The organism is Achromobacter sp. GW823-FHT04E03, from assembly GCF_058796095.1.
The window spans coordinates 1-111,278 of record NZ_JBXAIJ010000001.1; the positions used below are offsets into that span (position 1 = coordinate 1).

At 66.8% G+C, this 111,278-nt stretch carries 102 protein-coding genes, 1 tRNA gene, 2 pseudogenes and 1 riboswitch (1 of these 106 running past the window's edge); of the genes and pseudogenes, 57 read left to right on the forward strand and 48 right to left on the reverse strand.

Features of this window, described 5'->3' with window-relative positions; translation table 11 throughout:
* Nucleotides 1-76 (forward strand): annotated as a pseudogene (locus AC1RHV_RS00005) (M20/M25/M40 family metallo-hydrolase); the annotation flags it as partial.
* Between the two features lie 35 nt (nt 77-111).
* Here AC1RHV_RS00005 and AC1RHV_RS00010 read toward each other — a convergent pair.
* The 4 genes from AC1RHV_RS00010 to AC1RHV_RS00025 all read right to left on the reverse strand — a co-directional run bounded on the left by AC1RHV_RS00010 (nt 112) and on the right by AC1RHV_RS00025 (nt 4,881).
* Nucleotides 112-1,350 carry an ABC transporter substrate-binding protein gene (locus tag AC1RHV_RS00010; protein ID WP_492299573.1) on the reverse strand — a complete coding sequence of 413 codons (1,239 nt, stop codon included), beginning with the start codon at nt 1,348-1,350 and terminating at the stop codon, nt 112-114.
* A gap of 124 nt (nt 1,351-1,474) precedes the next feature.
* Nucleotides 1,475-2,218, reverse strand: coding sequence for a GntR family transcriptional regulator (locus AC1RHV_RS00015; protein WP_119449196.1), 744 nt, complete (start codon nt 2,216-2,218; stop codon nt 1,475-1,477).
* A gap of 2 nt (nt 2,219-2,220) precedes the next feature.
* Nucleotides 2,221-3,837 carry an AMP-binding protein gene (locus AC1RHV_RS00020; protein WP_492299574.1) on the reverse strand — a complete coding sequence of 539 codons (1,617 nt, stop codon included), beginning with the start codon at nt 3,835-3,837 and terminating at the stop codon, nt 2,221-2,223.
* A gap of 3 nt (nt 3,838-3,840) precedes the next feature.
* On the reverse strand, nt 3,841-4,881 hold the full coding sequence (locus tag AC1RHV_RS00025; protein ID WP_192354117.1) for a cyclase family protein: 1,041 nt from the start codon (nt 4,879-4,881) through the stop codon (nt 3,841-3,843).
* A gap of 103 nt (nt 4,882-4,984) precedes the next feature.
* On the opposite strand from AC1RHV_RS00025, the gene AC1RHV_RS00030 reads away from it, so the two are divergent.
* Both AC1RHV_RS00030 and AC1RHV_RS00035 read left to right on the forward strand, forming a co-directional pair.
* Nucleotides 4,985-5,980 (forward strand): Bug family tripartite tricarboxylate transporter substrate binding protein, encoded by a 996-nt coding sequence (locus tag AC1RHV_RS00030; RefSeq protein WP_175164493.1) that lies wholly within the window; start codon nt 4,985-4,987, stop codon nt 5,978-5,980.
* A complete protein-coding gene (locus AC1RHV_RS00035; RefSeq protein ID WP_125473708.1) occupies nt 5,977-6,699 on the forward strand; it encodes an SDR family oxidoreductase in 723 nt (240 codons plus the stop codon). Before AC1RHV_RS00030 ends, AC1RHV_RS00035 begins: the two co-directional genes overlap by 4 nt.
* A 24-nt stretch (nt 6,700-6,723) precedes the next feature.
* On the opposite strand, the gene AC1RHV_RS00040 is transcribed toward AC1RHV_RS00035, so the two are convergent.
* On the reverse strand, nt 6,724-7,623 hold the full coding sequence (locus tag AC1RHV_RS00040; protein ID WP_492299575.1) for a GlxA family transcriptional regulator: 900 nt from the start codon (nt 7,621-7,623) through the stop codon (nt 6,724-6,726).
* Between the two features lie 90 nt (nt 7,624-7,713).
* On the opposite strand from AC1RHV_RS00040, the gene AC1RHV_RS00045 reads away from it, so the two are divergent.
* Nucleotides 7,714-8,388, forward strand: a complete 675-nt coding sequence (locus AC1RHV_RS00045; protein WP_054453759.1) for a DJ-1/PfpI family protein — start codon at nt 7,714-7,716, stop codon at nt 8,386-8,388.
* Nucleotides 8,389-8,407: 19 nt separating this feature from the next.
* Here the strand turns inward: AC1RHV_RS00045 and AC1RHV_RS00050 are convergent, their stop codons facing one another.
* Nucleotides 8,408-8,890, reverse strand: coding sequence for an Lrp/AsnC family transcriptional regulator (locus tag AC1RHV_RS00050; protein WP_054454795.1), 483 nt, complete (start codon nt 8,888-8,890; stop codon nt 8,408-8,410).
* A gap of 148 nt (nt 8,891-9,038) precedes the next feature.
* Between AC1RHV_RS00050 and AC1RHV_RS00055 the strand changes: the two genes are divergently transcribed.
* On the forward strand, nt 9,039-9,656 hold the full coding sequence (locus tag AC1RHV_RS00055; RefSeq protein ID WP_492299576.1) for a LysE family translocator: 618 nt from the start codon (nt 9,039-9,041) through the stop codon (nt 9,654-9,656).
* A gap of 44 nt (nt 9,657-9,700) precedes the next feature.
* On the opposite strand, the gene AC1RHV_RS00060 is transcribed toward AC1RHV_RS00055, so the two are convergent.
* Complete coding sequence (locus AC1RHV_RS00060; RefSeq protein ID WP_175182367.1) at nt 9,701-11,587, reverse strand: ABC transporter ATP-binding protein; 1,887 nt, start codon at nt 11,585-11,587, stop codon at nt 9,701-9,703.
* Nucleotides 11,588-11,937: 350 nt separating this feature from the next.
* Nucleotides 11,938-12,651, reverse strand: a complete 714-nt coding sequence (locus tag AC1RHV_RS00065; RefSeq protein WP_054453767.1) for a GntR family transcriptional regulator — start codon at nt 12,649-12,651, stop codon at nt 11,938-11,940.
* A 139-nt stretch (nt 12,652-12,790) separates the two neighbouring features.
* Here AC1RHV_RS00065 and AC1RHV_RS00070 point away from each other — a divergent pair, with 139 nt between their 5' ends.
* The 14 genes from AC1RHV_RS00070 to AC1RHV_RS00135 all read left to right on the forward strand — a co-directional run bounded on the left by AC1RHV_RS00070 (nt 12,791) and on the right by AC1RHV_RS00135 (nt 24,301).
* Entirely contained in the window at nt 12,791-13,654 is an 864-nt protein-coding gene (locus AC1RHV_RS00070) for a VOC family protein (RefSeq protein ID WP_492299577.1), read from the forward strand.
* A complete protein-coding gene (locus AC1RHV_RS00075; RefSeq protein WP_492299578.1) occupies nt 13,651-14,376 on the forward strand; it encodes a class II aldolase/adducin family protein in 726 nt (241 codons plus the stop codon). The genes AC1RHV_RS00070 and AC1RHV_RS00075 overlap by 4 nt, the downstream gene beginning before the upstream one ends.
* Nucleotides 14,373-15,827 carry a 2-hydroxymuconic semialdehyde dehydrogenase gene (locus tag AC1RHV_RS00080; RefSeq protein ID WP_175162561.1) on the forward strand — a complete coding sequence of 485 codons (1,455 nt, stop codon included), beginning with the start codon at nt 14,373-14,375 and terminating at the stop codon, nt 15,825-15,827. The genes AC1RHV_RS00075 and AC1RHV_RS00080 overlap by 4 nt, the downstream gene beginning before the upstream one ends.
* A gap of 74 nt (nt 15,828-15,901) precedes the next feature.
* Entirely contained in the window at nt 15,902-17,077 is a 1,176-nt protein-coding gene (locus AC1RHV_RS00085) for an ABC transporter substrate-binding protein (RefSeq protein ID WP_054456506.1), read from the forward strand.
* A gap of 18 nt (nt 17,078-17,095) precedes the next feature.
* Entirely contained in the window at nt 17,096-18,016 is a 921-nt protein-coding gene (locus tag AC1RHV_RS00090; RefSeq protein ID WP_042793142.1) for a branched-chain amino acid ABC transporter permease, read from the forward strand.
* Between the two features lie 28 nt (nt 18,017-18,044).
* A complete protein-coding gene (locus AC1RHV_RS00095) occupies nt 18,045-19,076 on the forward strand; it encodes a branched-chain amino acid ABC transporter permease (RefSeq protein WP_054456836.1) in 1,032 nt (343 codons plus the stop codon).
* On the forward strand, nt 19,073-19,846 hold the full coding sequence (locus AC1RHV_RS00100) for an ABC transporter ATP-binding protein (RefSeq protein ID WP_054456507.1): 774 nt from the start codon (nt 19,073-19,075) through the stop codon (nt 19,844-19,846). Before AC1RHV_RS00095 ends, AC1RHV_RS00100 begins: the two co-directional genes overlap by 4 nt.
* A gap of 9 nt (nt 19,847-19,855) precedes the next feature.
* On the forward strand, nt 19,856-20,554 hold the full coding sequence (locus tag AC1RHV_RS00105) for an ABC transporter ATP-binding protein (protein ID WP_118932987.1): 699 nt from the start codon (nt 19,856-19,858) through the stop codon (nt 20,552-20,554).
* 1 nt (nt 20,555) lies between these two features.
* Nucleotides 20,556-21,326, forward strand: coding sequence for an SDR family NAD(P)-dependent oxidoreductase (locus tag AC1RHV_RS00110; RefSeq protein WP_119449067.1), 771 nt, complete (start codon nt 20,556-20,558; stop codon nt 21,324-21,326).
* Nucleotides 21,327-21,416: 90 nt separating this feature from the next.
* Nucleotides 21,417-21,860: an aminoglycoside 6'-N-acetyltransferase gene (gene aac(6') / locus AC1RHV_RS00115; RefSeq protein ID WP_492299579.1), complete on the forward strand. Its 444-nt coding sequence runs from the start codon at nt 21,417-21,419 to the stop codon at nt 21,858-21,860.
* Nucleotides 21,861-21,958: 98 nt separating this feature from the next.
* Nucleotides 21,959-22,210, forward strand: a complete 252-nt coding sequence (locus AC1RHV_RS00120; protein WP_082401205.1) for a hypothetical protein — start codon at nt 21,959-21,961, stop codon at nt 22,208-22,210.
* A gap of 3 nt (nt 22,211-22,213) precedes the next feature.
* Entirely contained in the window at nt 22,214-22,882 is a 669-nt protein-coding gene (locus AC1RHV_RS00125; protein ID WP_233564476.1) for a hypothetical protein, read from the forward strand.
* A 68-nt stretch (nt 22,883-22,950) separates the two neighbouring features.
* Entirely contained in the window at nt 22,951-23,253 is a 303-nt protein-coding gene (locus tag AC1RHV_RS00130) for an ArsR/SmtB family transcription factor (RefSeq protein WP_054456511.1), read from the forward strand.
* A 61-nt stretch (nt 23,254-23,314) separates the two neighbouring features.
* Nucleotides 23,315-24,301, forward strand: coding sequence for a zinc-dependent alcohol dehydrogenase family protein (locus AC1RHV_RS00135; RefSeq protein ID WP_492299580.1), 987 nt, complete (start codon nt 23,315-23,317; stop codon nt 24,299-24,301).
* A gap of 744 nt (nt 24,302-25,045) precedes the next feature.
* Here the strand turns inward: AC1RHV_RS00135 and AC1RHV_RS00140 are convergent.
* The 9 genes from AC1RHV_RS00140 to AC1RHV_RS00180 all read right to left on the reverse strand — a co-directional run bounded on the left by AC1RHV_RS00140 (nt 25,046) and on the right by AC1RHV_RS00180 (nt 34,546).
* Entirely contained in the window at nt 25,046-25,555 is a 510-nt protein-coding gene (locus AC1RHV_RS00140; protein WP_054456513.1) for a flavin reductase family protein, read from the reverse strand.
* A gap of 73 nt (nt 25,556-25,628) precedes the next feature.
* On the reverse strand, nt 25,629-26,657 hold the full coding sequence (locus AC1RHV_RS00145; RefSeq protein ID WP_118933039.1) for a methionine synthase: 1,029 nt from the start codon (nt 26,655-26,657) through the stop codon (nt 25,629-25,631).
* 27 nt (nt 26,658-26,684) lie between these two features.
* Complete coding sequence (locus tag AC1RHV_RS00150) at nt 26,685-27,668, reverse strand: DUF1852 domain-containing protein (protein ID WP_492299581.1); 984 nt, start codon at nt 27,666-27,668, stop codon at nt 26,685-26,687.
* A 243-nt stretch (nt 27,669-27,911) separates the two neighbouring features.
* Nucleotides 27,912-28,802, reverse strand: coding sequence for a LysR family transcriptional regulator (locus AC1RHV_RS00155; protein ID WP_054456516.1), 891 nt, complete (start codon nt 28,800-28,802; stop codon nt 27,912-27,914).
* A 56-nt stretch (nt 28,803-28,858) separates the two neighbouring features.
* Nucleotides 28,859-31,237, reverse strand: coding sequence for a TonB-dependent siderophore receptor (locus AC1RHV_RS00160; RefSeq protein ID WP_492299582.1), 2,379 nt, complete (start codon nt 31,235-31,237; stop codon nt 28,859-28,861).
* A 239-nt stretch (nt 31,238-31,476) separates the two neighbouring features.
* A complete protein-coding gene (locus AC1RHV_RS00165; protein WP_192351950.1) occupies nt 31,477-32,445 on the reverse strand; it encodes a FecR domain-containing protein in 969 nt (322 codons plus the stop codon).
* Entirely contained in the window at nt 32,442-32,954 is a 513-nt protein-coding gene (locus AC1RHV_RS00170) for a sigma-70 family RNA polymerase sigma factor (protein ID WP_054456519.1), read from the reverse strand. Before AC1RHV_RS00170 ends, AC1RHV_RS00165 begins: the two co-directional genes overlap by 4 nt.
* Nucleotides 32,955-33,006: 52 nt before the next feature.
* A complete protein-coding gene (locus AC1RHV_RS00175; RefSeq protein ID WP_054456520.1) occupies nt 33,007-34,149 on the reverse strand; it encodes an NADH:flavin oxidoreductase in 1,143 nt (380 codons plus the stop codon).
* Between the two features lies 1 nt (nt 34,150).
* Nucleotides 34,151-34,546: a RidA family protein gene (locus AC1RHV_RS00180; RefSeq protein ID WP_054456521.1), complete on the reverse strand. Its 396-nt coding sequence runs from the start codon at nt 34,544-34,546 to the stop codon at nt 34,151-34,153.
* 139 nt (nt 34,547-34,685) lie between these two features.
* On the opposite strand from AC1RHV_RS00180, the gene AC1RHV_RS00185 reads away from it, so the two are divergent.
* Complete coding sequence (locus tag AC1RHV_RS00185) at nt 34,686-35,594, forward strand: LysR substrate-binding domain-containing protein (RefSeq protein ID WP_054456522.1); 909 nt, start codon at nt 34,686-34,688, stop codon at nt 35,592-35,594.
* 29 nt (nt 35,595-35,623) lie between these two features.
* Here AC1RHV_RS00185 and AC1RHV_RS00190 read toward each other — a convergent pair.
* A pseudogene (locus AC1RHV_RS00190) lies at nt 35,624-36,315 on the reverse strand (TetR/AcrR family transcriptional regulator).
* Nucleotides 36,316-36,330: 15 nt separating this feature from the next.
* Between AC1RHV_RS00190 and AC1RHV_RS00195 the strand changes: the two are divergent.
* On the forward strand, nt 36,331-37,758 hold the full coding sequence (locus tag AC1RHV_RS00195; protein ID WP_175214454.1) for an MFS transporter: 1,428 nt from the start codon (nt 36,331-36,333) through the stop codon (nt 37,756-37,758).
* On the opposite strand, the gene AC1RHV_RS00200 is transcribed toward AC1RHV_RS00195, so the two are convergent.
* Nucleotides 37,736-38,665 carry a LysR family transcriptional regulator gene (locus tag AC1RHV_RS00200; RefSeq protein WP_054456525.1) on the reverse strand — a complete coding sequence of 310 codons (930 nt, stop codon included), beginning with the start codon at nt 38,663-38,665 and terminating at the stop codon, nt 37,736-37,738. The genes AC1RHV_RS00195 and AC1RHV_RS00200 overlap by 23 nt on opposite strands.
* A gap of 153 nt (nt 38,666-38,818) precedes the next feature.
* Between AC1RHV_RS00200 and AC1RHV_RS00205 the strand changes: the two genes are divergently transcribed.
* Nucleotides 38,819-41,401, forward strand: a complete 2,583-nt coding sequence (locus tag AC1RHV_RS00205; RefSeq protein WP_492299583.1) for a penicillin G acylase — start codon at nt 38,819-38,821, stop codon at nt 41,399-41,401.
* Here the strand turns inward: AC1RHV_RS00205 and AC1RHV_RS00210 are convergent.
* The gene (locus AC1RHV_RS00210) at nt 41,373-44,984 is read right to left on the reverse strand and encodes an ABC transporter ATP-binding protein/permease (protein WP_192327265.1); all 3,612 of its coding nucleotides are present in this window, start codon (nt 44,982-44,984) and stop codon (nt 41,373-41,375) included. The genes AC1RHV_RS00205 and AC1RHV_RS00210 overlap by 29 nt on opposite strands.
* Before the next feature lie 92 nt (nt 44,985-45,076).
* Between AC1RHV_RS00210 and AC1RHV_RS00215 the strand changes: the two genes are divergently transcribed.
* Nucleotides 45,077-46,045 (forward strand): LysR substrate-binding domain-containing protein, encoded by a 969-nt coding sequence (locus AC1RHV_RS00215; RefSeq protein WP_492299584.1) that lies wholly within the window; start codon nt 45,077-45,079, stop codon nt 46,043-46,045.
* A 15-nt stretch (nt 46,046-46,060) separates the two neighbouring features.
* On the opposite strand, the gene AC1RHV_RS00220 is transcribed toward AC1RHV_RS00215, so the two are convergent.
* The 10 genes from AC1RHV_RS00220 to AC1RHV_RS00265 all read right to left on the reverse strand — a co-directional run bounded on the left by AC1RHV_RS00220 (nt 46,061) and on the right by AC1RHV_RS00265 (nt 56,224).
* Nucleotides 46,061-46,789: a GntR family transcriptional regulator gene (locus AC1RHV_RS00220; protein WP_119449390.1), complete on the reverse strand. Its 729-nt coding sequence runs from the start codon at nt 46,787-46,789 to the stop codon at nt 46,061-46,063.
* Nucleotides 46,786-48,315 (reverse strand): AMP-binding protein, encoded by a 1,530-nt coding sequence (locus tag AC1RHV_RS00225; protein ID WP_119449391.1) that lies wholly within the window; start codon nt 48,313-48,315, stop codon nt 46,786-46,788. Before AC1RHV_RS00225 ends, AC1RHV_RS00220 begins: the two co-directional genes overlap by 4 nt.
* 29 nt (nt 48,316-48,344) lie before the next feature.
* Nucleotides 48,345-49,583: a thiolase family protein gene (locus AC1RHV_RS00230; RefSeq protein WP_492299585.1), complete on the reverse strand. Its 1,239-nt coding sequence runs from the start codon at nt 49,581-49,583 to the stop codon at nt 48,345-48,347.
* On the reverse strand, nt 49,580-50,287 hold the full coding sequence (locus AC1RHV_RS00235) for an ABC transporter ATP-binding protein (RefSeq protein WP_192327268.1): 708 nt from the start codon (nt 50,285-50,287) through the stop codon (nt 49,580-49,582). The genes AC1RHV_RS00230 and AC1RHV_RS00235 overlap by 4 nt, the downstream gene beginning before the upstream one ends.
* Nucleotides 50,284-51,039 carry an ABC transporter ATP-binding protein gene (locus AC1RHV_RS00240; protein ID WP_175162579.1) on the reverse strand — a complete coding sequence of 252 codons (756 nt, stop codon included), beginning with the start codon at nt 51,037-51,039 and terminating at the stop codon, nt 50,284-50,286. The genes AC1RHV_RS00235 and AC1RHV_RS00240 overlap by 4 nt, the downstream gene beginning before the upstream one ends.
* A complete protein-coding gene (locus AC1RHV_RS00245; protein ID WP_054456534.1) occupies nt 51,036-52,052 on the reverse strand; it encodes a branched-chain amino acid ABC transporter permease in 1,017 nt (338 codons plus the stop codon). Before AC1RHV_RS00245 ends, AC1RHV_RS00240 begins: the two co-directional genes overlap by 4 nt.
* Nucleotides 52,049-52,906 carry a branched-chain amino acid ABC transporter permease gene (locus AC1RHV_RS00250; RefSeq protein ID WP_492299586.1) on the reverse strand — a complete coding sequence of 286 codons (858 nt, stop codon included), beginning with the start codon at nt 52,904-52,906 and terminating at the stop codon, nt 52,049-52,051. Before AC1RHV_RS00250 ends, AC1RHV_RS00245 begins: the two co-directional genes overlap by 4 nt.
* Nucleotides 52,907-52,991: 85 nt before the next feature.
* The gene (locus tag AC1RHV_RS00255) at nt 52,992-54,173 is read right to left on the reverse strand and encodes an ABC transporter substrate-binding protein (protein ID WP_054456536.1); all 1,182 of its coding nucleotides are present in this window, start codon (nt 54,171-54,173) and stop codon (nt 52,992-52,994) included.
* A gap of 175 nt (nt 54,174-54,348) precedes the next feature.
* Nucleotides 54,349-55,152, reverse strand: a complete 804-nt coding sequence (gene hutG / locus AC1RHV_RS00260) for an N-formylglutamate deformylase (protein WP_492299587.1) — start codon at nt 55,150-55,152, stop codon at nt 54,349-54,351.
* Nucleotides 55,153-55,270: 118 nt separating this feature from the next.
* Nucleotides 55,271-56,224, reverse strand: a complete 954-nt coding sequence (locus tag AC1RHV_RS00265) for a LysR family transcriptional regulator (protein WP_492299588.1) — start codon at nt 56,222-56,224, stop codon at nt 55,271-55,273.
* 105 nt (nt 56,225-56,329) lie between these two features.
* Between AC1RHV_RS00265 and AC1RHV_RS00270 the strand changes: the two genes are divergently transcribed.
* The gene (locus AC1RHV_RS00270) at nt 56,330-57,595 is read left to right on the forward strand and encodes an MFS transporter (RefSeq protein ID WP_492299589.1); all 1,266 of its coding nucleotides are present in this window, start codon (nt 56,330-56,332) and stop codon (nt 57,593-57,595) included.
* Here AC1RHV_RS00270 and AC1RHV_RS00275 read toward each other — a convergent pair.
* Complete coding sequence (locus tag AC1RHV_RS00275; protein ID WP_054456539.1) at nt 57,556-58,194, reverse strand: TetR/AcrR family transcriptional regulator; 639 nt, start codon at nt 58,192-58,194, stop codon at nt 57,556-57,558. The genes AC1RHV_RS00270 and AC1RHV_RS00275 overlap by 40 nt on opposite strands.
* Nucleotides 58,195-58,346: 152 nt before the next feature.
* On the opposite strand from AC1RHV_RS00275, the gene AC1RHV_RS00280 reads away from it, so the two are divergent.
* From AC1RHV_RS00280 to AC1RHV_RS00295, 4 genes are read left to right on the forward strand one after another with little or no spacing between them, the layout of a single operon-like run.
* A complete protein-coding gene (locus AC1RHV_RS00280) occupies nt 58,347-59,030 on the forward strand; it encodes a MarC family NAAT transporter (RefSeq protein ID WP_054456540.1) in 684 nt (227 codons plus the stop codon).
* Nucleotides 59,017-60,051 (forward strand): Lnb N-terminal periplasmic domain-containing protein, encoded by a 1,035-nt coding sequence (locus AC1RHV_RS00285; RefSeq protein WP_306653306.1) that lies wholly within the window; start codon nt 59,017-59,019, stop codon nt 60,049-60,051. Before AC1RHV_RS00280 ends, AC1RHV_RS00285 begins: the two co-directional genes overlap by 14 nt.
* Entirely contained in the window at nt 60,048-61,952 is a 1,905-nt protein-coding gene (locus tag AC1RHV_RS00290; protein WP_492299590.1) for an esterase/lipase family protein, read from the forward strand. The genes AC1RHV_RS00285 and AC1RHV_RS00290 overlap by 4 nt, the downstream gene beginning before the upstream one ends.
* Nucleotides 61,952-62,170: a hypothetical protein gene (locus AC1RHV_RS00295; protein ID WP_175162594.1), complete on the forward strand. Its 219-nt coding sequence runs from the start codon at nt 61,952-61,954 to the stop codon at nt 62,168-62,170. The genes AC1RHV_RS00290 and AC1RHV_RS00295 overlap by 1 nt, the downstream gene beginning before the upstream one ends.
* Nucleotides 62,171-62,217: 47 nt before the next feature.
* On the opposite strand, the gene AC1RHV_RS00300 is transcribed toward AC1RHV_RS00295, so the two are convergent.
* Entirely contained in the window at nt 62,218-63,498 is a 1,281-nt protein-coding gene (locus AC1RHV_RS00300) for an LLM class flavin-dependent oxidoreductase (protein ID WP_054456544.1), read from the reverse strand.
* A gap of 174 nt (nt 63,499-63,672) precedes the next feature.
* Nucleotides 63,673-63,779: riboswitch (TPP riboswitch) on the forward strand.
* Nucleotides 63,780-63,886: 107 nt separating this feature from the next.
* Between AC1RHV_RS00300 and AC1RHV_RS00305 the strand changes: the two genes are divergently transcribed.
* Nucleotides 63,887-65,338, forward strand: coding sequence for a sodium:solute symporter family protein (locus AC1RHV_RS00305; RefSeq protein WP_119449093.1), 1,452 nt, complete (start codon nt 63,887-63,889; stop codon nt 65,336-65,338).
* A gap of 47 nt (nt 65,339-65,385) precedes the next feature.
* Here the strand turns inward: AC1RHV_RS00305 and AC1RHV_RS00310 are convergent, their stop codons facing one another.
* The 3 genes from AC1RHV_RS00310 to AC1RHV_RS00320 are packed head-to-tail and all read right to left on the reverse strand — an operon-like array spanning nt 65,386 to nt 69,262.
* Nucleotides 65,386-66,891: an AMP-binding protein gene (locus tag AC1RHV_RS00310; protein WP_492299591.1), complete on the reverse strand. Its 1,506-nt coding sequence runs from the start codon at nt 66,889-66,891 to the stop codon at nt 65,386-65,388.
* Nucleotides 66,888-68,102 carry a thiolase family protein gene (locus AC1RHV_RS00315; protein ID WP_492299592.1) on the reverse strand — a complete coding sequence of 405 codons (1,215 nt, stop codon included), beginning with the start codon at nt 68,100-68,102 and terminating at the stop codon, nt 66,888-66,890. Before AC1RHV_RS00315 ends, AC1RHV_RS00310 begins: the two co-directional genes overlap by 4 nt.
* Before the next feature lie 26 nt (nt 68,103-68,128).
* Nucleotides 68,129-69,262, reverse strand: a complete 1,134-nt coding sequence (locus AC1RHV_RS00320) for an ABC transporter substrate-binding protein (RefSeq protein ID WP_492299593.1) — start codon at nt 69,260-69,262, stop codon at nt 68,129-68,131.
* A 121-nt stretch (nt 69,263-69,383) separates the two neighbouring features.
* On the opposite strand from AC1RHV_RS00320, the gene AC1RHV_RS00325 reads away from it, so the two are divergent.
* Both AC1RHV_RS00325 and AC1RHV_RS00330 read left to right on the forward strand, forming a co-directional pair.
* Nucleotides 69,384-70,340 (forward strand): LysR substrate-binding domain-containing protein, encoded by a 957-nt coding sequence (locus AC1RHV_RS00325; protein ID WP_119449089.1) that lies wholly within the window; start codon nt 69,384-69,386, stop codon nt 70,338-70,340.
* A gap of 161 nt (nt 70,341-70,501) precedes the next feature.
* Nucleotides 70,502-71,215 (forward strand): autoinducer binding domain-containing protein, encoded by a 714-nt coding sequence (locus tag AC1RHV_RS00330; protein ID WP_175182252.1) that lies wholly within the window; start codon nt 70,502-70,504, stop codon nt 71,213-71,215.
* Between the two features lie 134 nt (nt 71,216-71,349).
* Here AC1RHV_RS00330 and AC1RHV_RS00335 read toward each other — a convergent pair.
* Nucleotides 71,350-71,425, reverse strand: a tRNA-Ala gene (locus tag AC1RHV_RS00335).
* 66 nt (nt 71,426-71,491) lie between these two features.
* On the reverse strand, nt 71,492-72,274 hold the full coding sequence (gene xth, locus AC1RHV_RS00340) for an exodeoxyribonuclease III (RefSeq protein ID WP_054456551.1): 783 nt from the start codon (nt 72,272-72,274) through the stop codon (nt 71,492-71,494).
* A 360-nt stretch (nt 72,275-72,634) separates the two neighbouring features.
* On the opposite strand from xth, the gene AC1RHV_RS00345 reads away from it, so the two are divergent.
* The 5 genes from AC1RHV_RS00345 to AC1RHV_RS00365 all read left to right on the forward strand — a co-directional run bounded on the left by AC1RHV_RS00345 (nt 72,635) and on the right by AC1RHV_RS00365 (nt 74,481).
* Nucleotides 72,635-73,156, forward strand: coding sequence for a sigma-70 family RNA polymerase sigma factor (locus AC1RHV_RS00345; protein ID WP_492299594.1), 522 nt, complete (start codon nt 72,635-72,637; stop codon nt 73,154-73,156).
* A 151-nt stretch (nt 73,157-73,307) separates the two neighbouring features.
* Nucleotides 73,308-73,556, forward strand: a complete 249-nt coding sequence (locus tag AC1RHV_RS00350; RefSeq protein WP_054456553.1) for a FecR/PupR family sigma factor regulator — start codon at nt 73,308-73,310, stop codon at nt 73,554-73,556.
* A 104-nt stretch (nt 73,557-73,660) separates the two neighbouring features.
* Nucleotides 73,661-73,801, forward strand: a complete 141-nt coding sequence (locus tag AC1RHV_RS00355; protein WP_437340986.1) for a hypothetical protein — start codon at nt 73,661-73,663, stop codon at nt 73,799-73,801.
* Between the two features lie 200 nt (nt 73,802-74,001).
* Nucleotides 74,002-74,244, forward strand: coding sequence for a hypothetical protein (locus AC1RHV_RS00360; RefSeq protein WP_054456554.1), 243 nt, complete (start codon nt 74,002-74,004; stop codon nt 74,242-74,244).
* A gap of 18 nt (nt 74,245-74,262) precedes the next feature.
* A complete protein-coding gene (locus tag AC1RHV_RS00365) occupies nt 74,263-74,481 on the forward strand; it encodes a hypothetical protein (protein WP_125472666.1) in 219 nt (72 codons plus the stop codon).
* Nucleotides 74,482-74,512: 31 nt separating this feature from the next.
* Here AC1RHV_RS00365 and AC1RHV_RS00370 read toward each other — a convergent pair whose 3' ends face one another.
* Nucleotides 74,513-75,298 carry a 3-oxoacyl-ACP reductase gene (locus tag AC1RHV_RS00370; protein WP_175162609.1) on the reverse strand — a complete coding sequence of 262 codons (786 nt, stop codon included), beginning with the start codon at nt 75,296-75,298 and terminating at the stop codon, nt 74,513-74,515.
* Between the two features lie 18 nt (nt 75,299-75,316).
* Complete coding sequence (locus tag AC1RHV_RS00375) at nt 75,317-76,120, reverse strand: FadR/GntR family transcriptional regulator (RefSeq protein ID WP_054456557.1); 804 nt, start codon at nt 76,118-76,120, stop codon at nt 75,317-75,319.
* Between the two features lie 245 nt (nt 76,121-76,365).
* Here AC1RHV_RS00375 and AC1RHV_RS00380 point away from each other — a divergent pair, with 245 nt between their 5' ends.
* Together AC1RHV_RS00380 and AC1RHV_RS00385 are read left to right on the forward strand one after the other, a co-directional pair.
* Entirely contained in the window at nt 76,366-77,802 is a 1,437-nt protein-coding gene (locus tag AC1RHV_RS00380) for an aldehyde dehydrogenase family protein (protein ID WP_119449139.1), read from the forward strand.
* Nucleotides 77,803-77,892: 90 nt separating this feature from the next.
* Nucleotides 77,893-78,597 (forward strand): riboflavin synthase, encoded by a 705-nt coding sequence (locus AC1RHV_RS00385; protein WP_054456559.1) that lies wholly within the window; start codon nt 77,893-77,895, stop codon nt 78,595-78,597.
* Between the two features lie 33 nt (nt 78,598-78,630).
* Here AC1RHV_RS00385 and AC1RHV_RS00390 read toward each other — a convergent pair whose 3' ends face one another.
* The 3 genes from AC1RHV_RS00390 to AC1RHV_RS00400 all read right to left on the reverse strand — a co-directional run bounded on the left by AC1RHV_RS00390 (nt 78,631) and on the right by AC1RHV_RS00400 (nt 82,035).
* Nucleotides 78,631-79,152, reverse strand: a complete 522-nt coding sequence (locus AC1RHV_RS00390; RefSeq protein ID WP_054456560.1) for a 2'-5' RNA ligase family protein — start codon at nt 79,150-79,152, stop codon at nt 78,631-78,633.
* A gap of 64 nt (nt 79,153-79,216) precedes the next feature.
* The gene (locus AC1RHV_RS00395) at nt 79,217-80,710 is read right to left on the reverse strand and encodes a M81 family metallopeptidase (protein ID WP_119449119.1); all 1,494 of its coding nucleotides are present in this window, start codon (nt 80,708-80,710) and stop codon (nt 79,217-79,219) included.
* A 23-nt stretch (nt 80,711-80,733) separates the two neighbouring features.
* Nucleotides 80,734-82,035 (reverse strand): MFS transporter, encoded by a 1,302-nt coding sequence (locus tag AC1RHV_RS00400; protein WP_054456562.1) that lies wholly within the window; start codon nt 82,033-82,035, stop codon nt 80,734-80,736.
* A gap of 195 nt (nt 82,036-82,230) precedes the next feature.
* Between AC1RHV_RS00400 and AC1RHV_RS00405 the strand changes: the two genes are divergently transcribed.
* A complete protein-coding gene (locus tag AC1RHV_RS00405) occupies nt 82,231-83,145 on the forward strand; it encodes a LysR family transcriptional regulator (RefSeq protein WP_119449121.1) in 915 nt (304 codons plus the stop codon).
* Nucleotides 83,146-83,202: 57 nt separating this feature from the next.
* Nucleotides 83,203-83,787, forward strand: coding sequence for a spermidine N1-acetyltransferase (gene speG / locus AC1RHV_RS00410; protein ID WP_013393257.1), 585 nt, complete (start codon nt 83,203-83,205; stop codon nt 83,785-83,787).
* 60 nt (nt 83,788-83,847) lie between these two features.
* On the opposite strand, the gene AC1RHV_RS00415 is transcribed toward speG, so the two are convergent.
* A complete protein-coding gene (locus AC1RHV_RS00415) occupies nt 83,848-86,256 on the reverse strand; it encodes a heavy metal translocating P-type ATPase (RefSeq protein WP_225596763.1) in 2,409 nt (802 codons plus the stop codon).
* Between the two features lie 133 nt (nt 86,257-86,389).
* Between AC1RHV_RS00415 and cadR the strand changes: the two genes are divergently transcribed.
* The 6 genes from cadR (at nt 86,390) to AC1RHV_RS00445 (ending at nt 91,676) form a co-directional block, all read left to right on the forward strand.
* Nucleotides 86,390-86,824, forward strand: coding sequence for a Cd(II)/Pb(II)-responsive transcriptional regulator (cadR, locus tag AC1RHV_RS00420; protein ID WP_054456564.1), 435 nt, complete (start codon nt 86,390-86,392; stop codon nt 86,822-86,824).
* Nucleotides 86,825-87,013: 189 nt separating this feature from the next.
* Complete coding sequence (locus AC1RHV_RS00425) at nt 87,014-88,195, forward strand: CaiB/BaiF CoA transferase family protein (protein WP_054456565.1); 1,182 nt, start codon at nt 87,014-87,016, stop codon at nt 88,193-88,195.
* 81 nt (nt 88,196-88,276) lie between these two features.
* Nucleotides 88,277-89,023, forward strand: coding sequence for a FadR/GntR family transcriptional regulator (locus AC1RHV_RS00430; RefSeq protein WP_054456566.1), 747 nt, complete (start codon nt 88,277-88,279; stop codon nt 89,021-89,023).
* On the forward strand, nt 89,020-89,835 hold the full coding sequence (locus AC1RHV_RS00435; RefSeq protein ID WP_119449125.1) for an enoyl-CoA hydratase: 816 nt from the start codon (nt 89,020-89,022) through the stop codon (nt 89,833-89,835). Before AC1RHV_RS00430 ends, AC1RHV_RS00435 begins: the two co-directional genes overlap by 4 nt.
* A 177-nt stretch (nt 89,836-90,012) precedes the next feature.
* A complete protein-coding gene (locus tag AC1RHV_RS00440; RefSeq protein ID WP_082401186.1) occupies nt 90,013-90,996 on the forward strand; it encodes a Bug family tripartite tricarboxylate transporter substrate binding protein in 984 nt (327 codons plus the stop codon).
* A gap of 86 nt (nt 90,997-91,082) precedes the next feature.
* A complete protein-coding gene (locus tag AC1RHV_RS00445) occupies nt 91,083-91,676 on the forward strand; it encodes a nitroreductase family protein (RefSeq protein WP_041653427.1) in 594 nt (197 codons plus the stop codon).
* A 60-nt stretch (nt 91,677-91,736) separates the two neighbouring features.
* Here AC1RHV_RS00445 and AC1RHV_RS00450 read toward each other — a convergent pair whose 3' ends face one another.
* Nucleotides 91,737-92,063, reverse strand: a complete 327-nt coding sequence (locus AC1RHV_RS00450) for a hypothetical protein (protein ID WP_119449127.1) — start codon at nt 92,061-92,063, stop codon at nt 91,737-91,739.
* A gap of 146 nt (nt 92,064-92,209) precedes the next feature.
* On the opposite strand from AC1RHV_RS00450, the gene AC1RHV_RS00455 reads away from it, so the two are divergent.
* The 7 genes from AC1RHV_RS00455 to lpdA all read left to right on the forward strand — a co-directional run bounded on the left by AC1RHV_RS00455 (nt 92,210) and on the right by lpdA (nt 101,337).
* The gene (locus tag AC1RHV_RS00455; RefSeq protein ID WP_125472186.1) at nt 92,210-92,722 is read left to right on the forward strand and encodes a sigma-70 family RNA polymerase sigma factor; all 513 of its coding nucleotides are present in this window, start codon (nt 92,210-92,212) and stop codon (nt 92,720-92,722) included.
* Nucleotides 92,719-93,690: a FecR family protein gene (locus AC1RHV_RS00460; RefSeq protein WP_175182245.1), complete on the forward strand. Its 972-nt coding sequence runs from the start codon at nt 92,719-92,721 to the stop codon at nt 93,688-93,690. Before AC1RHV_RS00455 ends, AC1RHV_RS00460 begins: the two co-directional genes overlap by 4 nt.
* Before the next feature lie 61 nt (nt 93,691-93,751).
* Nucleotides 93,752-96,148 (forward strand): TonB-dependent siderophore receptor, encoded by a 2,397-nt coding sequence (locus tag AC1RHV_RS00465; RefSeq protein ID WP_119449130.1) that lies wholly within the window; start codon nt 93,752-93,754, stop codon nt 96,146-96,148.
* Nucleotides 96,149-96,320: 172 nt separating this feature from the next.
* On the forward strand, nt 96,321-97,553 hold the full coding sequence (locus AC1RHV_RS00470; RefSeq protein WP_054456572.1) for a 3-methyl-2-oxobutanoate dehydrogenase (2-methylpropanoyl-transferring) subunit alpha: 1,233 nt from the start codon (nt 96,321-96,323) through the stop codon (nt 97,551-97,553).
* A 2-nt stretch (nt 97,554-97,555) separates the two neighbouring features.
* Entirely contained in the window at nt 97,556-98,599 is a 1,044-nt protein-coding gene (locus AC1RHV_RS00475; protein WP_054456573.1) for an alpha-ketoacid dehydrogenase subunit beta, read from the forward strand.
* A 3-nt stretch (nt 98,600-98,602) separates the two neighbouring features.
* Complete coding sequence (locus tag AC1RHV_RS00480) at nt 98,603-99,931, forward strand: dihydrolipoamide acetyltransferase family protein (protein ID WP_175213194.1); 1,329 nt, start codon at nt 98,603-98,605, stop codon at nt 99,929-99,931.
* 2 nt (nt 99,932-99,933) lie between these two features.
* Nucleotides 99,934-101,337 carry a dihydrolipoyl dehydrogenase gene (gene lpdA, locus AC1RHV_RS00485; protein ID WP_119449133.1) on the forward strand — a complete coding sequence of 468 codons (1,404 nt, stop codon included), beginning with the start codon at nt 99,934-99,936 and terminating at the stop codon, nt 101,335-101,337.
* Between the two features lie 53 nt (nt 101,338-101,390).
* On the opposite strand, the gene AC1RHV_RS00490 is transcribed toward lpdA, so the two are convergent.
* Entirely contained in the window at nt 101,391-102,278 is an 888-nt protein-coding gene (locus tag AC1RHV_RS00490; protein ID WP_233564481.1) for a LysR substrate-binding domain-containing protein, read from the reverse strand.
* Nucleotides 102,279-102,391: 113 nt separating this feature from the next.
* On the opposite strand from AC1RHV_RS00490, the gene AC1RHV_RS00495 reads away from it, so the two are divergent.
* Nucleotides 102,392-103,675 (forward strand): amidase, encoded by a 1,284-nt coding sequence (locus AC1RHV_RS00495; RefSeq protein WP_492299595.1) that lies wholly within the window; start codon nt 102,392-102,394, stop codon nt 103,673-103,675.
* Between the two features lies 1 nt (nt 103,676).
* Nucleotides 103,677-104,654: a Bug family tripartite tricarboxylate transporter substrate binding protein gene (locus tag AC1RHV_RS00500; protein ID WP_125472194.1), complete on the forward strand. Its 978-nt coding sequence runs from the start codon at nt 103,677-103,679 to the stop codon at nt 104,652-104,654.
* 3 nt (nt 104,655-104,657) lie between these two features.
* Here AC1RHV_RS00500 and AC1RHV_RS00505 read toward each other — a convergent pair whose 3' ends face one another.
* Nucleotides 104,658-106,667 carry a PEP/pyruvate-binding domain-containing protein gene (locus AC1RHV_RS00505; RefSeq protein ID WP_492299596.1) on the reverse strand — a complete coding sequence of 670 codons (2,010 nt, stop codon included), beginning with the start codon at nt 106,665-106,667 and terminating at the stop codon, nt 104,658-104,660.
* 431 nt (nt 106,668-107,098) lie between these two features.
* Here AC1RHV_RS00505 and AC1RHV_RS00510 point away from each other — a divergent pair, with 431 nt between their 5' ends.
* Both AC1RHV_RS00510 and AC1RHV_RS00515 read left to right on the forward strand, forming a co-directional pair.
* Nucleotides 107,099-108,025: a DODA-type extradiol aromatic ring-opening family dioxygenase gene (locus AC1RHV_RS00510; protein ID WP_492299597.1), complete on the forward strand. Its 927-nt coding sequence runs from the start codon at nt 107,099-107,101 to the stop codon at nt 108,023-108,025.
* Between the two features lie 16 nt (nt 108,026-108,041).
* Nucleotides 108,042-108,860, forward strand: a complete 819-nt coding sequence (locus AC1RHV_RS00515) for a DODA-type extradiol aromatic ring-opening family dioxygenase (protein WP_175182094.1) — start codon at nt 108,042-108,044, stop codon at nt 108,858-108,860.
* 46 nt (nt 108,861-108,906) lie between these two features.
* On the opposite strand, the gene AC1RHV_RS00520 is transcribed toward AC1RHV_RS00515, so the two are convergent.
* Nucleotides 108,907-110,460: a fumarate hydratase gene (locus AC1RHV_RS00520; protein WP_492299598.1), complete on the reverse strand. Its 1,554-nt coding sequence runs from the start codon at nt 110,458-110,460 to the stop codon at nt 108,907-108,909.
* A gap of 38 nt (nt 110,461-110,498) precedes the next feature.
* Nucleotides 110,499-111,278 carry the 3' portion of an MFS transporter gene (locus tag AC1RHV_RS00525; RefSeq protein ID WP_175163930.1) on the reverse strand. Its footprint extends 573 nt past the window's final position, so only the last 780 of its 1,353 coding nucleotides appear in the window; the start codon falls outside the window, past its right edge — the gene reads right to left on this strand; its stop codon occupies nt 110,499-110,501.

Consider the following 111,278-nt stretch of genomic DNA (forward strand, 5'->3'; position numbering starts at 1 on the left):
ACCCGCGCAGCTGCTGGATGGCACCCGCGTGCTGTACCAGTCGGTGCTGGAACTGGACCGCAAGCTGCGGGCATGACATGGCGGGCGGCCCACCGGGCGCCCGCGTCACCGCTACTTCTTCACCAGCGGGCAGGACGAGCGCGACAGCGGCATGAAGGCCTGGTCGCCGGGCAGGGTGGCCACCAGCTTGTAGTAGTCCCAGGGCCGCTTGGACTCGGACGGCTTCTTGACTTCGAACAGGTACATGTCATGCACCATGCGGCCGTCCTCGCGGATGCGGCCGTTGGTGGCGAAGAAGTCGTTGATGGGCATGGACTTCATCTGCTTCATCACCGCCGTGGGCTCGTCGGTGCCGGCTGCCTGCACCGCCTTCAGGTAGTGCATCACCGACGAGTAGGTGCCGGCCTGGCTCATGTTGGGCATTTTCTTGAGCTTGTCGTAGTAGCGCTGGGACCAGGCCCGGGTCTGGTCGTTCATGTCCCAGTAGAAGGCCTCGGTCAGCGTCAATCCGGCGGCGGCGTCCAGGCCGATGGCGTGGATGTCATTGATGTAGAGCAGCAGCCCGGCCATTTTCTGGCCGCCCTTGGTCAGCCCGAATTCGCTGGCGGCCTTGATGGCGTTGACCGTGTCGCCGCCGGCGTTGGCCAGGCCCACGATCTGCGCGCGGCTGGCCTGGGCCTGCAGCAGGTACGAGGCGAAGTCGCTGGAGCCCAGCGGGTGGCGCGATGCGCCCAGCACGGTGCCGCCGTTGGCCTTGACGACTTCGGTGGCGGACGCTTGCAAGGTGTGGCCGAAAGCGTAGTCGGCCGTCAGGAAATACCAGCTCTTGCCGCCTTGTTCGACCGTGGCGCGCGCCGTGGTGTTGGCCAGCGACCAGGTGTCGTAGGTGTAGTGCACGGAATAGGGCGAGCACAGGTCGTTGGTGATGCGCTCGGTGCCGGGTCCGCTGAACACCACGATCTTCTTTTTCTCGCGCGCCACTTCCAGCACGGCCAGCGCGGGGGCGGAGCCGGCCACGTCCATGATGGCGTCGACCTTCTGGGTGTCGTACCACTCGCGTGCCTTGGCGGCGGCGATGTCGGCCTTGTTCTGGTGGTCCACCACCATCAGGTCGATCTTCTTGCCCAGCACCTTGCCGCCGAAGTCGGCGATGGCCATTTCGGCGGCGGTCGCGCTGCCTTTGCCCGTGACGTCGGCGTACACGCCGCTCATGTCCAGGATCAGGCCCAGGCGGACCACGTCGTCGGAGATCGCCTGCGCCATGGCGCAGGGCGCGGCGGCAAAGGCGGATAACAGGGCTAGCGTGCTGCGCAACTTCAGGGAAATCCGGTGGGTTCTACGGCATTTCATGGTGGGTCTCCTTTATGCCGGATCTTGTTCGGATACTGCTGGCGCTTGGGGATCTGCTGCGGCGCTCTGTTCTGGCTTGACGCTGGCGGGTCGAGGTGGGATGCCTCCTTGTCTTGAATGTGGTCTAGCGATGGGACAGCAGGTCGAATTCCATCCGCACCTTGCTGAACGGGAACTCCAGCCGCGCGAAGTACACCACGCGGCCATCGATGCAGGCGTAGCGGCGTATTTCCGCCACGGGCGAGGACACGGGAATCTGCAGGGACTCGGCGGATTCCTGGCCGGCCTGGATCACGTTCAGCACCTGGCGCGCTTCGCTGATGCGTGCGCCGTAGTACTGGTCCAGCACCGGCGCCACGGTGCTTTTGCGGATGCGGGCGCGATGCTTGCGGAACAGCGCGCTATCCAGGAAGACCTCGCTATAGCAGAAGGGGGCGCCATCGGTCGTGTGCACCCGCCGCAAGTATTGGAAGCTGCCGCTGCGGTCGGCGCCGCAAGGCATGCCCAGCGTGTCGGGCAGGGGCGAATCGGCGTTGGACTCCACCAGTGAAACCGTGCCCAGCTGATTGCTGAGTTCCACGGTTTCGGCCCAGGTCTTGGGGATCAGCAGGGTGGGCGTTTCGGGCAGTTCGGCATTGACGAAGGTGCCCGATCCGCGCGACCGGCGGATCAGGCCATCGTCTTCCAGCAGGCCGAACGCCTGGCGGATGGTCGCCCGCGAGATGCCATAGGTTTCCATCAGCGCTTCCAGCGGCGGGATCTGCTGGCCGGGCCGCCAGGTGCGGTTCTGGATATTGCTGCGAAACAGCGCCGCCGCCTGCAGATACAGCGGCTGGGGACTGCGCGAGAAGAGCTTGGGGTCGGGCATGTTCAGGCGGAAGGCGTCGTGGTCGGGGCCGCGAGTATGGCATCGGCCATTTCGCGCAGCCGGTGCTTCTGGATCTTGACCGAGTTGGCGCTTTCCACCGAGGGGAATGCATCCAGCACGGTAAAGCCCGCCGGCGTCTTGAAGCCCGCCATCGCGGCTTTGCACGCGGCGGTCCAGCCCGCGGGGTCGGCGGCTGCGCCCGGCTGCAGCAGCACGAAGGCATAGGGCACGGTCTTGCCCTTTTGCGTGGCGCCGACCACCTGGCAGGCGCGCACGCCCGGCAGGGTTTCGACCACCTGTTCGATTTCCACCGGATTGACCAGAAAGCCGGACAGGCGCAGCGAATCGCCCATGCGGGTCTGGAACACGAACTGGCGCGGATTCAGCGTGTAGCCGAGATCGCCGGTCTTGAAGTAGCCGTCATCCGTGCAGGCGCCGCGGGTGGCCTCGGGATTGTCCAGATAACCCTGCATCAGGCTGGGCGAGAGGATTTCGAGTTCGCCGGATTGGCCATGCGGCAGGATTTCGCCCGTGGCGGGATCGCGGGCGCGCACGCGCGCCTCGGGGTAGATCAGCGTGCCGCCGGGCTGGTGGCGCGCGGACACGTCGCCCTCGGCGGGGTCGCGCGGCTGGCCGGCGACCAGGGCCACCAGCTCGCTGGAACCATACAGGCCGGTCAGCGGCACGCCGGCCTCACGGGCCAGGTCCAGCATGTTGTCCAGCGCCGGCGTGAAGCTGGCGAAGCCAAACAGCCGTACCGAGGCGAAGTCGCCTTGGGCTCCCGCCCGCATCATGCCGACCAAGGCCTCGTTGTTGGCGTAGGTGTGCGTCACCGCGTGGCGGCGCACCGCTGCGGCGGATTGGGCGGCGTCGAACACCGGCGCGCAGACCACGGGCGCGCCTTGCGCCAGGCCGCCGACCAGCGTCGCGAAGCCAAAGGCGCCGCAGAACGGCGCGCTGGCGAGTACGCAGCTTCCCTCGTCATAGCCATAGGCCCGCGCCACGGCCGCGCCGTGGTTCAACAGGGTGCGCTGGTCGTGCAGCACGAACTTGGGCTTGGAGGTGGTGCCGGACGTGGTGAAGCACAGCACGCCCGCATTGGGCTGGGCCGGCGGCGCTGTGTCGGTGCAGGACTGCAGGTCCTGGTAGCGGTGCGCCGGCTTGCCATGGAAGCTGGGGGGCAGCGCTTCGTCGGCATTCGTCAGCGCGATCACGCCTTGCAGGCGCTCCAGGTGTTCCGGCGCCACTTCGCCCAGGATGCCCTGGAAGTCTATGCCCTTGAACCCCGGCCAGAACACCAGCCAGTCCGCCTTGCCGCGTCCCAGGATGTCGGCCAGCTCCAGCGCCCGGAAGCGCGTGTTGACCGCCAGCACCAGCGCGCCCAGGTGCGCGCAGGCCAGGAAGGATTCCACCCAGGCGGCGCAATTGGGTAGCCAGACCGCCACGCGCTGTCCCGGGCGCACGCCGATGCGGGCAAGGCCGGCGGCCAGCGCGCGGCTTTGCGTCCGCAGTTGCGCGGCGACGATGGGTTGGTCCTGGTCGATCAGCAGCGGCGCATCGGGCCGGCGCGCGACCAAGGCGTCCAGGTGTTCGGAGAACGTCGAGTACGGCATGTTCATGGCTTACACCGTGGCGATGGGCGTCACGGGAGAACCCACCGCGCCAGGCATGCGCAAGGGCGGGGCGGTCAGCAGGAAGCGGTTGCGGCCCTGCGCGTGCAGCCAGTCGGCCAGGTCCTTCAGGTACCAGAGTTCGGCCAGCGGCAGGCCCAGCTTGAAGAGGCAATGGTGGTGCAGCGGCAGGATGGAGTGGCCGGGGCCGGAGGTGCGCGCCGGATAGGCTTCGACCGCGTAGTTGTCGGCGCAGATCGCGGCGATGCCGGATTGCGTGATCCAGTCCAGCAGCGCCGGGTCGGAGCCGTCCAGCACGGCGCCGGTCTGCTCCAGCTTGTGCGGATCGGGCTGGCCGTCCATGGCAACGATCGCCTCGGCAAAGCCCGTGCGCAGCACCAACATGTCGCCGTGTTCGACCGTCACGTTCTGTGCCCGCATGGCGGCCTGCAGGGCCGCCAGGTCGACGACCGTGCGGCCGGGGCCGTAGGCGCGCGCCAGGTCCACCAGCACGCCGCGGCCCTGCATGCCTTTTTCGGCGTAGCGGTTGATACCCAGCTTGCGCGCGTACGAGCCGCCGGGCGGGCAGCAGGCGTCGTCCGATTTGTCGGGATCCGCGCCGCCGAACACGTCCACGCCGGCGGCGTAGCCGTTGTAGTAGACGCGACGCGCCTGGCCATCGCCCTGGATGTCGAACAGCGCGCCCACGTGGCACAGGCCGTCCCACTGGGTGGAGTACTGCATGGACAGCGTGACCTGGTCGTCGGACAGCACGTCCACGGCTTCGGGCTGCACCTGCGACATCTGGAAGTTCAGGTAGGGCGTGCCTTCGCGGAAGGTGGGCTTGAGCATCGGCGCGTGGCGGCGCGGGTTCAGCACGTTGCCGCCAGGCAGGTCCAGCGGCAGGGACAGGCAGAACACCTTGCCCGTGCGCACTTCGCGCACCGCCTGCAGTACTTTTTCCTCAGTCAGCAGGTTCAGGCGGCCGATCTCGTCATCCGGGCCGAAGTCGCCCCAGGTGGAGCCTTCGGGGCGTTGGGTCCAGCGTTTCATCTGCTTGTCTCCTGGAGGTTTTCTATGTTCTTATGAATATAGTACGTATTTACGTACTTTAAAAAGAAATCCGCAATCAGCGGGTTCGATAGGAGACAAGCCCATGACGCAATTCCTGCAGCGCAGGTTGGCGATCACTGCGCCGGCCCTGGCCGCGCTGGCCTTCCTGACCTTGCCCGCGGCCCAGGCCGCCGGCTATCCCGATCATCCCGTGACCGTCGTCGTGCCGTATCCGCCGGGCGGCGGCGCCGACATCTTTGGCCGCGCCATCGCTCACGCGCTGGAGCCGGGCCTGAAGCAGACTGTGCTGGTCGAGAACAAGCCCGGCGCGGGCGGCAATATCGGCATGGCCTACGTGGCGCGCGCCAAGCCCGACGGCTACACGCTGGGCCTGGGCACCATCGGCACCCAGACCATCAACCAGTTCCTCTACAACAACATGGCGTTCGACCCCGAACGCGACCTGGTGCCCATTGCGCTGGTGTCCACCACGCCCAACGTCATCGCCGTCAGCGCCAAGTCGCCCTACAAGACGGTGGCCGACGTGATCAAGGCGGCCCAGCAGTCCAAGGACAAGAAGCTGACCTATGCGTCGCCGGGCATAGGGTCCTCGGTGCATCTTACCGGGGCCTATTTCGAGGCCATGGCCGGCGTGACCATGCTGCACGTGCCTTTCAAGGGCACGTCCGCCTCGCTGCCGGCGGTGGCGGGCGGGCAGGTCGACCTGCTGTTCGACAACCTGCCGGGCGCGCTGGCGCAGATCAAGGATGGCAATCTGGTGCGGGGCGTGGCGGTCACGTCGGCCGCGCGCGACGCCTCGGTGCCCAACCTGCCCACCGTGGCGGAATCGGGACTGCCGGGCTTTGACGTCACCGCCTGGTTTGCGCTCTACGCCCCGCGCAATACCCCGGAACCCGTGGTCAAGCAGTTGATCGAAGCCGCGCGCAGCGGGCTGAAAAATCCGGCCGTCGCGGCCAACTTTGCCGGCATGGGCGCCAAGCCCGGCACGCTCTTCGGCGCGGACCTGGCGGCCTTCGAAGCCGGGGAACGCAAGAAGTGGGGCGGACTCATCAAGGACAAGGGAATCACCGCGCAATGAAAACGCCCACCGCACTGGTCACCGGCGGCAGCCGGGGCATAGGCCGCGCCATCGTCGCGCGCCTGATCGAAGATGGCTTCGAGGTCGTCAACTTCAGCCGCGGCGCGCCCGCAGCGCTCCTGCCCGGCGAAACGTTCCGTTCGGTCGACCTGGGCGACGCGCTGGCCACCATTGCCGCGGCGCAGGCGTTGGCGGCCGAGCGCCAGGTCCTGCATCTGGTCAACAACGCCGGCATGATCCAGGTCGCGCGCATCGGGGACGTGACCCAGGAACAGATGGCGCGGATCATGGCGCTGAACGTCACGGCGCCGGTGCTGCTGATGCAGGCCCTGCTGCCCGGCATGCGGGCGGCGGGCTACGGGCGGGTGGTGAACATCGGCAGCCGCGCCGCCCTGGGCAAGGACGGGCGCACGGTTTACGGCGCTTCCAAGGCGGCGCTGGCCGGAATGACGCGCACCTGGGCGTTGGAGCTGGCGGGCAGCGGCATCACGGTGAATACCGTGGCGCCCGGACCCATCGCGACTGAACTGTTCAACCAGTCCAACCCGCCGGGCGCGCCGCAGACGCTGGCTTTGGAGGCGGCGATCCCGGCGGGGCGCGTGGGCCGACCCGAAGAGGTCGCCCATGCCGTGTCCATGTTCATGGACCCGCGGGCGGGCTTCATGACGGGACAGATGCTGTATGTGTGCGGGGGAGTGTCGGTGGGGCTTGCCGGCTAGCCGCTTGTTGCGTTGCGCGGTTGCTCAGGCTTGCGGCGCCGTCCCTTGCGGCGGCGCGTGTATGGCGAACTCGCGCGCCATTTCCTTCCTGGACACCTTGCCGGACGCCGCCAGCGCCTGCGCCCGCTCCAGGCGCAGGCGCTTGAGCACTTCCATGGGCGCGACGCCGAAATGCGCGGCGAATTTACGCTGGAAGGTGCGGCGCGACATCTGGCAGGCGTCGGCCATGTCGTCGACCGACCAGCGCGCCGATAGCTGCGCCTCGATTTTTTCCACCAGGTCCCGGAAGGGCGCGGCCACGCGGTCCTGCAAACGCAGCGCCTGGCTGTACTGGCGCTGGTCGCCGTTGCGGCGCATGAAGACCACCAGCCGCCGCGCAACCCGTTGCGACAGGTCCGCGCCGAAGTCGCGTTCGATCAGCGCCAGCGCCAGGTCGATGCCGGCGGTGACGCCGGCAGAGGTCCAGTATTTGCCGCTTTCGACGTAGATGCGGTCGTCTTCGACGCGCAGGGCCGGGTGAAGCAGGCGCAGCCGGTCGGCCGATCGCCAGTGGGTGGTGACGGCGCGGCCGTCCAGCAGGCCGGCGGCGGCCAGCACGAAGGCGCCGGTGCATACGCTGCAGGTGCGCCCGGCGGTCGCGTCGCGGCGGCGCAGCCAGGCGCGCGTCTCGCCATGGGCGCCCGCGAAATCGGCGCCGGGGCCGCCGGGCACGAACATCATGTCCAGGCGCTCATCGCCATCGTCGGCAAAAGTGCCGTCCACCTGCATGCGCAGGCCCTGTTCCCAGGTGGAGACCAGCGGCGTCGCGGCGATGGTGCCCAGGCGGTACAGCTTGCGACCGGCTTCCTCGTTGGCCGAACTGAAGGCTTGCCACGGTCCGGCCAGATCCAGCGGCTGGAAGCCGTCATACAGGACGAACTGCACGCGCAATGGCGCATCCGGCGCAGTATTTGGCGCACGCGTCCGGGCGCGTCCGCCTATGCTGGGAGTCGTCGTTTCTAACGGAGCATCGTCATGCATGTGAATTTTCTCTTGTTCGAAGGGCTGACCCAGCTGGATATGACCGGGCCGTACGAAGTGCTGGCAGGCGCGCCGGGCTTCACCGTGGATTTTGTCGCAAAAACGCGCGATCCGGTGCGCAGCGATCGCGGGCTGTGTTTCGTGCCCACGCAGACCATCGCATCGGCGCCGCCCTGCGACCTGCTGGTGGTGCCAGGCGGGCCGGGCACGGATGATGCCATTGTCGACGCCGACTGGGTAGCGTTCACGCGCGCGCAGGGGCTGGGCGCACGCTACGTATTCGGCATCTGCACCGGTTCGCTGTTGCTGGGCGCGGCTGGCCTGTTGCGCGGCAGGCGCGCTTCCAGCCATTGGCGCGCGCGCGAACTGCTGTCGCGCTTCGGCGCCATCCCCAGCGACGAGCGCATGTGCGTGGACGGCAACCTGTACACCGCGGGCGGCGTGACCTCGGGCATCGACATGGGGCTGAAGGTGGTGGCGGACCTGTGCGGCGAGGACGTGGCCAAGCTGATACAGCTGCAGATCGAATATGACCCCCAACCACCGTTTCCCGGTGGCACGCCCAAGACCTCGGAGCCGGCCGTGGTGCAGCGCTATCTGGAGATGTCGCAAGCGCGCTTCGAACGCCGCTCGCAGGCGGTGGACCGGGCCGCGGCCGCGATGGCCTGAGTTCGAGCGCGCGGCGCGCTCACTTCGCCAGATGATCCAGCGGCAGCGGGCTTTGCGGCTTGACGGTCTGGATCGCGAAGTTGCTGCGTATGTCCTTCACGCCGGGCAGCTTCAATAGCGTGCCCAGCAGGAAGCGTTCGTAGGCGCGCAGGTCGGGCACCACTACCTGCAGCAGAAAGTCGGACTCGCCCGACACCAGATGCGCGGCGATGACTTCCGGCAAGGTGCTGACCTCCTCGCGGAACAGGGCGGAGTCGCGCTCGTGGTGCCGCTCCACCTTGATGCCGACGAAGACGGTCAGGCCCAGGCCGACTTCGTCCGGCGCCAGGCGGGCTTCGTACCCCTGGATGACGCCGGCTTCTTCCAGCAGCCGCACCCGCCGCAGGCAGGGCGAAGGGGACAGGCCAATCTGCTCGGCAAGTTCGACATTGGTCAGCCGGCCGTTCTGCTGCAGGGCCTCGAGGATCCGGCGGTCGTAGGCGTCCAATTCGCGTTTTGGCATGAAATCAGGATAAGGATTATTGGATTGGCTGAATATGCCAATCATCATAAATCGAATGGCATGAATAGGATGCACATGCCAGCCTGGTTTTCCTAGAATGATCGCCTGAGCCAGGACGAAAAGGAGCGGGAAAATGGCGGATATGGCGATGTTTCTAGGGGCTTTGCTGATCGTCTACGTGGTGCCGGGACCCGACATGATCCTGCTGCTGGAAACCGGCGTGCTGCGCGGCAGAGGGCAGGCGCTGGCGGTGGCCGTGGGGCTGGCCATCGCGCGGGCCGCGCACGTGACCCTGGCCGCGCTGGGACTGGCGGCGCTGTTCAAGACGCATCCCTGGGCGTTCGACGCGGCGCGCACGGTGGGGGGATGCTATCTGGTCTGGTTGGGCGTGCGGCTATTGCGCGCAGGACCCGTGTCCTACGATGCCACCGGGCAGGCGCCCGCGAGCCGCGCGGGGCTGGGGCCGGCGCTATTGAGCGGCGTGCTGACCAATGTGCTCAATCCCAAGGCCTTGCTGTTCTGCTCGGTGCTGCTGCCGCAATTCGTGTCGCCTGCCCAGGGGCCGATAGGCCAGCAGTTCGCCGTGCTGGGCGTGATCCTGGTCAGCCTGGGCCTGGCGCTGGACGTGCTGTGCGCGTTGGCGGGCGGGGCGATGGGGCGCTGGATGTCGGCCAGCCCCCGTGCGCAGAAGATCCAGAGCCGGGTGTTCGGGCTGGCATTGATCGGCTTCGGCCTGCGCCTGACCGTGGCCCAGCGTCCGGCCTGAAGCGGCCGGTCCCGCAGCTTGCGCTACGGGACCGGCTGCCCGGCCTATTTGGCGTAGGCGTACGAGGACTCGTCGGCTTCCTCATCCTTCGGCAGCGGCGGAACCGCGCCGTCCTCCAGCAGTTCGGACTGCGTCAGGCCCTTGGTCAGCTCCAGCGCCTGGCGTTCGAACAGGCGCCGGTACAGACCGCCCTTCAGGCGGATCAGTGCGTCATGGCTGCCTTCCTCGATGACGCGGCCGCGGTCCATCACCAGCAGGCGGTCCAGCGCGCGCACCGTCGACAGGCGGTGCGCCACCACCAGCGTGGTACGACCCACCATCAGACGGTCCATGGCCTGCTGGATCAGCACCTCGCTTTCGCTGTCCAGGCTGGACGTGGCTTCGTCCAGGATCAGGATGGGCGCATCGGCCAGGAAGGCGCGGGCCAGGGCCACGCGCTGGCGTTCGCCGCCCGACAGCTTGACGCCGCGTTCGCCGACCAGCGTGTCGTAGCCCTTGGGCAGCGCCATGATGAAGTCATGGGCGCTGGCCAGCCGCGCCGCCTGCTCGATCTCGGCCTGCGTGGCGCCGGGGCGGGCATAGGCGATGTTCTCCGCCAGCGTGCGGTGGAACAGCACCGGCTCCTGCTGCACGATGGCGATCTGGCTGCGCAGGGACGCCTGCCGCGCCTGGGCGATGTCCTGCCCGTCGATCGTGATGCGGCCGTCGTTCACGTCATACAAACGCTGGATCAGCTTGATGAACGTGGTCTTGCCCGAACCCGAATGGCCGACCAGGCCGACCCGTTCGCCCGGGGCGATGCGTACCGAGAAATGGTCGTACAACGCCTTGTCGTGCGCGCCATAGCGGAACGTCACGTCCTCGAAGCGGATCTCGCCGGCCGTCACGCGCAGCTCGCCCGCGCCGGGCCGGTCGTCCACGCCCAGCGGTTGCTTTTCCAGCGCGACCAGTTCTTCCATGTCGTTGACCGAGCGTTGCAGGTTGCGGATGTGCATGCCTACGTCGCGCAGGTAGCCCTGCAGCATGAAGAACATCGTCAGGGCGAAGGTGATGTCGCCCACGCTGGCCTGGCCGCGCGACCACAGCAGCAGCGACGCGCCCAGGATGCCCGCCTGCATGGCGACCAGCATGGCGCCCTGGATGCCGCCGTTGATCGTGCCGCGGATCCAGGTGCGGCGCGTGCGGCGGCGCCATTTGTCGACCACGCGGTCCAGCCTGACTTCTTCGCGGTCTTCGGCGCCGAAGGCCTTGACCACCGCGTTGCAGCTGACGGCGTCGGCCAGGGCGCCGCCCATGCGCGTGTCCCAGGCGTTGCCCAGGCGCGCGGCCGGCGCCACATAGCCCAGCGACAGCGCCGCGGTCACGGCGATGTACAGCACCGAGCCCAGGCCCACCACCAGGCCCATGATGGGCCAGTGCACACCCAGCAGCGCGGTGGCGCCCACCAGCATCACGACCGACGGCAGCAGCGCGATCAGCAGCGTGTCGTTCAGGATGTCGACCGCCCACATGCCGCGCGTGATCTTGCGCACCGTGGAGCCGGCAAAGCTGTTGGCGTGCCAGTCCGTGGAGAAACGCTGCACGCGGTAGAACGCGTTGGAGACGATGCCGTTCATCATCTTCAGCGTGAAGGTGATGATGTTCTGGAACACGGCCTGACGCAGCAGCGTGCCGCCGATGCCCAGCGCGAGCAGCAGCCAGAACGCGGTCAGCGCCGCGCTCCAGACGATCTCGTCGCCAGCCGCGCCCGAGGCCACGGCGTCAACCAGTTTGCCGGCGTACAGCGGCGTCAGCACGTCGGTCACCGCCGACAGCAGGGCCAGCACGATGATGCCGGAGGTGCGCCAGGGCTGCGCGCGCCAATGGCGGAAGGTAAAGCCAAGGACATCCTTGAAGGTCTGTCCTCGTAGATCGATTTTTTTTCTGGCCATTGCAATGGCCCGGCGTCACCAGGACGCCGGGAGTCCTTGTGTGGAAAGAGGAAGGAGCGGCCTGCGCGGCGAGGCGCGGGCGATTGCGTTCAGGTTTTTGGGGCGGGCACGGAGGACCGGTCGCTAGATAGGCATCCAGCGATGGGTCCGCGCGGGCGACGACTTAATGACGTCGCGGGGACACGCGCGGGATGGCGGTATGCGGATTCATCATCTTGCGCCTCCCAATGGTGTGAGATGTGGGGAAAGGGAATGGGCAGAGGCCCGAATTGAAGATTCTATAGAAGTGGTGTAGGCGAATCAACGGGTAGGCGCGTGCCGGTGTGGGTTTTTTTCAACTGACGCGGCGTTCAATCCGGGGTGAACAGCGTGGGAGGCAGGCGCGCCACGGCCTCGTAGGTCAGGCGGATGTGGGCGGCCAGCAGTTCACAGGCGCGGTCCGCATCGCGCGCCAGCGTGGCGTCCAGGATGCCTTTGTGTTCGTCGTCCAGGTCGCGCGCGATGGGCTTGCGCGTGACGGTCAGGCGCCGATAGCGTTCGGCCTGCTGGTACAGGATGCCCAGGAAGTGATGAAGCCAGCGCGACGGACAGGCGCGGATCAGTTCGCGGTGGAACTCGCGGTTGCGCTGTTCCCACTCTTCAAAACGGGTGTCGGGGTCGGCGGCCAGGCGCTGTTCGGCCTTGCTCAGACGGTGGAAGGCGGCCAGCACGGCGCTTTCCCAGTCGTCGTCGCCCAGGGCGATGGACTGGCGCAGGGCCTGGGTCTCCAGTAGCACGCGGTTCTCGGTGATGTCGCGGAAGTCTTCCAGCGAAATCGGCGTGACGTGAAAGCCGCGCTGCCCTTGCGCGATGACCAGCGCGTCCGACACCAGCAGCGCCAGCGCTTCGCGCAACGTGCCCGCGCCCACGCCGTAATCGTCCTTCAGGTGTTCGACCCGCAGGCGCGAGCCCGGCGGATGCACGCCCTGGATGATGTCGCGGCGCAGGTTGACATAGGCCGCGCCGACCAGGGTGTTGGCCGAGGCGGAATGGGCAAGCGGGGGGAGGGTGGCGCCGTCTGACATGGGAGCTACTTTATCACTGGCTTTAAAAAATCTCGATAAAAATTATTGACGCCGAGATTTATGCTGCTTATCGTAGAAAAAAAGCGTCAAGACTACGACCGGTAATCAGCCGGCGGCAGGCGCAACCTGGAGACAAGCAGTGATACGGCTACACGACATCCGGTACGTCCGGCTGGGTACCCGCGACCTGGAATCCGCGGTCCGCTACGCGACCGCGGTGCTGGGGCTGGAAGTGGCGCGCAAGGAGCACGGCGCGGTCTATTTCAAATCCGACTCGCGCGACCACACCCTGTGCTATTTCGAAGGCGATCCGCGCGACCACACCACGGCGTTCGAAGTGGACACGTCCGAGGAACTGGAGCATGCCGGCGCGGTGCTGGAGCGCAGTGGCTATCAGGTCGCCGCGGGCAAGCGCGAGGACGCCGAGCAGCGCTACGTACGCGATTTCCTCAGTTTCATCGACCCGTCCGGCAACCGCATCGAGCTGGTGCACGCGCCGCACCACAGCGGCCGCCGCTATTTCCCCAGCCGCGATGCCGGCGTGACGGGCTTTTCGCATATCGGCCTGCGCACGCTGGACGCGCGACGCGACGAGGCCTTCTGGACCGGGCTGCTTTCAGCCCGGGTCAGCGACCGCATCGGCGAAGCGCCCTTGCTGCGCATCGACGAAGTGCACCACAAGATCGCGCTGTTCCCGTCCAGCTATCCGGGCGTGCAGCACATCAACCACCAGGTCGAAAGCATCGACGACATCATGCGTGCCTGGTACCAGCTGAAGGAATGGCAGGTGCCGATCCGCTTCGGCCCGGGGCGCCATCCGACCTCGGGGGCGATGTTCCTGTACTTCGACGGCCCCGACGGCATGATCTACGAGTACTCCACCGGCGTGCGCCTGATCACCGCCGAAGACGAGAAGACCTACCGGCCGCGCAGCTTCCCCGCAGTGCCGTCCTCGTTCTGCATGTGGGGCTCCAAGCCCGACATCCCGGAGTTCAAGACGTGAGCGCCGCGCCGATGAAAGCCGACGCCGGCCAGGAAGCGCTGGTGCGGACGGCGGCGCGCGGCCTGGCCCGCGCCGGCCTGGTCCACGCTTACGGCCATTGCAGCAGCCGCCTCGACGCCGATCACTTCCTGGTATGCGCCGCGCGGCCCATGGGCCTGATCGAACCGGGCGAGGCGGGCACGGTGGTGCCGGTGCACGGCGAACTGCCCGAAGGCGTGCTGGGCGAGGTCCGCATCCACCAGCACATCTACCGCATGCGCCCCGAAGTGGGCGGGGTGGTGCGCTCCATGCCGCCCACGGTCATGACGCTGTCCTCGGTCCGCGTGACGCCGCAGCCGCGCCATGGGATGGGTTCGTATTTCTCTCCGTCCGTGCCGCTCTGGGACGACCCGCAACTGGTGCGCAGCGACGCCCAGGCGCGCGGCGTGGCCCAGACCCTGGGCGCGGCCCGCGCCGTGGCCATGCGCGGCAACGGCGCGGTGGTGGCAGCCGAATCGCTGATGCATGCCGTGGTGCTGACCTGGTATCTGGAGGATGCCGCGCGCATCGAATGGCAACTGCGCTCGGCCGGCCTGGCCGACGGCGCGCCCACGTTCTCGCCCGAAGAGGCGGCGACCCGCGCCGTGGGCACGGGCCGGATCTACGAGCGCATGTGGGAATACCTGACCGCCGGCGACCCTGAAGCGGCGCTGGCAGACCTGTCACAACCGAGGACGCAATGACCGATTTCCGCAATTTCATCAACGGCGAATGGGTCGCCACGGACAAGACGTTCGACAACCGCGATCCGGTCGACAACCGCCTGATCGGGCGCATCCACGAGGCCGGCGACGCCGAGGTCGACGCCGCCGTGCGGGCCGCCAAGGCGGCGTTGCGCGGCCCCTGGGGCAAACTCAAGACGCAGCAGCGCGTGGAGTTGCTGCACGCGGTGGCCGACGGCATCATCCGCCGCTTCGACGAATTCGTCGATGCCGAGATCGCCGACACCGGCAAGCCCTACGACCTGGCCAGCCATCTGGACATTCCGCGCGGCGCGGCGAACTTCAAGATCTTCGCCGACCTGGTGCGCAACATCCCCAACGAGACCTTCGACCTGGAAACGCCGGATGGCGGCCATGCCCTGAACTACGGCGTGCGCGTGCCGCGCGGCGTAATCGGCGTGATCTGCCCGTGGAACCTGCCGCTGCTGCTGATGACCTGGAAGGTGGGGCCGGCGCTGGCCTGCGGCAACACCGTGGTGGTCAAGCCTTCCGAAGACACCCCGGCCACGGCCACGTTGCTGGGCGAAGTCATGAACGAGGTCGGCGTGCCGCCCGGCGTCTATAACGTGGTGCATGGCCGCGGCCCCGGTTCGGCGGGCGAAAAGCTCACGCGCCATCCGTTGGTCGACGGCATCACCTTTACAGGCGAAACCCGCACCGGCGAAGCCATCATGCAGGCCGCGGCGGTGGGCGTGCGTCCCGTGTCCTTCGAACTGGGCGGCAAGAATGCCGGCATCGTGTTCGCCGATGCGGACTTCGACAAGGCGGTGGCCGGCATCGCGCGGGCCGCCTTCGACAACACCGGGCAGGTCTGCCTGGGCACCGAGCGCGTCTACGTGCAGCGGCCGATCTTCGACCGCTTCGTGGCGGCGCTGGGCGAGCGCGCCCGCGGCTTCAAGCTGGGCCGTCCGAAGGATCCCGGCGTCAACCTGGGTCCGCTGATCTCGCAGCGCCATCGCGACAAGGTGCTGGGCTACTACGCCCGCGCCCGTGAAGAAGGCGCCACGGTGGTGGCCGGCGGCGGCGTGCCGGACATGCCGGACGACCTGGCCGGCGGCGCCTGGATCCAGCCCACGGTCTGGACCGGCCTGCCGGAAAGCTCGGCCGTGATCCAGCAGGAGATCTTCGGCCCCTGCTGCCACATCGCGCCCTTCGACACGGAAGAAGAAGCCGTCGCCCTGGCCAACGCCACGCCCTACGGCTTGGCGGCCTCGGTCTGGACCAGCAACGTGGGCACCGCCCATCGCATGGGACAGGCCCTGGAAGTGGGCATCTGCTGGATCAATTCCTGGTTCCTGCGTGACCTGCGCACGGCCTTCGGCGGAGCCAAGCAGTCCGGCATCGGCCGCGAGGGCGGCGTGCATTCGCTCGAGTTCTACACGGAGCTGCGCAATGTCTGCGTGAAGCTCTGACCTGTAAGCAGGCCTTAGTACCGGCAGGCGCCGCGCAGAACGGCGCCGCCGTCCATCCCCCAAGGAGACTTAGCATGCAAGCATACGCACGCGGCCTGTCCGCGCTGGCCGCGGTCGCGGCCCTGACCGTGGCCAACGCCGCAATGGCGGACATCCGCATCGGCTTTACCGGGGTGCTGTCCGGCCCCCAGGCGGCATTGGGCCAGGATCAGTACGACGGCCTGATGTTGGGCATCGAGCAGCTGGGCGGCAGCCTGGGCGGCCAGAAGGCGGTGGTGATCCGCGACGACGACCAGCTCAAGCCCGACGTGGGCGCGCAGATCGTGCAGAAGTTCATCGAGAAGGACAAGGTCGACGTGATCGTCGGCCTGGGCTTCTCCAACGTGCTCATGGCCGAACTGCGGCGCATCAAGGAATCGGGCGTGGTGGCGCTGTCCACCAACGCCGGACCCGCGCCCATCGCCGGCCGCATGTGCCTGCCCAATCTGTTCGTGCTCGGCTGGCAGAACGACAGCATGTCCGAAGCCATGGGCAAGTACGTCAAGGACCAGGGCTACAAGCGCGCCTACCTGATGTCGTCCAACTACCAGGCCGGCAAGGACAAGCTGGCGGGCTTCAAGCGCTTCTATGGCGCCGCTCCCGCCGACGAGATCTACACCCAGCTGGGGCAGCTGGATTACTCGGCCGAGATCTCGCGCATGCAGTCGGCCTCGCCCGACGCGCTGTTCGTGTTCTATACCGGCGGGGTGGGCGTGAACTTCGTGCGCCAGCTGCGCCAGGCCGGCCTGATGGAAAAGCTGCCGTTCTTCTCGGAAAGCCTGATCGATTCCAACACGCTGACCGCGCTGAAAGAGCAGGCGGTGGGCGCGATCTACGGCACGCCTTGGGCCACCACGCTGGACAACCCGCAGAACCGCAAGTTCGTCGAGGCCTTCAAGGCCAAGTACGGCCGCTTGCCGTCGGAATATGCGGTGGGCGGCTATGACGCGGCGTTCCTGCTGGATACCGCCATCAAGCAGCAGGGCGGCAAGGTCGGTGACAGCAAGGCCCTGGCCGCGGCGGTGAAGGCGGCCGGCGCCAACTTCCCCACGGTGCGCGGCAAGTTCCGCTTCAACAGCAACAACATGCCGGTGCAGGACCTGTATGCCTACCAGGTCGTGAAGGAAGGCGACGGCGTGGGCTTGAAGCAGCTGGCCAAGGTGTTCACCGACCATCAGGACGCCTACGTGGCCGACTGCCCGCTGAAGTAACGTCCCGGGAGACGCCCCATGAACGGATCCTTGCTGTTGTCGCAGATGCTTAATGGCCTGCAGCTCGGCGCCTTGCTGTTCCTGCTGTCCTCGGGGCTGACCCTGATCTTCGGCATCATGAACTTCATCAACCTGGCGCACGGGTCGCTGTATATGATCGGCGCCTTCCTGGGCGCCACCGCCTACAACGCCAGCGGCTCGTTCGCCTTCGCCATCCTGGCGGCGGTGACGGGCAGCGGCCTGGTGGGGGTGGCGCTGGAACGCCTGATTGCGCGGCCGCTGTACAAGCATGATCACCTCTATCAGGTGCTGGCCACCTTCGGGCTGATGATGTTCTTCAATGAACTGGCCTCGGTCATCTGGGGCAGCCGGCCGTACTACGCCGCCGTGCCGCAGGGGCTGGAAGGGGCGGTCAGCCTGTTCGGCAACGACTATCCGGTGTATCGCCTGATGATCATCGGCGTGGGCGCGCTGGTGGCGGTCGGCGCCTGGTTCCTGATCCAGCGCACGCGCTTCGGCATGCTGATCCGCGCCGGCGCCAGCAATGCGCCCATGGCCAGCGTGCTGGGCGCCAACGTGGACCTGCAGAAGACGCTGCTGTTCCTGCTGGGCGCGGTGCTGGCCGGCGTGGCGGGCGCGCTTGCGGGGCCGATCCTGTCGGTGCAGTCCGGCATGGGTGAGCCGGTGCTGATCCTGGCGCTGGTGGTGATCGTCGTGGGCGGCATCGGCTCGGTGCGCGGCACGCTGGTCGCGGCGCTGCTGATCGCGATGATAGACACGCTGGGCCGGGCCTTCCTGCCCGACATGCTGCGCGCCGTGTTCGACGCTTCCGTCGCCAATGCGGTCGGGCCGGCGCTCGCCTCCATGCTGATCTACGTGCTGATGGCCGTGGTGCTGGCGTTCCGGCCGCAAGGCCTGGTCTTCTCGGCGCGGCGTTGACGCGCGCTTGTACTGGGGTTGGATCATCATGCAAGAACACACATACCGGCGCTGGGCGCTGCCTTTGCTGTTCCTGGTCCTGGCCGGCGTGCCTTTCGTGGCGCAATGGCTGGGTGAACCGTTCTACGTGACGCTGGGCGCGCGCATCCTGATCTATGCGCTGGCCGCGCTGGCGCTGAACCTGGTGCTGGGCTTTGCCGGACTGGTGAGCTTCGGCCACGCCATGTTCCTGGGCCTGGGCTGCTATGCCGTGGGCATTCTCAGCTATTACGGGTTTGGCAACGGCTGGCTGCAGCTGGCCGTGTGCATCGCGGTGTGCGCGCTGGTGGCGCTGATCGTCGGCACGGTCTGCCTGCGCACCTCGGGCATAGGTTTCATCATGATCACGCTGGCGTTTGCGCAGATGTTCTATTTCCTGGCGGTCAGCCTGCGCGAATACGGCGGCGACGACGGCCTGAACATCTACGAAGCCAGTTCCTTCGGCCTGTTCGACCTGGGCGGCAGCCAGCCCGTGTACTGGGCGGCCTGGGCGGTGCTGCTGGTGTCCAGCCTGGCGATGCTGCGCCTGCGCCGCTCGCCCTTCGGCATGATCCTGCGCGCCACCCATGCCAACCCGCGCCGTGTTGACGCGCTGGGCTATTCGGTGTTCGGCGTGCGCCTGACGGCCTACGTGGCCTCTGGCGTGCTGACCGGCGTGGCCGGGCTGCTGCTGGCCAACCTGACCGCCTTCGCCTCGCCCAGCTACATGTCCTGGCCGGTGTCGGGCGAACTCATCGTCATGGTGGTGATAGGCGGCCTGGGCAATGTGCTGGGGCCGATTTTCGGCGCCGTTGCCTATCTGCTGATGGAAGAGGCCTTCAAGAGCATGACGCAGCATTGGATGCTGCTGATGGGGCCGGCGGTGGTGGTCATCGCCATGGTGGCCAAGGGCGGCTATGCCAACTCCCTGGCCTGGCTGCGGCGTCCGCCGCCCGCCGCGCCGACGGCCAAGCCCCCGGCCGCGGGTGAACAACAGGACCGCCGCCCGCCGGACGCGATCGCCAAGGAGGCTTCGGCATGAGCATGCAAACCGCAGCCGCGCCCGTTGGATTGTCCACGCAGGACCTGGTGCGCCGCTTCGGCGGCCTGAAGGCGACAGACGGCGTGTCGCTGGACGTGGCGCCTGGCGAACTGCATGCGCTGATTGGCCCCAACGGCGCGGGCAAGACGACTTTGATCAACCTGCTGTCGGGCGAACTGCGGCCCGATGGCGGCGCCGTGCGCCTGGGCGCCGCCGACGTTTCCCGCGCCTCGGTGCAGGAACGCGTGGCGCTTGGCATGCTGCGCTCCTATCAGGTGACCTCGGTGTTCGACAGCTATACGGTGCTGGACAACGCCTGCCTGGCGGCCTTGCGCAAGCGCCGCCGGCGCCTGTCGGCCTGGACCGCCTTGCGCGATTGCGCCGACGTGGTAAGCGCCGCGACCGCGGCGCTGCGGGCCTGCAAGCTGGAAGACGTGGCCGAGGCCCAGGTGGACAGCCTGGCCTATGGCCAGCGCCGCCAGCTGGAGATCGCCATGGCATTGGCGGGCGAGCCGTCGGTACTGCTGCTGGACGAGCCCATGGCCGGCATGAGCGCGGCGGAAAGCGCGGGCGTGATCGCCTTGCTGCAAAGCCTGAAGGGCCGCTACACCATCGTACTGGTCGAACACGACATGAACGCCGTGTTTGCGCTGGCCGACCGCATCAGCGTGCTGGTCTACGGCAAGGTCATCGCCACCGGCAGCGCGGAACAGATACGCAACCATCCCGACGTGCGCCGCGCCTATCTCGGCGACGACGCCGACGCATAAGGAGCCGCCATGTTGAGCATCAGCGGATTGACGGCGGCCTATGGGCATTGCCAGGCCTTGTTCGGCGTAGACCTGGACGTGGGCCAGGGCGAGGTCGTCGGCCTTATCGGCCGCAACGGCATGGGCCGCAGCACCGTCATCAAATGCCTGTTCGGCCTGCTGCCGGCCAGCCAGGGCAGCATCCGGTATGGCGAGCGTTCCCTGCGCGGACTGGCGCCGTACCGCATCGGCCGGTTGGGCCTGTCGCTGGTACCCGAAGGGCGCCAGATCTTCCCGACGCTGACGGTGGAAGAAAACCTGATCGCCACGGCTATACACCGCGGCGGCGGCCGCGGCTGGACGCTGGAACGCGTGTATGAGCTGTTTCCGCGCCTGCACGAACGCCGCGCCAACCTGGGCACGCAGCTATCCGGCGGCGAGCAGCAGATGCTGGCGCTGGGCCGGGCGCTGATGACCAACCCGAGCCTCTTGGTGCTGGACGAAGCGACCGAAGGGCTGGCGCCGGTGGTGCGCGCCGAAATCTGGCGCGTGCTGGCGCAATTGAAAGCCGAAGGTTTGTCGATGATCGTGGTGGACAAGAACACCACGGCCTTGCTGCGCCTGTCGGACCGCAACGTCATCCTCGACAAGGGCGTGACGGTGTGGCGCGGCAGCTCGGCGGAATTGTCCCAGCGGCCCGACCTGGTGGCCGCCTACGTAGGAGTCTGAGATGAGATTGCAGGACAAGGTGGCGCTGGTCACCGGCGCGGCCGGTGGCATCGGACTGGCGATCGCGCGGCGCTTCGCGGCCGAGGGTGCATACGTGCTGCTGGCCGACCGCAAGGAGGCCGAACTGATGGCCGCGGCCCGCGCGCTGGGCGATCGCGCCGCCGCGCTGGTGGCGGACGTGACCGATCCGGCTGATGCCCAGAAGCTGGCCGACGAGTGCGTGCGGCGCTGGGGCGGCCTGGACATCTGCGTCTGCAACGCCGGCGTGATCCGCGCGGCGGACTTCCTGGACCTGAAGCTCGAAGACCTGGATGCGGTCATGAACGTCAATGTGCGCGGCACCTTTCTGGTCGCGCAGGCCGCCGCGCGCGCCATGGTGGCTGGCGGACGCGGCAACGGCGCCATCGTGACGCTGTCCTCGATGACGGCGGAACTGGCGATGCCGGACCAGCTGGCCTACGGCGCCAGCAAGGGCGCGGTGCGCCAGATGACCAAGTCGATGGCGCTGTCCCTGGCGCCGCACGGCATCCGCGTCAACGCCATCGGCCCCGGCAGCATCGACACCGAAATCCTGGCCACGATCACCAGCAATCCCGCAGCCCGCAGGACCGTGCTGTCGCGCATACCGATGCAGCGCCTGGGATCGACAGACGAAGTCGCCAAGGTGGCGGTGTTCCTGGCCAGCGATGACGCCAGCTACGTCACCGGGCAGACGGTGTACGCGGATGGCGGCCGGCTGGCGCTGAACTATACGGTGCCGGTGCAGGAGTAGGGCGGGGCAGGCCGAGGCCGGATACGCTTCGACAGCGAGAAGGGCAGGGTGATAAATTTCCACGCGTCATCCGGAACACAAACCCTGCCCATGAAAACCGCCCCGATTACCTCCTCCCGGGATGCCGCCTGGCTGCAACTGCGCATGGCGCTCTGGCCTGACGCGTCAGCGTCTGAGCATCAGGAAGACATGGAGGATCAGGTTTGCGCGCCGGACCGATACGTCCAGTTCCTGGCGCGCGCCGACGACGGGCAGGCGATCGGCCTTGCCGAAGCTGCGATCAGGACGGACTACGTCAATGGCACCGACTCCAGTCCCGTGGCGTTCCTGGAGGGCCTGTATGTCATGCCCGAGGCCAGGCGGCGGGGCGCGGCCAGGGCCTTGATCGACGCCGTCCGGGCATGGGCGCGGGACAGGGGCTGCAAAGAGCTGGCCTCGGATACCGCGCTGGACAATGTCGTGAGCCAGGCCGCGCATACGCGTCTGGGGTTCAGGGAGACGGAACGGGTCGTCTATTTCAATATGCCGATCTGAGGCGCCAACGCTGGTTTTGCATTGCGAGTAAGGTATGGGCTGGAGGCCCTGATTTTCCGGCACGTTGGCCTGTGCCCTTCAGCGGGAACCTGAATACCATGAAGATATTCCGTCCGGCGCTGCGGACCGTCCTTGCCGCGGCCGCATGCACCTTGATCGCCGCCTGCGCGGATAAACCTCCCCAGCAAACCGAGCTGGACTATCGCAGCCGCGCGCCTTCCACGGGACAGGGCAAGAGCGATACCCCCGGCTCCTCGGACCAACGCTTGACCATACAATCCGGCGAAGGAGAGCGCTTGAACCTGCCCTGGTTCGTGCGGGATGCGCAGGACTGGATCAACAGCAACTGACATATGACCAAGCCCATGACCATGCGACGGATTTTCCTGGCGCTTGCCGCGCTGGCCGTGTCGCCGGCCATCAACGCCCAGACGCCTTCCAAGCCTGCCGCCTGGACCCCGCCGGGCCCGACCGCATGCAGCTTCTCCGGATGGACGACGAACGATAAGCCTGCCATCCAGGTGCGCGCGGCGGCATCCGCCCAGGCAGCGGTGGTGGGCAGCCTGCCGACGACTCGTGGCGACGGCCCTGATCCCGAGATCGACTACTACAGCGTGACCTTCGACGTGACCGAGGCGCGCGACGGCTGGCTCAAGATCAAAAATGCCAGCGACGACAAGACCGGCGACGAACAGAGCAAGCCGCGACCCGTATATCGGGGCGAGGGTTGGATCGAGGCCGCGGATGCACAGGTCGGCATCCAGTCTGCGCGCGGCTACGCCCGCCCCGACACCGGCAGTGAACGGTTGCTGGATCTGGGCAGCGACTGGCTGACCGAAAGAGCTACGCTGCGCGGCATCGCCGCCTGCGAGGGCGAGTGGCTGTTGCTGGACTACCAGATGCGCAACAGCGACACGTTCGAGCCGCTGGCGTCCAAGGACCGCACGCGGGGACGGGCGTGGTTTCGCGGCGTCTGCTCGTCGTCGGAGACGACTTGCGACATGCGGTCGGTGGACAAGTGAGCAGACGAGCAGGCGTTCGTGCGAGTCCAATTTATTGACATATCGGGAAATCTCGATATCATGGCGCCATGGATCTGCTCGAAATATTCAAAGCCCTCTCCAACCGTACGCGCCTTGAGATCCTCAAAGGACTGAAGGACCCCGCCAAGAACTTCCCGCCCCAGGACGAGGGCGACGTTCATACGGTGGGGGTCTGCGTCAGCAGCATCCAGGAAGGCGTGGGGCTGTCGCAGTCCACGGTGTCCGACTATCTGGCGACGCTGCAGCGCGCGGGCCTGGTGGAAGCCAGGCGCATCGGGCAGTGGACCTACTACAAGCGGAACGAAGCAACCATACGTGCTCTTGCCGGGCTCATCGGGAAAGAGCTGTAATTTTTTTGCAGGTAAATATCGGTATTTCCCGATATCCCTATTTTTCGAATCAAGGAAAACCATGAAGGCGATGACACTCAAATCATTTGGCGGCCCGGAATCGTTCGAACTCCGCGAATTGCCCAAGCCTGTGCCGCAGGCGGGACAGGTCCTGGTCCGGGTACATGCGACCTCGATCAATCCCCTGGATTACCAGGTCCGGCGCGGCGATTATGCCGATCTGGTGCCGCTGCCGGCCATTACCGGGCACGACGTCTCGGGCGTGGTCGAAGCCGTCGGGCCGGGCGTAACGGCTTTCGTTCCTGGCGACGAAGTCTGGTACACCCCGCAAATCTTCGACGGGCCGGGCAGCTATGCCGAGTACCACGTCGCCGCGCAGGGCATCGTCGGGAAGAAGCCGTCCGCGCTCAGCCATCTTGAGGCGGCCAGCCTGAGCTTGGTGGGTGGCACGGCTTGGGAAGCGCTGGTCGTGCGCGCGGGGCTGAGAGTCGGGGAGAGCGTCCTGGTGCACGGCGGCGCGGGCGGCGTCGGCCATGTGGCGATCCAGCTGGCCAAAGCCATCGGAGCGCAGGTGTACACGACCGTGCGCGCCGCCAACGCCGAGTTCGCGCGCAGCATGGGCGCCGACGTGGTCATCGACTACGAGAAGGAAGACTACGTCGAGGCCGTCATGCGGGAAACGGGCGGGCGCGGCGTCGACGTCGTGTTCGATACCATCGGCGGCGACACGCTTGCGCGCAGCCCCGATGCGCTTGCGCAAGTGGGGCGGGTCGTCTCGATCGTGGACATCGCCCAGCCGCAAAACCTGATCCAGGCTTGGGGCAAGAACGCGAGCTACCACTTCGTGTTCACGCGGCAGAACCGCGGCAAGCTGGATGAATTGAGCGCGTTGGTGGCGCGTGGCCAGTTGCGGCCGCATGTGGGCGCGGTCTATGCGCTTGCCGACATTGCGCAGGCTCATGCGCGGCTGGAAAGTCCCAACAATGGTATCCAAGGAAAGATCGCGATTGCCGTCGCGCCGTCGGCGTACCTTCAGTGCGGGGGGTAGGGCTTCGAGGTCGCGGACGTCGGCGTTCTTTAGTCGCCGAGGCTGCCCTGCGCCATTCCGATGCTCGCCCCGGTGGGGCTGCGCTTCGGATGGCTCCGGGGTCCTCGGCTGGCAGTCGCCTAATGCGTTGGTTTCGGACCCGTTCATGGGCAGATGCCGTGAGGCGGGGGCCGGACGGAGGGATCCGAAGCGCAGCCCCACTGGGGCGAGCATCGGAATCCCGCAGTCCGGACGCCGGCGACTCAAGAACCCCGCCTCACAACACCGAAGCGGCAGGGCTTCGCGCTTGCGGATGTCGGCGTTCTTTAGCCGCCGAGGCTGCCCTGCGCCATTCCGATGCTCGCCCCGGTGGGGCTGCGCTTCGGATGGCTCCGGGGTCCTCGGCTGGCAGTCGCCTAATGCGTTGGTTTCGGACCCGATCATGGGCAGATGCCGTGAGGCGGGGGCCGGACGGAGGGATCCGAAGCGCAGTCCCACCGGGGCGAGCATCGGAATCCCGCAGTCCGGACGCCGGCGACTCAAGAACCCCGCCTCACAACACCGAAGCGGCAGGGTCTCGGGCTTGCGGACGTCGGCGTTCTTTAGCCGCCGAGGCTGCCCTGCGCCATTCCGATGCTCGCCCCGGTGGGGCTGCGCTTCGGATGGCTCCGGGCAGCCTCGGCTGCAGTCGCCTAATGCGGTGGCTTCAGACCCCGTTCATGGGCAGATGCTGTAAGCCGGTGTCCGGGCGGAGGAGGCGAGACCTTATATCGCGCCATGCGCGGCGATATTCCGATACTGCCCTTTGAAATACAGCAATGGCTGCGTGGAAGCAGCGATTTGCAGATCCAACGCTTTCACCTCGCCAATCACGATCAGGTGATCGCCTGCGGCGTGTTCGGCATAAATCTCGCAATCAAGCCAATGCAGGCTGCCGGCAATGATCGGGTTACCCAGCGGCGATTCCTGCCAGTCCACGTCGTGCCACTTGTCCGTGCCGCGCTGCGCGAATTGGTTGGAAATCCTGACTTGCTCGTCGGAGAGAATATTGACTACGAATCGACCCGCCTGGCGAATTTTGGGATAACTGGCCGAACTGCACATCACATTGAACGACACCAACGGCGGATTCATCGAAACGCTGTGGAATGACTGGCAGGTGAAGCCTATCGGCTCGCCTTCGATCTGCGATGTGATTACCGTGATGCCGGACGCGTAGTGCCCGAGAGCTTCGCGAAAGCGCCTGGGCTCGATCGCAGTACTGGAAAGTGACATAGTGGGGGTTGAATACTGGGTGCAGCTCGATTTGGTCGTCGCGAGCCGCGCGACGACCATTTCCGCCTGGGAATCAGTTCGAGAGTTCCCGGCGGACGATTTCCGCGCCGGCGCTCAAGGCGCTCAGCTTGCCTCGTGCGACTGCGCGGGACAAGGGAGCCATGCCGCAGTTGGTGCAAGGATAGAGCTTGTCGGCATCGACAAACTGAAGCGCCTTGCGCAGGGTGTCGGCGACTTCCTCGGGAGTTTCAATGGTGTTGGTTGCCACATCAATGGCGCCCACCATCACTTTCTTGCCCCGGATGAGTTCGATCAGATCCATAGGGACGCGCGAGTTCTGGCATTCCAGCGAGACGATGTCGATACTGGATTTTTGCAGCTTGGGAAAAGCCTCTTCGTATTGCCGCCACTCCGATCCCAGCGTCTTCTTCCAATCCGTATTGGCCTTGATGCCATAGCCATAGCAGATATGGACGGCGGTTTCGCACTTGAGCCCTTCAATGGCCTTTTCCAGCGTGGCCACGCCCCAATCATTCACCTCGTCAAAGAACACGTTGAATGCGGGCTCGTCAAACTGGATGATGTCGACACCCGCGGCCTCCAGCTCCCTGGCTTCCTGATTGAGAATCTTGGCGAATTCCCACGCCAGCTTTTCGCGGCTTTGATAGTGGCCGTCGTAAAGCGTATCGATCATCGTCATGGGACCCGGCAAGGCCCATTTGATCGGTTGCTTGGTCTGCTGGCGCAAGAACTTGGCATCTTCGACGAACACCGGCTTGCGGCGCGCCACGGCGCCCACAACCGTCGGCACGCTCGCATCGTAGCGGTCGCGGATCCTGACGGTCTTGCGGTTCTCGAAGTCCACGCCTTCCAGGTGCTCGATGAACGTCGTCACGAAATGCTGACGCGTTTGTTCGCCATCGCTGACGATATCGATGCCGGCGTGCTGCTGTTCCTGCAGCGACAGACGCAGCGCATCCTGCTTGCCTTCGGCCAAGCCCTCGTCCTGCAATTTCCAGGGCGACCAGAGTTTCTCGGGTTCAGCAAGCCAGGAGGGTTTAGGCAAGCTGCCGGCAGTGGAAGTAGGGAGCAATTTTTTCACAATAGATGCCTTGATATTTTTGATTGGTCAAAGAGGGTAGTTGGCGGACCACTGCTCAAGAATCGCCTGGTGCGGTTTGATGAAGTGTTCCTCGACAAACCTTCCCTGCTCGATAGCCAATTGGCTACGTTCCTCTCGATCGTAGACAATCCGGGTCAAGGAATAATCCTGATGCTTCAAACTGGGCTGGTAGGATTTTCCTGCCGCGGAGTTCGCGTTGTAGATCTCTGGCCGGTATATCTTCTGGAAGGTATCCATCGTGCTGATGGTGCTGATCAGCTCCAGATTGGTGTAGTCGCTCAGCAAATCGCCGGAAAAATAAAAAGCCAAAGGCGCGGCGCTGTTCGGCGGCATGAAGTAGCGGACCTTCATGCCCATTTTTTTGAAATATTCGTCAGTCAGGGAATATTCATCCTGCTGATATTCAACGCCCAGTACGGGGTGCTGATTTTCAGTCCGATGATAGGTCTTGCTGCTCGATACGCTCAGGCATATCACGGGCGGCTTGCTGAAGTGCTGCTTGTAAGTGCTTGAATTTACAAAGCACTTGAACAGCTTCCCGTGCAGGTCTCCGAAGTTCTCTGGAGCGCTGAATACCGGCTGGTTCTTGGTGTGTTCCAGCAGCAGCACGCTGAAGTCATAATCCCGCACGTACGAGGAAAAGTTATTCCCGACGATGCCTTCGATGCGTTCGTTGGTCTTCTTGTCGACGATGCTCGTCTTCAGTATTTCGATCAAGGGGAGGGCACTGCCGCTGCTTGCGCCGGGGATGCTCATCTCGACGGAAATGATCTCAAGGTTGACGGCGTAGCGGTCGCCCTTGGGATTGTCCCAATGCGCCAGGGCATTGAAGCGGTTGTCGATCATCCGGAGGGTGTTGCGCAGGTTCTCCTGGCGACTCGTGCCCCGGGCCAGATTGGCGAAGTTGGTTGTGATCCGCGTATTGTCTGAAGGACGATAGTCCTCATCGAAACAAATGCTCTTGATGGCAAATGCAAACTCTTTACTCATGGTGCTCTGCTGCCCTGAATCCTGAGATAAAACCCGCGTCTATTTCCTGCTTTTCCAGCGCTGCCTGTTTTCTTTCTTTGTTCAGCAGTCTTGACTTTGGCGGTACAGGGGGCGTAGTTTATGTCGGGCAATCCATGAATAAAAGTGAATTGATCTAATGGATCAATTAGTCTGATTCATGGATGAGCGCGCGGCCGATCTGCCGGAAGATCAGACCGCCTGACGAGCAGCCGCAGCCGCGAATCAAGCCGTGGCAGGCTTTTTCGCTTGTTCAATGAACGCGCGCAGATAGTCGATGCCGATATCTGCCTCGCGTGCACCCAGATAGATGTGTTTGGCAATGCCTTTCTTGCCCAAGCGGACTGGCACCACATGCATCGTGTCCGCGTACTCCAGCACCAGCCACCGCGGCAACGCCGCCACCCCACGGCCGCTGGCGACCATTTGCAGCATGATGTCGGTGGTCTCGATGGCCTTGTGGCGCTTGGGTATGATGCCGGCCGGCGTCAGGAACATGTTGTAGATGTCGAGCCGGTCCACCGGCACCGGATAAGCCACCAGTACCTCGTTGGCAAGCTGTTTGGGAGTGACGTACTCCTCCCGGGCAAGAGGGTGGTTGCCGGCGACGACCAGCACTTGTTCGTAGTCGAACACGGGCTCGAACACGAGCCCGGGTTTGTTCAGCGGGTCAGGCGTGACCAGCAGGTCGATTTCGTAGCCGAACAGCGCCCCGATGCCGCCGAACTGGAATTTCTGCTTCACGTCCACGTCCACATCCGGCCAGGCTGCCAGATACGGCGAGACGATCTTCAGCAGCCATTGATAGCAGGGATGGCATTCCATGCCGATGCGCAGCGACCCGCGTTCTCCCTGGGCGAACTGGCGCAGTCGTTCTTCGGCCAGGGTCAGTTGCGGCAATACCCGGTTGGCCACCGCCAACAGGTATTGGCCGGCTTGCGTGAGCCTCAGGCTGCGGCCTTCGCGCAGCCAGATGTCGGTGCCCAGTTGCTGCTCCAGCTTCTTCATGCTGTGGCTCAGGGCCGATTGCGTCACGTGCAGGACGCCAGCGGCGGCAGTCAGCGAACCCTGCTTTTCGACCTCCTGCACGATGGATAGATGGACACGATCAAGCATGATGAAAATTCATGGTTTATTGAGATAAAACCATTTTACTTAATCGTTTCGCTCTATCAGAAGGTCCCGCGCACCGTCAGCGTCGCGTTGCGGGGCTCGCCGTAGAAGCTGCCCCAGCCCGGCGCGCCTATCGTCTGATAGTAGGTCTTGTCGAACAGATTGTTCACGTTCAATGCCGCCGACCAGTTCTTGTTGATCTTGTAGCCGATGCGTGCATTCCAGACGGCGTAGGGCGCCTGCGAGACCCGCACCGAGCGGGTTTCCGTGTAGCTGCCGGTCTGGTAGTTCACGCCGCCGCCCACGGTCCACGCCGACCATGCGCCGGGCAGGCGGTAGTCGGACCACAGGCGCAGGATGTGCTTGGGCGTTACCGTGCGGCCGAAGTTGGTGCTCGATACCTCGGTGTCGTCCAGGAACTTGAGGGTGTTGAAGGTGTAGCCGGCAAACAGCTGCCAGCCCGGGGCCACCTCGCCGCTGATTTCGGCGTCCACGCCCTGGCTGCGCACCTTGCCGCTGGACAGATAGCAGATGTCGCCCACGGTGCATGCGCTGACCAGGTCTTGCTGGGCGCGGTTCTTCTGGTCGACGCGGAAGAGCGCGAGCGAGGCGTTGACCCGGCCGTCGAGCAGCTCGCCCTTGATGCCTGCTTCGTAGTTCTTGCCCATGATGGGGTCGAGTATCTGGCCCGACGCGTCCACGGCGTTCTGCGGCTCGAAGATTTCCGCAAAGCTGACATAGCCGGACCACTGGGGATTGAAGGCGTAGATCAGGCCGCCGTACGGTGTGACGACGCCGTTTTCCTTGTAGGGGTCGGTGTACTGCTTGCCGTCGTCGCGGTACTTGCCGGTGTTCTCGTACCAGCTGACGCGGGCGCCCGCCACCAGCGTCAACGGATCGGCCAGCTTGAAGCGGCCGACGCCGTAGACGCCGGTCTGCTTCATCGTGATGACGGTCGCGGCGCCGCGGTAGGCATTCTCGCGCAACCAGTCGTCGGTGGGCTCGGGCACGTGGTGATCCGGATCCCAGACGTTTACGGCGCGGTTCAGGCGCGCGGTCGCGAAATCGTTCTTGCTGGTCAGTTCGTTGATGCTGGCGCCCACGCTGATCGAATGCTTGCGGCCCAGCGCCTCAAACGCGCCGTCCACATCCAGGTTGAGCGCCTTGTTGTGCGTGGAGAAATCGAAGATGCCGGCGTACATCGTCGGCCCCAGTCCGGTGGCCGGATTGACCGCGCCTTCGGTGAAGGCGTATTTGGAATCGTTGGACTCCTGGGTGGAAGTCCCGGTGAGTTTCAGCGACCAGTCCTGGTTGAAGCGGTGCGCAAGCTCGGCGAACACGGTGGTCTGCTTGCCGTTCCAGCGGTTCCAGTCTTGCGAGAGCGAGGTCGAACGCTTCAGCCCGATGTCGTCGCCGTTGGTGTAGTGGGGCAGGCCGTGGAAGAACGGCGTGGATCGCAGTTCTTCGTAGCTGACGCCGCCGGTCAAGGTGGTGGCGGGGCCCAGGTCGTAGCTGAGTACGCCATACAGCACACCGGTGCGGCTGTCGGCGTTGTCGTAGAAGTAGTCCCGGTCGTTGTAGCTGGCCACGGCGCGTCCGCGCAGGGAGCCCGACGCGTTCAAGGGGCCGGTCGCATCGATGTCGGCGCGGTAGTTGTTCCAGGAGCCGCCGCTGGCTAACAACTGCACCTGGTTTTCGGCCAGCGGCCGCTTGCGCACCAGGTTGACCGCGGCGCTGGGCGAGCCGGCGCCCTGCAGCAGGCCGGTGGCGCCGCGGATGATTTCGACCCGGTCCAGGATCACGGTGCTGCTGGTGAAGCTGTTGGCCTGGGGGTAATAGAACGCGCGGTTGACGCCGTCGAACTGGTAGCTGTCGACGCGGAAGCCGCGCGAGAACACATAGTTGCCGCCCATCGGGCTCTTGTAGAGCGTCATGCCGGTGCTATTGGCCAGCACGTCGTCCAGCGTGTTGGCGTTCTGGTCGTCCATGCGCTGGCGCGTCACCACCGTGACCGACTGCGGAATCTCCTTCAGGGTCTGCTCGCCCTTGCCTATGGTCACGAACCCGCTGGTATAGCTGCCCGTGCCTTCGGTGACGGCCGGGTCGGCGATGCCGGTCACCGTGACTGGCGCGAGCGTGGTCGCGTCGCCCTGCGGAATGCGGCGCAGGTGATAACCCTCTCCGTTGGCGTTGGCCACGGCTTGCAGGCCCGTGCCTGCGAGCAGGCGCGTGAGGCCCTGTTCCGCGGTGTAGCGGCCGGTAAGCCCTTGCGTCATCACCCCGCGGGTCAGTGTCGGCGACGCGGCCACGGTGACGTTGGCGGCGACTCCGAACTGGCCCAGCGCTTCGTCCAGCGTCGTGGGGGCGATGGCGAAGGCGACCCCTTGCGCGGCCGCGGGCTGGGCCCAGGACACGGCGGGCGCGGCGAGCGGGGTCATTGCGGCCAAGGCCAGATGGACGGCAAGGCGCAAGCGCGCCGGGACTGCCCCGGGGGTCTGGGGCGCGGCAAGAGTAGAGGGTGTATGGCGTGCTGCCATGAGGGCTTCCTGGTTCGTCGATGGGTAAGGCCAGACCGCGGGCGCCTCGGGTCTGTCTCTATGTCTAACGAACCACATCCGAAAATCTTCGCCGTCGTTACAAATTTCCTGGAAGACCGCCCAGGCTGAGGCTCTGCACGTCAGGCGCGATCGACGCTGACCCAGTAGCGCGTGCGGTATCGCAGCCTCAGGTCCAGCACGCCGGCCAGGACTTCCAGCGCCCGGTCGGTGTCGTCGATGCGGAACGCCCCGGTGACTTCGAGGTCCGCCACCCTGGGGTCGCAACGCAGGATGCCGACGCGGTAGCGCCCCAGTTCCGCGAGGAACTGGTCCAGCCGCATGCGGTTCGCGACCAGCATGCCGGCGGCCCAGGCAGGCTCCGTGCCGTCGACACGGGTTGCGGGGGCCAGCGTGCGTCCGTCGAATTCCGCCTGTTCGCCGGCATGCACGACCCGCCCGGCGGGATCCACGCGCACAGCCCCTTCAAAGACGGCAAGCCGCGTCGAGCCATCGCTGTCGTCCAGCTGGCGGACGGTAAAGCGCGTGCCCAGCGGCGTGAGCAGGCCGTGCCGGGTCTGCACGCTGAAGGGGCGTCCGGCGCCATCCGCGCCCGTTGCGATCAGGATTTCTCCGCTGCGCAGCGTGACGCGGCGTTGCTGCGCGTCGTAGCGCAACGCCACGGCAGTGTCGGTGTTCAGCGTCAGGAGGGTGCCGTCAGGCAGGGTCATGGTCCGCTGCTCGCCGGTGGCGGTGCGATAGACGGTGCTGCCTTCCCACCAGCCTTCGCGCGCGCCCGCCCATGCCAGCGTGCCCAGGCAGATGCCGCCCGCGGCCCATTTCATGACGCTGCGGCGCGAACGCTGCTCGCAGTAGCGCAGGATGGTCTGGCTGGCGGCGCCTTCGGACACCTTGCCGGTGTTGATGGTGTGGACCTCGCGCCCGATGCCCTGCAGGCGCTGCCAAGCCAGTTCGTGGCGCGCGTCTGCCTGACGCCAAGCCGCACAGGCGGCTTGCGTGGCCGCATCGGGCGCGTCCCCGGTCCGCATCATCCAGAGCGCCGCCTGCTTGATGATGTCGGGATGCAGCCGTTCGGCTTGGGCGGCGCTCATGCGTACAGCACCGCGTAGCAATGCTCCCAGGCCTTGACGATGTCGCGCTGCACGGCCGCCACCGAAATGTCGAGCTGCTGGGCGATGTCGCGGTAGGGCAGGCCTTCCACCTGCGCCAGCACGAAGACCCGGCGCGCCCGCGGCGGCAACTGCTCCAGCATGCGGCATACGGCGTTCAGCGCCTCCATCACCAGCGCATGCGTTTCGGGACTGGGCTCGACGGCCTCGCTGCGCGAGGCCAGCGTTTCCAGATAGGCCTGTTCCACCGCGCGGCGGCGCGACTGGTCGATAAGGAGGCGCTTGGCGACGGTGGTGAGGAAACCGCGCGGCTCGGCGAACGCCGCGCGCGACTCGCTGCGCATGACGCGTTCGAAGGTGTCGTGCGCCAGGTCCGCGGCGTTTTCGGTGTTGCCGCTGAGCCGGCGGCGCAGCATCTGCACGAGCCAGCCGTGATGCTCTCGATACAGGCTGACGAAATCGTCGGAGGAGGCAAAGTCGGCGCTAGGCAAGGGGGCTTCCGTTCAAACGCTAATGGGAATGATTGCTAATTGTATAGGATCATCATTCCGGGCGTGCCTCGCGATGCCGCGCCGCATTGGCCAGATCCGCAATCGGCGCCAGCAACCCCCGATCAAAACTCTCCATCGCCGCGCCCGCGCGCAATCTTGCGGGCCAATCGGCATGCGTCAGCGCGCCGCGCCCGAGCGAAACGAAGTCCGCTTCCTCCCGCGCCATCATCCCGTTGGCCGCCATCGGGTCATGCAACGATCCGTTGGCCAGCACCGGGACCGCGACGTGCCGCCGCGCCAATGCCGCGAGGCTTGGGCCCTGATCTCCAAAAGCCGGACGCCAGGCCTCGAACTCGGTCGTGTGCAGGTAGTCGATGGGCTGGGCGCCCAGCGTGCGGTAGATCTGCGCCGCATCCGCCTCGCCGCCTTCCCACTTGTGGGTGAAGTCATTGACCTTGCCCTGGGAGCTGCGCACGCCCACGACATAGCGCTGCCCCGTAGCCTGGCGTACGGCCTGGATGACTTCCAGCGTCAAGCGCAGCCGGTTGTCCAGGTTGCCGCCATAGCGGTCTGTGCGCAGATTGGTGTGGGTGGTGAGGAACTGGTCCAGCAGGTAGCCGTTGGCGCCGTGTATCTCGACGCCGTCGAAGCCGGCCTCCTGCGCCCGGCGCGCGGCCTGGGCAAAGCCGTCGATGGCCTCCGCGATGTCCACGTCCGACATGGCTTCAGGCGTCCGGTACGGCCCATCGCCCCGATAGAACGCCATCTGCTGTCCCTTGGGCTGTACGGCCGAGGGACCCTTCGTCGTGCCGCGGTATGGGTTGCCCTGCGACAGCGCACCCGCGTGCATGAGCTGCGCGATGATGCGGCCGCCGTGCGCATGCACACGGTCGACCACGGGGCGCCAGGCGTCGCGCTGGGCCTCGTCGGTCAGGCCGGGTTGGAACAGGTAGCCCTGCGCATGCGCCCGGTCGGTGTAGATGCCCTCGGTGATCACCAGGCCGAAGCCGCCGGCCGCGAAGGCTGCGTAGTAATCGGCCATCTGCGGCGTGGCGCGGCCATCTTCCGTGGCGCTGACGCGGGTCATGGGGGCGACGGCGAGACGATTGGCCAGGGTCAAGCCCCTTTCCAGCTGCAGCGGCGTGAACAGTCCGGCCTGCGCCGCGTCGTTCGTACGATAGTCGAGCGCGCCCATGTCAACGGCCCTCCTGCGGACGGACGGCCGCGATGGCCTCGATCTCGATCATGGCGGCCGGGTCGTAGAGCGCCTTGATCTCGGCGATCGTGTCGGCGGGGTAGGGAGCCGAGAAGTGGCGGCGGCGCAGCGTGACCACGTCCTGGAAGTGCCCCATGTCGGTGACGAAGATGGTCACCTTGATGACGTCCTTCAGGCTGGAGCCGCCGGCTTCGAGCGCGCGGCGCAAGTTCAGGAAGGCTTGTTCGCCCTGGGCCAGAAAGCCGCCCTCGACGATCTTGCCGTCATCGCCGGCGCCAGCCTGGCCGGAGATGAACAGCAGATTGCCGAACTGGATGCCTTGCGACAGCAGGAAGGGTTCGTAGTTGTCGGGCTGGGTGATGACGCGCTGTAGCATGATGCGATTTCCTTCATTTATGGTTGATCTGTGAATCAGCGCGAGAATCGCTGGTCCATGCCGTAAATGTAGAAATCTGCCGGGACGCTGACAAAGGTTCATTTATCAGCTATAAGATGAGAAAATCTCATCCATGACCATGCAACGCCGATCTCTTCCGCTCTCTGGACTGCGCGTATTCGAGGCCGCCGCGCGCCTGGGCAGTTTCAAGGCCGCCGCCGAGGAACTGGCCGTCACGCCGACCGCCGTCAGCCATCAGATCCGCGCGTTGGAAGCGCAGACCGGGCTGGCGCTGTTCGATCGCCACGTGCGCAGGGTGTCGCTGACTGAGGCGGGCGCACAGCTCTATCCTGTGCTGCGGGATGGTTTCGATGCCTTCGAGGCGGCGCTGGCGCGTTTGACGCAGCAGCGCACGCGGATGCAGGTGACCATCTCCGCGACCAACGCGTTCACGGTGAAATGGCTGGTGCCGCGCATGGCGGATTTCCGCAGCAAGCATCCGGGCATCGATCTGCAGTTGCAAGCCAGCGACGACGTGGTCGATCTGCGATCGGCCGCGGTCGACATCGCGATCCGCTATGGCCGCGGGCCGTATCCGGGCCTCGTCGCGCAGCCGCTGTTCACGGACCGCTTCGCGCCCGTGGCGAATCCGCGGCTGGGCGTGGCATCGCCGGACGATCTGGCCGGCGTGCCCTTGATCCGTTTCAACTGGAAGTGGTCCCATCCGGACAATCCGACCTGGGAGCGCTGGTTCGCGGTCGCGCAGCGTTCCTTGCCGCGGCAGGCGGGCCAGTTGCGCTTTTCCGATGAAGGCCACGCCATACAGGCCGCCGTCGCCGGCCATGGCGTGGCGCTGGTCAGCCTGGCGTTGATCGCCGAAGAATTGGAAGCGGGCCATCTGGTGCAGCCCTTCGGCCCGGAGATCGCCGGGCATACCTACCATCTGGCCATGCCCGCCGACCGGCCGCCCTCGGCGCCTGTCCAGGCGGTTGCGCATTGGTTGAGCATGCAGGCGGCGGCGCAAGAACCGGGCCGCAAGAAAGCGTAGGCGGTCTGGCCGGAACGGGTTCGCCGTTGTCAGCGAGCCGCTTTTGCAAGCACTTCCATGGCAGCCGCCTTGGCGCGGCCGAACTCCGCATGGTCGTCCATCGAGGCGGCGACGTTGGCGTATGCCTGGTAGGCCAGCAGCTCCATGACCAGTTTCGCCTCGTCGGCGTCGGCTGCGATTTGCCCCTGCGCCCGGGCCTCGCGGATCAATCCGTAAAGACGCGTGCGTCCTGCTTCGCGGTATTGCTGGATGGCGTCGCGCAAGGGGCCGGGACGCGCACGATATTCGCTGCTTACTGCGGTGATGACGCAGCCGCCCGGAAGCTGGCGGGTTCCCACGAAATCGAACCAGCCGTTCATCAGGGCGCGCAGCCGCGTCAGCGGCGTGCGCTTGCGCATGGCTGGCTCGACAACCTGGGTCTGGTACAGGCCTATCGCATGGGCCAAGGCCGCCAGTTGCAGGTTTTCCTTGTCGCCGAACAGAACCTGAAGATTGCTTTTTCCCACTTCAGCCAAGTCGGCCACCTGGCCGAAGGTCAGGCCGTCCAGTCCTTCGACGGAGAGGAGCTTTACGGCTTCGTCGAGCACGCGGGCTCGCGCGCGCTCGCCGCGCAAGCGGCGGCCATCGGGTGGGGGAGAGGGGGGCAACGGTTTCATCGGACCTTGTTTTTCTGCTTGCACGGGTTTCATTCTTTCACGATACTATAAATACGATCGTACATATATAAATGTGAAGAATGAACGCTGAATTTGCGCTGCAAGCTGAAAAGAACCGCCCCTGGCGCGCCCTCGCTGTGCTGTTGACGGGCAACTTCGTGACGATCCTGGATCTCTTCATCGTCAATGTCGCATTGCCCAGCATCCAGAGCGGCTTGTCGGCATCGGATACCGATTTGCAGCTGATCGTGGTGGCTTACGCTTTGGCTTATGGCTTGTGCCTGATCAATGGCGCGCGTTTGGGCGACCTGTTCGGGCGGCGGCGCTTGTTCCTGGCCGGCATGGGGCTGTTCACCGTGGCTTCGGCGTTATGCGGGGTGGCGGTCACGCCGTGGCAGCTCATCCTGGCGCGCGCCCTGCAGGGCGTGGGGGCGGGCGTGCTGATGCCGCAAGTGCTGGCTTCGATAAGAGTGGTGTTCGAGGGCGAGGCGCGCAGGCGCGCGTTCGGCATCATGGGCGCGGTGCAGGGCGTGGCCGCAAGCATTTCACAGTTGCTGGGCGGCATGCTCATCACGCTGAATCCGCTGGACTTGGGGTGGCGACTGGTGTTTCTCATCAACGTCCCGATCGGCATTGCTGCATTGCTGGCGGGGCGGCGGGCGCTTCCCGAATGGCGCGCGCCGGTTCCGACGCGGGTGGACCTGCGCGGCGCGCTTGCGGGCGCTGCCGGGCTGGCCCTGATCCTGGTGCCTGTCATGGAGGGACGAGAGCATGGATGGCCCTGGTGGTCGCTTGCGGGGCCCGTGCTGGCGTTGGGTGTGCTGGCGTATTTCGTCCGCTATGAGAAAGCGCTGGCCCGGCGCGGTGGCGTGCCTGTGCTGGATATGGGCTTGTTTGCCAACCGGCCATTCGTGGCAGGCATAGGCGCGGTGTTTTTCTTTTTTTCAGCCATCAGTTCGTTCTTCTTCGCGTTGACGCTGCTGTTGCAGTTCGGGCTGGGGTTCGCGCCGCTGGCGGCGGGCGCCGTGTTCACGCCTTCGGCGCTGGCGTTCTTTGGCGCGTCGCTTGCCGGTCCGAAACTGGCCACCCGCTATGGACGCGGGGCGCTGCTGTTCGGTGTGCTGGTCTTTACCGCGGGCTTGGCGCTGTCCGCGGTTACCGCCGCCACGCAGCCCCAGAATCTGGCGCTGTTGGTGGCGTCACTGGTGCTGAATGGCGCGGGGCAAGGGCTGGTGATCCCGCTGGCATTCAACGCCATTCTGGGGGCGGTGCAGGAGGAACAGGCCGGCATGGCTTCCGGCATGCTCAGCACCTTGCAAGTCGTCGGGACTTCCGCGGGCGTGGCGGTAGTGGGCGGCGTCATCTTCACGATGCTTGAGGCCGCGGGGAGCTTGCCCGCCAGCGACGGCGCATCGATCTACGGAGGCGCGCTGGCGGCGGCCATGCTTTACAACATTGCGGCTGCGCTGCTCAGCCTCGTCCTTTTCAGGCTGGCGACGCGCCGATAGGCGCCAAGAATCCGTTCCAACATTCCCGGGTGAACTCATACAGCGCATCCTGTGCTGTCAACGGAGTGCGCCCCGCCAGCCGGGCCAGCGCATAGTGCCCCTGGCGCTGCGGGTCGGACGGGATCGGCACTTCGACCAGCAGCCCGGCTTCCTGCTGCTGCCGCGTGACGCAGATCACGCCCAGCAGCAAGGCGTCCGTGCGCAGCGCCAGTTCCACCAGCGCGTCCAGATTCTCGCAGCGGTGGGTGACCATTTGTTCCGGCGCGCCGCCCGGCCCCAGGGTTTCCGCGAGCCGCAGCGAGACTTCCGGGCTGAGAGTGGTGGATGCCACGGGGTACTGGCGGACCTGTTCTATGCCGGGCCGCTTGTGGGCAAGGATGGGATGGCCCTTGCGACACACCAGGCCCGCGCGCAGCGGGGGCAGGGCGCGGGTCTCCAGGTCGGCCGCGTCATACAGCATGCGGGCGTCGCAGACCATGGCGTCGATGCGTTCGTCGCGCAGCATTTCCAGCAAGGCGGCGGTGGCGCCCAGTTCGACGCCCACGCGTACCTGGGGATGGCGCTCTGCCATGTGGGCCAGGAAGGGCGACAGCAGCAGCGATGCGGGCGCCGGGCTCAGGCCGATGGACAGCGTGCCCGATTCGCCGCTGTGCAGTGTTTTCAGTTCGCGCTGCAGCTCCGCTTCTTCGAAGCGCATGCGGCGCGCGCGTTCGGCCACGCAGGCGCCGTAGGGCGTGAGGCGCACGCGACGGGTGCCGCGGTCGAGCAGGGGCAGGCCCAGTTCGGCTTCGAGCGCCTGGATGCTGCGGCTGAGCGCCGGTTGCGACAGGTTGACCGCCTCTGCGGCGCGCGAGTAAGTGCCGTGTTCGACCACCGCCAGCAGGTGTTTGAGTTTCTGGAAATCCATGTCCAAGCCGCATAAATACTATGAAATAAATGCATTGGAATTATAGATAGGCTGTTCGTATCATGGTCCGCAGACGGCGCCCGCAGAGGCGCCGCAAACCGTGCCCGGGACTCGCACCGCGGCGCGGCTCGTCAAATACGGAGACAGATTCGAATGAAGCAGCACTTGTTGTCGGCCGCCATCCTGGCGGCCTGCGCGGCCATGGGCGCCCAAGCCCATGCCCAGGAAGTCCAGCAGCACGATCAGAAGCAGTCCGAGGCCGCGTTGCGTCCGGCCGGCGCGGCCAGCGGCCAGGTCACGATCCGGCGCGACGGCTATGGCATGCCCCATGTGTACGCCAACACCGTGTACGGCATTTTCTACGGCTACGGTTATGCGGTGGCGCAGGACCGCCTGTTCCAGATGGAAATGGCGCGGCGCAGTACCCAGGGCCGCGTGGCCGAGGTGCTGGGCCAGCCCATGGTGGCGTTCGACAAATCCATCCGCGGCAATTTCTCGCCTGAGCGCATCCAGCGCCAATTGGCCGCGCTGCCCGCGTCCGAGCGGCAGATCCTGGACGGCTATGCGGCCGGCATGAACGCCTGGATCGCGCGGGTGCGGGCCGAGCCCGGCAGCCTGATGCCCAAGGAATTCAACGATCTGCGCTTCCAGCCCGCGGACTGGACGGCCTATGACGTGGCGATGGTGTTCGTGGGCACCATGGCCAATCGTTTTTCCGATGCCAACAGCGAGATCGACAACCTGGCGCTGCTGACTGCCCTGAAGGACCTGCATGGCGACGAGCGCGCCATGCAGATCTTCAACCAGCTGCGCTGGATGACCGACAGCCGCGCGCCCACCACCGTGCCCGAGGAAGAGGGCGTGTACCGGCCCGATGGCGCCAAGCCGTCCGCCAGGCTGTCCTATGCGCTGCCGCGCTACGACGGCACGCCGCCCATGCTGGAACGCGTGGCGCGCGATCCGCAGACGCGCGGCGTGCTGGATGAGACGCCCGCGGCCGCGTCGGCGCGCCTGCTGGCGCAGTTCGCGGAATCGGGGCAGCCGGGCATCGCCGGTTTTCCGACCACCAGCAACATGTGGATCGTGGGCCGCGACCACGCCAGGGACGCTCGTTCCATCCTGCTGAACGGGCCGCAGTTCGGCTGGTGGAATCCCGCCTACACCTACGGCATCGGCCTGCACGGCGCGGGTTTCGACGTGGTGGGCAACACGCCGTTCGCCTACCCCAGCATCCTGTTCGGCCACAATGCGCACGTGACCTGGGGCTCGACCGCGGGCTTTGGCGACGACGTGGACATCTACGCCGAAAAGCTCGACCCGAACGACCGCACCCGCTACTTCCACGACGGCGTCTGGAAGACGATGGAAAAGCGCACCGAGCTCATCGAGGTCAAGGATGGGCAGCCGGTGGTGATGGACGTGTACCGCACGGTGCACGGCATCGTCACCAAGTTCGACGACAAGCAGCACGTGGCCTATGCCAAGGCGCGCGCCTGGGAAGGCTATGAGCTGCAATCGCTGATGGCCTGGACCCACAAGGCGCAGTCGCGCAACTGGGACCAGTGGAAGCAGCAGGCGGCGCGCCACGCGCTGACCATCAACTGGTACTACGCCGACGACAAGGGCAACATCGGCTACGCGCACACGGGCTTCTATCCCAAGCGTCGTCCGGGCCATGATCCGCGCCTGCCCGTGCCGGGCACGGGCGAGATGGACTGGGACGGCATGCTGCCGTTCTCGACCAATCCGCAGGTCTACAACCCGCGCCAGGGCTTCATCGCCAACTGGAACAACCAGCCCATGCGCGGTTATCCGTCCACCGACCTGTTCGCCATCGTGTGGGGCCAGGCCGACCGCTACGCCGAGATCGAGACCCGCCTGAAAGCCATGACGGCCAACGGCGGCAAGGTCAGCGCGCAGCAGATGTGGGACCTGATCCGCACCACCAGCTATGCCGACGTCAACCGCCGCCACTTCCTGCCGTATCTGCAGCAGGCGGTGCAGGGCTTGCCGGCGGACGATGCGCGGGCCGGGCTGGTTGCGGGGCTGGCGTCCTGGGACGGCATGGCCACCAGCGACAAGCAGGCCGGCTACTACGACAACGCGGGACCTGCCGTGATGGACGCCTGGCTGCGCGCCATGCTCAAGCGCACGCTGGCCGACGAGATGCCCGCGGACTTTTTCAAGTGGTACAGCGCCACCGGCTATCCGACACAGGCGGCGCCCGCCACGGGTTCGGTCAACCTGACGGTGGGGGTGAAGGCGCTGTTCAACGCGCTGGCCGGCCGCGATTCGGGCGTGCCGCAGAAGTACGACTTCTTCAATGGCCAGCGGCCGCGGGACGTGAGCCTGGCCGCGCTGGACGATGCGCTGGCGGCCTTGCAGAAGACCTACGGCCAGGATCCGGCAAGCTGGCGCATACCCGCGCCGCCCATGGTGTTCGCGCCCAAGAATTTCCTGGGCGTGCCGCAGGCGGATGACAAGGCGGTGCTGAGCTTTCCGGCCACGCAGAACCGCGGCACCGAGAACAACATGACGGTGTTCGATGGCAAAGGCGTGCGCGCGGTGGACGTGGTGGCGCCGGGGCAAAGCGGTTTTGTCGCCCCGGACGGCACGCCGTCGCCCCACATCCGCGACCAGTTCGACCTGTACACCAGCTTCGGCAACAAGCGGGTCTGGTTCACGGATGCGGAAGTGCGCGCCAATGCTAAGTCGGTAGAGACGTTGCGCTATTGACGGCGTAGCCGCCCTGGTGGCTGGCCAGGCGCGCATAGACCCCTTGCCGCCTGAGCAACTGGTCGTGCGTTCCGGCCTCCGCCAGCGTGCCGCGATCCAGCACCAGGATCAGGTCGGCATCGCGTATCGTCGACAGGCGGTGCGCGATGACCAGCGTGGTCCGATGGCGCATCAGCACGTCCAGCGCGCCGCGCACCTGCATTTCCGACAAGGTGTCCAGGTGCGAGGTGGCTTCGTCCAGGATCAGCACGGGCGCGTTCTTCAGGAAGGCGCGGGCAATCGAGATGCGCTGGCGCTGGCCGCCGGATAGCTGCATGCCGCGTTCGCCCACGCGCGTCGCCAGGCCTTCCGGCAGGGCGCGCACGAAGTCCGCCAGCGCGGCCTGTTCCAGCGCGCGCGCCAGGTCCTCGGGGCTGGCTTCGGGGCGGGCCAGGCGGATGTTGCCTTCCAGCGTGTCGTTGAACAGATAGGTGTCCTGCGTCACCAGCGCCACGCGTTCGCGCAGGCCGTCCAGCTGCAGTTCCCGCAGGTCCACGCCATCGAGCTTGACCTGTCCCGCGCGCGGATCCCAGAAGCGCAGCAGCAGGCTGGCCACGGTGCTCTTGCCCGCGCCCGATGCGCCCACCACCGCCACGGTGGCGCCGGCCGGCACCTTGAAGCTCAGGTCGCGCAAGGTGTCCGCGGTCTTGCCTGGATAAGCGAAGCTCACGTGGTCGAAGGCCAGCGACAGGCCGTGGGCGGAGACGGGCGCCGGCAGCGGTCCGTCGGTCACGGGTTCGGGCTCGTTGGCGACCACGTGCAGGCGGCGGGTGGCGGCGATGGTGTCCGCCAATTGCCGGCTGACCTGCGAGATCTCGGAGACTGGCAAGAAGGTCGCCAGGGCGATCAGCACCAGCAAAGGCAGCATGCCGGCCGACAGCGCGCCGGCCGATACCTGCAGCGCGCCCACGACGGCCACCGCCAGGCCGCCCAGGCCCATCGCGATTTCAAAGCCCGCGGTCTGGCGCGACAGGTCGTCCAGGATGTCCAGGCGGCGCGTACGGTAATGGTCCGCCACCCGCAGGAATTCATCGCGCCGGCGGCCGGTGGCCTGGAAGGCGGTCAGGTCGGCCAGGCCCTGGATGGTGTCGGTGGTGTGGGCGCTCATCTCGCCCAGCGCCTCGCGCGCCTTGTCGCCCAGCGCGTCGACCTTGCGGCGTCCGCGCACCGGCGACACCAGCGCATAGGCCAGGAAGGGCAGCAGCGCCAGCGCCACCGGCCAGCTGTAGACGCCCAGGAAACCCAGCACCGACAGCGGCACCAGGACCGAGACGATGGCGGGGGCGATGGTGTGCGCGTAGAAGTACTCCACCATTTCCACGTCCTGGGTGGCCAGCGCCACCAGGTCGCCGGAGCGGCGCTGCAACAGGTAAGCCGGGGCCAGGCGCTCCAGCTTGTCGTAGAGCTTGACCCGCATGTCGGCCAGCAGCTGGTAGGCCATGGCGTGGGCCAGCCAGGATTCGAGCCAGTGGAACAGCGCGGCCAGCGGCGCGGCGACCAGCAGGCCCGCTATCAGGGCCGAGTAGTCGCGGCCGTCGCGGATGGCGGCGACGATCAGCGCGCTGAACACGCCCACGCCGATGTAGGCCGCGACCCGCGCTACGCCCAGCAGGATCGTGGCGGTCAGCGTGCCGCGCCACGGCCGGACCACCGAGAGCAGGGTGCCGAGCGTGGCGCGCCAGCCGACCTGGACCGCGTCCGCGTCCAGCGAGCGCAGGGCCGGGCCTTGCGCGCCGGATTCTTCGCCGGAGGCGTTGCGGTCGGTCGTTTCCGCGGGGACGGCAGCGGCGGAGGCAGGCGATCCCGCCGACGGATTGCGGTGCGCGGCCGCCTGTTCGTGCATCAGGCGGTAGTACAGGCCGTTTTGCCGCATCAGTTCTGCGTGCGGTCCTTCCTCCGCGACCCGGCCCTGGTCCAGCACCAGGCAGCGGTCGGCGCCGATGACGCTGGCCAGGCGGTGGGCCAGGATCAAGGTCGTGCGGCCGGCCATCAGGCGGTCCAGCGCCTGCTGGATCAGCGCTTCGTTTTCCGTATCCACCGACGACAGCGCCTCATCCAGGATCAGGATGGGCGCGTCGCGCAACAGCGCGCGGGCGATCGCCACGCGCTGGCGCTGGCCGCCGGACAGCTGCAGGCCGCGCTCGCCGATGCGGGTGGCGTAGCCCTCGGGCAGCGCCATGATGAAGTCGTCGATATTGGCGGCGCGGGCGGCGGCGCGCACCTGTTCGGGGGTGGCGTCGGGGCGGCCCAGCCGCAGGTTGTCGTCGATGGTGCCATGGAACAGCGTGATGTCCTGGCTTACCAGCGCGATGTGCGAAAGCAGCGCCTGCGTATCCAGTTCGTTCACGTCATGGCCGCCGATGCGGATGCTGCCGGATTGGGGCAGGCATTCGCGCAGCAGCAGGCGCACGATGGTCGACTTGCCGGCGCCGCTGGGGCCGACCACGCCGACGCGTTCGCCCGCCGCGATCCGGAAGCTCAAGCCCTGGTGGGCGCGGCGCTCGGGGGTGTAGGAAAACGCCACGTTGTCGAATTCGATGGTGGGCGCGAGCCGGCCCGGGGTCTTGCCGCCGGCGGCGGGGGCGGGTGTCAGCGGCTGCGCATCCGTCAGCGCATGGATGCTGGCGGCGGCCGACTGGCCCAGCATGCCCCGGTGCAGTACCGAGCGCAGGTCGCGCAGCGGGCGGAAGATCTCGGTGCCGGCCATCAGCACGATCAGCAGGGCTTCCACGCTCATGTCGCCGTGGGCCACGCGCCAGGCGCCCAGCGTCAGCGCCAGCGCCGCGCCCAGGGCCACGCCCAGGTCGCTGATGCCGCGCGTCAAGAGGCTGACGGAAAGCACCCAGAAGGTGTTGTCGGACAGGCTGCGGGCGCGGGCGGCCAGCCGCTGGCCCCAGGCCTTGCCCTGGCCATAGGACTTCAGCGTGGGCAGGCCCTGCACGGCGTCCAGGAAGTCCTCGCCGAAATCGTTCAGGGACTTGCTGCGGGCCAGGCTGGCGCGGCGGTCCAGCATGTGCACGGCCATGGGGCCGAACAGCGCGAACAGCGCCGCCGCCAGGAACACCAGCGCGGTGGGCACGTCCCAGAACGCGATCACGGCGAAGATGGCGAAGGGCGCTGCGGCGGCGATCGCGACTTGCGGCAGGTACTGGCCGAAGAAGGCTTGCAACTGCTCGACTCCGTCGACCACCGTCAGCATCACGCCGCCCGTGCGCTGGTTGGCGAACCAGGCCGGGCCCAGGCTCACGATGCGGTCATAAAGCCGCGCGCGCAGCGCATGCTGCACGGTGGCGGCGCAGCGGTTGGCCTGCACGGTGCGCCAATGGTCCAGGAAGGCGCGCAGCAGCACCATGGCGGCGGCCCACAGCGCCGGCGCGAGCCAGTCCTGCGACGGTGCGCCATCGAATACGCGGGCCAGCAACTGGCCCAGGAACACGTAACGGGCGATGCCGGCGGCCAGGGCCAGCAGGCCCAGGAAAATGCCGCCCGCCATGCTGGCGCGCAAGCCCGCCGTCAACTGCCAAAGGCGCGAATCGAAATACATAGCAAACTCCTTTCAGTGCTTGCATGGTCCCCGATCCCGCGACCCGGCGATAGCGATAGTTTTTCAATCTAGGGTTGAGCTAGACTTGACCCATGGCCGATCTTCCCAACCACACGCCGCCCCTGGCGGCCCTGCGCGCCTTCGAGGCCGTAGCCCGCCTGGGCAGCTTGAGCCGCGCCGCCGCCGAACTTCACGTGACCAAGAGCGCCGTCAGCCATCAACTGCGGGCGCTGGAGGCGGACCTGGGGGTGGCGCTGCTGCGCCGCGGCGGCACGGTGCGCCGCGCAGAAACCACCGCGGCGGGCGCGGACCTGTTGGCATCCGTGCAACAGGCCTTGACCCTGCTGGAGACCGCCTGCCGCAACGTGCGGGCCTCCGCCCGGGGCAAACGGCGCAATACCCTGAACGTTTCCGCCAACCCGTCGCTGGCCGCCATGTGGCTGGCCCCGCGCATCGGACGCTTCATCGAGCTGCATCCCGGCATCGACATCCAGGTGTACCTGCACGCCAGCCAGGACCCGGCCTGGAAAAGCCAGGACATCGACCTGGCGTTCCTGCACGTGCGCGCCATGGGGCCGCATATCGCCGAGCCCGGCGACATCCCGTTGATGACCGAAACCGTGGTGCCCGTGTGCAGTCCGTCGCTGGTCGATCCGGCCGAGCGCTGCGATCCTGGCGTGTTCCTGCGCCATCGCTGGCTGGAGGAAAAGCACGTCGACAGCCCGGAGACCGACTGGCGCACCTGGAGTCCGCGGCTGGGCCTGGCCGAATCCGACTGGCAGGAACCCATGGTGCTGAGCGGCCTGAGCACGGTCGCCGCAGCCGCGGCTGCCGGGGTCGGCATCGCGCTGGGCCGCGCGCCGCTGATTGACGAGGAACTGGCCAGCGGCCGGCTGGTGCCCCTGGTGCCGCACCTGCGCATGCCGGGCTCCTGGGGCTACGTGATGCGGATCCAGGCCAACCGGCCGATGGACGCCGCCTTGCCGACGCTGGTGGAGTTCCTGGCGGAAGAGGGGCGCAGCACCGGCGCCTGGCAGAACCTGGCGGACGCCGGGCGCTGAGACCGCGCCCGGGCGTCAGTCCGCGCCGCTGCGGCCTCGCGGCGGCTTGCTGATGGTGACCGCCGAGGTGACGATCAGCTCCATCAGGATGTTGCGCGCCAGGTTCTCGGCATAGTCGTTGCGCGCCTCCGCCGTGGCGATGGCGCGCTCCACCGATCCCTCCACGATGGCGTTGATTTGCTGGATATGCAGCTCGCAGATCTGCACCAGGTCCGGATGGCGCTTCTGGTGGAAGTACAGGAAGCGCCGCGCCAGCGTCTGCAGCATGGCGTGGAACTCTGCCGCGTAGCTGTTGCGCGAGGCGGCGCCGATCTGGCTGGTCAGGGTGAAATGCAGGCGCATGTACATGCGCATGTCGTTGACGGCCTTCAGGTCTTCGAGTTCGCGGGCCAGTTGCGTCAATTCGGCGCGTTCGCCGTCGTCGGCCCACTGCGCGGCCTGGGCCACGATCAGCCGTTCGATCTCGCGGCGCGCCTGAATGATCTTCAACTGGCCCTGGTAGTCGATCTCGGAGATGAAGATGCCCTGGCGCGGGGCGATTTCCACCAGGCGTTGGAACGCCAGCTTCTGCAGGGCGTCGCGCACCGGCGAGCGGCCGATGCCGACGCGTTCGCTCAGGGTGGTTTCCGACCACTGGCTGCCAGGCGGCAGTTCGCCGGTGACGATCATTTCCTCCAGGGCGCAATAGGCCTTTTCGGTCTGGCTGACAGCGGTACGGCCAAAGAGGGGGAAAGCTTGGGTCATGGAGTCGGAAGCGCGCGTTGTTGGAGTTCGCGTTTTAACACTTTGCCGGTGCTGTTCTTGGGCAGCTCCTCCAGAAAGACGTAGCGCTTGGGGCGCTTGAAGCGCGCGATGGATTCCAGGCAGAGTCGGTCCAGATCCTGCTCGGAGGCCCGGGCGCCGGGCTTGAGCACCACGAAGGCCAGCACCGACTCGCCCCATTCGGGGTCGGGGCTGCCGACCACCGAGACCTCCTGCACGGCATCGTGGCGCATCAGCGCCTCTTCCACTTCGCGCGGATAGATGTTGGTGCCGCCGCTGATGATGACGTCCTTGGAGCGGTCCTTCAGGTGCAGCAGGCCGCGTTCGTCCAGGATGCCGATATCGCCCGTATGGAGCCAGCCGCCAGCCAGCGTGTCGGCGGTGGCGCGCGGATTGTTCCAGTAGCCCTGCATTACGGTCGGCCCGCTGACGACGACTTCGCCCAATTCGCCAGGGGCTGCCGGCCGGCCGGAGGCCTCGCGGATTTCGACGTCCATGGCCGACTGGATGTACCCCACCGAGCCCAGCAGCGCGTCATCGTTGCGGGCCACGGCGTCGGCGATCTGGACGGCGGACAAGGCCGATATCGACATGGGGCTTTCACCCTGTCCGTAGATCTGCGCCACGCGCGCGCCGTAGCAGGCCACCGCGTCCTTGATGTCTTCGATGTAGAACGGCGCGCCGCCCACGATCAGCGTGCGCAGGCCGGGCGGCGGGCCGCCTGCCTGACGGGCGTGGCGCACCATGCGCTGCACGATGGTGGGGGAGGCGAACAGGCTGACGTTGCGGTAGTGCGTCAGCAGCCCGGACAGTTCTTCTTCGTCCAGGCCGCCGCTGTCGGGCACGATCTGCAAGGCGCCGTGCAGCCAGTACGGAATGCTGTAGAGGCCGCCGCCGTGCGACAGCGGCGCCACGTGGACCATGGCGTCGCCGGGCTGTACCGGCTGCACGTCGGCATAGAAGTTCAGGCACATGCCGACCAGGTTGGCATGGCTGAGCATGACGCCCTTGGGCTTGCCGGTAGTGCCGCTGGTATAGAACAGCCAGGCCAGGTCCTGGGGCGGACGCGTTTCCAGGGGCAAGGGCTGGCCCAGGGCGCCGGCCGCGTATTCGGCCGACTCCACGTCCACCACGCGCGTCGCTGGCAAGCTGCGGGCGACGGGCGCCAGCGCCTGCAGCAATTCGCCTTGCGACAGGCACAGGCGCGCATCGCTGTCGCGCAGGATGTATTCGAGTTCGTTGGGATGCAGTTTGGCGTTGACCGGCACGGCGCAGAGGCCGGCGTGCCAGATGGCCAGCATCGATTCGATGTAGCTGGGGTGGTTGCGCAGCGCCAGCATGACGCGCTGGCCGGGCAAAAGGCCCAGCGGGCCTCGCAGCCAGCCGGCCAGCGCCTGCACCCGGGCCTGAAGCTGGGCGTAGCTGAGGGGATCGCGGGTGCCGGCGGCCAGCGCGGGCTGATCGGCGTAAATAGTGGCGCTGCGGTGAAAGAGAGAGCTGAGATGCATGGCGGTCTCTGGGTTGATGGGGGCGCGGATCAGCGGCCAAGCAGGGTGATGCAGGTCACCGCCTCTTCCACGCCGTTGAAGCCGCCGCCGTTCTCGGCGATGGCGAAGCGCGCGCCTTCGACCTGGCGGGCGCCGGCTTCGCCGCGCAGCTGGATCACCATTTCGTGGACTTGCGCCAGCCCGGTCGCGCCAATGGGGTGGCCGCGCGACAACAGGCCGCCGGACACGTTGATGGGGATGCGGCCGCCCAGGCTGGTGGCGCCGGACTCGGCCATCGGTCCGCCTTCGCCGAAGGCGCAGAAGCCCAGCGCCTCGGTCTGCTGGATCTCGGCGAAGGCGGTGGCGTCGTGCACTTCCGCCAGCGACATGTCCTGCGGGCCGACGCCGGCGCGCTCGTAGGCCTCGAGCGCGGCCAGATGGCACAGGTGCCGGTCGTAGCGGTCGGCCGGGCGGTCGGTGGCGGTTCGCAGCACGCTGGCGTACAAGCGCACGGCGCGGGCGCGTTGCAGGCGCTTCAAGCCCTGGGCGTTGCAGACGATGGCGGCGGCCGCGCCGTCGCTGATGGGGGCGCACATGGGCAGGGTCAGCGGCCAGGACACGGGCCGGGCGGCCAGGGCCTCGTCTATCGTCATGGGGTACTGGAACTGGGCCAGCGGATTGCGGGTGGAATGCATGTGGTTCTTGGCGGCCACGGCGGCAAGCTGGCGCTGGGTGGTGCCGAAGGTCTTCATGTGCAGCCGCGCCAGGCTGGCGTAGATGTCCATGAACACGCTGCGTTTGCCCGGCTCTTCGAAGCCGGGCGGGGGCGTCACGTCGGGCGCCAGTGCCATCAGGCGCGCCATCTGCGCCGGCGCGTCGTGCACGTCCCAGGCGCCGTCGAACACGGCGAAGCTCTTGGCCTTGTCCTCGGAAAACAGCTTGTCCACGCCCACGGCCAGGCAGATGTCGCCCGCGCCCGAGGCTACGTACAAGTGCGCGGTGTTCAGCGCGGTGCTGGAGCTGGCGCAGGCATTCTCCACGTTGACGACGGGGATGCCGGCGATGCCCATGGCCTTCAGCGCAACCTGGCCGGCCACCATGTATTGGCCTTCGATGGAACCCTGGCCGGCGGTGGCGAAATAGGCCGCCTGCAGGTCGGCGGCGTCGCAACCCGCGTCGGCCAGCGCCTGCGTGACCGCGTCGCGCACCAGGTCCTTGACGCTTTTGGCCGGCTGCTTGTCGAAGCGGGTGATGCCCACGCCCGCGATGTAGGTGGTGTCGTTGCTCATGCTTGGATGCCCGTGGTGAGGATGGATTCGATGATGTGGCGGTCGGCCTGGACTTCCGCGGCCGATCCGCTCCAGGCGATTTCGCCGTGGTCCAGCACGTACTGGCGGTGCGCCAGGCGGGCAGGCACCTTCAGGTTCTGCTCGACCAGCACGATGCCGGTGCCCTGACGGTGGACTTCGGCGAAGACCTCGATCAGTTCGTTGACGATGCGCGGCGCCAGCCCCTCGGTCGGCTCGTCCAGCAGCAGGACGCGCGGATTGCCCAGCAGGGCGCGCGCGATCGACAGCATCTGCTGTTCGCCGCCGGATAGCTGGTCGCCATGGAAGCCTATGCGTTCGCCCAGCCGCGGAAAGACCTGCAGCACCCGGTCCTGCGTCCAGTAGCCGGGCTGGTGCGCCAGTGCGCCCATGCGCAGGTTTTCGCGCACCGTCAGGTTGGGGAAGATGCGGCGCGTGTCGGGCACCAGCGCGATCCCGTCGCGGCTGATCTGTTCGACGGCGCGGCGCGTGGCGTCCTGGCCGGCGATCAGGCGGTTGCCGGCGGACAGCGGCATGAGCCCGATCAGCGTCTTGAGCACGGTGGACTTGCCAGCGCCGTTGCGCCCGACGATGGCGACGATCTCGTCCTGGGCCGCGCGCAAGCCTATGTTCTTGAGCGCCAGCGCCTGGCCGTAGTGCACGCTGGCATGTTGCAGTTCGATCATGCCGCCACCTCCTCGCCCAGATAGACGGCGCGCACGGTGGCGTCGTCGCGGATGGCGGCCGGCGGTCCCTCGGCCACCTTGCGGCCGTTGGACAGCACCACGATGTGTTCGGACAACGTCATGATCACGTCCATGTTGTGTTCGATCAGCAGCACCGTGCGGCCGGCGGCGGCGTGGCGGATCAGGCGGGTGGCGGCGGCTATCTCATGGTGGCCGACGCCGGCCAGCGGTTCGTCCAGCAGCAGGATGCGCGGGTCCGGCAGCAGCGTCAGGCCCAGCTCCAGCGCGCGCTGCAAGCCGTAAGACAAGGTACCCGCCACGGTGTCGCGCCATGCCGTCAGGTCGGTCAGTTCCAGCATGGCGTCGATGGTGGACGCCAGGCGGCGGTCGTAGCGCGGCGCCAGCCAGAACGGCAGCAGATGCGAGTGGCTGATCTGCGCGGCGATGCGCAGGTTCTCCAGCACCGTCATTTCAGGAAAGATCTTGGTGATCTGGAAGCTGCGGCCGATGCCATGCCTGGCGCGCTCATGGGCCCGCAGGCGCGAGATGTCCGCGCCGTGGCACAGGATGCGCCCGCCATGTCCGGGCAGGTTGCCGGACAGCACGTTGAGCAGGGTGGTCTTGCCCGCGCCATTGGGGCCGATCAGGCCGTAGACGCGGCCGGTTTCGAAGGCGTAGCTGAAGTCCTCGATGGCGCGCAGCGCGCCGAAGGTGACGCTGACCTGTGCGCATTGCAGTGCGATATCGCTCATGACGGGCTCCCTTCGCGCGGCGCCAGCGGCACGGCGGGGGCGGGTGGACTGGCGGGGGCGGGCGCCGCGGGGCGCTTGCGGCTCCAGCGGGCCTGCAGCGCGCCCAGCACTCCTTGCGGGAAGTACAGCGTGGCCAGGATGAAGACCAGGCCCAGGATGCCGTACCAATAGGGCGTCCAGCCGCTGAGCCATTCCTTCAGCGCCTCGAACAGCAGCACGCCGGCCACCGGTCCCCACAGGGTGCCGGCGCCGCCCAGCAGGGTCATGATGATGACGTCGCCGGAGGTGGTCCAGTGCAGCATCTGCGGGTTCATGTACATCAGCACCGCGGCCAGCAGTCCGCCCGCCAGGCCGCCGACGGCGCCGGACACGAGGAAGGTGATCTGCTTCAGGCGCTGCACGTTGTAGCCCAGCTGGGCGGCGCGGATCTCGTTCTGGCGCACGCCCGCGACCGCGCGGCCGAAGGGCGAAGCGCGCAGCATCGCCATCAAGGCCATCACCAGGGCGAACACGGCGGCGACATACCAATAGAAGTTCACGGTATCGAAGAAGTCTATCCCCGCGAGTTCCGGCCGGCCGATGCCGGGCAGGCCGTCGGCGCCGCCGGTCCATTCGCGCAACTTGCTGTCGGCCAGGATGTACATGAGCTGCGACAGCGCCAGCGTGACCAGGGCGAAGAAGATCCCCGAGACCCGCAGCGCGAACACGCTGAAGATCCAGGCGCAGGCCGCGCCCGCCACGACGGCCAGCGCCAGCCCGGCCTCGAACGGCAGGCCGTAGCGCTGGGTGGCCAGCGCCAGCGCGTAGCCGCCGGTGCCCAGGAAGGCCGCGTGGCCGAAGGACACCATGCCCAGCAGGCCGAACACCAGGTCGAAACCCACGGCGAAGATGGACCACACCATGATCAGGATGGTCAGGTTCAGGAGAAAGTCGTTTTGCGTGCAGAAGGGCACCGCGATCACCGCGGCGGCCACGCCTGCCGCGATGGCGGCATCTTGGCGGGAAGTCGTCATGCCAGCCTCGCTGGGCGGGAGAACAGTCCTTGCGGACGGGTGAGCAGGGTGGCGATCAGCATGGCGAACGTCAGGATGTCGACCCAGCTGGGCATGAAGGTGTAGCCCACCGCACGCACCATGCCGATCAACAGCGACGCCGCGACCACGCCGCGGATATTGCCCAGCCCGCCCAGGATCACCACGATGAAGCAGTCGATGATGGTGTTGGTGGCCATGCCCAGCTCTATCGGGAACAACGGCGCGGAGATGGCGCCGGCCAGCCCGGCCAGCGCCGCGCCCACGCCGAACACCGCGCTGCGGATGGTGGCGGCCGGCAGGCCCAGGATGCGCACCATTTCGCCGTCGCTGCTGGCCGCGCGCACCAGCATGCCGAAGGTGCTTTTCTCCAGCACGAAGAACAGCGCGGCCGAGACCAGCAGGCCGAAGACGATGACGAACAGGCGGTAGACGGGGATGGTGCTGCCGGCCAGTTCGACCGTGCCCGCCAGCAGCGCCGGCATCGGCGTTTCCTGGTAGCCCAGGCCCCAGACGAACTTCACGGCCTCGCTGATGACGAGGATGAAGCCGAAGGTCAGGATCAGTTGATAGAAGTGCGGGCGGTTGTACAGCGGTCGCAGGGCCAGCCGTTCCATCGCCACGCCGACGAGGCCGACGCCCACCGTTGCCACGACCAGCCCGGCGATGAAGGAACCGGTGCGCAGCTGGATGTCGAAGGCCAGGTAGGCGCCCAGCATGTACAGCGCGCCATGGGCGAAGTTGATGACGCCCAGCATGCCGAAGATAAGCGTAAGGCCGGACGCCAGCAGGAACAGCAGCATTCCCAGGCTCAGGCCGATGATCACGGTGGACATGGCAAAAATCCGTCAGGCGGCGCGCAGGGGCGCGCCGGGGGGAAAACCGGTCCACGAGGACCGGCGGGTGCGTCACTCGGCGGCTTCAGCCCGCGCAGGGTTCGAAAACCTGATCCGGCGGGAACACCTTGACGATGTCCATGACGTAGGCGGGCTGCGGCGGCTTGCCCGTGTCCACCACGCCCCACAGGCCGTTCTGCATGGCCTGGTGGTCGCAGGCGCGCATGGTTTTCTTGCCTTCCACGGAGTTGGTGCGCTCGCTGGCGGCAAACGCCTCGACCCACTTTTCCTTGTCCCAGGTGCCGGTCTTGTCGACCACGTCCAGCCACCAGCTCATGCCGTCGTAGGCTTCGCCAGCGGCGGCCGAGGGGAACTCGTTGTATTTCTTGCGGAAAGCCTCGACGAATGCCTTGTTGGCGTCGTTCTCGACGGTGAAGTGATATCTCACGCCCGACTGCACGCCGACCGCGGTGGGGCCGACGCCGGCCGCCATGGTCTCGTCGGCGATCACCGGGCCGAAGATCTTGCGCGTCTTGCCCAGTTCGATCTGGCCGGCCTGCTTGACCATGGTGACGGCGTCCGAGCCCGTCATGAACAGCGCCACGCCGTCGGCGTTGGAGCGCGCGATCTTGTCGGCGATGGAGGAATAGTCGCGATTGCCCAGCGGCGGGAAATCGGCGCCCACGATCTCGATGCCGGCCTTCTCGGCTTCGCGCCGGTACCAGTCCCAGCTGTCGCGCGTGGCCTGGTAGTCGGCCGTCACGCCGTAGATGCGCTTGAGCTTCTGCTCCTTGGAGTAGGCCAGCGCCATGCGCTGCTCCATGCCCAGCGTGTTGGAGGTGCGGAAGGTATAGCGCGAGCCGCCCGGCACCGTGATCTTGTCGTCGGCCGACATGGTGACCAGATGGGGAATCTTGCGCTGCTTGGCGATGTTCATGATGGCCAGCGTGCTGGCCGAGCTGACCGCGCCGAAGATCATCTGCGATCCATCGGAGATCAGGCGGGTGGTTTTCTGCACCGCGGGCTGCGGCTTGGTTTCATCGTCTTCCCAGGTGACCTGGATGGGCTTGCCCAGCACCTTGCCGCCGCGCTGCTCGATGGCGATGGTGACGCCCTTGCGCATGTCTTCGCCAAAGATGCCGTAGGTCCCCGACAGCGAGACCACGCCGCCGATCTTGAACGTGTCGGGATCGGCGGCGCGCGCCCCTGTCGCATACAGGGCGCACAGCGCCAGCGCGCCGCAGGCGGCGTGACTCCATGTCTTCATTTTCTGTCTCCGCGTATTTTTCGTTATGGCTCGTAATGTTTTACGTAGCGCGGTTGAGATACTACGTTTTGGATTGTGATGTGAAAAATTGGGGAATACCCGAGCGCCGAGACAAAAAAAACCGCCCCGAGGCGGCAAGCGCCTGGGGCGGTTCGGGGTGGGGACCGGCTTGCGGTCAGCGCTGGCGCGCTTCGGTCTGTTTCAGCGCCGACTGCACCATGCTTTCGACCAGCGGGATGACCTGGCCCGCCAGGTCGGGGCGATAGGCGTAGGGATGCGTTTCGTCCATGTAGGTGGACTGGCACATTTCCAGCTGGATGGCGTGGACGTTGTCGGCGGGCTTGCCGTAGTGGCGCGTGATGTAGCCGCCCTTGAAGCGGCCGTTCACCGCCCAGGTGTAGGCGGTGTTTTCGCGCAGCCGCTCTTCGACGGGCGCCAGGATGTCGGGCGCGCAGGCCGCGCCGTCGGCGGTGCCGATGTTCAGGTCGGGCAGCTTGCCTTCGAACAGGCGCGGCAGCACGCTGGCGATCGAGTGCGCTTCCCACAGCAATACGGTGCCGTGCTCGGCCTTGATGCGGTCGATCTCCTCGCACAGCTTGGCGTGGTAGGGCTTCCAGTAGGTCTGCAGCCGGTGTTCGCGTTCCGCGTCGGTCAGGACGGCCTCGTTGCGGTAGAGGGCCTCGCCGCGGAAGGTCTGGATCGGGCACAGGCCGGTCTTGGTCTGGCCGGGATACAGGCTTTCATCGTTGGGCGGGCGGTTCAGGTCCACCACGTAGCGCGAATAGCGCGCGCCGATGACGGACGCGCCCAGCGCCTCGGCGAACCTGTACAGCGTGTCCAGGTGCCAGTCGGTGTCGCCCGACTGCAGGCCCAGCGGCGTCATCTGCGCGCGCTGCGAGTCGGGGATCATGCTGCCCAGATGGGGAATGGAGATCAGCAGCGGCGCCGTGCCGCGGCTGAATTGGTAGATGTCGCTCAAGTAAAACTCCGGGGGAAATGGCGGGGCGCAGGCAAGGGCATGCCTGGCAGCGTCCCTGGGTGTCCGGTATTGCGCCCGGCGGGGCAATGCCGGCAATCATAGTGGATCGGGCGCACGCCTATGGCCGCGGCGGCGCGGCGTCGCTGGTCCAGGGCGCGCCGTCGCGCCATCTGTCGGCGATGGCGTCGATCAGGACGCGCACCTTGGGCGCCAGGTGGCGCCGGTGCGGATAGACCGCGCACACCGGCGCGCCGGCCGGCGCTACCGATTCCAGTACCGGCGCCAGCCGGCCGGCGCGCAGATCCTCCCCCACCAGGAAGGCGCCTAATTGGACGATGCCTTCGCCCGCCAGCGCGGCGTCGCGCAGCGCTTCCGTGTTGCCCAGCCTCAGCCGTCCAGCGACATGAACACTGCGTTCCTGTGCGTTGACGGCAAAGCGCCAGGGCACCAGTGCGCCGGCATGGGTGTAGGCCAGGGTGCGGTGGCCAGCAAGGTCATCCGGGCTGGCTGGCGCGCCGTGGCGGGCCAGGTAGCCGGGCGCGGCGCAGGTGATCAGGCGATGCGGCGCCAGCACCCGGCGCACCAGCCGGCTGTCGGTTTCGCCGCCGATGCGGATGGCGACGTCCACGCCGTCACGCACCAAGTCGATGTAGTCGTCGGAAAAGCTGACGTCCGCCTCGACTTCGGGCCAATCGCGCAGGTAGTCGCGCAGCAGCGGCATGATGTGCAGCCGTCCCAGCGATACCGGCAGGTCGATGCGCAGCCGGCCGCGCGGCGCCTGCTTGCGGCTGGCCATGGCGTCGGTGGCGTTGTCCACTTCGGACAGGATGCGCTGCGCATGTTCGTAGAAGACGCGGCCTTCGTCGCTGAGGCTGACGCTGCGCGTGCTGCGGTGGAGCAGCCGCGCGCCCAGGCCCAGTTCCAGGCGCGCGATGCACTTGCCGACGGCCGAACGCGACAGGCCCAGCTTTTCGGCCGCGGCGGTAAAGCTCTGGGTGTCGGCCACGCGCACGAACGCGAGCAGATCGCCGATGTGGTCCAGACGGGCGGCTGGGTAGGATGAATTGCGCACGATTCGTCCCTTGTGTTTATTGGTTTTCCTACTTTATCAGCGAAATGGAAACAGTAGACTGCCCAGGAGTCGGCCCGGCCTGGGCCTTGCCTGGAACCTTTGACCATGACTCGCGGCATTTCCCCTGAAGACCACGCCATCGCCGGCGCTTCGTTTACCGAACCCATGCCTGAGCGCGCTGGCTGGCGTGCGTGGCTGGGCGTGATCGCCGTCGGCCTGGCGACCTTCTGCGTGGTCACCACCGAAATGCTGCCGGTGGGGCTGTTCGTGCCCATCACCGCGGCGCTCGACGTTTCGGTGGGCATGGGCGGCTTCATGTTGTTCGTGCCGGCCATCCTGGCGGCGCTGTTCGCGCCGCTGGTCGTCATCGGCGCGAAGGGGGCGGACCGCCGCGTGATCCTTTGCGGTTTGCTGGCGCTGCTGGCCTGCGCCAACGCGGCCAGCGCCTGGGCGCCCAGCATGGCGTGGTTCCTGGCGGCGCGGGTGCTGGTGGGCTTTTGCATCGGCGGCATCTGGGCGATCGCGGGTGGATTGGCGGGCAGGCTGGTCGGGGCGGGCTCGGTGGGACTGGCCACTTCCGTCATCTTCGGCGGGGTAGCGGTGGCGTCCGTGCTGGGCGTACCGCTGGGCGCCTTCATCGGCGAGCTGGCTGGCTGGCGCGCGGCCTTCGGCGCCATGGCCGCGCTGTGCGCCGCCGTGCTGCTGCTGAATCTGCTCAACCTGCCGCCGTTGCCCACCGCGCGTTCGCTGCGTCCGCGCCAACTGGTGTCGCAGTTGGCCAATCCGGGCCTGCGGCGGGGTCTCCTGATCACGCTGTTCCTCGTCGCGGGCCATTTCATGGCCTACACCTTCGTCCGTCCGCTGCTGCAGATCCACGCGGCGTTCGGAGAGAACTGGATCGGACCGCTGCTTTTCGCCTACGGCGCGGCGGGTGTGGCGGGCAACTTCCTGGGCGGGACTGCGGCCGCCAGGCGGCCGGCCGCGACGCTGCTGATGATCGCGGTCAGCCTGCTGATGGTCTTGCTGCTGCTGGGCATGCTGGGGCAGTTGCGCCCGGCCGTCGCGGTCTTGCTCTTGCTGTGGGGCCTGGCTTATGGCGCGGTGTCGGTGTCGCTGCAAACCTGGATGATGAAGGCCGCGCCGGATGCCGTGGAAGCCGCCACATCGCTGTTCGTCGCGGTGTTCAACCTGGGCATCGCGGCAGGTTCGCTGCTGGGCGTGCCCAGCGTGGACGCATTGGGGCTGCGGGCCAATCTATGGCCGGCCGCGGCCTGCATGCTCTGGCCGGCGCTGATGCTGGCGCGGGCTGGGTGGGGCGAGTGGCGCGGCGATTACGCGCGGAAGGCGCGCAACAGGGTATCCACCCCGTAGCGGCAGGTGGCCAGATGGTCTGCGTCGGGGCCGTCGGCGCGGCCGCCGGTCAGCCGCGCGTGCGAGGCGATGCCGTTGATCAGGTTGCCCAGGGTACGCGCTGCCAGGCGCGGATCGTCGATGCGCAATTCGCCGCGCGCGCAAGCGCGTGTCAGGCATTGTTCCAGGGGCGCGTGCAGTTGCACTTCCACCGCCTGCCGCAGGGATTCGGCCAGGTGCGGCAGGCGATGCGATTCCGACACGATCAGGCGGTAGAGCGCAGCCGATTTGGGCTGCAGGGCGTAGGTCAGCAGGCGTCGCGCAAGTTCATGCAGAGCGGGACCGACGGGCTGGTCCAGCATGGCGTCGGCGAAGACTGCCGCGCGCATGCCGTTCAATTCGTGCTCCAGCACCGCAACCAGCAGGCCTTCCTTGTTGCCGAATAGCTGGTAGGCGGTGGCCGCCGACCCGCCCGCCTGGCGCACGATGCGCTGGATGGAAGTTTGCGCGTAGCCGTGCTCCAGCAGTGACTGGGTTGCGGCTTCGAGCAGGCGCTCGCGGCGCGCCTCGCCCCGGCTGGTCAGCGCGCGCGGCGCCGTATCGTCTGGAATCGTATTCACTTCATTCCCATGGCCGCGTATCGGTCGCGGACTCTCTTGCACCAGGCGGATGTCTGGTTGAATTTGTGTAATGTATAGTACATTACGCGCTTGCAACATCATCCAAGCAGCTGTGACCCGCCGCAACGCCGGCGCCCGCAGCGCTCATCACCATGATCGACGACCTGGTTCAATTGGGAAAACTGGTCAGCCTGGGGCTGGCCTTGATGCTGCCCCTGGCCAATCCCCTGACCTCCATGACATTGCTGCTGTCCCTGGGCCAGCAGATTCCCTATAAAGAGCGCGAACGCCAGGTCAGGCAGGCCGCCTTCTACGTGGTCGGCATCATGCTGGTCACCTACTACGCCGGCGCCTGGATCATGCATACCTTCGGCATTTCGATCCCGGGGCTGCGCATCGCCGGCGGGCTGATCGTGGCCAGCATCGGCTTCAGCATGGTGTTCCCATCCGCGCCGTCGACCGCCTCCGAGGCCGACGTGGCTGATGCCCAGGCCAATCGGCAGACGCCCAACATCGCCTTCGTGCCGCTGGCGATGCCTGGCACGGCGGGCCCCGGCACCATCGCCATGATCATCAGCGGCGCGGCGACCCTCGATGCCTCGGTGACGCAGACCTATGCGCCCTGGGTGCTGGCGGTGACTCCCATCCTCGTGTTCTCCCTGCTGGGCCTGCTGTTCTGGATATGCCTGCGTTCGGCCGGGCGCATCGTGGCCGTGATCGGGCAGGGCGGGGTGGAAGCCATCTCCCGCATCATGGGCTTCCTGCTCGTGTGCATGGCGGTGCAGTTCGTGATCAACGGCGTTCTGGAAATCGTGCAACAGCATGGCGGCATGTAATCGACCCGGGCGCGGCTGCCTGGCGATCGCCGGACGCGTCATCTTCAGTCTTGTTCTTATCCTGTCCGCGCTGTGGGGCGGTCTGGCGCTGTTCTACCGCATGCCAGGCGGCACAGTGGTGCAAGGCGCAGCGGCGCTGGCCTGGGCCGCGCTGTGCCTGTATGCGGCCGTCGCGCTGTGGCGCGGACGCACGCGGCGATCCGCCTGGACCTGGTTGATCGGCATGGCCGCGCTGTGCGTCTGGTGGCAGACTCTGGCCCCGTCCAACGACCGGATCTGGGCGGACGATGTGGCGCGCACGCTGCGCGGCAGCGTCTCCGGATCCATCGTCACGTTGGACAGCGTGCGCAACTTCGACTGGCAGGCCGATACCGACGCGCGCTACACGGCGCGCTGGGAAAGCCAGCAGTACAACCTGAACGAGCTCGTTTCCGTGGACATGGTCCTGTCGTACTGGGGCAGCCCGGCCATCGCCCACACGCTGGTCTCCTTCGGTTTCACCGACGGCCGTCACGTCGTGTTTTCGGTCGAGATCCGCAAGGAACGCGGCGAGCAGTTTTCCGAGATCGGCGGCTTCTTCAAGCAGTTCGAACTGAGCGTGATCGCCGCGCAGGAGCGCGACATCCTCTACGTGCGGGCCGGGCCGCGCGCCGAACGCGTGTACCTGTATCCCGTCGACATGCCCGTGCCCGCCATGCGCGAATTGTTCTTGTCCTATGTGCGCACCGCGAATGAACTGGCCGACGCGCCGCGCTTCTATCACACGGTGACCGCCAATTGCACGACGCTGGTCTACAGCATGGTGCGCGCCATCGTGCCGGGCCTGCCGATGGATTACCGCATCCTCCTGTCCGGCTACCTGCCGGAATACCTCTACGAACAAGGCGGGCTGGATACCCGCAAGCCGCTGGCCAAGCTGCGCGAACAAGCCTACCTTGGCAAGCCCGCTTTGCCGGGCCCCGATCCGGTCGAGTTTTCGCGGGCCATCCGCCAGCCGGCATCCGCTGGGGCCGCGCAGTGAGCGGAATCCGGGCGGCCGGCGCGAAGGGCGGCGCGATCCTGGCCCTGCTGCTGTGCGCCGGCTGCGCAGGTGTCAAGGTGTCTTCCGTCAGCACCCAGGACTACATCGCCCAGCGCCGCGGCGACGTGCTCACCACCGGCCAGTTGAGCGCCTCCGCGCGCGAGTCCATGGCCGTGCTGGGCCTGAACGCGCAGGAATGCCGCAAGGATCGCGACGCCTGTACCCGCGCGCTTGCCACCATGGATGGGCTGGACAGCGAACGGCGCCTCTCCACGCTGTCCGAAGTCTGGCTGATGGAGGCGTTGGCCACGGAGAAGCAGCGCCCCGACGGCCAGGCCGGCCAGGACGAGCTGCTGGACGCCTATCTGCAGACGGCGCGGGCCGCCTATGCCTATCTGTTCTTCACGCCGCGCTCGCCCAGCGACCGCGCCTTCGAGGACCGCCAGACCCAGGTGCGCGACTATTACAACTACGCGGTGCAGCAGGCCGTCACGCGCCTGTTCGAGCAGCATCGCGGCCGTCCGCCGGAACCCGGGGCCAGCATGGCGGCGGGACCCTGGCAGGTCGTGGGCGAGATGTCCGATGTCAAGCTGCCCGGCGGCAAGCAGTTTCCGCACGAACTGGTGCCCGCGGCTAACTTGACCTTCCGGGGGCTGCGCAGCATGTACCGGCGCGACGGCTTCGGCGCCGAGTTGGTGGCGGTCACGGCGCGCCGTGTCAACGATGCCGACACCTTCAAGACGCCGTACAGTGAAACGCCGTTTCCGGCAGTGACCGTCATCATGGCTTTTCCCGGCGGCACGCTGGAGGAAGTCATGGCCACGCACAATGCGACCCTGGCGGCCTACGATCCATACAAGCGGGACTCGGTCGAACTGGCCGGCACGAAGGTGCCGCTGGCCGCCAACTTCACGTCGGGCTACGGCCTGTGGCTGGCGCGGTCGGGCTTCGCCACCCAGGCGCTGCGCAACGTGCTGGGCAAGGAAGAGGGCATCGACGCGCCGCACGTATACCTGTTACAGCCCTACGACCCGGACCGGCGCACCGTCGTCATGCTGCACGGTCTGGCGAGCAGCCCCGAGGCCTGGATCAACGTCGCCAACGAGGTGCTGGGCGATGAAACCCTGCGCCAGAATTACCAGATCTGGCAGGTCTATTACCCGACCAACACGCCGCTGGCGCTGAACAACCGCGCCATCCGCGATGCGCTGCGCCAGACGATCGAGCATTTCGATCCCATGGGGGCGGCGCAGGCTTCACGCGATGCCGTTATCATCGGGCACAGCATGGGGGGCGTGCTGAGCCGGCTGCTGGTATCCTCGTCCGGCACCGTGCTGTGGGACGCATTGCGCGACCACGCCAAGCTGGACGAGACCCGCCTGGCCGAGGCGCATGCTGAATTCGACCCGGTGCTGAGCTTCGAGCCATTTCCCGGCATCTCGCGCGCGGTGTTCATCGCGGCGCCGCACCGGGGTACGCCATTTGCCGAGAACACTTTGTCGCGTTGGCTGTCCAACCTGATCACGCTGCCTGTGACCGTAGTCAGGCAGTTCGCCAAGCTCAACAGGCTGGCCGACGCCGATGGGCCGCCCCGGCCAGAAACCTCGATCCGGGTGCCCAATGGCGTGGACAACCTGAGCGAAAAGGACCGATTTGTGAAACTGACCGAGTCCATGCCGATTTCGCCGGCGGTGCGCTACCACAGCATCATTGCGAACAATACGCCCGGCGTCCCGCTGGCGGATTCGGACGACGGGCTGGTGCCGTACCGCAGCGCGCATCTGGACGGAGCCGAGTCCGAGAAGATCATTCCGTTCTCGCACAGCGTGCAGGAGACGCCGCAGGCGATCCTGGAGCTCAGGCGCATTCTGCGGCTTCAGCTGGAACAGGGAGCGCGCTGATGCACGGGTTGTTGTTCGGCCTGCTGGGCGCCGCCGCCGGTATCTTGATCGCGGCGCTGTTGCGCCAGCCGGGCGTACTGCTCTATGACTGGATCGCGACGCGCGCAGCGGCCAGGCGCCAGGCCACTTTCCGCAAACGCCAGGCCCGGATCGTCGAGGCAGCCGCGCGCGATGCGGCGAAGGCCAAGCACAGGCGGCCTGTCACGCAAGCCGGATAATCCTGCGCGCAGGACCGAAATGGCCGGCCAGGGACCGCTGCGCCGGCCTATCGGGATTCCAGCCCCAGGTGCCCGCGCAGCGTGCGGTGCTGGTACTCGGTGCGGAACAAACCCCGGCGTTGCAACACCGGAATCACTTGCTCGACGAAATCGTCGATGCCTCCGGGCAGGGAAGGCGGCATCAGATTGAAGCCGTCGGCGCCTTCGTTGCGGTACCAGTGTTCCATCCTGTCGGCGATCTGTTCGGGCGTGCCCACCATGGTGCAGTGGCCGCCGCCGGCCGCCAACCTTCCGAGCAACTGGCGCACGGTGGGCTTTTCGGTTTCGATGATGCGCAGGATGGTGGCGTAGCGGCCCTTGGGGCCGGTGAATTCGGCCAGGGGCGGCAGGGTGGGGACGGGCGCGTCCAATTCCCAGGCGGAGCAATCCTGCAGCACGAACATGCCCAGCTGGCGCAGCGACGCGTCGCTGGGCAGCAGCGTGTCCAGTTCGCGCTGCTTGGCCCGGGCTTCAGCCTCGGTCGAGCCCACGTAGGTGACCAGGCCCGGCATGATGGGCACGAAATCCGGGCGTCCGGCGGCCAGCACGCGCCGCTTGATGTCGCGGTAGTAGGCCTGCGCCGCGGGCAGGTCGTAGGCGACGGCGTAGATCGCTTCGGCGCGCCGCGCGGCCAGATCGCGGCCCTGGTCCGAGGCGCCGGCCTGGAACAGCACCGGGCGGCCTTGCGGCGGACGCGGCACCGTCAGGGGGCCATCGACCAGGAAATGCTCGCCATGATGGCCGATCTTGTGCACGCGCGCAGGCACGCCATAGTCGCCGGCGCGATCGATGGCCAGGGCATCCGCGTCCCAAGAGTCAAACAGCTTCAATGCGACGTCGACGAACTCCTCGGCGCGCGCATAGCGCCAGTCGTGCCCCGGCATGGACTCGTAGCCGTGGTTGCGCGCTTCGGCGTCGAACATGGACGTGACCACGTTCCAGCCCATGCGACCGCCCGAAATATGGTCCAGCGAGGCCACCATGCGGGCTGCGTGAAAGGGCGTGAAGAAGGTGCTGGAGACCGTGCTGATCAGGCCGATGCGGGAGGTGGCGCGCGCAATCGCGGCCATGGCGGTCAGCGGTTCCAGGTGCCAGCGCGGGCCGTCGCCGATGTTGTCGACCGATTGTCCGTCGGCAAAGAAAATGGCGTCCAGCTTGCCGCGTTCGGCGGTGCGCGCCAGTTCCTCGTAATAGGCGATGTCGCCCAGCCGCTCGGCGGCCGAATCCGGATGGCGCCAGGCGGCGCGATGGTGGCCGCAGCCGAAGATGAACAGGTTCAGATGCAGCATGGCGATCCGGCCCGGGCAGGGGCGGTAAAAGGCGCGATAGGCATGGTCAGGCTCTACGATTGCGGCGGCGGACAGGAAAACTGCCGCCGCACGCGGGCGAACTTAGCACAAAAGCCGTGGGCGGTCGTCCGTGCCTGGCGCGTTGACATTGCCGTGCCGCTCTCCTAATCTTGCGGCAATTCCTGGGGGAGCCCTGCAAGGGCTGAGATTCCGCGGCATCGCGGTAACCCTTTGAACCTGATCCGGGTAATGCCGGCGAAGGGAAGGACATCGCGCAGTCCGCGCGCCCTCCCTAGACTTTCATTCATCTTGCGGCCTGCGCACCAGCGTGGCGGGGCCGCCGCGTTGCGCGTCCGGCTGTCCGCCGGCAGCGGGAGGACCGATACTCATGTTGACCCAATCAACCGCCCTGATGTGGCTGCTGCTGTTTTCGGGCGGCTTTGCCGTGGCCAGCGTGCTGTACACCCGCCGCAAGCGCGGCACGCTGGAAGACTACATCGTCGCCCGCAACAGCCAGGGCGCCTTCGGCACCATCCTGACGCTGATGGCCTCGACCCTGGGCGCCTGGATCCTGTTCTCGCCGGCGCAGGCGGCGACCTGGGGCGGCCTGGCTGCGGTCATCGGCTACGCGCTGGGATCGATGTCGCCGCGCCTGGTCATGATTCCGCTGGGACGGCGCATGCGCGAACTGATCCCCCACGGCCACACCCTGACGGAATTCCTGATGGCGCGCTACGGCCGGCCCATGTACGGCCTGGCGCTGTTCATCATGCTGTTCTATCTCTTCATTGCCCTGTCGGCCGAAGTCACGGCGATCGCCAAGCTGGTCACCATGCTGGCGCCGGTGCCGCTATGGGCCACGGCCGCCATCGTGATGGGCACCACCTTGCTCTACACCACCTACGGCGGCCTGCGCTCGTCCATCTTCACGGACCAGGTGCAGATGATGGTGATCGTGCCCCTGCTGGTGATCCTGTGCCTGGTCGGCTGGCAAGCCGCGGGCGGGGCCATGCCCACCATCGAAGCGCTACAGGCCAAGGCGCCGCAGTTGCTGGACCTGACCGATCCGGTGGGCATCAAGGCGGGGCTGACCTTCTTCGTCGCCATCCTGCTGACCGGGATATTCCACCAGGGCAACTGGCAGCGCATCTATGCCGCCCGCGACGCGCGCTCCATGCGCAACGGTTTCCTGCTGGGCGGCCTGCTGGTCGCGCCCTTCATCTTCCTCATGGGATTGTTCGGCCTGGCCTTCGTCGGCCTGGCGCCGCAGGGAGACAGCTCCATCGCGCTCTTCAGCGTCATCATGCCGCATGCGCCCGCATGGTTCGTGATCGCGCTGATTCCATTGGGGCTGTCGCTGGTCATGAGCACCGCCGACACGGCGATCAGCGCCGTCTCCAGCATCATCGCGGTCGACATGCGCCGCCTGATGCCCAACGCCAGCTCCATGACCATGAAGCGGCTGGCGCGCTGGCTGGTGCTGTTGATGGCCATTCCGGTCATGATCGTGGCCTCGCAAGGCTACAGCGTGCTGTACCTGTTCCTGCTGGCCGACCTGCTGTGCTCCGCGGCCGCCTTCCCGGTCTTCTACGGATTGTTCAGCCGCAAGCACGACGGCCTCACCGCCACCGTCGCCACCATCTCCGGCTTGGCGGCCGGCCTGTTCTACTTCCCGGCGCCGGGCGACAAGCCCTCGTTCCTGCTGGAGTCCTTCCTGCTGGCGGCGGTGGTGCCGGTGGTGACGACCGTGCTGATGCGCTGCCTGTTGCGCGGCCGCAAGGAGTTCGATTTTTCGACGCTGAGCGCGGCGGTGCGCCGGCTGGATCGGGATCCCGTCTAGGCGCCCGCTTTGCAGCGCGGCGCTTTTCAGCGAGCGCCGCGCTGCGTTCATGGCGCGCGCAGCGCCTTCTTGTCCACCTTGTTGGCGCCCGTGTAGGGCAGGGCGTCGAGTATGCAGATGACCGCCGGCACCTTGTAGCGCGCCAGATTCGATTGGCAGTGCGCGATCAGCCCGGCTTCGTCGATTGCCGCGCCCGGCCGCAGGACGACGAAGGCGCGGATGACCTCGCCGCGGTAGCTGTCGGGCCAGCCCACCGCCGCGGCTTCGGCCACGTCGGGATGCAGGTACAGCACTTCGTCGACCTCGCGCGGGTAGACGTTGTAGCCGCCGGAAATCACCAGATCCTTCTTGCGGTCCCGGATGTACAGGAATCCGTCCTCCGCGAATTCGCCGATGTCGCCCGTGTACAGCCAGCCGTCGCGCAGGGTTTCAGCGGTAGCGTCGGGCCTGGCCAGATAGCCTTGCATGATCTGCGGCCCCCGCGCGCGGATTTCGCCGCGCTGGCCGGGTGCCAGCACGACCGAGCCTGTTTCCAGGTCGACCACCTGCACCTCGGTGCGCGCGACGGGCGTGCCAACCGAGCCATGGCGGGTTCCGGCCGGGCCGTTGTAAGTCAGGATGGGGCCGGCCTCGGTCTGGCCATAGCCTTCGTAGATCGGCGCGCCTACCGCAGCTTCCCAGCGCCGGTGCACCTCTTCGGCCAGCGGCGCGGAACCGGAATAGCAGGCCCGCACGCTGGACCAGTCGGTGCCGCCAAAGCGCGGATGCGACAGCAGGCCGGTATAGATCGTGGGGCTGCCCGGAAACAGCGTGATACGCTCGCGCTCCACCGCGTCGCAGACGTCGTCGGGCCGGTAGCGCAGCAGCACCACCAGCGTGGCCGCCGCGCTGGCGGCCAGGAACAGGCCCATGGCCATGCCATAGGAATGGAATAGCGGCATGGCGCAAAGCACGCTGTCGGCGCCGTAGCGGGTGGGCAGCGCCAGTTCCCGCTGCAACACATTGGTGGCGATGGCGTCGCGTCCGAGGATCACGCCCTTGGGATGTCCGGTCGTGCCGCCGGTGTATTGCAGCAGGGCGGGCGCCTGGGCCTCGGCATCGTCCAGCGGCGCATCGTCCATGCCAGGCTCCAGCCACGCACGGGCTTCGTCTTCCGCGACCAAGCGGATGCCCAGCGCCGCAGCCAGCGGCGCCGCAACGGCGATGGACGCGGCATCGGCAATCAGCAGCGCGGGCTGCGCGTCGCGCAGGATGAATTCCAGTTCGCGCGCCGTATAGAGCGGATTGAGCGGCACATGCTGGTTACCGGAGCACTGCAACGCCAGCGTCACCACACAGGCCAGGTCCGAATTGCCCAGCAGGGTTGCGATCCGCGCGCCGGACACCGTACATGCTTGCAGACGGCGGGCCGTCGCCCAGACTTCGGCGGCGTAGCGCCGGTAATCGACGCGCCGCGCGCCGCAGACCAAGGCCGTGCGTTCGGGCCAGTCGCGCACCGCGCGGGCCAGCAGCGCGGGAATGCGCAGGACGCCTTCGAGGCTGGATTGGCTCATCGTGCAGCTCCGCCAGCGTCCACGCGCAGGACCACTGCCATTGCACTGTCGCCGGCCGCGCAGCCCGTGAAGAGGCCCAGTCCGCCGCCGCGCTCGGCCAGTTCCTCGATAAGCTCGATGACGGACCGCAGGCCGGTCGGGCTTTGGGGATGGCCCCACACCAGCGAGCAGCCATAGTTGTTCATGGCCATGACGTCCAACCCCGTGGCGCGCGCCAGCGCGATGTCGGAGACCACGAAGGGATTGTGCGTCTTCACCGCATGCAGGTCGGCCGCGGCCAGGCCGGCGCGTTGCAGCGCATGGCCGGCGGCTTCGATGGGCGCCTGCGGCATGTAGCCCTTTTCGGTGCGCGACTGGCCGAAGCCCAGTATCTCGATGCCGATTTCAGGACGTTGCGACAACTCCCGCGCACGTTCGGCGGTTGCCAGAATCATGCCGGCGTTGCCGTCGGCCGGATGCGTCTGCCCGCCATAGGTGATGGTGCCGCCGGGCAGCACGGGCGTCAGCCGCGCCAGACCCTCCGCCGTCGTCGCGTGGATGCCTTCATCGCCTTCCAGCACCGTTGCGGTCTTGGCGTAGCGCGCGTCGGGCACCTGGAAGGGCAGCGTCATGTAGCGCTGCTGGAACCGGCGGCCGTCGGCGCAGGCCTGCGCATATTGCTCGTAACGGCGCAGCGTGACCGCATTCTGCTCGTCCGTGGAAATGCCGTGGCGCTCGGCCACGCGCTCCCCGGTCTGCAGCATGGACAGGCCGCTCCAGGGATCGTGGGAAAAATTGTCCAGCACCCAGTTTTCATGCGCGCCGGAGCCACCCGGGCCGGCGGGATCGGGATGGTAGAGCTGCGGTCCGTTGGACACGCGGTCGGCCATGAGGACCAGCGAGGTCTCGGCGTTGCCGAGCATGAGTTCGGCCGCGGCCGTGGCCAGGCCCCGCGCCGAGGTGGCGCAAGCCTGCGAAACCACCGGCCCCGCCAGATGGGGCGCGCCGAGCATGCCGGCCACCCAGGGCAAGCCGTAGAACGAGCCCTGCTGCGGCACCGAGCAGCCCAGCACCGCGCTCTGCAGCGCCGCGGGCGCGATGCCGCGGCGTTCCAGTTCGCGGCTCGCGGTCCAGGCCGCGAAACGCAGGCTGTGCAGTCGCGACAGGCTGCCCTGCCAGCGCGAGAAAGGCGTGCTCCAATACGCGCCATAAGGAATGTGTACGCCGGTCATGCGGACTCCTGCTGCAAAGGGGCGGCTTACGGCAGGAACTGCCAGGCGCCCGAACGGGCCTGCATCAGCACGACGCCGCGCTCGTCCAGGCCGTTGTGGTTGGTGGGCGACATCATGTAGATGCCCTGTGTGCCGATGGTGCCCTGCAGGCTTTCCAGGGCGTCGCGCAGCGCCTGGCGGAAGGCCGGGGTGCCAGGCTGGGTGCTCGCCGGAATCTTGGCCACGGCCGCGTCCAGCAACAGATAGGCGTCGTAGGTATATGGCGCGAAGGCGTTGCGAGAGTCGGCGCCGTAGGTCGATTCATACTGCTGGGCGTAACGCGTGGCGACCGGCTTGATCGGGCTGTCCGCGGGCAGCTGTTCCACCACCTGCACGGGCCCGCTGGGCACGATCACGCCATCGACTCCCTTGCCGCCGAGCTTCAGGAAATCCTTGTTGATCACACCATGCGTGTTGTACTGAACGCCCTGATAGCCGCGTTCGCGCAACGACAGATGGGGCAGGGCGCCCGGCGTGCCCGAGCCCCCGACCAGCACCGCGCCCGGATTGAGGGCGACGATCTTCAGCACCTGCGCCGTGACCGAGTTGTCGGTGCGCGCATAGCGTTCGTTGCTGAGCACCTTGATGCCGCGCTTGGCGGCCGATTCCTGCAAGGCGCGGTAGACAGCGTCGCCCCAGGCGTCCGAAAACCCGATGTAGGCCACGCTCTTCACGCCGCGCTTGACCATGTCGGCGGTCAGCGAGTCCACCATCAGATCTATGCCGTGAGCCACCACGAAGATCCATTCGGCGCGCTCCGGGCTGACCGCGATGGGCGCCAGCGAGAGTTGCGGCGTGCGGGCTTCGCGGGCGACTTCCGTGACCGCCATCGAGGTTGGCACGTTGCTCGGGCCGATGATGGCGTCCACCTTGTTCTCGGTGATCAGCTTGCGGGCGGTCCTCACCGCGGACGACGGATCGGTCGCATCGTCCAGCGCGATGTATTCCACCGGCTGGCCGCCCAGCGTCTTGGGCAGGAGCGGCACGGTGCTGCGGTACAGCGACCCCATGGAGGCTCCGGGTCCGGTGCTGCTGGCGATCACGCCAATGCGGATGTCGGCGGACGCGGCGGCAGGCGCCAGGGCGCAGGCCAGCGCCAGCGCGGCAAGACGATGAAACATGGCTATTCCCCTTTTTTGAATATCGCCCGACTAGCGGGATGCCCCCAGTATGGGCGTGTCGGCGATAACTGGATAATTGCGGTTCCTTATCAATCGATAACCAACTCACCGACCGCATTCCATGCCGGACATCCCCACTCTGCAGCAGCTGCGATCGCGCCTGCGCATCCGCCACCTGGTCTTGTTGCACGAGCTGGGACGGGTCGGAAATCTGCACCGGGCAGCCGAAGCCATGCACCTTAGCCAGCCCGCGCTGAGCAAGCTCCTGGGCGAGGCCGAGGCGCTGGCAGGGCAGCCCTTGTTCGAGCGTTCGCATCACGGCGTCGCGCCGACCGCGCTGGGCCTGCTGATGATCGATCGCGCGCGCCTGCTGCTGAATGAACTGGACGCGACGCACGCCGAACTCGCGGCGGCCGCCAACGGCGCGACCGGCAAGGTCCGGGCAGGCATTTTTCCGGTGGTGGCGCACCTGCTGGTGCCGCTTGCGGTGCAAGGCCTGCAAGAAAGCCATCCAGCCCTGCGCATAGAGCTGTCCGAGGGCCTGGAAAAGCAGTTGCTGCCCGCCTTGCGTGCGGGCGAGCTGGACTGCGTCGTGGGACGGCTGGGGGTGGAGGGTGCGGACGCGGATCTGCAATGCGAGATCCTTTACGACGAGGCTACCGCAGTCGTCTGCGGCCCCGCCCATCCGCTGGCCTCGCGCAGCCGCCTGAGCGGCGCCGCGCTGGACAACTGCCGCTGGGTGCTGCCGTCGCGCAACGCCGCGCTCTACAGCATGGTCGCCGCCGCCGTCTCGGCGCGCGGCGCGGGCTTTCCGCAGGTAGCCATCGAATCCAGCGCCATTCTGACCATCGTCTCGTTGTTGCAGCGGACCTCGCTGCTGTCGGCCATCCCGCTGCGTGTGGCGCGCTCTCTGGCGGCAAACGGGCAACTGGCCATCCTGCCGCTGGCCTTGCAGGCGCGGCTGCATCCCGTGGGCATCATGACGCGGCGAGATGCGCGCGCCGCGGCTGCGGCATCGTTGTTCCTGGATGCGCTGCGAGTCGCTGCGACGACGGTGCGCGCCGACGCAAGCGTTTGAATGCCGGCAGTCAATAAATAAAATATAAACAAGTAATCATGTTTGTTTATATTTTGAAATATTTCAGGAGTTTAACTATATTGCGACAGCGGCCTTTTCTTGATTTCAGCCGTGCGATTTTCAAATGATTGCGATGCAAATGCACGGGGACGGAATTCGGAATGAAGCGGTGGGCACAAGACCTTCTATTGGCGACTAATAGCGCAACCACTGAGCAAGCTGTTTTCACGAAGGTGGCAGCCGCTGCATTGGATTTGGGGTTTACTTATTGCGGGTATGCAGTGGGGACGGCCTTGCCGTTTACCAACCCTCAGGTCGTCATGATCAGCAATTATCCGACTGTGTGGCAGGAGCGCTACGCACAGGCGCGTTACGTGGAAGTCGACCCTACCGTAAAACACTGCAGCCAGTCTGCGCTGCCTATCGTCTGGTCGGAGAGGGTATTTGCCGAAACGCCAGAGCTTTGGGACGAGGCGCAGGCAGCCGGGCTTTGTGTGGGATGGGCCCAGTCGAACCTGGACGCGTACGGAACCGGCGGAATGCTGACGCTGGCCAGGCAGAAGGAGCAACTCTCCGATGAGGAACTGCTCAGCAAGGAATTGCGCATGCGATGGCTGGTGACCGTTGCGCACCTGGCGCTCAGCAGGGTCTTGCTGCCGCGATTTAAATTAACGCCGGATACTCCGCTGACCCGCCGCGAGACCGAAATTCTAAAATGGGCGGCGGACGGCAAGACCAGCAGCGACGTGTCCGAAATACTGGCGATTGCCGAGTCGACGGTCAGATTCCATACGAAAAACGCCATTTCCAAGCTCGGCGCCCGGAATCGGACTGCAGCCGTCGCTCGCGCCGCGTTGCTCGGACTTCTACGATAAGTGGGCGGCGCCTTGGCAGCCAGTCGATTTCCGCACGTTGCGGGATCGAGATTCGGCAGATGCCGGAACCCGGCGCATAAAGCAAGACAGGGCACTACATCGTTAAATGTAGTGCCCTGTCTTGGCGGGAATTTTGGTGGAGCGGAGGAGGATCGAACTCCCGACCTTCGCATTGCGAACGCGACGCTCTCCCAGCTGAGCTACCGCCCCAATGAAGCAAGACCAAGACTATACAGGAATGTTCTTGGCCTGCGCAATATGCCGCCGAACAAAAAATCAGGCGAATGCCAAGGTCGCAACGACCGGGGCGTGATCGGACGGTTGTTCGTTGCGGCGCGGCTCCTTGTCGATGACGCAGGCGGTGCAGCGCTTGACCAGCGGCGCGGACAGAAGGACATGATCGATGCGCAGGCCGGCATTGCGGCGGAACGCGAACTGGCGGTAGTCCCACCAGCTGAAGGATTTCTCCGGTTGCTCGAAAAGGCGGAAGGAATCCGCCAGTCCCAGGTCGAGCAGGGCGCCGAAAGCCTTGCGCTCCGGCTCGGACACCAGCACCTGGCCTTCCCATTTTTCGGGGTTGTGCACGTCTTCGTCGGCCGGCGCGACGTTGTAGTCGCCCAGCACGGCCAGCCGCGGATACTGCTTGATCTCGTCGGCCAGCCAGGCTCGCATGGCTTCGAACCAGTCCAGCTTGTAGGCGTACTTGTCCGAACCCACCGACTGGCCATTGGGACAGTAGGCGCAGACCACGCGCACATCGCCTTCGGGGCTGGGGAAAGTCAGCGCCAGGACGCGCTGCTGCGGATCTTCATACCCGGGAATGTTGCGCACCATCGACGTGCCGGGCACGCGCGAAATGATGGCGACGCCGTTATAGGTTTTCTGGCCCGCCCAGACGGCGTGGTAGCCGGCTTCGGTGAAGGCGGCCTCGGGGAACTTGTCGTCCGTGAGCTTGAGTTCCTGGATACACAGCACGTCGACGGGATTGGCTGCCAGCCAGTCCAGCACCTGCGGCAGGCGCACATTCAGGGAGTTCACGTTCCAGGTGGCTAATTTCATGGTTTTTGTAGACCGTTCATTCATGCGGCTTGCGGCGGCGTCGCCTGCCACGGTCCCGGTTCCAGTTAATCATCTGGCCATACATCCGGGGCGTGGTCGGCGGTCGCCGGGGACAGACGCAGATGATACCGTGGCCGCGCCGCTCGAGCCGGCGGGCTGTCCATTCTGAAGTTGACGTAGAGGCTTTCGAGGCTTCGTGCCGCAAGCAATCTGGAGCAGATTCGAAGCCCTGTAAAAAGCGCCAGGTTAGGGCGAAAACGAGGGCGCGGCGATAGACATTCGATTTTTCATTAATGATAATTGTTCGCAATAGATTGAATTATTACAAGTCACCATAAATCTTTGCGCGGAGGCGCTTCAATGTCCATGGGTACGCAGGGAGTGGGGCTTGGAGACATATTCATTACGCATCGGGCGCAGCTTCGTCGCATCGCGCAAAGAATCGTGGGCACGCCGGAGATCGCGGACGAAGTCACGCAAGACGCCTACCTGAAACTCATGGAAGGGGCATGCGCGCGCGATGTCAGCAAACCTTATAGCTATTGTTGCCAAGTGGTCCGCAATCTGGCGTTGGACCACTGCCGCCGTCAGGCCGTCGAATCTACGTATCGCATCTATACCGACGACGGGGAATTGCCGCAGGTCGCCGGCGGCTGCGTGCCGGACCGGCGCTTCCAGGAGCGGCAGGTGATCGATGCCATTGACCAGATCCTGGGCACCTTGCCGCCCAGGACGCGGCGCGCCTTCGAACTCTACAGGCTCGGTGGTTTGACGCAGCGGGAGGTTGCGCGGCAAATGGGCTGCTCAGCCACGCTTGTGAACTTCATGCTCCGGGATGCCGCCGAGGCCGTCGCCAGCTGCCGCGATTTGCTGGAGGCCTGAGCCCGCAGGCATCAGGCTGCGCAATTGCCCCTTGGGCCAGGTGGGCGCAGGCATGCGGTTTGGACAGCATGTCGTCCCTGAGAGAGGTTATCGTGGATAACCTTTTCCTTTACCATAGCGCCAACCAGCCTTTTAGCCCCCAAGGTAGCCTATGGGCGATGACATCAATTCGAAGCAAGACCCGGTCTGGGATGTTGCCTGGTCCTGGGTGCTGCGCCAGCACGAGCACGATAGTTTCGATGCAACCGACGAAGCCGAGCTGGTGCAATGGCTCGCCGCCGATGCGGCACATCGCCAGGCCTACGACAAGGCTGGCCGCCTGTGGTTGATGGCGGGTCTGGTTCCTTCCGCGAACGATATCGATGTTCCGGGCACTAAGGACCTCGGCGGCAAGGCCTAGTTTTCAGGCCTGTTCTCGCCAAGTCTGCCTCCATTGACGCCGTGCCGCCATGCGCGGCTTGTATCTCCTTCCCCGCAGCAAACTCGATCAGCGCGGCGGTGCTGGTGATCTCCCACGACGACCGCTATTTCCATCTGGCCGACCGCCTGATACGGATGGAGAATGGCCAGATCGTGGCAATCGAAACGCCGGTTGCGCGCGATCCGGCGACCTTGGCGCCCGCCGAGCTGGCTGCCGCGCAATGAGAGGCAGCCGTTCCCCGGCGCCGCCCAGATAGTTTATGTGTGAATTTTTATTTCCACCCTGCGTGGCGTGCTCAGCCAGGGATGATTGCTCCGCGCCGCTGGCGGGCAATACACAAAATGTTCTATTTCTTGCGGTTTTCTAATGCCTGAGAATTGACCCGGCGTCTACGCTCCCTACAGTTCCCTGAACGGAGAGGAGTATGAAGCCCCTTGATTTGGATCAGGTTTCTCCTGGTGTGGCCGTCATGCCTGGCGTCCCCATCGTCGGCTGGTTGCTGGACGGGCCGCAACCTGAGTTCACCGATGTCGTCAGCGTCGCCCGCCAATGGATGGCGGACGGGCAGCGCGTGTCAGAAGTGGTGCGGGCGCAGGACTACCGCGCAACGCCCGCGGGGCCTGGGCACATCCTGATGCGCGCCTGCGCCATCGCGGGCCAGCGTTGAGGCGCCGGGGAGAAAACAATGAGAACCGGAGTGATCAGGCTCAACGGGCATCAGCTCGAATACGAACTCAGGCCGCTTGCGTCGCAGCAAGGCTACGAAGCCTGGGTGCGCACCGCTCCAGGCCGCGAATGGACGCGGATAGGCGTGGGCGATTCCGCCTTCGTGAGCGAGGACGCCGCGCTCAAGGGCATCAAGTACGCCGCAGTGGAAATCAGCGCGAGACGATTGCAGGCATAGCGCGCGGCGCGCCGTGTTGGCGCAACGCGGCTCAACCCTTCACCAGTCCGCCGTCGACGATCAGGTTCTGGCCCGTCACCGCGCGCGACCAGGGGCTGGCGAAGAACAGCACGGCGTCGGCGAATTGCTCGGGCGTGGTGACTTCGCGCAGCGGCGTGCCCGCGGCAATCATGTCGAAGACCGCGTCCGGCGTGGCTGCCGAGGCGTCGGTGGTGCGCAGCAAGCCTCCCGACACCATATTGACGGTGATGCCGTCCGCGCCCAGTTCATGCGACAAGGTGCGGGTGAAGGCCAGCAGCGCCGCCTTGGCCGCGGTGTAGTCGTGGTATGGCACCACCGGGTTCTGGACCAGGTTGGTGCCCACGTTGATGATGCGCCCGCCGCCAGCGGTCCGCATGGCGGGCAGAGCGGCCTGCGTGGTGTTGAGCGCGGCGCGCACGCTGCCTTCCAGCTGCGCGTTCATCTGCGTCCAGTCCAGCGCGCCGGCATGCGGACGGGCATCGCCGTTGAACTGGAAGGCGGGCAGGGCGTTGTTGACGACGGTGGTCACGGGCTGGCCGAAATGCTTGGCGGCTTGCGCGAACATGGCGGCGACGGCGGCCGGGTCGCGCACGTCGGCCTGCAGCGCGATGGCGCGGTCAGGCGCACTGGCGGCCAGTGCCTGCGCGCGTTCGGCGCTGTTCAGATAGTTGACGACGACCTTGGCGCCTTCGCGCAGGAAGGCGCGGGCGATGGCGGCGCCCAGGCCGCGGCTGGCGCCGGTGACGACGACGAGCTGCTGGTTCAGGTCCAGGGAGGGGCGTTGTTGCGATGACATGTAGTTAAGGCTTCCTGCTCAATGTTCCGAGCCGCTGTTCAGCATGCGGCTGCGGGCTTTTTCAATATGGGCGCGCATGACGTTGCGCGCGCCTTCGGCGTCCTGTTCCTGGATCAGCCGGTAGATGTGGCGGTGTTCTTCGATGGCGGCGCGGGTGCGCTTCCAGGGTTCGCTGTGGACCAGGTGGCGCATGACGTTCACGGCGTGGCTGACGTCGTACTCCAGGGATTTCAGCACCTGCACGAAGCGCTGGTTGCTGGTGGCCGCGGCGATGGCGCGGTGGAATCCGTAATCGTGATGGTGGGCGATGGCGCCGGAAGCGTCGGCTTCTTCGTAGCCGGTCAGCATGCGGTCCATTTCGCGCAGGTCTTCGTCGGTGCGGCGCAGCGCAGCCAGGTAGGCGCATTCGGGCTCGATCACCATGCGCAGTTCCAGGCCTTCCAGGATATGGCCGACGCGGCGCGCCGGGTCGACCGCGGGCATGCCGCCCATCAGGTCGGGTTTTGCGCGCACATAGGTGCCAGAGCCGCGGATGGAGTCCACCAATTGGTCTTCGCGCAGCCGATCCAGCGCCTGCCGCACCACCGGTCGCGATACCTCGAACAGCGCGGCCAGCTCCAGTTCCGTTGGCAGCTTGTTGCCGGGCGCGATCTTGCCGGTGGCAATGGCATAGAACAGGCTTTCGTAGACGCGCTCGGCAAAGCGTTCGGCGCGCACGTAGCCCAGGCCCGAAGCCACTTCCGCCAGCACGTCCAATTCAGGACGGGGGCGGTCCACGGCTTGCAGCAGCGATTCCAGCTGTGGATCCCGCACATTGCTCATCGTCATTCCTACATGCATTGCCGGGCTTGTCAGTCACCATGACAAATCCGGGGTGGCGTTAAGCCGCTGAATTATTAGGGATTACCCGAGGTGGTCGGGAAATATCCTGACTCTTGGGACAAAAGCTGTCAATTCAATTGACAAGTTGCGGCGCGCTCCCGTACCTTGATCCGAAACCAAAACGCAACCCGCGCGCGACGCCATATCCCCGCAACCGGCCGTTCGGCCGCTACTTTACTCCGCACATCGTGACTCAGAAGAACTTTATCGCCAACCAATGGGTGGCCGCCGCCACCGGTGAAACCATTCCCGTCCTGAACCCGTCCGATGGCAAGCCCTTCGAGGCGATCGCGCGTTCGGGCGCGGCGGACGTGGACCGCGCCGTGACCGCGGCGCGCGAGGCTTTTGAAGGCGAGTGGGGCCAGATGGCGCCCGCTGCGCGCAGCCGCCTCTTGATGCGTATCGCCTTTGCGCTGCTGGAGCGTCAGGAAGAGCTGGCGCAGCTGGAATCGGCCGACACCGGCAAGCCCATCAAGCAGGCGCGCGCCGACGCCGCCGCCGTTGCCCGCTACTTCGAGTTCTATGCCGGCGCGGTCGACAAGCTGCATGGCGAGACCATTCCCTACACCCCGGGCTTCACCGTGCTGACGGTGCGCGAAGCTCACGGCGTCACCGGCCACATCGTGCCCTGGAACTATCCGCTGCAGATCTTCGGCCGCAGCGTCGGCGCGGCCCTGGCCGCGGGCAACGCGTGCGTGGTCAAGCCCGCGGAAGACGCTTGCCTGTCGCTCTTGAAGCTGGCGGAGATCGCGGCCGAGGTCGGCCTGCCGGCAGGCGCCTTGAACATCTGCACGGGTTATGGCCATGAAGCCGGCGCGGCGCTGTCCGCCCACCCGGGCATCGACCACATCTCGTTCACCGGTTCGCCGCAGACGGGCAAGATGGTGGCGCATGCCGCCGCCGAAAACCACGTGCCGGTCACGCTGGAACTGGGCGGCAAGTCGCCCCAGATCGTGTTCGACGATGCCGACCTGGACGCCGCCATGCCGGTGCTGCTGGCCGCCATCATCCAGAACGCGGGCCAGACCTGCTCGGCCGGCAGCCGCGTGCTGATCCAGCGCGGCGTGTACGAAACGGTGCTCAAGCGCCTGTCCGACGCGTTCTCGGCCACCGTTACCGGTCCGGCCGCGGCCGACCTGGACGTGGGCCCCCTGATCAACGCGCGCCAGCAGGACCGCGTGCGCGGCTTCCTGGCTGAAGCCGAAGCTGAAGGCATGAAGGTCGCGGCCCGCGGCAAATTGAAGGAAGGCACGCCCGAGGCCGGTTTCTACCAACCGCCCGTGCTGTTCCGCGACGTGCCGCCCAACAGCCGCCTGGCGCAGGAAGAAGTCTTCGGCCCGGTGCTGGCCGCCATGGTGTTCGACACCGAGGAAGAGGCGCTGGAAATCGCCAACGGCACGCTGTACGGCCTGGTGGCCGGCGTCTGGACCCGCGACGGCGGCCGCCAGCTGCGCCTGGCGCGCAAGCTGCGCGCAGGTCAAGTCTTCATCAACAACTACGGCGCTGGCGGCGGCGTGGAGCTGCCTTTCGGCGGTTCGCGCCAGTCGGGCTATGGCCGCGAGAAGGGCTTTGAAGCGCTGTACGGCTTCACCACCCTGAAGACGATCGCCATCCGCCACTGATCCCGGCTTGCGGGCGGCCCGGCCCCTGGCAAAATATCGGTTAACGTTGATGTTTTGCTTCAGGGGCGCCGCCCCGCATTCAGGATCCGTATGTTCACCGGTATTGTTCAAGGCACCGCGAAGATCGCCAAGATCGCGGATCGCGAAGGCCTGCGCACTTTCACGCTGGATTTCCCCCCTGGTTTTTGCGTGGACCTGGCCATCGGCGCCAGCGTGTCCACCGATGGCGTCTGCCTGACCGTCACGGAAATCCTGTCCGAGAACCAGGCCACTTTCGACGTCATGCTGCAAAGCCTGGCCATCACCACCCTGGGCAGCTACCAGGAGGGCGACCGCGCCAACGTCGAGCGGGCCGCCAAGGACGGCGCCGAGATCGGCGGCCATCCCTTGTCCGGGCACGTGGATTTCACCTCTGAAGTGGTGATGGTGAAGTCGTCCGATACCAACCGCCTGATGCGCTTCAGCATCCCCGAGGCATTCCGCAAGTATGTCTTCGCCAAGGGCTATATCGCCATCAACGGCGCCAGCCTGACCGTATCGGAGGTCAACCGCGTCGAGGGCTGGTTCGAGGTCTGGCTGATTCCGGAAACCCGCCGCATGACGGTGTTCGAGGACAAGCAGGTGGGCGATTTCGTCAACATCGAGATCGAACGCAGCACCCAGGTGGTGGTCGATACCGTGCGCGAAACCGTGCAGGAAAGCCTGGGCAAGCTGCAGCCGCTGCTGGAAGCCATCCTGAAGGAAAAGGGGCTGACGCTGGAAGACTTCGTCAGTCCGCAGGGCAAGCTGAAGTAGTGAGCGGGGGCGGGGCAGGCGGTGCCGGGCCCCTCAGCCGGAAAGCCGGGCCGAAGTCAGGTCCGTCAGCACGCCATTTTCCAGGACAGCCATCGTCAACTTGTCGACCGTGCCGCGAATTTCAAGTCCGTTGCGGTTCAATTCATCGCACAGCGATTTCATCAGTGCCCGGTTGGTGGACGACCCCATGGTGATGTGCGGCACATAAGGAATGTCCAGGCGCAAGGTCGGCGCCAGCACCTGGCGGTACAGGGCGTCATGCAGCCGCGACAGCTGGCTGTGGCCTTCATCGGGAACCAGGTACGCGTAAGCGTGCGCGGGGTCGGCCCCCAGCATGGCGTAACGGCATACGAAGTCTATCGGGCCGTGCAGGCCTGCGACCTCTTCGAGGTGCTGCTGGTAGGCCTGTTCGTCGATGCCCGCGCAGCCGAATGCCATGGTGAAGTGCGCCTGCACCAGCGGATGCTGGCCGTCATGCTGGCGCCGGAACTCCTCGATGAACGCGGAGTCCGACGCGCCGAGGCGCGGATAGGCGAGCGTATGGAGCTTTTTCATGCTTCCAGTCTGCCACTGCGCCGCGCGAAAGCAAACCCCGCCGGCTGGCGGCGGGGCGGGGCGTTCAGTAAGAGAACGGCTTGCCTTGCGGCCGCACGCGGATGCCGGGCTGCAGCCGGGTCCAGGGCAGGTCGGCCGGGTCGGCCTGCATCGGGCCGGGCGCCTTGGCCACCAGCACTTCGTGGGCGATGGGCTGGAAGTCCGCGCGGAAGTGCACGGAACTCTTCACCACCAGGATTGCCATTTCCTCGGGCTGCACGCCGCCGACGCGGAACAGGTTGCGGTCCAGCATCTGCGACTTGGTGGCGCTGACCACCACCCGCACGCCGCCGATGCGCAGGCCGGCCACGGCTTCCAGGTCCACGTCCATGCCGTTCATCATCGGCCCGTCAAAGCGCAGCTTGCCGGGCGACAGGGTTTCGACCACGAACTCGCCTTCGAAAGCCGAGTCGCCCGCCACGCCCGATTGGCCTCCCAGGCTCAGGCGGACCTTGCCGCCGATGCCGGCCGCGGTGGCCTGGCGTACCGCCTCGGGGTCGTAGAACAGCCCCAGCGCGGCATTCTGGGCATCGGCCTGCACCAGCGCGCGCAGCATGCCGGTGGTATTGGCGTCGCCGCCCGCGCCCGGATTGTCCTGCGTGTCGGCGATGACCACGGGGCGCGATGCGCCCGCCGCCAGCGCCTGCGCGCGGCGCACGGCCTCGGACGGATCGAGGAAGTCGGGCGACCATTGCGGCTCCAGTTCCAGCACGCGCTGGTATAGGGTTTCGGTCACGCGTTCGACGGCTGCCGCATCGGTGCCGTAGGCCCAGACCACCGGGCCGCACTCGGGGAAGTCCGCCGCCGGAAAGCCGGGCGCGAACGAGATGGAGGCCACGCCCGGAGTCTGCTCCAGGCTTTCCAGCAGCTCGTACACACCCTTGGACGGCTGCAGCATCGTGCACATGCCGTTGATCGGAATCAGGAAGGGCAGGCGGCGTTCGCTGCGGCTCCAGCTGTCGCCGGCCGCGATGCGGGCCTGCAGCAGGCGCGCCGCGTGCTCGCCGGTGTCGGCCATGTCCACATGCGGATAGGTGCGGAACGCGGCCAGGCCGTCGGCTTCCTGCAGCATCTGCGCGGTGACGTTGGCGTGCAGGTCCAGGCTGGCGATCACCGGCACGTCGGGCCCGACGATCTGGCGCACGCGCGCCAGCAGTTCGCCTTCACCGTCGTCCAGGTGTTCGGCGACCATGGCGCCGTGCAGGTCGAGGTAGACGGCGTCGTAGCTGCCGTTGCGGGCCGCGTCCAGGATTTCGCCGGCGATTCGTTCGTAGGCGTCGCGGGTTACATGGGCCGAGGGGCTGGCGCCCGCCCAGATCACGGTCTCGACCGTATGGCCCTGGGCCAGCGCCGCGTTGATGAAGCCGCCGGCGGGGATGTTGACCTCGCGCAGCGCCAGCATGTCCTTGCCGCGCACCATGGCGGGGAATCCTTCGCCGCGCACGAAGTTGTCGTAGGCGGCGAGCGACGGCGCGAAGGTGTTGGTTTCGTGCTGGAAGCCAGCAACCAGAATATGCATGATCGTTTCCTGTGAGTTGGACTTCAGGCGCGGGCGGGCGCGGAACGGGGCGGACGGTTCACCAGCAGGAGCAAGGCGCCTGCCACCAGCAAGGCGGAGATCACGTACAGGCCGCCAGCCAGCGTGCCCGTGGCTTCCTTGGACCAGCCGATGATGGACGGGCTGAGGAAGCCGCCGAGCAGGCCGATGCTGTTGATGAGGGCGATGCCGCCGGCTGCTGCCTCTCCTTTGAGGTACTGCGAAGGAATCGCCCAGAATACCGTGTAGGAGGCCCACATGAAGCCCGTGGCCAGGGTGATGGCGCTCAGGGATAGCGCGAATTGCGTCGGCGCGGCGGTGGCGATGCACAGGGACACGCCGGCCAGGAGCGCCGGAATCAGCGTATGCCAGCGCCGTTCCTGCATGCGGTCCGAGCTGCGCGCGAACCACAGCATGAAGACCGCCGCGGCGATGTAGGGGATGGCGGAATACAGGCCGATCTCCATGGTGTCGTGCACGCCCGCCAGCTTGAGCAGCGTGGGCAGCCAGAAGCTGACGGCATAGATGCCGCAGATCAGGCAGAAGTAGGTCAGGGCCATGCCGTAGATGACGGGGTCGCGCAGCACCTGCTTGAAGGCGTGCTTCTGCTGCGTGCCGCGGGTCTCCAGGTCGGCCGCCAGCAGCGCTTTTTCCTCGGCGCTGAGCCACTTGGCCTCGGCCGGCTTGTCGTCCAGGTAGCGGTACGCGATGACGCCCAGCAGCACGCAGGGCAGGCCTTCCAGCAGGAACATCCATTGCCAGCCGTCCAGGCCGTGCGCGCCCGAGAACGCGGTCATGATCCAGGCCGACACGGGGCCGCCGACGATGCCGCCGATGGGGCCGGCCAGCATCACCACCGCCATGACGCCGGCCATGCGCGACTGCGAGTACCAGTAGGTCAGGTAGAAGATCATGCCGGGCGCGAAGCCGGCTTCGAATACGCCCAGCATGAAGCGCAGGACGTAGAAGCTCCATTCGCCCTGCACGAACAGCATCGAGGCCGAGGTCAGGCCCCACAGCACCATGATGCGGCTGATCGTGCGGCGAGCGCCGATGCGGGTCAGCAACAGGTTGCTGGGTACTTCGAAGATGACGTAGCCCAGGAAGAAGATGCCGGCGCCCAGGCCGTAGACGGCGTCGGAAATGCCGATGTCCTGCTGCATCTGGAGCTTGGCGAAGCCGATGTTGATTCGGTCCAGGTAGGCAAAGACGTAACAGAGCAGCAGGAAGGGCAGCAGGCGCCACGTGATCTTGCGATAGAGCGGGGCCAGGCGCGGGTCCGCGCCCGGCGTGGTCGGATGGGGCATTGCATGTCTCCTCGCGCGGGTCTGGCGCCCGCGCTGGCTGGGGTTGGGCCGGAAACCCTGTGGCTTCCGCGGCCGCCATTATTGGAAGACAGGGGCGTTCCGAACAATGACCGGGGTGATAAATTATCGTTGCCCTGTGGGCAACGCTTGTATCACCTTCAACCGGCGCCACCCGGCGCCCCAGGAACGCGGGACATGCAGGAAATCAGCCAGGTCCGCCTGAAGTACTTCAACGAGGTCATGGCCTGCGGCTCGATCCGGGGCGCGGCCGACAAGCTGGATACCGCGGCCTCCGTGATCAGCCGGCAGATCCAGCTGCTGGAAAAGGAACTGGGCGTGCAGTTGTTCGAGCGGCGCTCGCGCGGGCTGACGCCCACCGAGGCCGCCGATATGCTGCTGGAGTACCACCGCGGCTGCCGCGCCCAGCAGGAACATCTGAATGCGCGCCTGCAGGAATTGCGCGGCATGCAGCGCGGCAACGTGCAGCTGATGATCAGCGAAGGCTTTATCGACGGCCTGATGGAACACGTGGTCGGGCCGTTCTGCATCGAATATCCGCAGATCAACATCAGCGTCAACGTCGGTTCGGTCAATGAGGTGGTCGAGGCGGTGGCCTCGGACGCGGCCCATATCGGACTTGCCTACAACCCGCCGGTGGACCCGCGGCTGCGCTGCCGCGCCAGCCGCAAGCATCCGGTCTGCCTGCTGGCGGGCCGCGGCCATGCCCTGGCCGCAAGGCGCGGGCCGCTGACCATCGCCGACATCATGCCGTATCCCTTCGCGCTGATGTCCGCGCCCTACGGGCTGCGCCAGGCGGTGGACCTGCTGGAATTCACCGAGCGCATCCATCTGACGCCCAGCCTTACCACCAATTCGCTGCGCGTACTGAAGCAGTACGCGATGACCGGAGCGGGCGTGACGCTGATGCCGAACCTGGGCGTGCATCATGAGCTGGCCAGCGGCGAACTGGTGGCGATTCCCATCGCGCATCCCATCCTGAGCGCGCCCGAATGCCAGGCGCTGCTGCGGCTGGGGCGGCCGCTGTCGTCCGCCGCCAATGAGGTCATGCGGCGCATAGAACAACGCCTGCCGGCGTTCTCGGGCGGCTGAGCGCCAGCGCGCCGGGCCGCGCCCGCTTACAATGGGCGCACTTTCGGAGGTATCACCATGTCGGTCACAACCGATATCAAAATACGCCCCCTGGAGCGTGGCGACCTGCACTTCGTGCACAAGATCAACAATAACGACGTCATCATGCGTTATTGGTTCGAAGAGCCTTACGAGGCCTACGACGAACTGGTCGCCCTGTATGACCGCCACTTGCACGACCAGAACGAGCGGCGCTTCATCATCGAGCACGACACCGGGCAGCCCGCCGGCCTGGTCGAGCTGGTGGAAATCGACTACATCCATCGCCGCGCCGAATTCCAGATCATCATCGCGCCCAGCTATCAGGGCCGGGGCTACGCCAAGGCGGCGACGCGCATCGCTGTGGGCTATGCCTTTCGCGTGCTGAACCTGCACAAGGTCTATCTGGTGGTGGACAAGGACAACACCGCCGCCGTGCACATCTATGAGCGCTGCGGCTTCCAGATCGAAGGACTGTTGAAGGAAGAGTTCTTTTCCAACGGCGGCTATCGCGACGCCTACCGCATGGCGCTGCTGCAGCACGACCATCTGCGCGACGTGGGGCCTGGCGCGCCGGACGCGCCGGTGCTGCGCGACTGGCCGCAGGAAGAGCAGGCGGGCTGAGGCCTGCTTTTCCCGGCGGCCATGCAATGCATGCGCCACCGGGAATCGGACTGCTCCGCGTCAGTGTGCCGCAGGCGCCGCCCGCAACAGCCGCAGGCCGTTCGCCACCACCAGCAGGCTCGCGCCCACGTCGGCGAACACCGCCATCCACAGCGTGGCGTTGCCGGTCATGGCCAGGGCCAGGAACACGGCCTTGATGCCCAGCGCCAGCGCGATGTTCTGCACCAGCACGCGATGCGTGGCGTGGGACAGACGCAGGAAAGTGCCGATCTTGCGCAGGTCGTCGTCCATCAGGGCCACGTCCGCCGTCTCGATGGCGGTGCCGGTGCCCGCCGCGCCCATGGCGAAGCCGATGTCGGCGCGCGCCAGGGCGGGGGCGTCGTTGATGCCGTCGCCCACCATGCCGACGCGGCCGCCAGACGCCAGCTTGCTTTCGATGGCGGCCAGCTTGTCTTCGGGCAACTGGTCGCCGCGCGCTTCGTCGATGCCGACTTGTTGCGCGATGGCTTGCGCGGTGGGCGTGTTGTCGCCCGTCAGCATCAGGGTGCGCACGCCCAGGGCGTGCAGGTCCGCGATGGCGGCGGCGCTGGTCGGCTTGACCGTGTCGGCCACGGCGGCTACGGCCAGCACGCGATTGCCGTCGGTCAGCGCGATGGCGCTCTTGCCCTGGCGTTCCAGTTCGTCCAGGCGCGCTTCCAGCTTGGGGCTGGAGACGCCCAGTTCGCGCATCAGGCGGCGGTTGCCCAGCTGGAAGGTCACGCCGTCCAGCGTGGCGCTGACGCCGCGGCCGGGCAGGGCGGTGAAGTCCTGCACGTCCAGCAAGGCCGTGCCGGCGTCGCGCGCGGCATTGGCCACGGCCAGCGATACCGGGTGGTCGGAGCGGGCGGCCAGGCTGGCGGCGACCAGCGCGGCCGGCTGGCGGCTTTGGTCGGACACGTCCCAATCCTGGATGTCGGTCTGCACCGGCTTGCCGTGGGTCAGGGTGCCGGTCTTGTCCAGCGCCAGCCATTTCAGGTTGCGGCCTTCTTCGAGGTACACGCCGCCCTTGACCAGGATGCCGCGGCGCGAGGCCGCGGTCAGGCCGCTGACGATGCTGACCGGCGTGGAAATGACCAGCGCGCAGGGGCAGGCGATGATCAGCAGCGCCAGGGCGCGGTAGATGGCGTCGAACCAGGGCTGGTTCCAGAACAGCGGCGGCAGCACCGCCACCAGCACCGCGATGCCCACCACGGCCGGCGTATAGATGCGCGAGAAGCGGTCGATGAAGCGCTGGGTCGGCGCGCGCGCGCCTTGCGCCTGTTCGACGGCGTGGATGATGCGCGCCAGCGTAGTGTTGCCGGCGGCCGCGGTGACGCGGTATTCGAAGGAGCCGGCCGCGTTCACGGTGGCCGCGTAGACCGGGTCGTCCTGCGTCTTTTCCACGGGCAGGCTTTCGCCGGTGATGGGGGACTGGTCCACCGCCGAGCTGCCGCTGACGATGATGCCGTCGGCGGCGATGCGTTCGCCCGGGCGTACCCGCACGATATCGCCCACCTGCAATCTGGCGGCGGGCACTTCGAGCCAGTCGCCATTGGCCTGGCGCACGGTCGCCGTTTCCGGCGCCAGGTCGAGCAGGCCACGGATGGCGTTGCGCGCCCGGTCCAGGGAGCGGGCTTCGATCAGTTCGGCCACGTTGAACAGGAACATCACCATCGCCGCTTCTGGCCATTGGCCGATCAGCACGGCGCCGGTGACGGCGATGCTCATCAGGGCATTGATGTTGAGGTTGCCGTTGCGTACGGCGATCCAGCCCTTGCGGTAGGTGCTGATGCCGCAGGCCAGGATGGCGGCCACGGCCAGGGCTGCGGTGACGCCCAGCGGCCAGCCGGCGAAATGCGACAGTTCCGACAGCGCGGCCAGGACGCCGGAGCCCCCGATCAGCCACCAGTTCACCGGTTTGGCGGCAGGGGCTGGCGTGCCGGGAGCGTTGTCGGCCAGGGGCTCGGGCGTCATGTCCAGCGACTTGATGGCGGCCATGACGCGGTCCAGCGCGCCTTCGGCGTGCACCACGGTCAGCACGCGCTGCATCAGGTTGAAGTCCAGCGCGTGGACGTCGGCCATGTTGTCGAGCTTTTTGCGGATCAGCGTTTCCTCGGTGGGGCAGTCCATCTGGCCGATGCGCAGGCGCGCCAGCGACTGGCCCGGGCCGGCGGTCAGCGTGGCCGCGCCGGCGCCCGAGACGGTGAAGGGCTGGCCATCGCCATGGCCGCAGCAGGCGTCGCCGCCGTGGTCGTGCTTGTGGCTGCGATCGTGCTTGTGATCGTGCGCGTGGTCATGGCCGGCATGGTCGTGGCTGTGATCGTGGCCCGCGTGGCTGTGATCCGCGTGATCATGGCCCGCATGATCGTGTCCGGCCTGGGCCTGGGCGTTCTTGGCGGGCGCGTCGCAGCCGTCGTGCGCGCAGCAGGCGCCGCCTTGCCCGGCGGGCATATGTTCGTGTTTTTTGACCGGAGGTAAAGACATCGTCCTCTGCCTTGAAATAAGCTGGTGACGCTATTCCACACCTTGGAGTTACTATAGGGTCAACCCCCTATATCAATCGGATGCGATCCGGGAGGCAGCGATGCGTATCGGCGAATTGGCCACGGCGGCCGGAACCACGGTCGAGACCGTCAGGTATTACGAGAAAGAAGGGCTGTTGCCGGCCCCGGAAAGGGGACTGAACAACTACCGCAGCTACGGCCAGCCCCATCTGGAGCGGCTGCGCCTGATCCGCAACTGCCGCGCGCTGGACATGACGCAGGACGAGATCCGCGCCATCCTGTCGCTGGCGGATAACCACCAGAGCGGTTGCGGCCCCATCAACGAACTGTTCGACGAGCACATCTCCCACGTGGATGAACGCATCGCCGAACTGACCCAGCTCAAGACCCAGCTCACGGAATTGCGCCAGCGCTGCCTGTCGGCCCGGCCCGACACGGAAGACTGCGGCATCCTGCATGGCCTGAGCGAAATGCAGGTCGAAGAGCGCCAGGAACGCCACACGCACCTGGGCTGACAGCGGCCCTGGACAGGGCGGCATCACGGAGCACGGGCCTGATGGCCTAGGGAAAACCCCGCCGCGCAAAAAGCGCGGCGGCGTCTTGTTGCGTCCAAAATCAGCATGTAAGATGTCCAACATCCAACAAATAATGACAAGGCAGCCGCGGTCGACGATTGGCGGCGCCATACAGAGAGGCAGACAAGCATGGATTCCAAGCCCTTGGGCCGATTCACCGTCCTGGACCTGACGCGAGTGCGCTCGGGTCCCGCCGCCGTGCGCCAGTTCGCGGACTGGGGCGCCACCGTCATCAAGATCGAAGAGCCGGGCGACGAGCAGGACGACAAGCCGGGCGGCTCCGCCCAGTTCGCGGACTACCAGAACACCCACCGCAACAAGCGCAGCGTCACGCTGAACCTGAAGCATCCGCAGGGCCGGGCGCTGTTCCTGGACCTGGTGCGCCAGGCTGACGTGGTGGTGGAAAACTATCGGCCCAACGTCAAGTTCAAGCTGGGCATCGACTACGAGACGCTGCGCCAGGTGAACCCGCGCATCGTCTACGCCAGCGTGTCCGGCTTCGGCCAGGACGGCCCCTACGCCGGACGCCCGGGGCTGGACCAGATCGCGCAGGGCATAGGCGGGCTGATGTCGGTGACGGGCGAACCCGGCCGCGGCCCCATGCGGGCGGGGATTCCGGTGGCGGACCTGACCTCTGGCCTGTTCTGCGCCATCGGCATCTTCATCGCGCTGCTGGAGCGCGAGGTGTCGGGGCAAGGACAGTGGGTGCAGACATCGCTGTTGCAATCGCAGGTCTGGATGATGGATTTCCAGGCGATGCGCTGGCTGATGAACGGCGAGGTGCCTGGCCAGAGCGGCAACGACCATCCCACCAGCAGCCCGACCGGCGTGTTCCCCACCAGCGACGGCTATATGAACATCGCGGCCATGGGCAACGACATCTATGCGCGCCTGTGCCGCGTGCTGGAATTGCCGGAACTGATCGAGGACGAGCGCTTCCTGACGGTACCGCTGCGGGCGCGCAACCGACCCGCGCTGAACGCGGCCATCGGCGCGCGCACCGCGACCCGGCCCACCGCCGAATGGATAGCGCTGATGAACAAGGAAGGCGTGCCTTGCGGTCCGATCCTGGGCATGGACCAGACATTCGAGGATCCGCAGGTGCGCCACCTGGGGCTCAGCCGGGAGATCCGCCATCCCGCGCTGGGGCCGATTTCGGTGGTGGGGCAGCCCATGATCCTGAGCCGTTCCACCACCGGGGAAATGGCGCCCGCGCCCGAACGCGGCCAGCACAACGGCGACGTCTATGGCGGCATGCTGGGATTGGCGCCTGCCGACTTGCAGCAGCTGGCCCGCGAAGGCGTCATTTAAGGGATACGTCCAGGCACCGAGCATAAAATCGCCGCCAAGGCCGCCCGCGTATCCGGCGGCCCAGACGGAGACAGCCCAGACATGAACGCACCATCCACCGCCGCCGCCGACCAGGTCTTTTCCAGCCTGGGACGCCCCGACAACCTGCCGGACGAGATCGCTTCGCAGATCCGCCAGAAGATCGTGGCGCGCGAATTCGAGCCCGGCCAGCGCCTGCCCACCGAGTTCGAACTGGCGCAGATGTTCGCCGTCAGCCGCAATGTGGTGCGCGAGGCGATCGCGAGGCTGAAGCTGTCGGGGTATGTGGATACGCGGCGCGGCGTGGGGTCCTTCGTGGCGCAGGACGTGGGCACGCGCAATTTCGAAATCGCGCCGGAAGACCTGCTGCAGCCCGAGCCGCTGGCGCACATCTTCCAGCTGCGCGTGGAACTGGAATCCGGCGCGGCCGCGCAGGCGGCCCTGCACCGTACCCCCGAACAGATCGAAACCCTGCGCCAGGCCCTGCAACGGGTCGACGCGGCAGGCAATGACTGGCAGGCCGGCGCCGACCACGCGCTGGACTTCCACATGGCCGTGGGCGAGGCCACCAACAACCCTTATTTCGTGCGCCTGTTGGCGCACCTGCGCCACGTGTTCCGCGGCGCCGTGCGCACGCTGCGCTACACCAGCGCCGGCACCGAGCGCGTGCCGGAAATCGAACGCGAACATCACCGCATCTTCGATGCCATCGTCGCCGGCGACAGCGAGGCAGCGCGCCTTGCCATGCGCGTCCACCTGACCAACGGCATACAACGGCACCAGACAGTCATACAAGGAAAGCAACCGTGACCATACAACGCATCCTGCAGGGCGACATTACCGACAACATCGTGGCCGAGAAGCGTGGCGCGATAGGTTGGCTGACTTTCAACGATCCGCAGCGGCACAACGCCGTATCGTTCGCCATGTGGGAAGCGGTGCCGGTAGTGCTGGAAGCTTTCCGCCAGGACCCGGAGATCCGGGCAGTGGTGCTGCAGGGCGCGGGCGGCAAGGCCTTCGTCAGCGGCGCCAACATCTCGCAGTTCGACAAGCTGCGCAGCGGCGAGGACGCGGTGGTGGAGTACGAGCGCGTGGCCGAAACCGCGCAGCTGGCGCTGTACGACTACGACAAGCCCACGATCGCGTACATCCAGGGCTATTGCATCGGCGGCGGCCTGAACATTGCCCTGTGCTGCGACATCCGCATCGCTTCCGACAACAGCAGCTTCGCGATTCCCGCAGGCAAGCTGGGCCTGGGCTACCGCCTGACCGCGATCCGCAACCTGGTGACGGCGGTCGGCCCGGCCAACGCGCTGGAAATCTTCCTGACGGCGGCGCGCTATGACGCCCGCGAAGCCAAGGAGCTGGGCCTGATCCGCAGGGTCGCGCCGGTGGACGAACTGCCGCAGGTGCTGGAAACCATGCTGGCCCAGATCCAGGCCAACGCCCCGCTGACGCTGCGCGCCGGCAAGAAGATGATCCGACAGCTTCAGCAGCTGGGACCGGAGGTCGACGTGGAAGGCATGCGCCGTCTGGTGCTGGAGTGTTTCGAAAGCAATGACTACCGCGAAGGCCGCAAGGCGTTCGCGGAAAAGAGAGCGCCGGTGTTCACCGGTACCTGATCTCCGGCCGCGGGCCGGATTCCCTACGCGGCTTTCAGGTCCGCGCCGTCGCCGGCGCGGCCCGGGGAGGCTTGCGTCCTGAATTCGCCGCGGACCGGATCAACCCGGCCACCGATCCCACCGGGGACGGCCTGGCCATAGACCGCGCAGCAGAAGCGCGGCGACGAGGAGACAGACATGAAAGCGGTTTATCTGAGGGCAGGCCTGGCTGGCTTGGCGGCGTGGCTGTGCGCGGCGCCGCTGCACGCGCAGGGGGCGTACCCAAGCCAGCCGGTGCGCATCGTGGTGGGCTACGCCGCCGGCGGCACCACGGACATCCTGGCGCGGGCGCTGGGCGAGCAGTTGAGCAAGGAGCTCAAGCAGCCCGTCATCATCGAGAACAAGGCTGGCGCCGCCGGCAACATCGCCGCGGCCTCCGTGCAGCAGGCCGCGCCGGATGGCTACACCTTGTTCATGGCGACCGTGTCCAGCCATGGCATCAATCCGGTCGTGTACAAGAAATCGCTGGGCTACGACCCGGTGGGCGGCTTCACGCCGGTCAGCATGATCGCGTCCATCCCGCTGGTGCTGGTGGCCAATCCCAAGCTGCCCGTGGCGTCGGTGGCCGACCTGGTCAAGCTGGCGCGCGAGAAACCGGGCGACCTGAACTATTCCTCCAGCGGCAATGGCTCGCCAGTGCACGTGGCCGGCGCCATGTTCGCCTCGGAGGCCAAGGTGCAGATCCAGCACGTGCCGTACCGCGGCGGGTCGCTGGCCAATTCCTCGGTCATGAGCGGCGAAACCCAGTTCAGCTTCGCCACCTTGCCGGCTGCCTTGCCGCAGGTTCGCGCGGGCGCGCTGCGCGCCCTGGCCGTGACCACCCGCGACCGTTCGGCCGAACTGCCCGACGTGCCCACGGTGGCGGAGGACCCGATGTTCAAGGGCTACGAGATCAACACCTGGAATGCGTTGATGGCGCCCAAGGGCACGCCCGATGCGGTGGTGGCGGTGCTGAACCAGGCGGTGGCGCGCTCGCTGGCCGTGCCGGCCTTGCAGACCCGCTTCAAGGGCGAGGGCGCCACGCCCGGCGCCAGCAGCCCGGCCGAGCTGGGCCAGTTCGTCAACGCGGAGCTGACGCGCTGGGCGGGGGTCATCAAAGAGGTCGGCATCCAGATCGAATGACCTCTGGCGGTCCGGGGGGATGACGGCCTGGGGCGGCGGAGTGGCGTAATATGAATTGTGTTTCTTTCTCATTGACGCCCGATCCGATGACCACGACCCAGACCGCCACCCCGCTGCACGCCCTGAATACCCGCCGTTCCTTCAAGTTCCTCCGCGCCCCGGCGCCCAAGCCCGAGGAACTCGAACAGATCCTGCAGGCGGCGATGTCGGCGCCCGACCATGGCGCCTTGCGCCCGTGGCGTTTCGTGGTGATCCAGGGCGAGGCCATCGGCAAGCTGGCCGATCTGGCGTTGGACGCCGTCAAGCGCAGCGGCGATCCGCGCATGACGCCGGAAAAGGAAAAGTCGGTGCGTGAATGGATGGCCGGCGTGCCGCTCTTCGTCGCGGTGGCGCAGAAGATTGCGCACGACAACACCAAGATCCCGGAGCAGGAACAATTGCTGGCCACCGGCGCCGCCACCATGAACCTCCTGAACGCCGTGCACATGCTGGGCTACGGCGCGTTCTGGAGCACCGGCATCGGCACCTACGTCGAAGACGTGCAGAACGCGCTGGGCCTGGACGCGCTGGACTACCGTTTCCTGGGCTTTCTGGCCATCGGCACCCCGGCTTGCGCCGTACCGCCGGCCAACCGCCCGGACTACCGCGAATTCGTCACGGAGTGGACCGGTCCGGTCTGAGTCTGCCGCCCTGGATGAAGCAAACCGGCCCATGGCCGGTTTTTTTATGGCATCTCCGGCTTAGCGCCGGCCCGGGATCGGCCGGAATGCGGCGCGCACGAGCTTCTCCAGGCCCCAGCCCGCGAAGTAGAAGAGGGCCAGCGTGGGCAGCCCGATCAGCAGATAGCCGCCGACCCAGGACAGGTCTCCCAGCAGGCGGTCCAGGTTCAGTTCATGCAGCAGCGCCAGTTGCGGCGCCAGCGGCAACTGCAGCAGCACGAAACGCCCCTTGTCATCGCCGTCGGCCGAGAGCGCGCCGGCAACGCAGAGGATGACGATGGCGAGGTACAGTGCGGCGAAGACGATGCCGGTCCAGCTGAACCATCTTGAGGCTGTCGATCCGGGCACGTGGCTTTCCAGGGAATCAGGGACGGCAAGTATAGAGCGCTCCAAGCCTGGGATGGGGCAGGCGGGGCGCATGCCGCGCTTGCGTGGCGGGGAATAAATAACAATAATTCTTATTTTTATTGACCCGCTATCGCGCCTCCCCCCATATGTCCCATTCTGCGCAGCCGACGCAGCCTACCGCCGCCCAGCTGTACGAGGCCCATCATCCATGGTTGCAGGAATGGCTGCGCCGCCGGCTGGGCTGCCGCCACGATGCGGCCGACCTGGCGCACGACACCTTCGTGCGGGTGCTGACCGGCAGTCGGGTCGAGGTCATCCGGGAACCGCGCGCCTTCCTGACCACGCTGGCACAGCGCACGCTGTACACCTTCTGGCGCCGCCGCGAACTTGAGCGGGCCTATCTCGACAGCCTTGAACTGCTGCCGCAGGCTCATGCGCCCAGCGAGGAACAACGCGCGCTGGCGGTCGAGGCCCTGATGCAGATAGACCGCGCCCTGCAGCGCCTGCCGGCGCGCACGCGCCAGGTCTTTCTGCTGAGCCAGCTGGAAGAACTCACGTATCCGCAGATCGCCGAGCGCCTTGGCGTGTCGGGCATCACCGTCAGGCGCTGCATGAAACAGGCCGTCACGCTCTGCGTCGCGGCGCGCCTGGCGGCATGAGCGGGCCCACGCTGCCGGCGGACCTGGAGGCCGCGGTCGACTGGATGGTGCTGTTGTCGTCGGGCGTGGCTGGCGACGCCGACCGTGCCGGGTTCGACGCCTGGCGCCGCGCCGACCCGCGCCACGCAGCCGCCTGGGAGACGGTCGCTGCGGCGTTGAAGAACACGTTCGCGCCGTTACCGGACGGGGTCCCGGCGCGCGCCGCAGGAGCCGCCCTGGCTACCGCGCCGGCGCGGCGTCGGGCCTTGCGCAACGCATTGGGGCTGGCATTGGCGGCCGGGGGCCTGGCTGTCCTGGTCGACCGGCAGACGCCATTGCGCACGTTGGCCGCCGATCTGCATAGCGGCACCGCCGAGCGCAGCACGCACACATTGCCGGACGGCAGCCTGCTGACCCTGAACGCCCGCTCCGCGGTGGACCTGGAATTTGGCGGCCGCGCCCGCGTGCTGCGGCTGCGGGCCGGCGCGGTGTACGTGCGGGTGGCGGCCGATGCTGCACGGCCGTTCATCGTCGCCAGTCCCGATGGCGAGGTGCAAGCCCTGGGCACGGTGTTCGGGGTGGCGCGCGATGAGCGGGGCAGCATCGCCAGCGTGATTGAACACAGTGTCGAAGTGCGCGCGGCCGGCCAGCGGCGGGTCCTGGCGGCGGGCGAGGGCGCGCGTTTCGGCGCGGATGGCGTCGGCGCGCCGGACGCCGCGCTGGCCGAGGCTGCAGCCTGGCGGGACGGCATGCTGGTGGTGCGCGACCGGTCGCTGGGCGAGGTGGTGTCGGCCTTGCGGCCGTACCGGCGCGGTTTCCTGCGTATCACGCCCGAAGCCGCCCGGCTGCGGGTGCTGGGGGCCTTTCCCCTGGACGACACCGATCAGGTGCTGGAGTCCTTGCGCCAGACCTTGCCGATCGAGGTGCGCGCCCTGACCGGCTGGCTGGTCAGCATCGACCTGCGCAGCCCGTCAGTCGAAAAAAAATGATCGCCTGCGCCGGGTCCGCTGGACATACCTCCTGAAGCACACACTTGCAGCAGGAGATTCCATGTTCCCCGTTCGTTCCGCGCCGCGCCTGGCGGCCGCGTTCCTCATTGCCCTGGCGGTGCCGGCCGGCCCCGCCCAGGCGCAATCCAGCACCCAGGCGGGCGCATCCGCCGCGCTGCGCTACGACCTGCCGGCTGCGCCGCTGGCCGACACCTTGACCCGCATCGCGCGCCAGAGTGGCCGTGCCGTGTCGGTCGAGCCGGCGTTGGTGGCGGGTCGCCAGGCCCCCGCCGTGGTCGGCGTCTACACCGCCGAACAGGCCTTGCGGCTGGCCCTGATGGGTAGCGGGCTGGAGCTGCGGATCACCGCCAACGGCACCTTCAGCGCGCAACCCCTGCCGCAGGGCGGCGCGGCCATGCTGGAGCCCGTGCGCGTGACCGCCGCGGCCGAATCGCCCACCGGCCACGTCGACGGTTACGTGGCCCTGCGCAGCATGGCCGGCGCCAAGACCGACACGCCGCTGATCGAGACGCCGCAATCGGTGTCGGTGGTCACCAGCGACCAGATCCGCGTCGTCAAGGCCGCCAGCGTCGCCGACGCGCTGGGCTACACGCCGGGTGTGGCGGCCCAGTCGCCGGCTTTCAGCCGCATGGTGGACGACCTGATGTTGCGCGGCTTCAACGTGGCCACCGGCAATTCGGGCCTGCTGCGCGATGGACTCAAGCTGCAGTCCAACGTCTACGATGGCGGCCAGGAACCCTATGGACTGGAACGTGTCGAGGTGTTGCGCGGCGCGGCCTCGGTGCTGTATGGCCAGCTCACGCCGGGCGGGGTGGTCAACACCGTCAGCAAACGCCCGACCACCGAGCCCCTGCGCGAACTGAATCTTGAGACCGGCAGCTACGCCCGCAGGCAGGTGTCGGGCGATTTCGCTGGCGCGCTGACGGAAGATGGCACCTGGTCCTATCGCCTGACCGGCCTGGCGCGCAACGCCGACAATTGGGTCGATCACGTGCCCGACGATCGCACCTACCTGGCGCCGGCCCTGAGCTGGCGGCCCAACGCGGCGACCTCGCTGACGCTGCTGGCCAGCTACCAGCGCATCCGCACGCGTTTCGCGGCTCCGATGCCGGCGGCCAACACCTTGAACGGCCAGATCCCGCGCGACCTGTTCATCGGAGAACCGGACTTCGATCGCTATGACACTGACACCTACACCGCCGGCTACGTGTTCGAGCACGCCTTCAACGAGCGCGTCAAGCTGCGCCAGAGCGCGCGCTACTTCACCGCTTACGGCGAGTGGGACTATCTGTCGTTCGGTGGCCTGCAACCCAATGGCACTACGCTGCGGCGCGGGGTTGTGAGCCGAACCGAGAACTCGTATGGCATCGCCGCCGACACCTCGCTGGAATTCAAGCTGGAGGGGGGCGGGTTGCAGCACACGGTGCTGGCAGGCCTGGACTATTACCGCAGCAACTACGACACCAGCCGCCACTCGGGCACGGTGGCGCCCTTGGGCGACATCTATCATCCCGTCTATGGCGCGGTGCCGGTGGTGAACACCGCGCGCAACAACGGCTTCGTGACGCGTTCGAACGGCATCGGCTTCTACCTGCAGGACCAGATCAAGATCCATGACCAGTGGGTGGTGGTGCTGGGCGGGCGCCAGGACTGGGCCGATACGGACCAGCGCAGCCATGGCAGCGGCGCCGCCACCCGGCAGCGGGACACGGCCACCACCGGGCGGGTCGGCCTGGTGTACCTCGCGCCGGCGGGCCTGGCGCCTTATGTGAGCGTGAGCCAGTCTTTCGCGCCCACCGTGGGCATGGACCGCGCCGATAATGCCTTCAAGCCGACCAAGGGCGTGCAGTACGAATTGGGTCTGCGCTACGAGCCGCCTGGCAGCGACATGCTATACAGCGCTGCCGTCTATGACCTGACGCAGACCAACGCCCTGACCGCCGATCCGGTGGATCCGACCTATTCGGTGCAGACCGGCAAGGCGCGCTCGCGCGGCCTGGAACTGGAGGCCAAGGCGCGGCTGGGGGCGCTGAACCTGACCGCGAGCTATGCCTACACCGATGCGCGCACCATCCGCAGCACCTTGCCCGAACTGGTCGGCCAGCGCACCACGCTGGTGCCGCTGCATAGCGCCGCGGTGTGGGCCGACTACAACCTGACGGCGGCGGGCGTGCCCGGGCTGACCCTGGGCGCCGGCGTGCGCTACGCCAGTTCGACCAATCTGCCGGGCTATCCCGCGGAGGTGCCGGGCCAGTTCCTGGTGGACGCGATGGCCGCGTACGACTTCGGCGCGGTCTCGCCCCAGTTCAGCGGCCTGTCCTTGACCGTGAACGCGCGCAACCTGTTCAACCGTGGTTACCTGTCGTGCGCCGGCGCCACCGGTTGCCGCTACGGCGATCCGCGCACGCTCTACGCGACTCTCAGCTACCGCTGGTAGCGAGGCCCGGCGCGGCCCCTGTCTCGGGGCTGCGCCCTGTGCTACTCTGGCTGCCGGTCGTGCATGTTCATCCCTTTGCACCGGCCGACGATGGCAATGTCCGAGGTCACCCCCTTGGGCAGTGTCTTGGTAAGAAGAATGCGCATGACACGATCAAGCGTGGAGACAATACATGAGCCAATATGGGCCGTTGAAGTTGCACGTCCCGGAGCCTACAGGGCGCCCGGGTTGCAAGACCGATTTTTCCTACCTGCACCTGTCGCCGCCCGGCGATGTGCCCAAACCCCCCATTGATGTTGCCGCGGTCGATACCGGCGGACTGGCATACAGCCTGGTCCGGGTGATCGCGGACGACGGCAGCGCCGTCGGACCGTGGGCGCCGGAACTCAGCCACGAGCAGCTGCGCGCGGGCATGCGCAACATGCTGAAGACGCGTCTGTTCGATGCGCGCATGCTGACCGCCCAGCGCAAGAAGAAGATCTCGTTCTACATGCAGAGCCTGGGCGAAGAGGCCATCGGCACGGCCCACGCCATGGCGCTGGAGCAGGGCGACATGTGCTTCCCGACCTACCGCCAGCAAAGCATCCTGCTGGCGCGCGACGCCTCGCTGGTCACCATGATGTGCCAGTTGATGTCCAACGAACGCGATCCGCTCAAGGGCCGCCAATTGCCGGTCATGTACTCCGACCGCGAACGGGGCTTCTTCAGCATCTCGGGCAACCTGGCCACGCAATTCATCCAGGCGGTGGGCTGGGGCATGGCCTCGGCCATCAAGGGTGACACCCGTATCGCCTCCGGCTGGATCGGCGACGGCGCCACCGCCGAGGCCGACTTCCACACCGCACTGACCTTCGCCCACGTCTACCGCGCGCCGGTCATCCTGAACGTGGTCAACAACCAGTGGGCCATCTCCACCTTCCAGGCGATCGCCGGCGGCGAGGGCGCGACCTTCGCGGGCCGCGGCGTGGGCTGCGGCATCGCCTCGTTGCGGGTGGACGGGAACGATTTCCTGGCGGTCTACTCCGCCTCGCGCTGGGCCGCCGAACGCGCCCGCAGCAATCTGGGACCGACCCTGATCGAATGGGTGACCTACCGCGCCGGGCCGCACTCCACGTCCGACGATCCCTCCAAGTACCGCCCCGGCGACGACTGGAGCCACTTCCCGCTGGGCGATCCGATCGCGCGCTTCAAGAAGCACCTGATCTCGCTGGGCATCTGGTCCGACGAAGAGCATGAAGCCGTCAAGGCCGAGCTCGACGCCGAGATCCTGGCGGCGCAGAAGGAAGCGGAAAGCTACGGCACCCTGGTGGACGGCCACGTTCCCAGCGCCGCCAGCATCTTTGAAGACGTGTACAAGGACATGCCGGAGCATCTGCGCCGGCAGCGTCAGCAGCTCGGAGTCTGATCATGGCTATCGATAACAACGCTGGTCCGGCCTCCGCGCCGATGACCATGATCCAGGCTTTGCGCTCGGCCATGGATGTGATGCTGGAGCGCGACAACAACGTGGTGGTGTTCGGGCAGGACGTCGGCTATTTCGGCGGCGTGTTCCGCTGCACCGAAGGCCTGCAGACCAAGTACGGCAGCTCGCGCGTGTTCGACACGCCCATCTCCGAAGGCGGCATCGTCGGCGTGGCGGTGGGCATGGGCGCCTACGGCCTGCGTCCCGTCTGCGAGATCCAGTTCGCCGATTATTTCTATCCCGCTTCGGACCAGATCGTGTCCGAGGCCGCGCGCCTGCGCTACCGCTCGGTCAACGAATTCGTCGCGCCCATGACCATCCGCATGCCTTGCGGCGGCGGCATCTACGGCGGCCAGACGCACAGCCAGAGCCCCGAGGCCATGTTCACGCAGGTCTGCGGGCTGCGCACGGTGATGCCGTCCAACCCGTACGACGCCAAGGGCCTGCTGATCGCGGCCATCGAGAACGACGACCCGGTCATCTTCCTGGAACCCAAGCGGCTCTACAACGGCCCGTTCGACGGCCACCATGACCGGCCCGTCACGCCCTGGACCGGACGGCCGGGCAGCGTGGTGCCCACCGGCTACTACACCGTGCCGCTGGATACAGCAGCCATCGTGCGCCCCGGCAACGCGCTGACCGTGCTGACCTACGGCACCACCGTGCACGTGTCGCTGACGGCCGCCGAGGAAACCGGCATCGACGCCGAGATCATCGACCTGCGCAGCCTGTGGCCGCTGGACCTGGACGCCATCGTCAACTCGGTCAAGAAGACCGGCCGCTGCGTGGTGGTGCACGAAGCCACGCGCACCTGCGGCTTCGGCGCCGAGCTGATTTCGCTGGTGCAGGAACACTGCTTCCATCATCTGGAGGCGCCCGTGGAGCGCGTGACCGGCTGGGATACGCCGTATCCCCACGCGCAGGAATGGGCGTACTTCCCCGGCCCGCGCCGGGTCGGCGAAGCGTTCAAGCGCGCGATGGAGGGTTGAGAGATGGGTATTCATGTCATCAAGATGCCCGACATCGGCGAAGGCATCGCAGAAGTGGAACTGGTCGCCTGGCACGTGAAGATCGGCGACATGGTGGCCGAGGACCAGCCGCTGGCCGACGTCATGACGGACAAGGCCACGGTCGAGATTCCCGCGCCGGTGGTCGGCCGCGTGGTCGCGCTGGGCGGGGACGTGGGCCAGGTCATGGCGGTGGGCGGTGAACTGATCCGCCTGGAGGTCGAAGGCGAGGGCAACCTGAAGCCGGGCGCCGATGCGCCGCCGGCCAAGGCGGCTGCGGCTCCCGCTGCGGCACAGCCTGCCGCCGCAGCGCCTGCGCCGCAGCCCGCGCCAGCGCCGAAGGCCGAGCCTGCCGCACCCGCGAAACCGGCCGCGCCGCCCGCTGCGCCGGCCAAGCCCGCGCGCCAGGCGTCCGCCGCTGTCGCGCGCCAGCCCGGCGACAAACCGCTGGCCTCGCCGGCGGTGCGCAAGCGCGCCTGGGACCTGGGCATCGAACTGCGCTACGTGCACGGCAGCGGCCCGGCAGGCCGGATCCTGCACGAAGACCTGGACGCCTATCTGCAAGGCCAGGGCGGGGGCGCTCAAGCCCGCGGCGGCGTGGCCTACGCCGAGCGTAACGACGAGGAAAACGTGCCGGTCATCGGCCTGCGCCGCAAGATCGCGCAGAAGATGGCCGAGTCCAAGCGCCGCATTCCGCACTTCAGCTACGTCGAGGAAATCGACGTGACCGAGCTGGAAGAGCTGCGCGCCAGCCTCAACCAGAAGTGGGGCGCGACGCGCGGCAAGCTCACGCTATTGCCGCTGCTGGCGCGCGCCATGGTGGTGGCGCTGCGCGATTTCCCGCAGATCAACGCGCGCTACGACGATGAGGGCGGCGTGGTCACGCGCTACGGCGCGGTCCACATCGGCATCGCCACGCAAAGCGACGGCGGCCTGATGGTGCCGGTCATGCGCCACGCCGAGGCGCGCGATCTCTGGTCCATGGCGGCCGAGATCGTCCGCCTGGCCGAGGCGGTGCGCACGGGCAGCGCCAGCCGCGACGAACTGTCGGGGTCGACCATCACTATCACCAGCCTGGGGCCTTTGGGCGGCATCGTCACCACGCCGGTGATCAACCATCCCGAGGTCGGCATCGTGGGCGTGAACCGCATCGTCGAGCGGCCCGCCATCCGCAATGGCGCCGTGGTGGCGCGCAAGCTGATGAACCTGTCGTCGTCCTTCGACCACCGCGTGGTGGACGGCATGGACGCGGCGCGCTTCATCCAGGCGGTGCGCGCGCTGCTGGAGCAACCCGCGCTGCTTTTCGTGGAGTAAGCATGAGCCAGATCACTAAGACTACGACTTTGCTGGTGATCGGCGGCGGCCCTGGCGGCTACGTCGCCGCCATCCGCGCCGGCCAGCTGGGCGTGCCGACCATTCTGGTCGAAGGCGCCCAGCTGGGCGGCACCTGCCTGAACATCGGCTGCATCCCCTCCAAGGCGCTGATCCACGCGGCCGAGGAATTCGACAAGGCGCGCCACTACGCGGGCAAGTCGGCGCTGGGCATTTCCGTGTCGGCGCCCGCCATCGACCTGGCCCAGACCGTGGCCTGGAAGGACGGCATCGTCGGCAAGCTGACCGGCGGCGTTGCTGCGTTGTTGAAGAAGAACGGCGTGGAAGTGGTGCGCGGCTGGGCCCGGCTGCTGGACGGCAAGACCGTGGAAGTGGATGGCGGCGAGTCCGGCGCCATCCGCATCCAGTGCGAGCATCTGCTGCTGGCGGCGGGCTCCGAACCGACGCCGCTGCCGTCCATGCCGTTCGGCGGCATGGTGGTGTCGTCCACCGAAGCCTTGTCGCCTTCCAGCATTCCCAAGCAATTGGTGGTGGTGGGCGGCGGCTATATCGGCCTGGAACTCGGCACCGTGTACCGCAAGCTGGGCGCCGAGGTGGCCGTGGTGGAAGCGCAGGACCGCATCCTGCCAACCTACGATGCCGAGCTCACCAAGCCGGTGGCTGCCGCCTTGGCGAAAATGGGTGTGGACCTGCACCTGGGCCGCAAGGTGCTGGGCCTGAACGGCGCCGGCAATGCGGTGCGCGTGCAGGACGCGGCGGGCGTCGAAACCCTGCTGCCGGCAGACCGCGTGCTGATCGCGGTGGGCCGGCGTCCGCGCACGCAGGACTGGGGGCTGGAAAGCCTGCAGCTCGACCGCAAGGGCAACGCGCTGCGCATCGACGACCAGTGCCGCACCTCCATGCGCGACGTCTGGGCCATCGGCGACATCGCCGGCGAACCCATGCTGGCGCACCGCGCCATGGCGCAGGGCGAGATGGTGGCCGAGCTGGTTTCGGGCAAGCGCCGCCACTTCCTGCCTGCTTCGATCCCGGCGGTCTGCTTCACCGACCCCGAAGTCGTGGTGGCGGGCCTGTCGCCTGCCGAGGCGGAAAGCGCGGGATTGGACTGCCTGACGGCTTCCTTCCCCTTTGCCGCCAACGGACGCTCGATGACGCTGGAATCCACCGACGGTTTCGTGCGCGTGGTCGCGCGCCGCGACAACCACCTGATCGTGGGCTGGCAGGCGGTGGGACGCGGCGTGTCGGAGCTGTCGACGGCGTTCGGCCAGTCGTTGGAAATGGGCGCCACGCTGGAAGACGTGGCGGGCACCATCCATGCGCATCCGACCCTGGGCGAAGCGGTGCAGGAAGCGGCGCTCAAGGCGCTGGGGCACGCGCTGCATATCTAGGCGCAAGGGAACGCCGCGCTTGCGCGGCGTTCCACCGCAAGCCCGGACAGTGCCTAGCGAGGGGTTACGGCTTGCGCCAATGCGGCGCTGAATCCTTCCACCGCAGGGTTGCCTTGGTCGCGCAACGCTGCCAACACCACCTGGGCCGTGGCTCCAGCCACATCGCGCAAAGGCAGGAAGCGCAATGAATCCGAACGCATTCGGGACAACGATTGGGGCACCAGTGCAGGGCCGACGCCGGCTTCCACCAGCGTCAGCAAGGTGGGAATGACGCTTTCCTGCGCGATTTCCGGCTTCAGCTGCGCACGCGCGTACAGCGCCTGGATCATATTGCGGAAGTACGGCGAGATGTCCTGGCGGTAGCCCACCAGGGGAAATTCCAGCAGTTCTTCCAGCGAAACATCACGCTGATGCGCCAGCGCATGATCATGGCGCAGCGCCACGCGCAGGGGCTCTTCGTAGATGACGCGGGTCACGATATCCGCATCCAGCGGATGCGGACGCATCAGCGCCACATCGACCGCGCGCGACCGCAGCGCGGGCTCCATGTCGACGGAGTTCATTTCGCGCAGATCGATGCGGACTTCGGGGTGCGCATCGCGGTAATGGCTGAGCGCCGACACCAGCGGCGAGCTTGCCGCGCTGGGCGTGATGCCTATCACCAGCGACCCGGTTTCGCCGCGGGCCGTGCGCCGCGCTTGCCGCAGCATCAGCTGGGTGTCCGCCGCGATCTTGCGCGCCCGCTCGTACATGATTTCGCCGGCGGGCGTCAATTTCACCGAGCGCGTGGTGCGCACGAACAGCGGCACGCCGACGATCGCTTCCAGTCGCTTGATCTGCTGCGTGAGGGGCGGTTGGGTCATGAACAGGCGTGCCGCCGCCCGCGCGAAGTGCAGTTCTTCCGCCAGCGTGCAGAACAGGACCAGCAAGCGACCGTCCACGAAGATTAATTCTGATTTCGACATAATTAGGGCGAAATTACATATTGGACATAGATTAGTCGAGTTCCTAAGATGCCGCATCGCTACACACCGCCGGCATTCCGGATCCGCACATGTCCCTCGCTTCCATTTCTCCGTCAGTCGCTGCCATCGCTCAAAGAGTGCGGGATGGCGAAGCGGCGGTGTTCGCGGCGGCGCGCCAGAGCCTGGCGGCCATCGCGCGGCAAGATCCGGCAATCCGCGCATGGAGCCATGTGCTGCCCGCCGTGGCGCTGGAGCAGATGGAACCGGCGCGGCATGCCGCCGGCGCGCTTGCCGGCGTGCCCATCGGCATCAAGGACGTGATCGACGTGGCCGACATGCCTACCGGTTTTGGGGCGCCCGCCTTGATTGCCGGCAATGCGGCGTTCGACGCCTGCAGCGTGGGCATGTTGCGCGCGGCGGGCGCGATTCCGGTGGGCAAGACCGTGACGGCCGAGTTCGCGTTCAGGACGCCGGGCCCCACCCGCAATCCGCATGCGCTGGCGCACACGCCTGGCGGCTCCTCGAGCGGTTCCGCGGCCGCGGTGGCGGCCGGCATGGTGCCAGCCGCGCTGGGCACGCAGACCGGAGGTTCGATGATCCGCCCGGCGGCGTATTGCGGAGTGGTGGGATTCAAACCGAGCGCCGGGCGCGTGTTCCGGGACGGCATGAAGCTCACCTGCGAATCGCTGGACACCATAGGCTGGTACGCGAATAGCGTGGCGGACGCCCAGCTCATCGCGGACGTGCTCGTGGGCGGCGCGCACGCGCCCGTACCGTCCGGCCGCCAACTGACCGTCGCGGTGCAATTGAACAATCCGAAAGCCGGATTGTGTGCCGAGAGCCATGCCGAGATCGATCGCGCCCGTGCGGTGCTGGCCGCGCATGGCGTGCAGTGCGTGCCTGTGCAAGCCGAGCGCGAGACGGCGCTTTTGCTGCAGGCGCACGATGTGATCATGCACTACGAGTTCGCGCGCAGTCTGGGGCCGGTGGTGGAGCGCCAGTGCCATGCATTGAGCGCCGTCTTGCGCCAGGCGGTGGCGCGTGGCCTGGCCATCGGGGCAGGGGAGTACCACGAGATGCTCGGCATTCAGGCCGCGCTGCGCCACGGCTGGGGCGCGCTCTATGGCGGCGCCGACCTGGTGCTTACGCCCAGCACGCCGGGTCCGGCGCCCCTTGGGCTGGAGCACACCGGCGACGCTTCATACAACAAGATCTGGTCGGTGCTGGGGTGGCCTTGCCTGCACCTGCCGACCGGATTCAGCCGCGCGGGACTGCCCATGGGCATGCAATTGGTCGGCGATCTGGGCAAGGACTTGGCCTTGCTCGCCGTCGGCCGGGATTTACATCATCTGCTGAAACAGCGAGGGGAATGAAATGGGATTCAAGAAACTGAGGCAGGGCGTGCTGGCCCTGTGCGCCGCCGCGGCGGTGACGGGATTGGGGCAGGCGCATGCCGCTTTTCCCGACCGTCCGATCAATGTCGTCGTGCCCACCGCGGCCGGCGGCACGGTGGATATCGTTGCGCGCATCATGGCGGAAAAACTCGGCGCCGAACTGGGACAGCCGGTGGTCGTCATCAACAAGCCCGGCGCTGGCGGCGTCGTGGGCACGCAGGCGTTCCTGCGCGAGCCGCAGGATGGCTACACCGTGCTGTTCACGGCGAACAGCAATCAGCTGATCGTGCCTTGGGTCTACAAAGACGCGAAGTTCGATCCCATCAAGGACTTCGCGCCGATCGCCGCAGTGGGTGAAGTGCCCAACGTGCTGTGCGTGAACCCGGCCTTTCCCGCGAAGGACATGAAGGAATTCATTGCCTTGATCAAGGCCAATCCGGAGAAGTACCAGTACGCCTCGGCCGGGGCGGGAACCTTGAACCATTTGCTGGGCGTCATGCTGGACCAGATGGGCGGGCTGCGCATGCAGCACATCCCCTATCGCGGCGTGTCGCCAGCCATGGCGGATGTGATGGGCAATCAGGTGCCGATGCTGTTCGCCAGCCTGCCCTCGGCCGTGGAAGGCATCAAGGCCGGCAAGCTGCGCGCGCTGGGCGTCAGCAGCGAAAAGCGCAACGCCTTGCTGCCCGACGTCCCTGCCATCAACGAAGCCATACCGGGATTCCGCGGCGACCTGTGGGTGGCGTTCTATGGCGCAAAGGAAGCGCCCCGCGCGGCGATCGACACCTTGCATCTGGCCATCCGCAAAGTCCTGGCCGACCAGGCGCTGCAACAGAAGTTCGACCAGTTGGGGGTCACCATGATGCACGACGGCCCGGCCGAGCTGGCGGCGCGGCAGCAGGCCGAGTACATGCAGTGGAAGCAGGTCGTGCAGGCCTCGGGAGCGAGTCCGGATTAAGGCCTAACGGCTGCCGTCGATATACGGCCGGGCCTGCAGGATCAGGATGTTGTCGCCCTGCACGGCCCATTCGATATCCTGGTCCGCGCCGCCCAGGCGCTGCTTGACCTGGCTGCCTACCGCGGCCAGGCGCGCCACCAGGGCATCGTTCAACACCTGGCGCGCGCCCTCGATCGGCACTTCGCGCACGCCGCCCGCTGCGTCGGCTACCAACTGGGTGTCCTCGGCTGAGCGGGTCAGTACCTGCACTGCCTTGGACCAGCTGGAGTACATCAGCTGTTCGGCCTGGCGCTTGCCTTCCACCACCTTGATGCCCAGGCCGCGCTTGGCCGAGATGTAGGTGACGTAGCGGCGCGAGGCGTCGAAGGGATCGCGGGTGATCATGACGCCCGAGCTGTCAGACGCGGCGGCCTGTTGCACCAGCACCGCCATCACCACACCGTCCTGGCCGATGCCGGCCGCGCGCCGGGCTTCGTAGGCTTCGTAGTTGTAGACCGAGGCCCACACGGTCTGCACGGCTTGCGCCAGCGCGTCGGCCTGGGTCACGTTGGGCACGGTGGTGTAGAGCCCGGCGCCGCTGAATCCCGGCAGGTCTTCGGAATTGGACGAGCTGCGCACGAATACGCCGCGGCCCTGCAACTGCTTTTGCCAGCGTTCGCGCCAGGCCGCGGCCAAGGCCGGATCGGGCTGGGCCTGGATGATGTCCTGGCGCAGCGCGGCCAGTTCGGCGCGGCGCACGTTGGCATCGCTGGCGAAGTCCGCCCGCTGTTCCAGCGCGGCGATGCGTTGCGGCACGCGCAGCTGCGCCATGAATGCCGCGTACTGCGCGAAGGGGATGCAGAAGCCGTCCGGCACGGTGGCCGCGGGTGGCAGCGCCGACTTCAGCGCGCCCAGGTTGGCCGCCTTCACGCCGCAATGGCGGCTGTCGCGTGTGACCATGCCGGAGAGCGGCTTGATTGCCTTCACCGTCAGGTCGGGCTTGGGCAGCGGCCGCGCGGCCTTGGGCGGCGGCGCGGTTTCAGGCTTGGCGATGCGCTGCACCTGATAGGCATTATTGGTGACGGTCAGCTCGACCCACTGGCCGTCGTGCTCGCGCAGCGTCGCCACGGCATCGCGCACATAGGCATTGGGGATGCGCCAGCCTTTGGCCAGCAGATTGACATGGGACAGCAGGGTGGAGGGCCGTTGCGTGACCAGGCCGGCCACGGGCGGCAGCGCGACCGGGACCTCGTCCAGCACCAGGATATCGGTCGGCGCCAGATCCGGCGTGTCGTCCACCGAGGCCACGATGCGTAGCCGGCCCTGGGCCTGACCCGTGTTCAGCGGCAGGAAGGTCTGTTCGCGCAGCAGCGATTCCTGCGTCACGGCCTTCAGGCCGGCGTCTTGCGCGAGCTGTTCATGCAGCGTGGAATTGGCCTTGAAGCGCACCGGTTGGTAGAAGCTGGCCTGCAGTTTCTCCTCGGTCAGCTGCAGCAGTTCCGGAGTGAGCCGGTCGCCTTCCCAGAATTCATAGGTGTAGCCGGGCAGGTCGCGCTGCCAGCTCAGGGTGCCGAACAGCAGACGCCGCTGCGGGTCCTTGTACTGGGCGATCAGCGTGGCTTTGTCGTCGGCGGGCAAGAGGCGACGTTCACGTGCGAAGTTCTCGTGCAGCGAGTAGCGCGGTGTGTTGAGGTAGTAGATCTTGCCGCCCTGTTTCCGGTCGATCACGAACAGCACGTGGGGGATCTCCAACGGCGTGCCGGGGTTGTAGACCCGGGCCAGCTGCTGGAATTCGGCCTGGGTCTGGATTTTCCCCAGAAAGGCCGGGCCCGCCTTTTTGGCGTCTTCCGCTGGCTGCGCCGCGCGCTCGTCGGGAGTCAACGGCCGCGAGTTCTCGTAGGGCGAAGGCTTGCGGGCAGTCTGCGCCTGGACGGACGGACCGAAGCCGGCGGCTGCCCCGGCCAATGCGGCCAGGACGATCAGGCGGGTCAGGTGGCGGGAGGAAAGGCGGCGGCGGGCGGGTGATGGACGCATGGACGGGCGGGCGGGGCGCAGGGAGCCGCGATGATATCGGAGTGGCGCGGGCGGTTGTTTCTGGATGTGGCCAACTATGCGTTGACGTTGCTGCCGGACGCAAAATACCCAATTTCAGTGATATGCATGGGGCCAAAGATGGCGTGTAATGCCGCCCAAGGCTATATCGCGCCCGCCGGCGCCGCGAGAAACCGGCCATCTCCGCACGCGATGATGGAAACGGTTTTTTCGTAGGGTCTTTTCAAAGGAGCAGCCATCGCTGCTCCTTTTTTTCGTGGCCGCTCGGGGAAACTCCCTATCTTCTGAGGACGCGCCGCCCGTTGACAGCGGCCTTGCACGAATCGATACTCGAATCCAGTACGTATACGTACAAAATGACAGGCGTCGCATCGGCCTAACGGGTTCCCACTGCTCTCGCAAAGGAGTAAGCAATGAAGGACGGCGAAATTCTTTCCGGATTCCTGGCTCCCCACCCGCCACACCTGGTGTACGGCGAGAACCCGCCGCAGAACGAGCCGCGCTCGCGCGGCGGCTGGGAAAGCCTGCGCTGGGCCTACGACCACGTGCGAGAGAGCATCGAACGCCTGCAGCCCGACGTGCTGCTGGTGCATTCGCCGCACTGGATCACCCAGGTGGGCCACCATTTCCTGGGCGTGCCGCGCCTGGCGGGCCGCTCGGTCGATCCGATCTTTCCCGACCTGTTCCGCTACGACTTCGGCATGGACGTGGACGTGGAACTGGCCGTAGCCTGTTGCGAGGAAGGCAGCAAGCTGGGCCTGGTCACCAAGATGATGCGCAATCCGAAGTTCAGGGTGGACTACGGCACCATCACCACGCTGCACATGGTGCGGCCGCAATGGGACATCCCGGTGGTGGGGCTGTCGGCGAACAACACGCCGTACTACCTCGACACCAAAGAGGGGCTCAAGGAAATGGACCTGCTGGGCCGGGCCACGCGCGAAGCCATACGCAAGAGCGGGCGGCGGGCGGTCCTGCTGGCCAGCAATACGCTGTCGCACTGGCATTTCCATGAGCAGCCCGAGGTGCCCGAGGACATGTCCAAGGAGCATCCGGCGCGTTACGACGGCTATCTGTGGGACATCCGCATGATCGAACTGATGCGCAAGGGCAGGATGGGCGAGGTGTTCGAACTCCTGCCCCAGTTCATCGACGAAGCCTTCGCCGAAGTGAAATCCGGCGCGTTCACCTGGATGCACGCGGCCATGGGCTATCCGCAGCTGGCGGGCAAGTTCCATGGCTACGGCACCGTGATCGGCACCGGCAACGCGGTGATGGAATGGAATCTGCAGGAGGCCGGGCTGTCCCGCCTTGAAGCCCCCGCTGGCGTTACGGCCTAGCCGTTGGAGACATGCCATGACCCTCGTTTCCGCATTTCTCGTTCCCGGCAGCCCGCTGCCGCAGTTGCGCAGCGACGTGGCGCCCTGGGGGCGGCTGCATCAGGCGCTGCGCGCGGCCGGCGAGTCGCTCGCCGCTTCCCGGCCCGACGTGGTGCTGGTGTATTCGACGCAGTGGATGGCGGTGCTGGACCAGCTGTGGATCACCCGCGCGCGCAGCACCGGTGTGCACGTGGACGAGAACTGGCACGAGTACGGCGAGCTGCCCTTTGACATCGCCAGCGATACGGGCTTGGCAGAAGCCTGCGTGCAGGGCTGCCGCGACGCCGGCATCCATGCGCGCGGCGTGGACTACGACCAGTTTCCGATCGATACGGGCACCATCACGGTCAGCACGCTGATGGGCTTCGGCACCGACAAGCTGCCCGTGACGCTGGCGGCCAATAACCTGTATCACGACAACGCGCAGACGGAGCAGCTCAGCCGCATCGCCTTGCAGGCGGCCGCGGCCCAGGGCAAGCGGGCGGCGGTCATCGGCATAGGCGGCCTGTCCAACACCATGTTCCGCGAGCCTGTGGCGCCGGAATCCGACCGCTTGATCTCCCAGACCGACGACGACTGGAACCGCCGCATGCTGGCGCTGCTGGAAAGCGGCGACGCCGGAAAACTGCGTGAACTCATGCCCGAGTACGCCGGGCAGGCCAAGGCGGAGATGGGCTTCAAGCACATGTCCTGGCTGCTGGGCGCGTTGGGCGACCGGTTCCGCGGCGCCAATGTGCTGGAATATGCGCCACTTTATGGCAGCGGCGGAGCCGTGGTGGAATTCAAGCTGGATTGAAGACGCGTACCGCGCGGCGCCTTCGAGGGGGCGCCAATCCCCGTGGTCAGGCAGCGCCCGCCAGCGCCACCGGTATCTCCCTGGCCCCCGCCGTGCGGCGCCATTGCGCCGGCCCCGATACATGCAGGTTGCCGCCCGCCGCGTCCACCGCCACGGTCACGGGCATGTCCTGGACTTCGAACTCGTGGATCGCTTCCATGCCCAGGTCCTCGAACGCGACCACCCGGGCGCTGCGGATGGCGCGGGAGACGAGATAGGCCGCGCCGCCCACGGCGATCAGGTAGGCTGCCCGGTGGCGTCGGATTGACTCGACCGCCTGCGGGCCGCGCTCGGCCTTGCCTATCATCGTCAGCAGTCCCGTGCGCTCCAGCATCATGTCGGTGTAGCCGTCCATACGCGTGGACGTGGTCGGGCCGGCAGGGCCGACGGCCTCGTCGCGCACGGCGTCCACCGGGCCCACGTAGTAGATGGCTCGGCCGCGGAAGTCGGCGGGCAGGGGCTCGCCGCGTGCCAGCATTTCGCGGATGCGCTGGTGCGCGGCATCGCGTCCGGTCAGCATGCGGCCGTTTAGCAGCAAGGTTTCGCCGGCGCGCCAGGACGCGACCTCCTCGCGGGTGAGGGTGTCCAGGTTCACGCGCCGACCGGCGCTGGATCCGCGCCCGGGTCCCAGGTCGGGCCAGAGATCCAGCGAGGGCGGGGCCAGGTGTGCGGGGCCGGATCCGTCCAGCACGAAGCTTGCATGGCGCGTGGCCGCGCAATTGGGGATCAGCGCGATGGGCTTGGCGGCCGCATGCGTGGGGTAGGTCTTGATCTTCACGTCCAGCACGGTGGTGAGGCCGCCCAGGCCCTGCGCACCCACGCCCAGCGCGTTGACGCGCTCGTGCAGTTCCAGCCGCAGTGCGTCCTCGGGCTCCAGTGTTTCGCCGCGCTGCGCCCGCGCCTGCAGTTCGTGCATGTCCAGCGGCTGCATCAGGCTTTCCTTGGCCAGCAGCACCGCTTTCTCGGCGGTGCCGCCCACGCCTATGCCCAGCATGCCGGGCGGGCACCAGCCGGCGCCCATGGCGGGTATCTGCGCCAGCACCCAGTCGACGACGTTGTCGGCCGGGTTCAGCATGGCCAGCCGCGCCTTGTTTTCCGAGCCGCCGCCCTTGGCCGCGACAGTGACGGCCACGCTTGCGCCCGGCACGATGCGTGTGTTGATAACGGCGGGCGTGTTGTCGCGGGTATTGCCGCGGCTGAACAGCGGGTCCGCCACCACCGAGGCCCGCAGCGGATTGTCCGGGTCCAGGTAGGCGCGCCGCACGCCGGCGTTGACGGCGTCTTCCAGGCTACCGGTAAAGCCCTCCCAGCGCACGTCCATGCCGACCTCCAGGAAGACGTTGACGATGCCGGTGTCCTGGCAGATCGGCCGCTTACCGATGGCGGCCATGCGCGAGCTGGCCAGGATCTGAGCCATGGCGTCGCGCGCTGGCGCGCTGGCTTCGCGTTCATAGGCGCGGGCCAGGTGCGCGATGTAATCGGCCGGATGGTAATGGCTGATGTACTGCAGCGCGCTGGCGATGGATTCGATCAGGTCGTCCTGGCGGATGAAGGTGCTCATGGCGTGCGAGGGCAGGTGACTTTGGCAGAGGATCAAGTTCAATCGGCGTGCAGCGTGACGCCGGGCCGGTCCTTGACCAGGCTCACGGCGACGAACGACACCACGGCCATGGCGATGACGTAGACGCCTACGTGCCAGGACTGTCCGGTGGCGGTGATGATGGACTGCGCGATCATCGCGGCGAAGGCGCCGCCCAGGATGGAGCCCAGCGCGTAGCCTGCCGACACGCCCGAGTAGCGCACGTCGGCCGGGAACATCTCGGCGTACAGCGCGGCCTGCGGGCCGTAGGTCAGGCCCAGCGGCACCGACAGCACGGCCAGGGCGAAGGCGAATTGCATGACGTCGCCGGAGTCGACGAAGGACCACATCGGTATGGCCCACAGCGCCAGCAGCACGTAGCCGAGCTGGAAGGTGCGCACGCGGCCGATGCGGTCGCCCAGCCAGCCGCCCAGCAGCGTGGTGCCCAGCCAGCAGGCCGCGGCCAGCGTGCAGATCATCAGCACCTGCTGTGGCGGCATGCGCAGCGCCCGGCTGCCGTAGCTGATGAAGAAGCCGACCAGCAGGTAACCCGCCGTGCTGTTGCCCACGAAGATCAGCGTGGTCAGCAGGATCTGGCGCGGATGTTTGCGCAACAGCGTGCCCAGCGGCGCCGAGGAATGGCTGCGGCGCGACTGCATCTCCAGGAACACCGGCGATTCCTCGACTGCGCGGCGGATGAAGACGCCGACAATGATGAGCGCGATGGACAGCAGGAAAGACACGCGCCAACCCCAGGCCATGAAGTTGTCGGGGCCGACCAGGGAGGTAATGCACCACAG

Excerpts from the sequence above, each read along its gene's own strand:
- AC1RHV_RS00010 (WP_492299573.1), bottom strand. The coding sequence starts at position 1,350 with ATGAAATGCCGTAGAACCCACCGGATTTCCCTGAAGTTGCGCAGCACG.
- AC1RHV_RS00015 (WP_119449196.1), bottom strand. The coding sequence starts at position 2,218 with ATGCCCGACCCCAAGCTCTTCTCGCGCAGTCCCCAGCCGCTGTATCTG.
- AC1RHV_RS00020 (WP_492299574.1), bottom strand. The coding sequence starts at position 3,837 with ATGAACATGCCGTACTCGACGTTCTCCGAACACCTGGACGCCTTGGTC.
- AC1RHV_RS00025 (WP_192354117.1), bottom strand. The coding sequence starts at position 4,881 with ATGAAACGCTGGACCCAACGCCCCGAAGGCTCCACCTGGGGCGACTTC.
- AC1RHV_RS00030 (WP_175164493.1), top strand. The coding sequence starts at position 4,985 with ATGACGCAATTCCTGCAGCGCAGGTTGGCGATCACTGCGCCGGCCCTG.
- AC1RHV_RS00035 (WP_125473708.1), top strand. The coding sequence starts at position 5,977 with ATGAAAACGCCCACCGCACTGGTCACCGGCGGCAGCCGGGGCATAGGC.
- AC1RHV_RS00045 (WP_054453759.1), top strand. The coding sequence starts at position 7,714 with ATGCATGTGAATTTTCTCTTGTTCGAAGGGCTGACCCAGCTGGATATG.
- AC1RHV_RS00050 (WP_054454795.1), bottom strand. The coding sequence starts at position 8,890 with ATGCCAAAACGCGAATTGGACGCCTACGACCGCCGGATCCTCGAGGCC.
- AC1RHV_RS00055 (WP_492299576.1), top strand. The coding sequence starts at position 9,039 with ATGTTTCTAGGGGCTTTGCTGATCGTCTACGTGGTGCCGGGACCCGAC.
- AC1RHV_RS00060 (WP_175182367.1), bottom strand. The coding sequence starts at position 11,587 with ATGGCCAGAAAAAAAATCGATCTACGAGGACAGACCTTCAAGGATGTC.
- AC1RHV_RS00065 (WP_054453767.1), bottom strand. The coding sequence starts at position 12,651 with ATGTCAGACGGCGCCACCCTCCCCCCGCTTGCCCATTCCGCCTCGGCC.
- AC1RHV_RS00080 (WP_175162561.1), top strand. The coding sequence starts at position 14,373 with ATGACCGATTTCCGCAATTTCATCAACGGCGAATGGGTCGCCACGGAC.
- AC1RHV_RS00085 (WP_054456506.1), top strand. The coding sequence starts at position 15,902 with ATGCAAGCATACGCACGCGGCCTGTCCGCGCTGGCCGCGGTCGCGGCC.
- AC1RHV_RS00090 (WP_042793142.1), top strand. The coding sequence starts at position 17,096 with ATGAACGGATCCTTGCTGTTGTCGCAGATGCTTAATGGCCTGCAGCTC.
- AC1RHV_RS00095 (WP_054456836.1), top strand. The coding sequence starts at position 18,045 with ATGCAAGAACACACATACCGGCGCTGGGCGCTGCCTTTGCTGTTCCTG.
- AC1RHV_RS00100 (WP_054456507.1), top strand. The coding sequence starts at position 19,073 with ATGAGCATGCAAACCGCAGCCGCGCCCGTTGGATTGTCCACGCAGGAC.
- AC1RHV_RS00105 (WP_118932987.1), top strand. The coding sequence starts at position 19,856 with ATGTTGAGCATCAGCGGATTGACGGCGGCCTATGGGCATTGCCAGGCC.
- AC1RHV_RS00110 (WP_119449067.1), top strand. The coding sequence starts at position 20,556 with ATGAGATTGCAGGACAAGGTGGCGCTGGTCACCGGCGCGGCCGGTGGC.
- AC1RHV_RS00120 (WP_082401205.1), top strand. The coding sequence starts at position 21,959 with ATGAAGATATTCCGTCCGGCGCTGCGGACCGTCCTTGCCGCGGCCGCA.
- AC1RHV_RS00125 (WP_233564476.1), top strand. The coding sequence starts at position 22,214 with ATGACCAAGCCCATGACCATGCGACGGATTTTCCTGGCGCTTGCCGCG.
- AC1RHV_RS00130 (WP_054456511.1), top strand. The coding sequence starts at position 22,951 with ATGGATCTGCTCGAAATATTCAAAGCCCTCTCCAACCGTACGCGCCTT.
- AC1RHV_RS00135 (WP_492299580.1), top strand. The coding sequence starts at position 23,315 with ATGAAGGCGATGACACTCAAATCATTTGGCGGCCCGGAATCGTTCGAA.
- AC1RHV_RS00140 (WP_054456513.1), bottom strand. The coding sequence starts at position 25,555 with ATGTCACTTTCCAGTACTGCGATCGAGCCCAGGCGCTTTCGCGAAGCT.
- AC1RHV_RS00150 (WP_492299581.1), bottom strand. The coding sequence starts at position 27,668 with ATGAGTAAAGAGTTTGCATTTGCCATCAAGAGCATTTGTTTCGATGAG.
- AC1RHV_RS00155 (WP_054456516.1), bottom strand. The coding sequence starts at position 28,802 with ATGCTTGATCGTGTCCATCTATCCATCGTGCAGGAGGTCGAAAAGCAG.
- AC1RHV_RS00160 (WP_492299582.1), bottom strand. The coding sequence starts at position 31,237 with ATGACCCCGCTCGCCGCGCCCGCCGTGTCCTGGGCCCAGCCCGCGGCC.
- AC1RHV_RS00165 (WP_192351950.1), bottom strand. The coding sequence starts at position 32,445 with ATGAGCGCCGCCCAAGCCGAACGGCTGCATCCCGACATCATCAAGCAG.
- AC1RHV_RS00175 (WP_054456520.1), bottom strand. The coding sequence starts at position 34,149 with ATGGGCGCGCTCGACTATCGTACGAACGACGCGGCGCAGGCCGGACTG.
- AC1RHV_RS00180 (WP_054456521.1), bottom strand. The coding sequence starts at position 34,546 with ATGCTACAGCGCGTCATCACCCAGCCCGACAACTACGAACCCTTCCTG.
- AC1RHV_RS00185 (WP_054456522.1), top strand. The coding sequence starts at position 34,686 with ATGCAACGCCGATCTCTTCCGCTCTCTGGACTGCGCGTATTCGAGGCC.
- AC1RHV_RS00195 (WP_175214454.1), top strand. The coding sequence starts at position 36,331 with ATGAACGCTGAATTTGCGCTGCAAGCTGAAAAGAACCGCCCCTGGCGC.
- AC1RHV_RS00200 (WP_054456525.1), bottom strand. The coding sequence starts at position 38,665 with ATGGATTTCCAGAAACTCAAACACCTGCTGGCGGTGGTCGAACACGGC.
- AC1RHV_RS00205 (WP_492299583.1), top strand. The coding sequence starts at position 38,819 with ATGAAGCAGCACTTGTTGTCGGCCGCCATCCTGGCGGCCTGCGCGGCC.
- AC1RHV_RS00210 (WP_192327265.1), bottom strand. The coding sequence starts at position 44,984 with ATGTATTTCGATTCGCGCCTTTGGCAGTTGACGGCGGGCTTGCGCGCC.
- AC1RHV_RS00215 (WP_492299584.1), top strand. The coding sequence starts at position 45,077 with ATGGCCGATCTTCCCAACCACACGCCGCCCCTGGCGGCCCTGCGCGCC.
- AC1RHV_RS00220 (WP_119449390.1), bottom strand. The coding sequence starts at position 46,789 with ATGACCCAAGCTTTCCCCCTCTTTGGCCGTACCGCTGTCAGCCAGACC.
- AC1RHV_RS00225 (WP_119449391.1), bottom strand. The coding sequence starts at position 48,315 with ATGCATCTCAGCTCTCTCTTTCACCGCAGCGCCACTATTTACGCCGAT.
- AC1RHV_RS00230 (WP_492299585.1), bottom strand. The coding sequence starts at position 49,583 with ATGAGCAACGACACCACCTACATCGCGGGCGTGGGCATCACCCGCTTC.
- AC1RHV_RS00235 (WP_192327268.1), bottom strand. The coding sequence starts at position 50,287 with ATGATCGAACTGCAACATGCCAGCGTGCACTACGGCCAGGCGCTGGCG.
- AC1RHV_RS00240 (WP_175162579.1), bottom strand. The coding sequence starts at position 51,039 with ATGAGCGATATCGCACTGCAATGCGCACAGGTCAGCGTCACCTTCGGC.
- AC1RHV_RS00245 (WP_054456534.1), bottom strand. The coding sequence starts at position 52,052 with ATGACGACTTCCCGCCAAGATGCCGCCATCGCGGCAGGCGTGGCCGCC.
- AC1RHV_RS00250 (WP_492299586.1), bottom strand. The coding sequence starts at position 52,906 with ATGTCCACCGTGATCATCGGCCTGAGCCTGGGAATGCTGCTGTTCCTG.
- AC1RHV_RS00255 (WP_054456536.1), bottom strand. The coding sequence starts at position 54,173 with ATGAAGACATGGAGTCACGCCGCCTGCGGCGCGCTGGCGCTGTGCGCC.
- AC1RHV_RS00270 (WP_492299589.1), top strand. The coding sequence starts at position 56,330 with ATGACTCGCGGCATTTCCCCTGAAGACCACGCCATCGCCGGCGCTTCG.
- AC1RHV_RS00280 (WP_054456540.1), top strand. The coding sequence starts at position 58,347 with ATGATCGACGACCTGGTTCAATTGGGAAAACTGGTCAGCCTGGGGCTG.
- AC1RHV_RS00285 (WP_306653306.1), top strand. The coding sequence starts at position 59,017 with ATGGCGGCATGTAATCGACCCGGGCGCGGCTGCCTGGCGATCGCCGGA.
- AC1RHV_RS00295 (WP_175162594.1), top strand. The coding sequence starts at position 61,952 with ATGCACGGGTTGTTGTTCGGCCTGCTGGGCGCCGCCGCCGGTATCTTG.
- AC1RHV_RS00300 (WP_054456544.1), bottom strand. The coding sequence starts at position 63,498 with ATGCTGCATCTGAACCTGTTCATCTTCGGCTGCGGCCACCATCGCGCC.
- AC1RHV_RS00305 (WP_119449093.1), top strand. The coding sequence starts at position 63,887 with ATGTTGACCCAATCAACCGCCCTGATGTGGCTGCTGCTGTTTTCGGGC.
- AC1RHV_RS00310 (WP_492299591.1), bottom strand. The coding sequence starts at position 66,891 with ATGAGCCAATCCAGCCTCGAAGGCGTCCTGCGCATTCCCGCGCTGCTG.
- AC1RHV_RS00315 (WP_492299592.1), bottom strand. The coding sequence starts at position 68,102 with ATGACCGGCGTACACATTCCTTATGGCGCGTATTGGAGCACGCCTTTC.
- AC1RHV_RS00320 (WP_492299593.1), bottom strand. The coding sequence starts at position 69,262 with ATGTTTCATCGTCTTGCCGCGCTGGCGCTGGCCTGCGCCCTGGCGCCT.
- AC1RHV_RS00325 (WP_119449089.1), top strand. The coding sequence starts at position 69,384 with ATGCCGGACATCCCCACTCTGCAGCAGCTGCGATCGCGCCTGCGCATC.
- AC1RHV_RS00330 (WP_175182252.1), top strand. The coding sequence starts at position 70,502 with ATGAAGCGGTGGGCACAAGACCTTCTATTGGCGACTAATAGCGCAACC.
- xth (WP_054456551.1), bottom strand. The coding sequence starts at position 72,274 with ATGAAATTAGCCACCTGGAACGTGAACTCCCTGAATGTGCGCCTGCCG.
- AC1RHV_RS00345 (WP_492299594.1), top strand. The coding sequence starts at position 72,635 with ATGTCCATGGGTACGCAGGGAGTGGGGCTTGGAGACATATTCATTACG.
- AC1RHV_RS00350 (WP_054456553.1), top strand. The coding sequence starts at position 73,308 with ATGGGCGATGACATCAATTCGAAGCAAGACCCGGTCTGGGATGTTGCC.
- AC1RHV_RS00360 (WP_054456554.1), top strand. The coding sequence starts at position 74,002 with ATGAAGCCCCTTGATTTGGATCAGGTTTCTCCTGGTGTGGCCGTCATG.
- AC1RHV_RS00365 (WP_125472666.1), top strand. The coding sequence starts at position 74,263 with ATGAGAACCGGAGTGATCAGGCTCAACGGGCATCAGCTCGAATACGAA.
- AC1RHV_RS00370 (WP_175162609.1), bottom strand. The coding sequence starts at position 75,298 with ATGTCATCGCAACAACGCCCCTCCCTGGACCTGAACCAGCAGCTCGTC.
- AC1RHV_RS00375 (WP_054456557.1), bottom strand. The coding sequence starts at position 76,120 with ATGAGCAATGTGCGGGATCCACAGCTGGAATCGCTGCTGCAAGCCGTG.
- AC1RHV_RS00385 (WP_054456559.1), top strand. The coding sequence starts at position 77,893 with ATGTTCACCGGTATTGTTCAAGGCACCGCGAAGATCGCCAAGATCGCG.
- AC1RHV_RS00390 (WP_054456560.1), bottom strand. The coding sequence starts at position 79,152 with ATGAAAAAGCTCCATACGCTCGCCTATCCGCGCCTCGGCGCGTCGGAC.
- AC1RHV_RS00395 (WP_119449119.1), bottom strand. The coding sequence starts at position 80,710 with ATGCATATTCTGGTTGCTGGCTTCCAGCACGAAACCAACACCTTCGCG.
- AC1RHV_RS00400 (WP_054456562.1), bottom strand. The coding sequence starts at position 82,035 with ATGCCCCATCCGACCACGCCGGGCGCGGACCCGCGCCTGGCCCCGCTC.
- AC1RHV_RS00405 (WP_119449121.1), top strand. The coding sequence starts at position 82,231 with ATGCAGGAAATCAGCCAGGTCCGCCTGAAGTACTTCAACGAGGTCATG.
- speG (WP_013393257.1), top strand. The coding sequence starts at position 83,203 with ATGTCGGTCACAACCGATATCAAAATACGCCCCCTGGAGCGTGGCGAC.
- AC1RHV_RS00415 (WP_225596763.1), bottom strand. The coding sequence starts at position 86,256 with ATGCCCGCCGGGCAAGGCGGCGCCTGCTGCGCGCACGACGGCTGCGAC.
- cadR (WP_054456564.1), top strand. The coding sequence starts at position 86,390 with ATGCGTATCGGCGAATTGGCCACGGCGGCCGGAACCACGGTCGAGACC.
- AC1RHV_RS00425 (WP_054456565.1), top strand. The coding sequence starts at position 87,014 with ATGGATTCCAAGCCCTTGGGCCGATTCACCGTCCTGGACCTGACGCGA.
- AC1RHV_RS00430 (WP_054456566.1), top strand. The coding sequence starts at position 88,277 with ATGAACGCACCATCCACCGCCGCCGCCGACCAGGTCTTTTCCAGCCTG.
- AC1RHV_RS00440 (WP_082401186.1), top strand. The coding sequence starts at position 90,013 with ATGAAAGCGGTTTATCTGAGGGCAGGCCTGGCTGGCTTGGCGGCGTGG.
- AC1RHV_RS00445 (WP_041653427.1), top strand. The coding sequence starts at position 91,083 with ATGACCACGACCCAGACCGCCACCCCGCTGCACGCCCTGAATACCCGC.
- AC1RHV_RS00455 (WP_125472186.1), top strand. The coding sequence starts at position 92,210 with ATGTCCCATTCTGCGCAGCCGACGCAGCCTACCGCCGCCCAGCTGTAC.
- AC1RHV_RS00460 (WP_175182245.1), top strand. The coding sequence starts at position 92,719 with ATGAGCGGGCCCACGCTGCCGGCGGACCTGGAGGCCGCGGTCGACTGG.
- AC1RHV_RS00465 (WP_119449130.1), top strand. The coding sequence starts at position 93,752 with ATGTTCCCCGTTCGTTCCGCGCCGCGCCTGGCGGCCGCGTTCCTCATT.
- AC1RHV_RS00470 (WP_054456572.1), top strand. The coding sequence starts at position 96,321 with ATGAGCCAATATGGGCCGTTGAAGTTGCACGTCCCGGAGCCTACAGGG.
- AC1RHV_RS00475 (WP_054456573.1), top strand. The coding sequence starts at position 97,556 with ATGGCTATCGATAACAACGCTGGTCCGGCCTCCGCGCCGATGACCATG.
- AC1RHV_RS00480 (WP_175213194.1), top strand. The coding sequence starts at position 98,603 with ATGGGTATTCATGTCATCAAGATGCCCGACATCGGCGAAGGCATCGCA.
- lpdA (WP_119449133.1), top strand. The coding sequence starts at position 99,934 with ATGAGCCAGATCACTAAGACTACGACTTTGCTGGTGATCGGCGGCGGC.
- AC1RHV_RS00495 (WP_492299595.1), top strand. The coding sequence starts at position 102,392 with ATGTCCCTCGCTTCCATTTCTCCGTCAGTCGCTGCCATCGCTCAAAGA.
- AC1RHV_RS00500 (WP_125472194.1), top strand. The coding sequence starts at position 103,677 with ATGGGATTCAAGAAACTGAGGCAGGGCGTGCTGGCCCTGTGCGCCGCC.
- AC1RHV_RS00505 (WP_492299596.1), bottom strand. The coding sequence starts at position 106,667 with ATGCGTCCATCACCCGCCCGCCGCCGCCTTTCCTCCCGCCACCTGACC.
- AC1RHV_RS00510 (WP_492299597.1), top strand. The coding sequence starts at position 107,099 with ATGAAGGACGGCGAAATTCTTTCCGGATTCCTGGCTCCCCACCCGCCA.
- AC1RHV_RS00515 (WP_175182094.1), top strand. The coding sequence starts at position 108,042 with ATGACCCTCGTTTCCGCATTTCTCGTTCCCGGCAGCCCGCTGCCGCAG.
- AC1RHV_RS00520 (WP_492299598.1), bottom strand. The coding sequence starts at position 110,460 with ATGAGCACCTTCATCCGCCAGGACGACCTGATCGAATCCATCGCCAGC.